The following is a 105,252-nucleotide window of genomic DNA, read 5'->3' on the forward strand; positions in this document are numbered from 1 at the left end:
GTAAGGGGATCCTCACCATCGCCGCCGTGGGCCTGCTCGCGACCGGCGGTTTGACCGCGTGCGGCGACGACGACTCCGGCTCCGACGCCGGCGGCTCCGCCAAGACCCCGAAGATCGGCGTGATCCTCCCGGACAGCAAGTCCTCGGCCCGCTGGGAGACCGCGGACCGTCGGTTCCTGGAGGAGGCGTTCAAGGCCGCCGGCGTCAAGTACGACATCCAGAACGCCCAGAACGACAAGACCGCCTTCCAGACCATCGCCGACCAGATGATCACCAGCGGCGTCACCGCTCTGATGATCGTCAACCTGGACTCCGGCACCGGCAAGGCCGTGCTCGACAAGGCCAAGTCGCAGGGCGTCGCCACCATCGACTACGACCGGCTGACCCTGGGCGGCTCCGCCCAGTACTACGTCAGCTTCGACAACGAGGTCGTCGGCAAGCTCCAGGGCGAGGGCCTGTCGAAGTGCCTCACCGAGAAGGGCGCCAAGAACCCCGTCGTGGCGTACCTGAACGGCTCCCCCACCGACAACAACGCCACCCTGTTCAAGAACGGGTACGACTCGGTGCTCAAGCCGAAGTTCGACTCCAAGGAATACGTCAAGGGCCCTGAGGACGCCGTGCCGGCGTGGGACAACGCCCAGGCCGCGACGATCTTCGAGCAGCAGCTCACCAAGGCCAACGGCAAGATCGACGGTGTGCTCGCCGCCAACGACGGCCTCGGCAACGCCGCCATCTCGATCCTGAAGAAGAACAAGCTCAACGGCAAGGTGCCGGTGACCGGTCAGGACGCCAGCACCGAGGGCCTGCAGAACATCCTCGCCGGTGACCAGTGCATGACCGTCTACAAGGCCGTCCGCGAAGAGGCGAAGGCCGCGTCCGACCTGGCCATCTCGCTCGCCAAGGGCGAGAAGAAGGACACCGGCCAGACGGTGAAGGACCCGGAGGGCAACCGCGACGTCCCGTCGGTGCTGCTCACCCCCAAGGCCATCTACAAGGACACCATCAAGGACGTCATCGCCGACGGCTACGTGACCAAGGAAGAGGTCTGCACCGCGGCGTACGCCAAGGCCTGCGCCGACGCCGGCATCAGCTGACCGACGCCGCAGTACCCGCCGGGACGACCACCGCCGCCCGGCACGGGAGCACCCCTCCCGTGCCGGGCGGCGCCCGCCGGACGGGCCCCGACCCTCCCTTAAGAAGGAGACCCCCGTGTCCGCGACCCCCCTGCTGGAGCTCCGCGGGATCGACAAGAGCTTCGGTCCCGTCCAGGTGCTCCGCGACGTCGCCCTGACCGTCCACCCGGGAGAAGTGACCGCGCTGGTCGGCGACAACGGCGCCGGCAAGTCGACCCTGGTGAAGTGCATCAGTGGCATCCACCCCACCGACGCCGGCGAATTCCTGTTCAACGGCGAACCGGTGCACATCGGCAGCCCCCGCGACGCCGCCGCCCTCGGCATCGAGGTCGTCTACCAGGACCTCGCGCTCTGCGACAACCTGGACATCGTGCAGAACATGTTCCTCGGCCGGGAGAAGCACAGCGGCATCGTCCTGGACGAGCCGACCATGGAACAGCTCGCCGCCGAGACCCTGGCGGGACTCTCCATCCGCACCGTCACCTCGCTTCGCCAGCACGTCTCCAGCCTCTCCGGTGGTCAGCGCCAGACCGTGGCCATCGCCAAGGCGGTGCTGTGGAACAGCAAACTGGTCATCCTGGACGAGCCGACCGCTGCGCTCGGCGTGGCGCAGACCGCCCAGGTGCTCGAACTCGTCCGCCGCCTCGCCGACAACGGCCTGGCCGTGGTGCTCATCTCGCACAACATGAACGACGTCTTCGCCGTCGCCGACCGGATCGCCGCGCTGTACCTCGGCCAGATGGTCGCCCAGGTGAAGACCACCGACATCACCCACGCCCAGATCGTTGAGCTGATCACCGCCGGGCGCTCGGGCGGACTCGGCCTCGCCACCGAGCCGGGCAGCAACGGCGACGGCCCGCAGCCGGCCGATTCGATCTCAGGAGGCGACCGATGACCACCACCGCCGTGCGCAAGGACGGCCCGGCGGCCGTCACACCGGCGCCGACCGTCGGGGGCCACGCCCGCAACTACCTGAGCCGGGTACGCGGTGGCGACGTCGGCGCGTTGCCGGCAGTCCTCGGCCTCATCGTGCTCTGCACCGTGTTCGCGGTCATGCGGCCCTCGTCGTTCCTGTCGGCGGGCAACTTCGCCAACCTCTTCACCCAGGGCGCGGCGGTCACGGTGATCGCGATGGGCCTGGTCTTCGTTCTGCTGCTCGGCGAGATCGACCTCTCCGCCGGCTTCGCCAGCGGCGTCTGCGCGGCGGTACTGGCCAATGTGGTCACGGTGCTCGGCTACCCCTGGTGGGTCGCCGTGCTCGCCGCGATCGCCACCGGCTTGGTCATCGGCACCACCATCGGTCTGCTCGTGGCGAAGATCGGCATTCCGTCCTTCGTGGTCACCCTCGCCGGTTTCCTCGCCTTCCAGGGCATCGTGCTGCTGCTGGTGAAGGATGGCACCAACATCTCCGTCCGCGACGACGTGCTCGTCGCCATCGCCAACCGCAACCTCGCCCCCACCCTCGGTTGGGCGCTGGCCGTCATCGCGGTCGTCGGCTACGCGGCGGTGCAACTGCTGCGGCACCGCAACCGGGTGGCCCGCGGCCTGATCAGCGACCCGATCGCCGTGGTGGCGCTGCGGATCGCCGGGCTCGCCGTCATCCTCGGAGCGGCGGTGTACGTCCTCAACCTGGAGCGCAGCCGCAACGTCCTGATCAGCTCGCTCAAGGGCGTGCCGATCGTGGTGCCGATCATCGCGGTGCTGCTGGTCGTGTGGACGTTCGTCCTGCAACGCACCAGCTACGGCCGGCACGTCTACGCCGTGGGCGGCAACCGGGAAGCGGCCCGCCGGGCCGGAATCGGCGTCGACCGCATCCGGATCTCGGCCTTCGTGATCTGCTCGTCGATGGCCGCCGTCGGAGGCATCGTGGCCGCCAGCCGGGCCAACTCGGTCGACCCGAACACGGGGGGCAGTAACGTACTCCTCTACGCAGTCGGCGCGGCCGTCATCGGTGGCACCAGCCTCTTCGGTGGCAAGGGTCGCGTCCTGGACGCCGTACTCGGCGGCGCGGTGGTCGCGGTCATCGAAAACGGAATGGGCCTGATGGGATACACCGCGGGAGTCAAGTACGTGGTCACCGGCGTCGTGCTGCTGCTCGCCGCCAGCGTCGACGCCCTCTCCCGCCGCCGCGCGGCAGCCACCGGCACCCGCTGACCGCGTGGGAGGTAGCACCAGCATGCGCCCGGCACCCAGCCAGGAAGAGGTTCGCCGGCAGAACCTCGGGGCCCTGCTGCGGTACGTGCACGTCCACGGGGCCACCACCCGTGCCGAACTCACCACGGCACTGGGATTGAACCGGAGCACCATCGGCGCGCTCACCGCCGACCTGGCCGGCGTCGGGCTGGTCAGTGAGGGAACGCCGAAGGAGACCGGCCGGGCCGGACGACCGTCCATTGTCGTCCGGCCCGAGTCGGCCCGGGTGTACGCGTACGCGTACTCCGTCGAGGTGGACCGGCTGCGGGCCGCCCGGGTCGGTCTGGGCGGCGCGGTGCTGGACCGCCGGGAGCTGGACCGCCCGCGCGGCCTGCTCGCCGCGGAGGCCGCGCCGATGCTGGCCGGCGCCGTCAAGGAGATGCAGCAGGCGGTCCCGGGCGGCGCGATCTGCGTCGGCACGGGCGTCGCGGTCTGCGGCATGGTCCGCCGGGAGGACGGCCTGGTGCGGCTCGGCCCCACCACCGGCTGGGTGGACGAGCCGATCGGCGCGGCGCTCGGGGCCGAGATGGGCCTGGACGTGCCGGTCACGGTCGGCAACGTGGCCGACGTGGCGGCGTTCGCCGAGCACACCAGGGGCGTCGCGGCCGGCTGCGACAACGTCATCTACCTGTACGGCGACGTCGGCGTCGGCGCCGGGATCATCGCCGGCGGGCGTCGGCTCACCGGACACGGCGGGTACGGCGGCGAGGTCGGGCACATGAAGGTGGTCCGCGATGGTTTGCCCTGCGAGTGCGGCGCCCGGGGTTGCTGGGAGACCGAGATCGGCGAGCACGGCCTGCTGCGCGCGGCGGGACGCTCCGACGCGCGGGGACGCGACGCCCTGCTGGCCGTCTTCGATGCCGCCGACCGGGGGGACGCCCGTGCCCAGACGGCGGTACGCCAGGCAGGCGACTGGCTCGGCTTCGGAGTCGCCAACCTGGTCAACGTCTTCAACCCCGAAATGGTCATCTTCGGTGGCACCATGCGCGACCTCTACCTCGCGGCGGCGGCCCAGATCCGCAGCCGGCTCAACTCGAACGCACTCGGCGCGTGCCTGGAGCACGTCCGGCTGCGTACGCCGACGCTGGGCGAGGACGCACCCCTGATCGGGGCCGCCGAGCTGGCTTTCGAACGACTGCTCGCCGACCCCCTCGACGTGGGCTGACCCGCGTACGCTGTCCGGCGTGGACGTCGAGCTACGCGCCTCCGACGACGACCGTCACCGGGTGGTCGCCGAGCTGCACCGGCACACCACCGTGGGCCGACTCACCCTGGACGAGTTCTCCGAGCGGGTCGGCGCGGTGTGGACTTCCCGCACCCTCGGCGACCTCGCCGCGCTGACCCGGGACCTGCCGGCCCTGCCCGATCCCGCAGCCGCGGCGAAGGGCGACGGCGGGATCGGGCACGGCCGCCGGGAGCTGCTGGTGCTCTTCGCCGTCGCCGCCCTCACCCTGCTGCTGCTCGGTGGCTTCCTCGCCGTCACCCGCTGATCCAAGTCGCAGGCCGCGACGGCACGCCCGACGGGATCCGCATTTCCACGGCACGAGCGAATGAACTGATCGGACGATCAGTCCGTACCAGTGGGCGGACGGGCGGCCGGCAGGATGCGGCTGCCCGGTTCAGACGCGTTTCGGTCCGGACCGAGGAGGCACCGCAGACATGGCACCGCTCAGAACCGCCCGTCGTCGGCCGGGAACCCGGATGCACCGCGCGGCGATGTTGCTCATCGCGATCGTCGCGGGGGTCGGTGTCCTGCCGGGCGTGGCCATCGCCGCCCCCGCTGGTGGGCAGCAGCTCAACGCCGCCGATATGACGCTGCTCAACGGTGTGCGCCTGGCCGGGCTGTGGGAGATGCCGGCCGGTCAGATGGCCGCCGAGAAGGGACAGTCGGCGAAGGTACGCGAGATCGGGGCCGGCATCGCCGGCGAGCACCAGAAGCTCGACCAGCTCGTCGTGGACGCCGCCAACAAGCTCGGCGCGTCCATCCCCACCGAGCCGACCGCCGAGCAGAAGGGCTGGCTGTCGGAGATGCAGAACGCCTCCGGCGCCCGGTTCGACCAGATCTTCGTGACCCGGCTCCGGGTGGCCCACGGCAAGATCTTCCCGGTGATCGGCGCGGTACGGGCCAGCACCCGCGACGCCACCGTCCGCAAGCTCTGCGAGGACGCCAACGCCTTCGTACAGCACCACATGCAGATGCTGGAGTCCACCGGACTGGTCCGCTGGCCCGAACTGCCGCCGGCCGCGCTGCCCGCGCCCGGTAAGGACGGCCTGCTCGCCGCCGCCGGAGCGAACGCGGGACCGCAGGTCGGGGTGAGCAGCACCGTCGTCTGGCTGGTCTTCCTCGCCGCGCTCGGCACCGGCGGGATCGCCACCTACCGGATGCTGCGTCGTAGCTGACCGAGGGTCGAGGTGGCCCGGAGTCAGCGGTCGACCTGGGTGAAGTCCCAGGAGTGCGGGGCACGGGCCACCAGCAGGGCGGGAGGATCCGGCAGCGGGCGAGGGTTGCTGCGCCACTTGGAGATGACCACGACCCGATGGTCGGTGGACGAGAAGACCTCGCTGGACACGTGTAGCGGGTCGTGCTCCAGCTCGGGCAGGGCGGTGTCGCACACCCAGGTGATCAGCTCGGCGACGCCGTACGCCTCGGCGCGCGCCTCCCACATCCGCACGATCATCTCCGGCGCCCCCGTCACACGCTGACCGTGGTCAACGGCAGCGCCGAGTCGGCCGGCAGATCCAGCCGGCTCGGCGCGACCCCGGCGGCGACCAGGTGCGATCCGAGCGCGGCCACCATCGCCCCGTTGTCGGTGCACAGCTTCGGCCGTGGCACCCGGACCCGGATGCCGTACTTCTCGGCCCGCTGCTCGGCCAACGCCCGCAGCCGGGAGTTCGCCGCCACTCCCCCGCCGATCACCAGGGTGTCGATGCCCTGCGCCCGGCAGGCGGCGATGGCCTTGTTGGTCAGCACGTCGCAGACCGCCTCCTGGAAGGACGCGGCCACGTCGGCGACCGGCACCGGCTCACCGGCGCGTTGCCGTGCCTCCACCCAGCGGGCCACGGCCGTCTTCAGACCGGAGAACGAGAAGTCGTACCGGTGGGCCGCCAGGTCCTTCGCGGCGGTCAGGCCACGCGGGAAGGCGATGGAGGCGGCGTCACCCGCCCGGGCCTCGCGGTCGATGGGCGGACCGCCCGGGAACGGCAACCCGAGCAGCCGGGCCACCTTGTCGAACGCCTCACCAGCCGCGTCGTCGATGGTGGCGCCGAGCGGGGTGACACCTCGGGCCAGGTCGTCGACCAGCAGCAGGGACGAGTGCCCGCCGGAGACCAGCAGCGCGATGGCCGGTTCGGGCAGCGGGCCGTGTTCCAGGGTGTCCACCGCCACGTGCGCGGCGAGGTGGTTGACGCCGTACACCGGCTTCTCGGCGGCGAGGGCGTACCCCTTGGCGGCGGCGACGCCGACGAGCAGCGCGCCGGCCAGACCCGGTCCGGAGGTGACCGCGATGGCGTCGATGTCGGCGAGGGTGACGCCGGCGTCGGTGAGCGCCCGCTGCATGGTCGGCACGATGGCTTCGAGGTGGGCCCGGCTGGCCACCTCCGGCACCACTCCCCCGAAACGGGCGTGCTCCTCGACGCTGGACGCGAGCGCGTCGGCCAGCAGGGTGTGCCCGCGTACGATGCCGACGCCGGTCTCGTCGCACGAGGTCTCGATGCCCAGGATCAGCGGTTCGTCAGCCATGGTCGTGTGGTCCGTCCCCGGTCGGCTCGGCGTCGCGCCGCATGACCAGCGCGTCGGTGTTGCTCGGTTGGTAGTAGCCGCGACGCACCCCGATCGGCTCGAACCCGTACGTCGCGTAGAGGCGCTGGGCGGGGGCGTTGTCCACGGCCACCTCCAGCAGGGTGCTGCGGGCGCCCCGACGGTTCGCCTCGGCGAGCAGTTCCTCCAGGAGGACGCGGCCGACGCCACGCCGCTGGACGTCCCGCCGGACGGCGATGACCTGCACCCACACCTCGTCCGGTGGGGCGCCGGCGAGCCCGGCGTAGCCGAGCACCGACCCGTCGGTGTCGGTCGCGACCCGGTAGTGGTGCCCGTTGGCCAGCTCGTTCCAGAACATGCTGGGCGACCACTGCCCGGCGCCGAACAGGTCCGCCTCGAGCGGCATCGCCTGCTCGACGTGCCACCAGCGGAACGGTTCCAGCCGTACCGACGTCACGGGAGGACCGGTTTGCGGCCGGTGGCCGCCACGGCGTCGGGACGGCGCAGGTAGAGCGGGGTGAGTCGCTCGCCGGGCGCGCCGGCCCGGATCCGCTCGGCGGCGAGCAGCGCCAGCACGGTGGCCTCCGGGTAGCGCGGCTCGACCCGGACCGGCAGGTCCAGGGCATCGGCGTACCGGTGTGCTCCGTCGCCGACCGCGACCGTCGCGCCCAGCTCACGGGCACGGGCGGCGGCCACCGCCGGCGAGGACACCTCGGGCCCGACGACCCGCTGGCCGGCCCCGTCGTAGACGGCCCAGTACAGCTCCTTGCGGCGGGCGTCGCTGGCGGCCAGCACCGGCTCGCCGGCAGCCGCCGGGTGGCCGATAGCGTCCAGGGAACAGACGCCGTACGTCGGAACGCCGAGTACCTGCCCCATCGTGGCGGCGGTGACCAGGCCGACCCGCAGCCCGGTGAACGGCCCGGGGCCGAGCCCGGCGACTATCGCGCCCAGGTCACGCGGGCGCGCGCCGGCGTCGGCGAGGACCGCGTCGACCTGGGGCGCGAGCAGTTCACCGTGCGCGCGGGCATCGACCGTGCACCGGTGCGCCCGGGACGTGACGCCGTCCGCCGAGATCTCCACCAACGCTGCGGTCACCGCGGGGGTCGAGCTGTCCACCACGAGTACGAGCACGGTTAGCCAGCCTAGCGGCCCCGCCACCGACCAGCTTCACGCCCCGCCCCCTGCCGGCTTTCAGCGCCGGCCGGCAAGATCCTGGTAGTCACCTGCTCCCCGCACCGCCACCGGCGTCCCGGCCCGTCGTCCTGCCCAGCCACACGGGCCGAGCCACACGGGCTTAGCCGCCCCTGGCTCGATCGACCAAGCGCGGCCGCTCAAGCCGACCGTTCTCCAGGCGAGGTGGCCGTTCTCGGCCGACCTCGTGCGGGATGCCGACTCGACTGGCACCACTTGCTGTGTTGAGCGGTATACCTGTGAGTCATTTTTATGACTCACAGGTATACCGCTCAACAGGAGATGACTTACCCGACGGCGACGCGCCAGCGCCGCGCCGCGCGGTCGCGGAGCGCCCGGGTCGCGTATCCAGGCCACGTAGTCGTGAATCCGCCTCAGTGGTTTCTCCCCGGCAAGCCGCCGTCCACCATGTCGGCATGCCGCACACGCGCCTCGTCACCCTGCTCGGCAAAGCTGTCCGCCAGCAGCGGCATCTGCGCGACCTGACCCAGTCCGAGCTGGCCAAGGCGGCGGGGGTCACCCAGGCGGCGGTTGCGCGGATCGAGAGCGGCAATCGCGCTGTGAGCATCACTCTGCTCGAGCGGTTGTTCGCCGCGATGGACGTGCAGTTGGTGGTCGGGGTCGAGCCGCTGGACGCTCATCTCGACGCTCGCATCGACGAACTGGCCGCCCGCCCGATCGGCGAACGCATCGACGAGCTGGGCCTCAACGAGACGCTGGACCGACTGACCGACTTTCCGCAGGTGCTCACCGGCAGCACGGCGGCGCTGTTGCAGGGCGCGCCGGTGCCGGTGGACGCCGTCGAGATCGCCCTCCGCTGGCAGGACTCGAAACGGTTCACCGGCTGGCTGGAGGCAAACTACGGCCAGCGGTGGAACGCTCGGTGGGGCGAGTTCGGCGGGGTGTGGTTGGAGCCGGAGGAGCCGGGCGAACACCGTTGGTCGACCCGGTACGGCGAGATCAGGGCGACCATGTGCGACGAGCTGCCCGAGACGATCGAGGTGCGCCACGGTGGCCGCGACTATCGGGTGGTGCCGCTGGTCGAGTTGGAGCTGACCGAGCCGCGGGCCGCCGACCTGCTGCGCCGCTACCGGGCCCGGCACCGCGCCGTCCAGAGCTAGATCCCCAGGACGACGCGGGCGACGCGGGTCGGGGTCAGCCGGCAGTGCGCTCCCAGTCGATGGTGGGACGGCCAGCGTCGGCGAGGGCCTTGTTGGCGGCGCTGAACGGGCGGCTGCCCAGGAAGCCGCGCGGGTTCATCGGGCTCGGGTGGCCGGCCTCCAGCACGACGTGCCGAGAGTTGGTGACCAGGCCGGCCTTCTTGCGGGCGTAGCCGCCCCAGAGCAGGAAGACCACCCGGTCCGGCAGGGCGTCCAGCGCCCGGATGGTGGCGTCGGTGAACTCCTCCCACCCGGCGTTCGCGTGCGAGCCGGGGGTGGCCTGACGGACGGTCAGCACCGCGTTGAGCAGCAGCACGCCCTGCGCCGCCCAACCGTCGAGGTTGCCGCTGCGCGGCTTGGGCACGCCCACGTCCTCGCCCAACTCCTTGAAGACGTTACGCAGCGAGGGCGGCACCGACACGCCCTCGCGGACGCTGAAGCTCAGCCCGTGCGCCTGCCCGGCCCGGTGGTAGGGGTCCTGCCCGAGGATCAGCACCCGGGTGGCCTCCGGCGGGCAGAGCCGGTACGCCGAGAAGAGGTCCTCCAGCGGCGGGAAGACGGTCTGCGTCGCGTACTCCCGGGCGACGAACTCGGCCAGCGCGGCCGTGCGGGCCGGGTCGAGGTGCGGGGTGAGGACGGCACGCCACTGCTCCGGCAGCAGCGCCAGCAGATCCAGGGCGGGGGCATCGTCGGGCATCAAAAACCTCTTCCAGCGCGGGTCGGTCCCCCGCACTCTAGGCATCACGTCCGACAGCGCCGCGCCCTAACCCAGCTCGGCCAACCGCCGAGCCCAGTCACCACCGACCGGATCCAGCTCGACGACCCGGGTGTCGTCGTCGCGGCGGTCGATACGGACCCGCAGGTGCGCGTCGACCAACTGCTCCACCAGGCCCTCGCCCCACTCCACGACGGTCACCGACGCGTCCACCGAGGCGTCCAGGTCCAGGTCGTCGATCTCGGCGCGCGGGTCGCTGGCGGCGCCCAGCCGGTACGCGTCGGCGTGTACGAGGGCCACCCGACCGCCCCGGGCCGGATCGGGCCGGTGGACCCGGGCGATCACGAACGTCGGCGAGGTCACGTCCCCGAGGACGTTGAGCCCAACACCGATGCCCTGGGTGAGCGCGGTCTTGCCGGCGCCCAGGGGGCCGGTCAACAGCACCAGGTCACCGGCCCGCAGCAGCCCGGCCAGCCGGCGGCCGAACTCCCGAGTGTCCTCGACGGTCGGCAGTTTGACGACGAAACTCACCGGTCCTCCATGCTCTCCAGTGATTCGAGGAACCGCTCCAGCGCGGCGTTGACCTCGTCGGCGTGCTCCAGCATCACCACGTGACCACTATCTTCGATCTTGATGAACTCGGCGTGCGGCAGCCGCCGGACGATCTCCTCGGAGTGGGTCACCGGCGTGATCATGTCCTTGTCGCCGACGACCACCAGCACCGGCGCGTTCGCCAACGCCGCCAGCGCCGGGAAGCGCGAGTGCGTGGCGAGAGTCCGCAGGTAGCGGGTCACTGTGTCGGCCGAGGTCCGGGAGTTCATGGTCTCCACGTAGGACACCAGCCGAGGGCTGGGCTTACGGGTGCCGAAGCCGTACTTGCGGGTCAGCAGCCAGGCCACGTTCGAGGTCGACTTACGGGCCCTGTCGATCACCGGGCCGCCGTACCGGGTGGCGTTGCTGACCATGTAGAGCACCGGACCACCGACCCGGCCCAGCAGCGCCGGGGCGACCAGCTTGGTCTCCGCGACGAGACCCCCCGACGTGGCCATCAGTACCGTGCCCACCACCCGGTCACCGAACAGCTCCGGGAACAGCTCGGCGAACGCCATGATGGTCATGCCGCCCATCGAGTGCCCGACCAGCACCAGTGGCCCTTCCGGGGCGACCCGGTCGATCACCCGGCGCAGGGTCCGGCCGAGCACGGCCAGGTCGTACTCGCCGGTCTCCAGCCGGCCGGAGCGACCGTGACCGGGCTGGTCGTACGCCACGATCCGGTAGTCGCCGCGCGCGGCGAGCATCTCGCGCTGGAAGTGGAAGGTGCCCATGTCCAGGCAGAACCCGTGCACCAGCACCACCGTCGGGTGGCCCGGCACCGGACGGGTCGGCTCGACCACCTCGACGTGGATGTCGGTGCCGTCCGGCAGCTCCAGCCGGAAAGCCTCGTCGTACCTCTGCTCGCCGAACGTCTCCTGCGCGTACCGGTCGGTCGGGTCGGTCTTCAGCCGGCGGACCAGGGTGCGTTCGGTCGCGACGCCGGCCGCCAGACCGGCCGCCGCCACCCCCACCGCGGCGCCGACCAGGCCGGCCACGCGGCCCGCTGCGGTCCGTGGACGCGGGATGCGGTACGCCATCAGGGGCGCTCGCCGTCGTAGACGCGCGGCACCCGGGTGCTGCCGAAGCGGGTGACGATCTCGTAGTTGATCGTGCCGACCGCCTCGGCCCAGTCGTCGGCCGTCGGCTCGCCGTCGGCGCCGCTGCCGAACAGGGTCGCCACGTCGCCGTCGGCCACCGGGTCGTCGCCGCAGTCGAGCACGAACTGGTCCATGCAGACGCGCCCGGAGATCGTCCGCCGCGCGCCGGCGAGCTGCACCGGCCCGGTGTTGGAGGCGTGCCGGGGCACACCGTCGGCGTACCCGAGCGGCACCACGGCCAGGTTCGCGTCCGACTCGGTGGTGTAGGTGTGACCGTAGGAGACGCCGGTGCCGGCGGGGACCCGCTTGGTGAGCATCACCCGGGCCCGGGCGGACATCGCCGGACGCAGCCCGTACGTCTCGCCGGCCACCGGGGACAGTCCGTAGATGGCCAGTCCGGGGCGGACCAGGTCGAAGTGCGTGTCGGGGCGGGTCAGGGTGGCCGCCGAGTTGGCCAGGTGCCGCCACCGGGGGCGCAGCCCGGCGCGCTCGACCATGGCCAGTCCCTCGTGGAAGACGGCGAGCTGCCGGTCGGTGGTCGGGTGGCCGGGCATGTCGGCGTACACGAAGTGGCTCCACACACCGACCACCTCGACCAGGCCGTCGGCCTGGGCCTTCGCGGCGGCGTCGAGCAGGGCCGGCCAGTCGGCGACGGTGGCGCCGCCCCGCGACAACCCGGTGTCGATCTTCAGGTGCAGGCGGGCGGGGCGCTCGGCACGACGGCTCGCCTCGATCATCTCGTCCAGTTGCGGCAGGCTCGCGGCACCGAGATCCACCCCGGCGCTCACGCCCTCGTGCAGCGGCAGTCCGGGCGCGAGCAGCCACGCCAACACGGGCGCGGTGATCCCGTTCCGGCGCAGCGTGAGCGCCTCGTCGAGGGTGCAGACGCCGAGCCAGTCCGCTCCCCCGTCCAGTGCCGCGCGGGCGGCCGGAAGCATGCCGTGGCCGTACCCGTCGGCTTTCACCACCGCCATCATCTCGGCGGTGGTGCCGGAGCGGAGCCGGCTCACGTTCTCGCGGATCGCGTCAAGATCGACGCGTACCTCGGCCTGCCACATACGCCCAGACTACTTTCCAGCCTGATCACCGTGGGCGGCGACGCTCGGCCCGCCGCGCCGGTCGGGTCGGACGGGACGATCAGCCCAGCCGGGCGATGACCGGGCGCAGCGCGGTCACCACGTCGGGCGCGGTCACCGGGCCGCCGCGGGCCGCCTCCCGACCGGCCAGTCCGTGCAGGTACGCGGCCCCGGCCGCCGCCCGGTCCGCCGGCACCCCGGCCGCCAGCAGCGAGCCGAGCAGTCCGGCCAGCACGTCGCCGGTGCCGCCGGTGGCCAGCGCCGGGGTGCCGGTCGGATTGACGTACGCCCGGCCGTCCGGCGTGCCGATCACCGTGCGGTCCCCCTTGAGCAGCACCACCGCGTTCATCCAGGCGGCCAGTCGCAGCGCGGACCCGACGCGGTCGGCGCCCGGCTCCTCCCCGCACAGCCGGGTGAACTCCCGGTCGTGCGGGGTGACCACGATCGGCGCGTCCCGGCCGCGCAGCCGGTCGGCGAGTGAACCGTCGACCAGCAGGGTCAACGCGTCCGCGTCGAGCACCACCGGCACCGGTGTCGCCAGGACGGCCCGCAGCTCGGCCGCCGCCTCGTCTCCGGTGCCCAACCCCGAGCCGCACACCCACGCCTGCACGCGGCCGGCATCGGCCACCCGGGGCGTGGCGATCACCGAGGGATGCTGGCGCAGCACCTCGTCGCGGGCCCCACCGGCGTACCGGACCAGGCCGGTCGGCCCGGCGAGCGCCCCGCCGACGGAGAGCACCGCCGCGCCCGGGTACGTCGCCGAGCCGGTCGCCACCCCCACCACACCCCGGGTGTACTTCTCCGACGCGGCGCCCAGCTCGGGCCACCACCGCTGAAGGTCGGACCAGTCGGTGACGTTCAGCGCGGGGGTGCCCCGCAGCCAGGGCTCCAACCCGATGTCGACCAGCTCGACCTGCCCCGCCAACGCGGCGGCCGGCCCGACCACCAGGGCGGGCTTGAGCGCACCGAAGGCGACGGTCACGTCGGCGCGGACGGCGGTGGGCCGGCCGGACGCGGACAGCGGCACGTGCCCGGTGTCCACCGCGACCCCGCTCGGCACGTCCACGGCCAAGACGGTGGCCCGCTGGCCGTCGCGCCCACGCAGGTCGCCCAGCCGCTGGACGACCTCGTCCGCGTTCGCCCGCAACCCACCCGTGCCGCCGATCCCGACGATGCCGTCGAGGACCAGGTCGACGGGGCCGGCGGGGCGGTCGACCAACCGACCACCGGCGGCCCGCAGCGCGGCCAACCCGGCGACGTGCGCCCGGCCGGGGGTGAGCAGCAGGGCGGAGACCTCGACGCCCCGGCGGGCCAGTCGCTCACCGGAGTAGAGCGCGTCGCCGCCGTTGTCGCCCGAGCCCACGAGCAGCAGCACCCGGCCGCCGTACACGCCGCCGCGCTCGGCGAGCAGCAGGGCGGCCCGGCGGGCCAGCCCGGCGGCGGCGCGCTGCATCAGCGTGCCCTCCGGCAGCGTGCCCATCAGCCCCGCCTCGGCGGCCCGTACGTCGCCCACCCGCCACACCGGTCTCATGTCACCGTGTCCCATCCGTTCCGCGGGTCGGCCGGCACGGCCCACCCGGCCGACGTCACCGTTCCGCGACCACCATCGCCGAGGCGATCCCGCCGTCGTGCGAGAGCGACAGGTGCCAGTGGTTGATCCCCCGCTCGGCGGCCACCGCCGCGACGGTTCCCGTGACGCTCAGCCACGGCCGGCCGTCGGTGTCTGGCACGATCTCGCAGTCGTGCCACCGCAGGCCGGCGGGAGCGCCGAGGGCCTTGGCGACGGCCTCCTTCGCGGCGAAGCGGGCGGCCAACGACTCCGGCGAGCGGGGACCGCCGGAACGGGTGACCCGCTCCGGCCCGGTGAAGAGCCGGTCGGCGAGCAGCGGCGTCCGCGCCAGGGACCGGGTGAACCGGTCCACCAGGACGACGTCGAGGCCGACAGCGACGATCACCAGACCACCCTACCGGCGGCGGGGGCGGCAGATTAGCCGTCGGGCCCGCGGTGGGCAACGCCTGTGGACAGACCCGGGTACGACCGCGGCCCGGCATCCACAGGGCACCTCGGCACGGCCCGGCTCTGCCTAGCGTTCACCGCGTCGATGCCGATCCAACACGGGGGTGGGGTCATGACCGAGGAGCCGTTCGCCGTCCGGCCGCAGGAGCTGCGCGCGGAGGCCGGCGCGCTCGACGACGAGGCGTACCGGTTGGCGTGGGGTCTGGCGCGGGTGCCGGGGCTGCTGGTGCCGGCCCCGGGCTGGCGGACGGCCACGGCGCTGGCGGGGCTGGAGGCGGCCGGGCACGCCTGGTTCTGCCGGCTGGGCACGGCCATGGCGGTGACCGCCGATGGCATCCGTGGGGCGGCCGGGGCGTACGAGACCGTGGACGACCGGGCCGCCGGCCGGTTCGTCACCGTGCCCCGGTGAGCGGGGTCGGCTACCGGCAGCTCTGGGCGGCCGATCCGGAGGGTTGGCGGGCGGCCGGATCGGCCTGGTCCGGGTTGACCGGCCCGGTCCACCGGCACGCCGACGAGCTGGCCGGGACGGCCGGACGGCTGCGCAGTGGCTGGTCCGGTGCGGCGGCCACGGCAGCCGACGCCCGGCTCGCCGGCCTTGCCGACGAGCTGACGTCGGTGGCGCCGGCGCTGATCGAGGCCGACCAGACGCTGGCCGAGTTGGCCCGGCAGCTCGCCGTGGCGAAGGCCGAGCTCGCCGAGGCGGTCGCCCGGGCCGACGCGGCCGGCCTGGTGGTGGACCGAGCCGGTGGTGTGCGGGCGGCTTCGGTGGACCCCACGCACCCCGTCGGAGCCGGCATGACGGCAGCCGGGTCACCGGCCGGAACGAGGGCCGGCACGGCGGCGGGGTCGGCAGCCGGCACGGCGGCGGGCGCGGCGCTCGGAGTCGCGGTGGCGGGGGTGGCGGCGGCCGTACGCGCGGCGATCGGGCGCGCCGACGCGGCGGATCGGGCCGCCGCCGAGCGGTTGGCGGAGCTGGCCCGTGCGGCCGGCACCGGCTGGGCGTCCCCGGCACCGCCCGGCCGGCCGGCCGCCGGGGCGTCGCCGCCGGTCGTACGCGCCTGGTGGTCCGGGTTGACGCCGGCCCAGCGGCGCTGGCTGGTGGGGCACGAACCGGCGCTGGTCGGCGCCCTGGACGGGGTACCGGTGGCGGCCCGCGACCAGGCCAACCGCCTGCTGCTCGGCGCGCGGCGTGACGAGTTGCTGGCCGAGCGGCGGCGATTGTCGGCCCGGGTGCCGCCGGGACCGCTGGCGTCGGTGCGACTGCGCGCGCTGGCCGCGCGGCTGGCCGGCCTGGACACGCTGACCGAGCGGCTGGCCGGCGGGGCGCCGCGGGCGTACCTGTTGGGGCTGGACCCGACCGGTGAGGGGCGGGTGGTGGTGGCGCTCGACGACCCGGACCACGCCGATCGGGTGCTGACGTACGTGCCGGGGATGACCGCCGGGCTGGACGACGCCCCCGGCGAGCTGGGTCGGGCCGCCCGGGTGCTGGAGCGCTGCGCGGCGCTCGCGCCGGGTGAGCGCAGCGCGGCCGTGCTGTGGCTGGACTACGACGCTCCGGACTTCCTGAACGAGGCGGCGTCCGCCGGCCAGGCCCGGGACGCCGGGCCGGCGCTGCACCGTTTCCAGGAGGGGTTGCGCGCCACCCACGAGGGGTCGCCGGCCCGGCAGACGGTGCTCGGGCACAGCTACGGGTCGCTGGTGGTGGGGGTGGCCGCCCGCGAGCACGGGCTGGCGGCCGACGCGCTGATGTTCGTCGGTTCGCCCGGGGTGGGCGTGGCGCGCGCCGACGAGCTGGGCGTCCCGGCCGGGCAGGTGTGGGCCAGCAGGGCACCCGACGACGTGATCCGCCTGGCCCGGCCGGTGGACGAGCTGGTCCGCCCGGCCCTGCTGGGCGCGGCTCCGCTCGCCGCGGTGCTGGGTTGGCCGGATCGCACCGGCCACGAGCTGTGGTTCGGTCACGACCCGGCGGACGCCGGGTTCGGCGGCCGGGTGTTCCACAGCGGCCGCGGTGGGCATGCCGGCTACTGGGAGCCGGACAACCCGGCGCTGGACGGGATGGCCCGCGTCGTACTGGGCCGGTAGCAGGACCGGCCACGGGAGGCTCAGCCACTACTGTCCGCGCGGTACGACGACGGAACCCCGGCCACCGCGGGTGCGGCGCGGCCGGGGCTCCGGGGCGTGGCTGTCGACTACTCGACGGTGACCGACTTGGCCAGGTTGCGGGGCTGGTCCACGTCGTGCCCCCGAGCCGCGGCGATCTCGGCGGCGAACACCTGGAGCGGCACGGTGGTGACGAGCGGGGCGAGCAGGGTGGGCGTACGCGGCACGTAGATCAGGTGGTCGGCGTACCGGACGACGGCCTCGTCGCCCTCCTCCGCGATCACGATGGTCCGCGCGCCACGCGCCCGGACCTCCTGGATGTTGGAGACGACCTTGTCGTGCAGCATGCCGCGCCCCACCGGGGAGGGCACCACGCAGATCACCGGGGTGCCCTTGTCGATCAGGGCGATGGGGCCGTGCTTCAGCTCGCCGGCCGCGAAGCCCTCGGCGTGCATGTACGCCAGCTCCTTGAGCTTGAGCGCGCCTTCGAGGGCCACCGGGTAGCCGACGTGCCGGCCGATGAACAGCACCGTCGGCTCGGACTTCAGCTCGCGGGCCAGCTCGCGGACCGGCTCGATGCGGTCCAGCAGCTCACGCAGCTTGCCGGGCATCTCCTGGAGCTGGGCCACGACCGCGCCGACCTCGTCGGCGAACTTGATGCCGCGTACCTGGGCCAGGTGCAGGCCGATCAGGTAACAGGCCACGACCTGGGTGAGGAACGCCTTGGTGGAGGCGACGGCGATCTCCGGCCCACCGTGGGTGTAGAGCACGGCGTCGGACTCGCGGGGGATGGTCGAGCCGTTGGTGTTGCAGATGGCCAGCACCCGGGCCTTCTGCTCCTTGGCGTGCCGCAGGGCCATCAGGGTGTCCATCGTCTCGCCGGACTGCGAGATCACCACGATCAGCGTGGACCGGTCGAGCACCGGGTCGCGGTAGCGGAACTCGCTGGCCAGCTCCACCTCGCACGGGATCCGGGTCCAGTGCTCGATGGCGTACTTGGCGACCAGGCCGGCGTGGTACGCGGTGCCGCAGGCCACGATGAAGATCTTGTCGACGTCGCGCAGATCCTGGTCGCTGAGGCGGACCTCGTCCAGGGCGATCTCGCCGCTCTCGGTGAGCCGGCCGAGCAGGGTGTCGGCGATCGCCTGCGGCTGCTCCTCGATCTCCTTGAGCATGAACCAGTCGTAACCGCCCTTCTCGGCGGCGGACGAGTCCCAGTCGATGTGGAAGTCCTTGCCGCTGGCGGGCTGACCGTCGAAATCGGTGATCTCGATGCTGTCGCCGGTGATCAGGACGATCTGGTCCTGACCCAGCTCCACCGCCTCGCGGGTGTGCTCGATGAACGCGGCCACGTCGCTGGCCAGGTAGTTCTCGCCGTCGCCCCGCCCGACGACCAGCGGCGAGTTGCGCCGGGCGCCGACGACGGCACCGGGCACGGAGGCGTCGACCGCGAGCAGGGTGAACGCGCCCTCCAGCCGCTGGCACACCACCCGCATGCCGGCGGCGAGCAGTTGCGGGCCGTCCGGCTGGCCGGCGGCGCGCAGGTCGGCCAGCGCGGCGGAGAGCAGGTGCGCGGCGCACTCGGTGTCGGTGTCGCTGGTGAACTGGACGCCGTCGGCCTCCAGCTCGGCGCGGAGCCGGGCGAAGTTCTCGATGATGCCGTTGTGGATCACCGCGACGCGCCCGTCGGGCGCGACGTGCGGGTGGGCGTTGCGGTCGGTCGGCCCGCCGTGGGTGGCCCACCGGGTGTGCCCGATGCCGGTGGTGCCGTCACCGATGCCGATCGGACTGGCCGCGCAGGAGGTCGGGTCGTCGGCGGCCCGCTCGGAGAGCACCTTTTCGAGGTTGGCGAGCTTGCCGGCCTTCTTCTCGGTCAGGAGTTGGTCGTCGCAGACGATGGCGACGCCCGCCGAGTCGTAGCCCCGATATTCCAGCCGCCGCAGCCCGTCGAGCACGATGCTCAGCGCCGGGCGCGCGCCGGCGTATCCCACGATTCCACACATGGCCCGCAGCCTAACCCAGTTTCGCTCATCATGGGTGCTCGAAAGCCGGCTAAACAAGCACCGGATTTGAGCGATCGGTGGTTGGTGGGCCGCAATGGGACGAGCGTCACGAGCCGGGCCGGCGTTTCACGAGACCGGACGGGGTTGCGGGACGGCCGGGGCGTACGACAGTCTTCCGGCGGGTTCGGCGCACGCTCCGCTGACTCCTCGACCCCTTACCCACTCCCGCCCGGAGCAGCCATGTCCGACGCGCCGCCCCCCGAGTCGTCCCCGACGCCACCTCCGGACCCCGCCGCCCCGCCGCCGGACCCGACGGCCGCGCCGCCGCCGGCGAACCCGCCGTCCGGTTGGGCCGCGCCGGACGCCTTCCCGACGCCGGATCCGTTGGCGCCGGGCCAGCCCTGGGCGCCCCCACCGGCCTGGACCCCGCCGCCCCCGTCCACGTCGTGGACGCCCGATCCCACCGGCGGTGTACCGGTTACGCCGGAACCCGCCGGAACGGGCGCCTGGCCGCCACCCCCACCACCAGGACAGCCGTCGGCCGGCTACCCGCCGGGTTACCCGGCGCCCGGCTACCCGGCGCCCGGCTACCCACCGCCCGGCTACCCACCGCCGTACCTCTATCCCGGCTATCCGCCGCCCGCCCGCCCGGCCGCCAGCGCCGGTCGGGTGATCGGGATCGTCGTCGCAATCGTCGCGGCGCTCGCCCTCCTCGGGTGCGGATGCTTCTGCGTGTCCGGGTCACTGCTCAGCCGGCTCGCCCCGGACACGGTCGCCGAGGACCCTTACGACAGCGACCCCTTCGGCGACGACACCTGGCCGCCGAGCATCGCGCCCGAGCCGCCCACCGTGCCCGACACCCCCACGGCGGGGCCCACCAAGAAGCCGATCACGCGTCCGACGTCGGGTCCGGCCCCCGTGACGGTGGTCTACGAGGTCACCGGAGTGGGCCGGGCGGACATCGCGTACTTCGACGCCGAGAGCGATCTCATCCACGCCGACGACGCGAAACTGCCCTGGCGCATGACCATCCGCACCAACGGCCAGAGTCGGGTCATGGTGGAGGCCAGGTGGTCCGACTACGAGGAAAGGCCGATCGGCTGCACCGTCACGGTCACCGGCGCCGGAAAACCCGTGACGAACACGACCCAGGGGACCTGGGCCACCAGTTGTGAGCCCGAGTGAGGCTGGAGTCGGGTCAGCGGGTGACCGTAGGCTGGCGCAGGTGACGACGAGCACCGATGTCGACCCGCTGGTGGCCCGGATGCGGCCGTTCGGTACGACGATCTTCGCCGAGATGTCCGCCCTCGCCGTACGGACCGGGGCGGTCAACCTCGGCCAGGGTTTCCCGGACACGGACGGCCCGCCGGAGATGCTGGCCGCCGCCGCCGAGGCGCTGCGCGGCGGGCAGAACCAGTACCCGCCCGGCCCGGGGATCCCCGCCCTGCGCGCGGCCGTCGCGGCACACCAGCGCCGGTTCTACGACCTGGCGTACGACCCGGACGGCGAGATCGTGATCACGGCGGGCGCGACCGAGGCGGTGGCGGCCAGCATCCTCGCTCTCTGCGAACCGGGCGACGAGGTGGTCTGCTTCGAGCCGTACTACGACTCGTACGCCGCCTCGATCGCCCTGGCGGGCGCGGTCCGGCGGCCGGTCACGCTGCGTCCCGGCGCGGACGGCCGGTACGCGTTCGATCCGGCGGCGCTGCGGGCGGCGTTCGGGCCGCGCACCCGGCTGGTGCTGCTCAACTCGCCGCACAACCCGACCGGCAAGGTGTTCACGCCGGCCGAGCTGGCGCTGGTGGCCGAGCTGTGCCAGGAGTTCGGCGCGTACGCGGTCACCGACGAGGTCTACGAGCACCTGGTGTTCACGGACGCGTCCAGCGCGCACGTGCCGCTGGCGACGCTGCCCGGGATGTGGGAGCGGACGCTGCGCATCTCGTCGGCCGGCAAGACGTTCTCCTGCACGGGCTGGAAGATCGGCTGGGTGAGCGGCCCGGCGGCGCTGGTCTCGGCGGTGCTGCGGGTGAAGCAGTTCCTCACCTATGTCAACGCCGCGCCGCTGCAACCGGCGGTCGCGGTGGCGCTGGCCCTGCCCGACGACTACTACACGGGTTTCCGCGACGGACTCCAGCAGCGGCGCGACCAGCTCATCGGCGGCCTCACGGACGCCGGGTTCGACGTGCTGACGCCGGAGGGCACGTACTTCGTGACCGCCGACGTCACCGCGCTCGGCGGCACCGACGGGATGGAGTTCTGCCGGTCGCTGCCGGAGCGCTGCGGCGTCGTGGCGGTGCCCACCCAGGTCTTCTACGACGACGTCGAGGCCGGCCGGCGGCTGGTCCGGTTCGCGTTCTGCAAGCGCCCGGAGGTGCTGGCCGAGGCGGTCACCCGGCTGCGCGCTCTGACCCCGAGCCACTGACCGGTCCGGGTTGCCGGGCGGAAGCCCAGCGGCCCGGTGTGCGGCCGGTTACGCGGCGGCCGGGCTGGCCGTACGCACCAGGGCGGCGATCCGCTCGGCGACCTCGCGGGCGACCGCCTCGGTGGCGGCCTCGACCATCACCCGGACCAGGGGCTCGGTGCCCGACGGGCGCAGCAGCACCCGACCGGTCTCCCCCAGCTCGGCCTCGGCCCGCTCGACCTCGGCGCGGACGGCCGGCGCGTTGGCCCCGACGGTCCGGTCGCCGACCGGCACGTTGATCAGCACCTGCGGCAGCTTGGTGACCACCGAGGCCAGCTCGGCCAGGGACTGGCCGGTGGCCGCCATCCGGGCCATCAGGTGCAGCCCGGTGAGGACCCCGTCGCCGGTGGTGGCGTGGGCCGGCATGACGATGTGGCCGCTCTGCTCGCCGCCGAGCGCGAGGCCGGACGCGCGCAGCTCCTCCAGCACGTACCGGTCGCCGACCTTGGTCTCGATCAGCCGGATGCCCTGCGCGGACATCGCCAGCCGCAGACCGAGGTTGCTCATCACGGTCGCCACCAGGGTGTCCTGGGTGAGGGTCCCGGCCTCCCGCATGGCCAGCGCCAGGATCGCCATGACCTGGTCGCCGTCGACCTCGTCGCCGTCGGCGCTGACCGCCACGATCCGGTCGGCGTCGCCGTCGTGGGCGATGCCCAGGTGGGCGCCGTGCTGCACCACGGCCTCACGCAGCGCCTCGATGTGGTTGGAGCCGCAGTCGTCGTTGATGTTCAGGCCGTCGGGCTCGGCGTGGATCGCGACGACCTCGGCACCGGCCTCCCGGTAGGCGACCGGCGCCACCTCACTCGCCGCGCCGTTGGCGCAGTCGACGACGACCTTGATCCCGTCCAGCCGGTGCGGCAGTGCGCCGACCAGGTGCTGCACGTAGTGGTCCGCGCCGTCGAGCAGGTCGTGCACCCGGCCGACGCCGGCACCGATCGGGCGGTCCCAGGCGGTGGTGGCGTTCGCCTCCACCGCGGCCTCGATCTTCATCTCGATCTCGTCGGGCAGCTTGTGACCACCGGCGGCGAAGAGCTTGATGCCGTTGTCCGGCATGGGGTTGTGTGACGCGGAGAGCACCACGCCGAGGTCGGCCTTGGCCTCGGCGGTGAGGAAGGCAACGGCCGGGGTGGGCAGCACACCGACGCGTACGACGTTCGCCCCGGCACTGGTCAGCCCGGCCACGACGGCGGCCTCCAACATCTCGCCACTGGCCCGGGTGTCCCGGCCCACCACGGCGAGTGGCGGGTGACTGCGGTCCGTCTCGGCGAGTGTGTGCGCGGCGGCCACGGCCAGCGCCAGCGCCAACTCGGGCGTGAGATCGGCGTTCGCGCGCCCGCGTACGCCGTCCGTGCCGAACAACCGACCCATACCCGCCAACCTCCGATGAGCAACTGCCGATGAGGAGAAAGCGGAACGGCCGGTCCACCTCCCCGGTCGGGGGAGGCGGACCGGCCGTCCGTCAGAAGTACAACGCGCTGGGAAAGATCAGCGCTTCGAGTACTGGGGAGCCTTACGGGCCTTCTTGAGGCCGTACTTCTTGCTCTCCTTGACCCGGGCGTCCCGGGTGAGGAAGCCGGCCTTCTTGAGGGCCGGGCGGTCGTCCGGCTCGTTGACGATCAGCGCGCGGGCGATGGCCAGCCGCAGCGCACCGGCCTGGCCGGTGGTGCCGCCGCCACGCAGGTTGGCGATGACGTCGAACGCCTCGGGCTTCTCGGCGGTGACCAGCGGGTCCTTGATGAGCTGCTGGTGCACCTTGCTCGGGAAGTAGGCCTCGAGGTCGCGGCCGTTGCAGGTGATCTTGCCGGTGCCCGGAACGATACGGACCCGGACGATGGCCTCCTTGCGCCGACCCACGGTCTGGATCGGGCGGTCACCACGCGGCGCGCGGGCGACGGGCGCCGGCGCCTCGGTGGCCTCGGGGGCAACCTCGGTCTCGGTGATGTCGGTCATGCTGCTTCCTTCGCCCGCGCTCACTGCGCGATCTGCTTGATCTCGAACGGCACCGGCTGCTGTGCCAGGTGCGGGTGCTCGGCACCGGCGTAGACCTTCAGCTTCTTGATCAGCTGACGGCCGAGCTTGTTGTGCGGGAGCATCCCCTTCACAGCCAGCTCGATGGCCCGCTCGGGGCGCTTGGTCAGCAGCTCGTCGTAGCCAACCTGCTTCAGACCACCCGGGTAACCCGAGTGGCGGTAAGCGACCTTGGTCTGGCGCTTGTTGCCGGTCAGCGCAACCTTGCCCGCGTTCACGATGACGACGAAGTCGCCCGTGTCGACGTGCGGCGCGAAAGTCGGCTTGTGCTTACCACGCAGCAACGTGGCGGCGTGGGTGGCCAGGCGGCCCAGCACGACATCAGAGGCGTCGATGACGTGCCACTGACGCTCGATCTCACCCGGCTTCGGGCTGTACGTACGCACAGGTCTACCTTGTCTCGTCGTCGGTCTGGGGTCGCGCGCCGAGGTGACCAGAGCTAGCAGGCCGGACCAGCGCGCACGAACGACCAAGCGTACCTGATAGGGCACGCCTCTGGATGTCGTACAACAGCAGGCAACGATACCCGGCGCCCCATCGGCAGGTCAAAACGGGGGTGGACCGCCGCGCTCGGGCGCGACGGCCGTGACCCGGCTCACACGCCGGCGAGCCGCTGGAACGACCCCGGACGACGGTAGACGACCCAGGTGACCGCGAAGCACAGCGCGTACCAGCCGATGAACGCCAGGTAGGCGGCGTCCGCGTTGCCGGAGCTGAGGAACGACTGGCGGAAGGCGATGTTGACGAACACCCCGCCGAACGCCCCGATCGCGCCGGCGATCCCGATCAACGCGCCGGTCATCCGTCGCGCCCACCGGGCGGCGGCCTCCGGGTCGCGCGTGCCGCTGGCTACCGCGTCCGCCGCCCGGGCCCGGAAGATCGCCGGGATCATCTTGTACGTCGAGCCGTTGCCGACCCCGGAGAAGACGAAGAGGGTCAGGAACCCGGCCAGGTAGAGCCCGAACGAGCGCTCGCGGGCCGCGTACAGGACCGTGCCGGCGCCGAGCGCCATCGCCACGAAGTTCCAGAACGTCACCCGCGCCCCGCCGAGCCGGTCGGCGAAGTGCCCGCCCAGCGGCCGGACCAGCGAGCCGATCAGCGGCCCGAGGAAGGTCAGCCAGGCGGCGTCGACGGGGGTGGGGAACCGGTCGGCGAACTGGAGCTGGAGCACCTGACCGAAGGCGAAACCGAATCCGATGAACGACCCGAAGGTGCCGATGTAGAGCAACGACATGACCCAGGTGTGCGGGTCCCGGGCCGCCTCGCGCAGCGCTCCCGGCTCGTTGCGCGCCCCGGGCACGGTGTCCAGCCAGCGGGCCGCCGCCAGCGCGGCCAATACGATGAGCGGCAGGTAGACCGCGGGCACCAACCGGGGGTACGCGGCGCCGGCGGTGGCCAGCACCGCCAGGCCGACGAGCTGCACGGCCGGTACGCCCAGGTTGCCGCCACCGGCGTTGAGCCCGAGGGCGCGTCCCTTGAGGTGCTGCGGGTAGAACAGGTTGATGTTCGCCATCGAGGAGGCGAAGTTGCCGCCGCCGACGCCGGTGAGGCAGGCGAGCACCATGAGGGTGGAGTAGGACACCCCCGGCTCCAGCAGGATCGTCATCGGCACCGTCGGGAGCAGCAGCAGAAGCGCGCTGATCATTGTCCAGCGCCGCCCGCCGAAGCGGGCCACCGCCAGGGTGTACGGCAGCCGCAGCACCGCGCCCAACGCGGCCGGCACGGCGGTGAGCAGGAACTTTCCGGCCGGGTCGATGCCGTACGCGGGGCCGAGGAAGAGCACGGTCACCGACCAGAGACTCCACACGGAGAAGCCGACGTGCTCGGCGAAGATCGACACCCAGAGGTTGCGGCGGGCGATCGGCGCGCCCGTCGTACGCCAGAAGTCGGGGTCCTCGGGCCGCCAGTCGTCCAACGGGCGTCGACGCCCGCGGACGGCAGGTGGGTCGGCGGTGACTGCGGTGCTGGTGAGCGTGCTCACGGCGGCTCCTCCTCGTCGATCTGACGAGGAAAAACGCTAGGAAGGCGGAGTTACCTGGCAGTGCCTGTCGTGGGTCGGCCCGGAAACGCCTGCCGCACCACGGGCCGGGGGCGTTGGTGAGGTCCGTCGATTCAGAGCTGTTGGAGGATGCGCAACGCGCGGCCGACCCGGAGCATCGTGTCGGTGTCGGCGACGTCCACGCACTCGGTGAACCACTTCTTCATGGGCGAGGAGATCCGGTCGGGCATCACCACGTACGTACCCATCGGCACGGCCAGGGGCGAGTCGCGCAGCAGCGACTCCTCGACCACCTCGACGACGATCACGATGGGCACGTCGGTGGAGTTGTAGACGTCCGAGCTGATCACCAGACCGAGGCGTTCCCGGGCGCCCTCAATGCGCCAGACCTCACCCCTGCGCAGCACGCGGCGGTTCACCGGAGAAGAGGTCGTTGACCATGCCCACCTCGCGGGCGTCGGCGAGGGCGGCGGACTCCAGGTCGAGGCCGGCTCGTCCCACGGCGGCGGCGTGCGCGGTGAAGACCTCGCGCAGCGCCTTCTCCCGGGCGGCCTGGTCCATCCACGCTGAGAGGGACAGCCCTTCGCGCTTGGCGAAGCGCCGGGCCTCCTCGATCGTCTCGTCCGTGAACGACAGCGTCACCTTGGCAGTCATGCCGGTGAGACTACCCATCGGTATGACCATCAGTCATCCACGCGGCGGCCGGCTCGCCCCCGGGCGTCGAAACGTGCATATCGTCGCAGGCCCGGCCGCCCGTCAGCGAGCCCGGCCGCCGAACACTGCGAAGCGCCACTCCTTGAAGTAACAGTCGACGTCGACCAGGCCGGCCTCGGCGAGCCAGCGGCACTGGTCGGCGACGGTAGCCGGCCGGTCGTAGCGCATCCGTTCCCGGGAGGCGGCGATCTCCTGCGGTGACGACCCCAGCTCGGTGATCCGCGCGGTCCACACCTCGTCGTACCGCCGGTCCAGCTCGGGAGTCGGGCCGGCGACCTGCTCGGCGTTGACGAACACCCCACCCGGGATCAGAGCGGCGGCGGCCCGCCGGTACAGCGTCCGCTTGCCGGCGTCGTCCAGGTGGTGGATCGCGAGCGCGCTGACCACGGCGTCATACCGGCCGGGGGGCAGCTCGTCGGACAGGTCCGCCTCGACGGTCCGGTGCGGCACCGACCGCGCCGACAGCTCGTCGGTGGCGCGGGCCAGCATCGCCGGCGCGGCGTCCACAAGGGTCAGCCGGATGCCGGGCACGGCCGCGGCCAGCAGGAGCGAGAGCAGCCCGGTGCCCGCGCCCAGGTCCAACACCTCAGGGGTACGCCCCGCCGCCAGCGCGGCGCGCAGCGGCGGCGTGGCCACCTCTACGGCCGTGCCGTAGAAGGCGTCGAAGCAGGGCACCAGCCGCCGACGCGCCTCGTCGTAGGTGCCGGCCACCGCGTCGAAAACGTCCACCACACCCATGATGCTCTCCCATCATGCGAGACAAATTTCCCACATTATAAGCGCCGTTGGGTCAATGCCGCCGACCCCGGACAGGCGAAAGCCCCCGGCGAGCCGGGGGCTTGTCGTGCTGTAGCTGGTTAACCGACGGGGCCGACCGCCTTCACCAGGTCAACGAAGCCTGCCCATGCGGCCGGTCCGAAAGTCAGCGTCCCGCCGTCGCGGTCTTTGGTGTCGCGGACGAGAACGATGCCGGGAAGGTTGTCAGCGACCTCGACACACGAGCCGCCGTTGTTTCCGCTCTTCGTGCTCTTACGCCACTGCGCGCCGGTCATGTCCATGATCCCGCTGCTTTCCTGATCAGGTCGAGGGACTGTTGACGGGAAAGGGCTTCACTCCTGATGCGCTCCCATCTGCGATTTAGCGTAGCAACGTCCGCAGCCGCGTTTACGATCTGCGCCCGCGCCTGGCTGTCAATGTGGGCGACCTGCTCGCCGTCCGGTAGCTCGGCCACGATGAAGCCCCCACCGAGGCCCCGATACATCCCAACGTCTTGTGGCACCACGAGCACCTGCACAGTGGGCAACGCCGCGCAGTCGACAAGGTGGGCGACCTGCTCGCGCATCAGTGATCGGTCGCCGTACGCCGACTGGTAAAGGACCAGTTCGTGCACAACTGCGATCAGCAGGGGCGGACGCTCACAACGGAGGATGGCCTGCCGGTCGGTGCGGGAAGCGACCACATCGGCAACTTCGCCCGTCGTCAGCCCTTCGCCGGTCAATGTCGCCCGTGCATACGCCTCAGTCTGCAAGAGACCGGGCACCCAGGTGTGCTCGAACCAACGGATCGCGACGGCCTCACGCTCCCAGTCCACCCACTCGCGCAGCCATAGCGGCTCGCGTCGCTTGAGGACATCCGGCCAGAGGTCCGCAACGTCCCTCCCGAGGATTGCAGCCAGCTTCGCGCGCCGACGGGGCTGCGGCACACGTCCCGGGCTTATCCAACGCGCTGCCGTCTTCGGATCTACACCCGTCTGAGCTGCGAGGCTTTCGGCTGTCTCGCCAGCTTCAGCCATGGCCACCTGAAGCAAATGATTCATCCTGCCTCCAAGATGAACGTCCCGAACGTCCCTGGGAATAGATCAACGTCGTGTACTGATCCCATCACCCTCGGCAATGTATCCGGCAGGCGGCGCGGACGGTAGGGACCCGAACCCGGCGGGCGCGTTCGTATCGGGGCCGCCCCTGGCCCGTCCAGATCTTGGACACTTTCCGTTCTCAGCTAAAGGAAAGTGTCCAAGATCTCGATGGGTGGGCAGCACGGGGCGGCCCCTTTCCACAGTGACGAACAGGGGGAGAGCACCGTGCCGGACGAGCCGCCGGATCGGAGGCCCACACCGAGGCCCACACCACGGAAGCCGCACGCGGGTGACGTGCTGCACCTGACGCGTGCCGCGAGTGTGCAGTTCCTGCGTCCCATCTTCGTCCGCGTGATTCGCGTGCTCGACTGGCCGACGTACGACGGGTGGCTGTGGATTGACGCTTACGAGCTGACCCCGAATGGCGACGCGGTCGCGCGCCGGTCCCTGTTCGTGATGCCCGTGGGCCTGATCTGGCCGGGCACGTCCGCCCGGGCGGCCCCTCGGTCGACCACCCGCACTCCCGTCAGGCGCGGTCCGGTGCGTGTTCGATGACCCGCCGTCCCCGCCCGCACCTCCCCATGCGCCCGGCGTGGCTCTGCCGCAACTGTGCCGCTGCCTGGCCGTGCCCGCCGGCACAGCTTCATCTCGCGACCGAGTTCTACGGCCATTCGATTGCCCTGGCGTTCTACCTGGCAGCGAACATGCAGGACGCGGTTGACGACCTGTACGCCCTGGGCCTCCGTCCTGACCTGCGGGCACTTCACGCCCGGTTTCTGGGCTGGCTGTCGCTGTCCCGCCGACCAAACCGCGCCGACCTGGACAGGTGACTGTCGGTCACCGCCGTCACCTACCCGTCAGGCCCGTTGCTCCGGTGCGGTGTGAGGCCCACTTGACAGGACCGAAACAGAAGGGACCCGGACTGGAAACTGCCCGGCGGCACGCTTTGCCGACATGACAGACGGTGCACGGCCGGCAACTCGATCGGGGCGTACGCCCCGGGAGGTGGCGACGCACTGCCCGTACTGCGCTCTCCAGTGCGGCATGACCCTGCGCGAGGACGAGGCAGGGGTGAGCGTGCTCCCCCGCCAGTTTCCGACCAACCGGGGTGGGCTGTGCCAGAAGGGCTGGACCTCCGCCGAACTGCTCGACCACCCGGACCGGCTGACCACCCCGCTCGTACGCGACCCGGCCAGCGGCGAGCTGCGCCCGGCGACCTGGGACGCGGCGCTGGACCGGATCGCCACCGGCGTACGCGCCATCCAGGACAGCTCCGGGCGGGACGCGGTCGCCGTCTTCGGCGGCGGCGGGCTGACCAACGAGAAGGCGTACGCGCTGGGGAAGTTCGCGCGGGTCGCGCTGCGTACCCGCAACATCGACTACAACGGGCGGTTCTGCATGTCCTCGGCGGCCGCCGCCGGGATGCGCGCCTTCGGCATCGACCGGGGACTGCCGTTCCCCCTGTCCGACCTGGGCCGGGCCGACACGCTGCTGCTGGTCGGCGCCAACCCGGCGGAGACCATGCCGCCGCTGGTGCGCTGGCTCACCGAGCAGCGCCAACGCGGCGGGAAGCTCATCGTCGTCGACCCGCGCGTCACCGCCACCGCCCGCCAGGCCGACCTGCACCTGCAACCGCTGCCCGGCACCGACCTCGCCGTGGCCAACGCGCTGCTGCACATCGCGCTCACCGAGGGCTGGGTCGACCAGGCGTACGTGGCCGAGCGCACCACCGGCTTCGACGCGGTCCGCCGTAGCGTCGCCGCCTGGTGGCCGGCCCGCGCGGAACAGCTCTCCGGGGTGCCGGTGGCCGATCTCGAGGCGACCGCCCGCGCGCTGGGCACCGGCGGCCGGGTGATCATCCTGACCGCGCGCGGGGCCGAGCAGCACGCCAAGGGCGTCGACACCGTCACCGCGTACGTCAACCTGGCCCTCGCCCTGGGCCTGCCCGGCCGCCCCGGCTCCGGGTACGGCTGCCTCACCGGCCAGGGCAACGGTCAGGGCGGGCGGGAGCACGGCCAGAAGGCCGACCAGCTCCCCGGCTATCGCAGGATCGACGATCCGGCGGCCCGGGAGCACGTCGCGGGCGTCTGGGGCGTACCGGCCGACGAGCTACCCGGTCCCGGTGTGCCGGCGTACCAGCTCCTCGACTCGCTCGGCACCGCCGACGGTCCCCGGGCGCTGCTGGTGTTCGGCTCGAACCCGGTGGTCTCGGCTCCCCGGGCCGCCCGGATCGAGGGCCGGCTGCGCGACCTCGACCTGCTGGTCGTCGCCGACCTGCTGCTCTCCGAGACGGCGGCGCTGGCCGACGTGGTGCTGCCCACCGCGCAGTGGGCCGAGGAGGACGGCACGATGACCAACCTGGAGGGTCGGGTGCTGCGTCGGCGTGCGCTGCGCCCACCGCCGCCGGACGTCCGCACCGACCTGGCCATACTCGCCGACCTGGCGGCACGGTTGGGCGACGCCGAGACGGCGGCGGCGCGGTTCCCGACCGACCCGGCCACCGTCTTCGGCGAGCTGCGCCGCGCCTCCGCGGGCGGCATCGCCGACTACGCCGGCATCACCTGGGAGCGCATCGACGCCGCCGACGGCGTCCACTGGCCGTGTCCCGACGCGGACGGGCCGGACACGCCACGACTCTTCGCCGACAGGTTCGCCACCCCGGACGGCCGGGCCCGGTTCCACCCCGTCGACCACCGGCCGGCCGCCGAGGAGGTGTGCGCCACGTATCCGCTGCACTTCACCACCGGCCGGGTGCTGGCCCAGTACCAGTCCGGCACGCAGACCCGCCGCGTAGCGGCGCTACGTCGCGCCGCGGCCGAGGCGTTCGTCGAGCTGCACCCCGACCTGGCCGCCCGGTTGGGCATCGACGACGGCGACCCGGTGCGGGTCACGTCCCGCCGGGGCGAGCTGCGCGCCCCGGCCCGGCTCAGCCCGGGTATCCGGCCGGACACGGTCTTCGCGCCGTTCCACTGGCCGGGCGCCGGGCGGGCCAACTCGGTGACAAACGACGCGGTGGACCCGATCTCCGGGATGCCCGAGTTCAAGATCTGCGCGGTCCGGGTGGAGAAGGCATGACCGCCCGAGTGGTGATCGTCGGCAACGGCATGGCCGGCGCCCGGCTCGCGACCGAGCTGCACGCCCGCGGGGACGAGCACAAGGTCACCGTCCTCGGGGCGGAACCGCACCGCGCGTACAACCGGATCATGCTGTCCACGCTGCTGGCGGGCCGCATCGACGAACCGGACGTGGAGCTGACCGAGGCCGCCGGGCACGGCATCGACCTGCGCTCGGGCGTGACGGTCGCCGCCGTGGACCGGTCGGCCCGCGAGGTCCGCACGGCCGACGGCGAACGGATCGCCTACGACCACCTGGTGCTGGCCACCGGCGCACGGGCGGTGGTGCCGCCCCTGCCCGGCCTCGACCCGGCCGACCTCCCCCGGCGGGTCGTCCCCTTCCGCACCCTGGACGACTGCCGCCGCATCCTGGCCGTGGCGCGCGACGCACGCTCCGCGATCGTGCTCGGCGGCGGGCTGCTCGGGTTGGAGGCCGCCCGGGGCCTGGCCACGCGCGGGCTGGCCACCACCGTGGTGCACCCGACCAACCACCTCATGGAACGGCAGCTCGATCCGGCGGCCGGCACGGTGCTGGCCGGTACGCTCGCCGGGCTCGGCGTCACGATCCAGCTCGGGGTGCCCGCCACCGGGGTGGCGGCGGACGACAGCGGCGTCCGACTCGACCTGGCCGACGGCCGGTCGCTGCACGCCGACCTGCTGGTGCTCTCCTGCGGGGTACGCCCGGACACCGCCCTCGCGCAGGCCGCCGGGCTGACCGTGCGGCGCGGCGTGGTGGTGGACGACCGGCTGCGCACCAACGACCGGTCCATCTCGGCGCTCGGCGACTGCGCCGAGCACGACGGGACGCTCACCGGACTGGTCGCGCCCGCGTGGGCCCAGGCGCGGGTGCTCGCCGACGTGCTGACCGGCACGGACCCGCTCGCCCGGTACCGGCCCCGCCCGGTGGTGACCCGGCTCAAGGCGGCCGGGATCGACCTGGCCGCGATGGGCGAGGCGGTCGGCGGCGCGCCGGGCGAGGAGCTGACGTTCACCGACCCGACCCGGGGCACGTACGCCCGGCTGCGCATCCGTGACGAGCGGTTGATCGGCGCGATCCTGCTCGGCGACAACCCGGCGATCGGCACGGTGATCCAACTCTTCGACCGGGGTCACCCGGTACCGGCCGACCGGCGGGCCCTGCTGCTCGGCCGGGCGCTCGGCGGGGCCGTCTCGACGCCGGGCGCGTCACCGGCGCTGATGCCGGACGCGGCCGTCGTCTGCCAGTGCAACACCGTGACCAAGGGCGCGCTGGTGCGCTGCTGGCGCTCCGGCGCGCGGACGGTCGACGCGGTGGTGGCGGGCACCCGGGCCGGCACGGGATGCGGCGGATGCCGCGACGCGGTCGGCGGCATCGTCGACTGGCTGTCCGAAGCGGAATCGGTGGAGGTGACGCGATGAGCGGCGCGGACCTGGTCGTCGTCGGCAACGGCATGGTGGGGCAACGCTTCGTCGACGCACTGCGCGCCCGTGACCCGCAGGGCCACTGGCGGGTGACGGTACTGGCCGAGGAGAGGCGTCCGGCGTACGACCGGGTGCGGCTCTCGGCGTACTTCGACGGGGTGGGCGAAGAGGAACTGAACGTGCACACCCCGGACGACGGGGTGCGGCTGCGCCTCGGTGAGCCGGCCACCGCCATCGACCGGGAACGGCGGGTGGTGAGCACCGCCGAGGGCGACTACCCCTACGACGCGCTGGTGCTGGCCACCGGGTCGTACCCGTTCGTGCCGCCGGTGCCCGGTGTCGACCTGCCCGGCGTCTTCGTCTACCGGACGCTCGACGACCTGGCGGCGATCCGGGCGTACGCCGCCGGTCGGCGGGTCGGCGCGGTGATCGGCGGCGGGCTGCTCGGGCTGGAGGCGGCGAACGCCCTGCGCCTGCTCGGCCTGAGCACCGACGTGGTCGAGTTCGCGCCCCGGCTGATGCCGGTGCAGGTGGACCAGGCCGGCGGCGCGATGCTACGCCGCTACGTCCAGGACCTGGGAGTACGTACCCATCTCGGGGTCGCCACCACGGCGATCCGCGCGGGGGCTGACGGCGCGGTGGCCGCGTTGGAGCTGTCCGACGGCCGGGTGGTCGACGCCGAGCTGGTCGTGGTGGCCGCCGGCATCCGGCCCCGCGACGAGCTGGCGCGGGCCGCCGGTCTGCCGATGGGTCCGCGCGGTGGGGTGCTGGTCGACGAGACCTGCCGCACGGCCGACGAGCGGGTCTGGGCCGTCGGCGAGTGCGCGGCGGTCGACGGCACCTGTCACGGCCTGGTGGCACCGGGGTACGCGACGGCCGAGGTGGTCGCCGACCGGCTGGTCGGCGGCGCGGCGACGTTCCCGGGCGCGGACACCGCCACGAAGCTGAAGCTGCTCGGGGTGGACGTGGCGTCGTTCGGCGACGCCCACGGCACCACCGAGGGCTGCCTGGACGTCACGTTCACCGACCCGGCCACCCGGGTCTACGCCAAGCTGGTCCTCTCCGACGACGCGCACACCCTGCTCGGTGGGGTGCTGGTGGGCGACGCCAGCGCGTACCCGACGCTGCGGGCCAGCGTGGGCGGCCCGCTGCCGGCCGCGCCGCTGGCCCTGCTCGCCCCCGACGGCGGTGGCGCGGACGCCGGGACGCTGCCCGCCACCGCGCAGGTCTGCTCCTGCAACGCGGTCACCCGGGGCGACGTGGACGCCGCGATCGCCGGTGGCTGTTCGGACGTACCGTCGTTGAAGGCGTGCACCAGGGCCGGCACGAGCTGCGGCTCCTGCGTGCCGATGCTCAAGCAGCTCCTGGACGCGGCCGGGGTGGCACAGTCCACGGCACTGTGCGAGCACTTCGACGTGAGCCGCCGCGAGCTGTTCGAGATCGTGCGCGTACGCGGCATCCGCACCTTCTCCCGGCTGGTCGCCGAGCACGGCCGGGGACGCGGCTGCGACATCTGCAAACCCGTGGTCGCCTCGATTCTCGCCTCGCTGGGCAACGGGCACGTGCTCGACGGCGAGCAGGCGTCCCTGCAGGACACCAACGACCACTTCCTGGCCAACCTGCAACGCGACGGCAGCTACTCGGTGGTGCCGCGCATCCCCGGTGGCGAGATCACCCCGGAGAAGCTGATCGTGATCGGCGAGGTGGCCCGGGACTTCCAGCTCTACACGAAGATCACCGGTGGGCAGCGCATCGACCTGTTCGGGGCGCGGGTGGAGCAGCTACCGCAGATCTGGCGGCGCCTCGTGGACGCCGGCTTCGAGTCCGGGCACGCGTACGGCAAGGCGCTGCGCACGGTGAAGTCCTGCGTCGGCGAGACCTGGTGCCGGTACGGCGTACAGGACTCGGTCGGGTTGGCCGTGGCGCTGGAGCTGCGCTATCGCGGGCTGCGCGCCCCGCACAAGCTCAAGTCGGCGGTCTCCGGCTGCGCCCGCGAGTGCGCCGAGGCCCGTAGCAAGGACTTCGGCATCATCGCCACCGAGACGGGCTGGAACCTCTACGTCGGCGGCAACGGCGGCTTCCGGCCCCGGCACGCCGACCTGTTCGCCACCGACCTGTCCACCGACGAGCTGGTCACGCTCATCGACCGCTTCCTCATCTACTACATCCGCACCGCCGACCGGCTGCAACGCACGGCCGGCTGGATCGAGGCCATGGACGGCGGCCTGGACCACCTGCGAGCCGTGATCGTGGACGACTCGCTCGGTATCTGCGCCGACCTCGACGCGGCCATGGCACGGCACGTGGCGTCGTACTCGGACGAGTGGCGCGACGTGCTGGACGATCCGGAGCGGTTGCGCCGCTACACCTCCTTCGTCAACGCCCCCGACGTGCCCGACCCGTCCATCACCTTTGCCGTGGAGCGCGGCCAGCCGGTGCCGGCACGCGGCGGCACCCCACCCGACGGCCACGGCCGTCGTCCCGTCACGCTCGGCCTTCCGGAGGTACGGCGATGAGCACCACCATGACCACCCTCGGTTGGACGGCGGTCTGCCCCCTCGACCGGCTGGAACCGGAGCGGGGTGTCGCCGCCCTGGTCGACGGCGTGCAGGTGGCGCTCTTCCACACCGTGGACGGGCTGTTCGCGATCGACAACCGCGACCCGGTCACCGGCGCGTACGTGTTGTCCCGGGGCATCGTGGGCAGCCGTGGCGGAGTGCCGACGGTCGCGTCGCCGCTGCACAAGCAGGTGTACGACCTGCGCACCGGCGAGTGCCTCGATCTGCCCGGGGTGGCGGTGGCCCGGCACGACACGCGCTGCCACGACGGGATCGTCGAAGTGCGGTTGCGACGGGAGGACTGATGCGGGAAGAACTGGCCGGCTTCACCATCGGGGTGACCGCCGACCGGCGGCGCGACGAGTTGGCCGCGCTGCTCGAACGCCGGGGCGCACGCGTGGTGCTCGCCCCGGCGCTGCGGATCGTGCCGCTGTCCGACGACAGTGAACTGCGCGAAGCGACCCGCGCCTGCCTCGACCAGCCACCCGACATCCTGATGGCCAACACCGGCATCGGGATGCGCGGGTGGCTGGAGGCGGCCGAGGGCTGGGGGCTGGCCGAGCCGCTGCGTTCGGTGCTCGCCAGCTCGTACGTCGTCGCCCGAGGTCCCAAGGCGCGCGGCGCGATCCGGGCGGCCGGCCTGCACGACCAGTGGTCACCGGCGTCGGAGAGCTGCGACGAGGTGGTCGACCACCTGCGTCGGCGGGGGGTGGCCGGGCAGGTGATCGCCATGCAGCTACACGGTGAGCGGCAGCCCGAGTGCACCCTCGCGCTGGAGGCGGCCGGCGCCACGGTGATCGAGGTGCCGGTCTACCGGTGGGCCCCACCGACCGACCCGGCGCCACTGCACCGGCTGATCGACCTGATCGCCGGCCGGCTGGTGGACGCGGTGACGTTCACCTCCGCGCCGGCGGTCGAGGCGCTGCTTCGGGCGGCCGGCGACCGTACCGACGCGGTGGTGTCCGCGTTCCGCACCGACGTGCTGGCTTGTTGCGTCGGCGCGGTGACCGCCGAGCCGTTGCTCCGGCTCGGGGTGCCGGTGAGCGCGCCCGGCCGTGCCCGGCTGGGCGCCCTGGTCCGCACCATCGTCGACGAGCTACCCCGGCGGACCGTGACGTTCAAGGCCGGCGGCCACCTGCTCACGTTGCGCGGGCACGCCGCGGTGATCGACGGCGACCTGCGGCCCCTCGCTCCCGCGCCGATGGCGGTGCTGCGGGCGCTGGCGCAGTCCCCGGGCCGGGTGCTGTCGCGTACCGCCCTGCTGCGGACCCTGCCCCGGGGAGCGGACGAGCACGCCGTGGAGATGGCGGTGGCCCGGCTGCGTGCCGGTCTGCGCGCGCCCCGGGTGGTGCAGACCGTGGTGAAGCGCGGCTACCGACTCCGGGTCGACTGAAACGCGCCACGGCCGGCTGTCGCCAGCCGGCCGTGGCCTGCCGGTTGTGCCGCCGGCCGGGACCGTACGGTTCAGCCGACCGGCGTGGGGTTCAGCCGACCGGCGTGGGGAAGCCCCGGCCGTGCTCGGCCTGGAGGCGGAGCATGGCGTGCTCGACCACCGTCACCAGCACCTGCTTGACCGAGTCCCGCTGCCGGGCGTCGGTCATGACCAGCGGCACCTGCGGCGAGATGGCCAGCGCCTCGCGGATCTCCTCCAGCTCGTACTGGGGAGCGCCGTCGAAGTTGTTCAGCGCCACCACGTACGGCAGGTTCCGGTTCTCGAAGTAGTCCAGCGGCGCGAACGCGTCCGTGATCCGGCGAGTGTCCACCAGGACGGCGGCACCCACCGCCCCTCGGATGATCTCGTCCCACATGAACCAGAAGCGGGTCTGACCCGGCGTACCGAACAGGTACAGGATCAGGTCCTGGGCCATGGTGATACGGCCGAAGTCCATGGCGACCGTGGTGGTCTCCTTGCCGGGCACCTTGGACGGGTCGTCGATGCCGACGCCGGCCGCGGTCATCACCGCCTCGGTCGTCAACGGCGTGATCTCGGAGATCGAGCCGACCAGGGTCGTCTTGCCGACGCCGAAACCGCCCGCGACGACGATCTTCGCGGAGACGATTCCCCGGCTCGGCTGCCGCCCCCCAGCGGGGTCATAGCCTGCGAAGTCCACTTAGCACCCTTCCAAGCAGTTCCATCCGCTCCTCGAACCCCTCGGCGGGAGCAGCAGTGTGTAACGTCAGCAGGCTCTCGGCCACCATGTCGGCGACCAGCACCCGGGCGACGCCCAGCGGCATCCGGGTGTACGCGGCGATCTCCGCCAGCGACTGTGCACGGCCCTCGCAGACCGTGGCGATTCGGTGCTTGTCGTGCCCCGCGAAACGGGACTCGGCAACCTGGGTGGGAGAGGAGGTGAGGACCGCCTCGAGGGCGATGTCCTGCCGGGGCTCGGTACGACCACGGGTGACCGCGTACGGACGTACCAACGCGCCACGCGGGTCAACGCGTCGCTGGTCCATCCCCGATCACCTCCTCGTCTCCCGCGGAGCCGGTACAGACCGCCTCCCCTCCCTGCTCCGGCGCGCGGTCCGCACGCCGGAGTGCGGCGCTACGAACGCACCGCGTCGCGGGGCAGCGGCACCAGCGCCGCGCCCACCCGTTCCACCAGCAGCGCCATCTCGTAGCCCACCTGGCCCACGTCGCAGCTCCGCGCGGCCAGCACGGCCATCGACGAGCCGTCGCTGATCGACATGAGGAACAGGTAACCGCTGTCCATCTCGATGACGGTCTGCAACACACCGCCCGCGCTGAACATCCGGGCCGCGCCCTCGGTCAGGCTCACCACGCCGGAGGTGATCGCGGCGAGCTGGTCGGCCCGGTCCCCCGGCAGGTCCCGGGAGGAGGCGAGCAGCAGCCCGTCGGCGGACACCGCCACCACGTGGGCGATACCGGCCACGCTGTCGGCGAAGTTGGTGAGCAGCCAACCCATGTCCTGCATGGCAGCTGGCCTGTTCATCGGCTCTCCTTGGTCGAGGTGCTGTTCAGGTCCGTACCAGCCGACCTACCGCGCTGCACGCCACGGTGGTAGGCCGACAACAGGCCACGGACTTCGTCGGGGGTCCGCCGGCTGCGGTCCCGGCCACCCTTCGGTTCGATACCGCCCGGCACGAGCTGCGCCTGCGGCACCCGCTTCGGCAGACCCGAGCGGGTGGTGCCGGCGGGGGCCGGCTCGGCGGCCCGGCTGGCCAGCGTCCACCCCTCGTCGGCCGCCGTCCGCCAGGCGTCCGGGTCCGGAGCCGGCGGCGCGGCGGCCGGCGCGGGAGCCGCGACGGGGGCCGCCGGGGCGGCCGGCGGCGGGGCGTAGGACGGTGGTGGCGTCGGCGTCGAGGCGGTACGACCGCCGGTCTTCGCGGTGCCGAATCCGTCCATGCTTCCCACGCTCTGCGCTCCGGTGCCCTCGGAACTGCCCGGGGTCCGGGTGGGCAGCGGCGGTCGGGCCGGCGCTTTCGCGGCGCTCGACGGGCCACCGTTGGTCACCCGCGAGCCGGTGTCGGCCGGCGGGGGCGGCGTGTCGAACTGCGGCCGGGTGAAGATCGCGGTGGCGTCGTCGCCGTGCGACCGGAACCAGACCGCCTCCATCTCCCGGAAGATCGGCGCTTCGGCGGGGAACTCCGGCCGGGTGCTGACCGGGGCCGCCGGCGTCGGCGGCGCGACCGGCGCGGCGGGCTGCACGGGCGGGAGCGGCGTCGCGGGCGGCGCAGGCGGGGCGACCGCGCCCGGGCCGGCGACCGGACCGACCGGCAGCACCGGCGCGCTCCGGGCGTCCGTGGTGTCGGCCGCCGCGCCCCGCCGGGGCAGCGCGTCGATGGTCGGGTACGCCACGGTGGGGCTGCCCGCCGAGGTGCCGTTGCCGTTGCCGTACGGGGGTCGCGCGGGCGGTGCCGGAGCTGCCGGCGCGGCGGCGGGCGGCACCGTCGGACGCGCACCGGTGTAGCCGCCGGCCTGCACGGCCGGAGTGGTGTCCCGCGTGTCGAGTGGGGACTGCCACTGCGCGGGCGCCGGGGCGTTGCTCCGCCACTGGTCCGGCAGCGTGGCCGCCGAGGTGGTGGCGCCGGCGTACGACTCGGCGTGACCGACCGGGGTGAGTGGGTTCTGCTCGACGGCCATCGGCTGACGCGGACGGGTGAGCGCCTGGTCGCGTCCCCGGCTGCTGGGCAGGATCACGGTGGCGGCGGGCAGCGTCACCTGGGCGACCGTGCCGCCCTCGACGTTGCGGCGCAGCTCCACCCGGATGCCGTAGCGGGACGCGAGCCGGCTCACCACGGCCAGACCCATCAGCCGGAACGCGGCGACGTCCACGCTCGGCGGGGCGGCCAGCCGACGGTTGAGCGAGTCGAGCTGCTCGTCGGTGAGGCCGAGCCCGCGATCCTCGATCTGGATCAGCACGTAGTCGCGGATGCGGCGACCGTCGGCGACCACCGTCGTGTTCGGCGGCGAGAACCGGGTGGCGTTGTCGAGCAGTTCGGCGACGAGGCGTACGACGTCGTTGACCGCGTGCGCGGCCACCGAGATGTCGGTGTCGACGGTGCCGAACTCGATGCGGTTGTACAGCTCGACCTCGGACTGGGCGGCGCGCAGCACGTCGACGACGAGCGCGTCGTCGCGGCGCGGTACGGCCGAGTCGGCGCCGGCCAGGACCAGCAGGTTCTCGTCGTTACGGCGCATTCGGGTGGCCAGGTGGTCCAACTCGAAGAGCTGGGCCAGCCGCTTCGGGTCCTCCTCGCCGCGCTCGATCGCGTCCAGCTCGCCGATCATCCGGTCGACCAGGGTCTGACTACGGCGGGCCAGGTTGAGGAACATCGCCGAGACGCTGGTGCGCAGCGCGGCCTGTTCGGCCGCGACCCGGACCGCCTCCCGGTGGACGACGTTGAAGGCCGACGCCACCTGGCCGACCTCGTCGCGGCTGTTGAGCTGGATCGGGTCCCGGACCTGCCGGACGATCTCGTCCACGCCGCCGTCGCCGACGCTGCCCATGTTCTGCAGTCGCTGCACGGCGTCCGGCAGGTCGTGGTTGGCCACCGAGAGCGCGCCCTCGCGCAGGCGGCGCAGCGAGTGGTTCAGCGACCGGGCCAGCACGACGGCCAGCGACACGGCGATGATCAGGGTGAGCAGCACCAGGATCGACTCGACCACGGCCTGCCGGATGACGTCCGAGCGCGCCTCGTCGGCCTGGTCGAGCAGCCGGTCCTGCAGTTGGATCTCGGCCCAACGCATCAGGTCGTTGACCGCGCCGATGGCGGCGGTGGCATCCTGCGCGCTCACCAGCGGGCGCTGCCCGACGGAGCGGGTGATGTCGCTGGCGACCCGGTCGGAGAGGCCGACGGCGTCACCGGAGACGGTGCTGTCGACCAGGGCCCGCTGCACGGGGTCGGCGGCGAGCGAGAAGGAGACCAGCGCCTCCTGCTGGCTGGTCAGCGTGGCCACGAAGGAGGAGAACTGCTCCGGGTCGAGCTGGCCGGCGGTCAGCGCGGTGAAGGCGACCGCCTCCTCCTCGGCGACGGACGCCTTGGCGCGGGCGAAGGCGGCGACGGCGCGGCGACTGTCCGCCAGGCTCTCGTCGCCGGGTAGCTGGGCCAGGCCGTCGCCGTAGCTGATCAGGTCGGTGAGGATGACGCCGTAGCGCAGGACCGCCTCGGCGACCGCCATCTGCCGGCGGTCCAGCACCTCCTGGCGGGTGCCGTCCAGGGTGGCCAGGTGGTCGTCGATCGCCGCCAGCCGGTCGCGCACCGCCGCCGGCACCTCGCCGATCCGGTCACGCTCGGCGCGGTACTCGTCCACCCGCTGCTGCGTCTGGCGTACCCGCAGGTTGTACGCGTCGGCCGGCTGCTGCGGAGTGGCCAGGTAGGCCGCCGCCGCCATCCGCTCGGCCTGCAGATCCTGGGTCAGCGCGCTCACGTCGATGGCGAGCGCGGTGAGCGAGCGGGCCCGGGTGGCGTCGTAGGCGCCCTCGCCGATCGAGATGAGTCGGACGGTGGCGAGCGCGATCACCGCGGCCACCGGAACGACCAGGATCAGCGCCAGTTTGGACCGGATCCGGGCGTCCCGCAGCCTCGGCATGCGCCGGCGCGTACGCCCGGTATCGCCGCCGATCGCGGGCAGGGTCGTCGGTCCGGTGCTCACGACATCGCCTCCGTCGTTTCTTCCCCGCCTGACCCGCCGAGCCGTGCCGGGAGCGGAGGGGACCACGCGCGGCACGGCCGCGATTTCATCAGAGAAGATCGTGTTTGGGAAGCCGCAGTGAGGTAGGAAACGGTCGGACGGCGCGGAACCCTTGATCCGGTCAACTGATACCTTCATTTCCGCAAGCCCCTGATCAGGGCATGTAACTCCAGAGTGGTCACGCGTGTATGCAAAGTGAGGTTTTGCAAACATTGCGTTACCCCAGCATGTGGGATGACCGTCCCGAAAATGCAACCGGGGTCCGCGCTTGACCACAGCGCCGGCCATTGGCAAGGTTTTGCAGGCTTCGCGCACACACCGTACGGCAGACGAGATCCCGTCCTCCACTGAGGACGGATTAGCGGCGGTGACCGGGCAGCGCCCGCGCCCGCACCTGGAGGACTGAGTTGAGCCCCATCCGCTCCGCGACCATCGCGGTGCTCGCATCGGCCCTCGTGGCCACCACGCTCACCGGCTGCCAGTTCGGCGAAGCGGAGCAGGACACGAGTCCGATCGTGATCGCCGCCGACCTCGAGCTCTCCGGTGCCGCCGCACCAATGGGCCGGGCATACCAGCGCGCGCTGGAACTCAAGAGAGACCAGTTGAACTCCTCCGGAGCACTGAACGGCCGGAAGATCGACCTTAGGATCAAGGACAACCGTTCCGACGCTGCCGAGTCACTGCGCAACATCGCGGACTTCAGCAGCGATTCCCGGGCCAGCGCGATCGTCATGGGCGGTTGTAGCGAATGCGCGGTCGGCGCGGTCGGCGTCATCAACGAGAAGCGGATTCCCACCATTGCGCTGGCCGCTTCCGGGGCGATCTCGAGCCCGGTCGCCGACCGGCGCTACGTGTTCAAGCTGGGCCCGAACGCGGCCGACAGCGCCTCCGCGCTCACCACCGAACTGCGTCGCAAGAACGTCCGCAAGGTCGCCCTGCTCGCCAGCAACGACGACTACGGCCGCGAGGGTGTCCTCGCGCTCCGCCGCGAACTGGGCAAGACCACCATCAAGGTGGCCGGCGAGGAATCGGTGAAGAACACCGACACCGAGGTCGGCCAGCAGATCGGCAAGCTCGTCAAGCTCAAGCCCGACGCGCTGGTCGTCTGGACCCCGCCGGAGCAGGCCGCGCTCGCCGCGACCAGCGCCCAGCAGGCCGCGTTCCGCGGGTCGCTCTTCTTCGACGCGGGAGCGGCCGGCGACCTCTTCCTCGGCGCGGCGGCCCGGGCCACCGAGAAGGCCACGATGGTCTTCACCCAGACCATGGTCATCGACGACGTGATCGCCACCACCCCGGCGAAGGCGGCCCGGCGGCAGTGGTTCCAGGACTACACGGCCCGCTTCGGCGGGTACAACGGCTCCTCCTCCTTCGCCGCCGACGCGATCCAGCTGATCGCCGACGCCGAACTGCGGGCCGGCGGCCCGGCGGGGAAGGTCGACCGGGACGGCATCCGTGACGTGTTGGAGACGTCCCAGATCGACGGCCTCTCCGGCCCGATCCGCATGACGCCGGACAACCACTCGGGGCTCATGCCGCAGGCGCTCACCACGCTCGTCGCGCGCAACGGCCGCTGGCGGTTGGCGGGGTAACCGCTTCGGGTCGGGGGGTGGTGGCCTACCGTGCCCGGCTCCGGGCGGTCAGGCTTGATCCCTGCGCCGGGCACGGTAGGCCACCACCCCTCCGTGTCACCGTCCGCGAAAGAGCCGGCCTCCCTAGGGAGGCCGGCTCTCGCCGCTAGGAGGAGTACGAACATTCGTGACCCGGACTTGCCACAGGCCCCCGGACCGAGGGCCTTTGCGTGGTGCTGGTCAGGAGACGGGGCCGACAGCCTTCGCGAGGTCGACGAAGTGCCGCCACTGCGAGGGCTCGAAGGCGAGCGTCCCGCCGTCGCGGTCCTTCGTGTCACGGACGAGGACGACGCCGGGAAGGTTGTCCGCGACCTCGACGCAGTCGCCGCCGTTGCCGCTGCTGCGGGTGCTCTTGCGCCACTGTGCGCCGGTCATGTCCATGTCTCTGCCATCTCCGTAAGTAGGTCGACGGACCGCTACGACCGCACTGGGCGTGCCGCGCCGACGGTCAACCGTGGCCGTGCGCGACGGCACGACTCATGCTCAAAGCGGAGTACGAGCACAAGATGCCGAGCCTGTCGATCTACCTGGCCGGACTGCTGTACGAGGCGATGCGCGACCTCTACCACCTGAACCCACACGACGGCCCGAGCCCCCGCGCCCTGTACGACCGCTTCGTGGGATGGGGACCGTTCCGCAGACCGATCGTCGACGCACCGCGTTGAAACGCCTCCCAGCACGGCGGCGGCAGTCACTTCACCCGCCATCGCTGGCAATCTTGGACAGTTTCCGTTAGCAGCTAACGGAAACTGTCCAAGATTCACCCTGTGAACTACCTCCCACGGCCCGGACGACGTCGCCGGCACGGTCGCTGACCGAGCCTTTGGGACAAATCCTCCAGCGCGGCACGGGTGGTCTGTCGACCACCTGCCCTGGCCGCCATTGCCTCGCCGGGTCAGCGGCTGCTGGTGGTCTCTCGCACCCAGGGCAGCGCGATCCGCTCGACGAGCACGAGCGCGGAGTAGAGCAGGATGCTGACCAGTGCCACCAGCATGATGGCCGCCCAGGCGGTGGCGGTGTCGCCGACGCCCGCGTACTGAGTGATCACATAGCCCAGGCCCTTCTCCCCGGCCTGGAACTCGCCGATCACCGCGCCGATGGCCGCCAGCGGCATGGCCACCTTGAGCCCCACGAAGATCTGCGGCAGCGCCGCCGGGAACCGCACCTTGCGGAACGCCTGCCAACGGGAGGCGTTCCACGACCGGACCAGCTCGGCCAGGTCGGCCGGCGTGGTGGTCAACCCCGTCGCGGTGGACAGCACGATGGGGAAGAAGCAGAGCAGGAACACCATGGTCAGGATCGGCCTCTGCCCCCAGCCCAGCGCCACCACCAGCAGCGGGCCCAGGGTGATCTTCGGCACGGCGTTCACCGCGACCAGCAGCGGCGTGAACATCCGCTCGACCGTGTGGGAGCTGGCCAGGGAGAGTCCGATCAGGACACCGGCGGCGGCCGACAGGACGAACCCGATCAGGATCTCCAGCAGGGTGGCCCAGGTGTGCTCCAGCATCTGGGCGGGCTTGTCGACGAACGCGCTGAGCACCTCCCCCGGCGGCGGCAGGGCGGCCGGGTGGACCAGCTCCAGCCGGGCCACCAGCCACCACACGGCCAGGGCGACCACGAGACCGGCCGCGGGCAGCAGCGTCGCCCCGGTGCCCGCGCGCAGGCCGGCGCCCCGACCCGCCCGACGCGCCTGGCCGCCGGCGCCCGGGGGTGCGGGCGCCGTCACCGCCGGCTCGGCTGAGCGGACGTCGGTCATCTTGTCCTCCTCGTTGTTCGCCGGCCCCGCGAGGACCGACAAGATTCGCCGGCCCGCGAGGACCGACAAGATTCGCCGGCCCGCGAGGACCGACAAGATTCGCCGGTCCGCGAGGGCCGGCAAGATTCGCCGGTCCGCGAGGGCCGACAAGCGACGGGGGTACGCCCCACCGGAGACCGGTGGAACGTACCCCCTGGTGACGACCGGACGATCAGGCCTTCGGCGCGAGGCTGAAGTCGATGATCTGCTCGGGGGTGATGTTCTGCTTGAGCGCGCCGGCGCCCTGCAGGATCGCGATGCTCTTCGCCACCCGGCCGCTGTCCAGCGTGCCGATCGCGGTGCCGGAGTTGCCGGAGCGCACGTACGCGGCCATCAGGTCCAGCTCGGCGGCGGCGGCCACCGGGTTGGCGGCGTCGACGTTCTTCTTCAGGATCTCGCCGGCCTCCTTGGAGTTGGCCAGGCTGTACTCGAGGCCCTTGAGCAGCGCCGCGGTGAACCGCTTCACCATCTCGGGCTTCTCCTTGGCGATCTTGCTGGAGGTGATCAGCACGTTGCCGTAGAGGTCCTGCATCACGTTGCTGTACGGCAGCATGACGGCCTTCTTCTTGGACACCGCCTCGATCGTCGGCTGACCCACGACGAACTGGCCGATGCCGTCCACCGAGCCGGAGGCCAGCGTGCCGATCAGCGCCTGCGCCTCACCGTTGACCCAGGTCACCTTGCTGGCGTCCACACCGGCGAGCCGGGCGTACGTCGGGAACAGGTTGCGCACCACGGAGCCGGGGGTGTCGGCGAGCTTCTTGCCCTCCAGGTCCTTGGGCGAGTTGATGTTCTTGCCCTCGACGGTGGCGATGCCCGCCATCGTGCGCTGCTGGATCGCCGCCACGGCGGTGAAGTCCTTCGCCTGACCGTTGCCGAGCTGGAGCAGACCACCGGTGAGGTCGATCGGCCCGAAGTCCGCCTGACCGCCGACGACCGTCTGGATCACGCCGCCGGTGCCCTGACCGGCCTTGATCTCGACGTCGAAGCCGGCCTCCTTGAAGAAGCCCTTGTCCTTCGCCACCCAGGCGTAGGAGTCACGGCCGAAGTTGCCGAAGGAGGTGAGGTAGGTCACCTTCTCCAGTGCTCCGTCTTTGCCGCCCTTGGCGTCGTCGGACGAGTCCGACCCGCTGCTGCAGGCGGAGACGAGGGCGAGGGCAGTGGCCAGCGCGGCCGTAGCGACCGTACGGGTCAGCCTTCTCATCAGTAGCACCATGTCCTTTCCGACCGGGGCCGCAGGCCACCGGAGGGGGTTGTCGCGGCGGTACCGGCGGGAGGGGCAAGCCGGGCACCGCCATCGTGAGGGGACTCTTCGCGGGCACAGCGTACGAGAAACCCACAGTTGCGACGCCAGGCGTACCGGGTTGCGGATCGGAAACAACATGACGACGACCCCGGACGGTGCGACATGTCAACAGGGCGGCTAGCCTTTGTCGGATTCCTGACCGTCCACTCAGCGGAGGTCCGCCGCAGATGATCCGACTGTCCGGGGTGTCGCGTACCTTCGAGGGCCGGTCCGGCCAGGTCGAAGCCCTGCGCGGCATCGACCTCGACGTCGCCGAGGGCGAGTTCGTCGCCGTCCTCGGGCGCTCGGGCTGCGGCAAGTCCACCCTGCTGCGGCTGATCGCCGGGCTGCTCCCGCTGACCTCCGGCGAGATCACCGTGGCCGGTACGCCGATCACGCGACCCCGCCGCGACATCGCCATGCTGTTCCAGAAGCCGGCGCTGCTGCCCTGGCGCAGCGTGCTGGACAACGTCCTGCTGCCGGTGGAGATCTTCGGCTGGAGTCGCGCCAAGCACCGCGAGCGGGCCCGCCAACTGCTCGACGTGGCCGGCCTGGCCGGGTTCGAGAAGCGGCTGCCGCACGAACTCTCCGGTGGCATGCAGCAACGGGTGTCGCTGTGCCGGTCGCTGATCGGCGAACCCCGGGTGATGCTCATGGACGAGCCGTTCTCCGCGCTCGACGCGCTCACCCGCGAGGAGCTCTCCGGCGAACTCCAGCGCGTGCACATGGAGAACAAGCCCAGCATCGTCTTCGTCACCCACTCGATCGACGAGGCGGTGCTGCTCGCCGACCGGGTGATCGTGCTGAGCCCTCGCCCCGGCCGGATCCGCAAGGTGGTCGAGGTGGCCATTCCCCGTCCACGCACCCTGGGCCGCAACGCCCACCTCGCCGACGTCGCCCGGGTCAGCGCCGACCTGCACGAACTGTTGATGGAACGCGACCAGCCGGCCACGGCCGGCGCGGAGGGACGATGACCATGCGGGTGTCGGTGTTCACCGAGCCGCACCGGGGTGCCGACTACGACACCCAGCTCCGGTTCGCCCGACTGGCCGAAGCCGGTGGCTTCGAGGGATTCCTGCGGGCCGACCACTACCAGTCGATGGGCGACGACCCCGGCCTGCCCGGCCCGACGGACGCCTGGCTGACCCTCGCCGCGCTGGCCCGGGAGACCGAACGGATCCGGCTCGGCACCCTGGTGACGTCGGCCACCTTCCGCCTGCCCGGCCCCCTCGCGGTGCTGGTCGCGCAGGTCGACCAGATGAGCGGCGGCCGGGTCGACCTCGGCATCGGCGCCGGCTGGTACCAGCGCGAGCACACGTCGTACGGCATCCCCTTCCCGGCCGTCGGGGAGCGCTTCGACCGGCTGGCCGAGCAGCTCGAGGTGATCACCGGGCTGTGGTCCACCCCGGTGGGCGAGACGTACAGCTTCACCGGTGACCACTACCGGCTGGTGGACGCGCCCGCGTTGCCCAAGCCGGCGCAGGTGCCCGGTCCGCCGATCATCGTGGGCGGCCGCGGCCCCAAGCGGACCCCCGAGCTGGCCGCCCGCTACGCCGACGAGTTCAACATGCCGTTCAAGTCCGTGGCCGAGACCGCCGGGGCGTACGACCGCGTACGGGAGGCGTGCGGCCGTACCGGTCGGGCCGAGACCGGGCGGGCGCCGCTGGTGCTCTCCGCCGGCATCGTGGTGGCCATCGGGCGTACCGACGCGGAGGCCGCCCGACGGGCCGCGCCCCTGCACGAGAAGAGCGCGCTGCCGCCGGAGGACCCGGTGGTCGGCTCGCCGGCACAGCTGGTGCAGCGGATCGGCGAGTTCGCCGAGATCGGCGCGGGCCGGGTGCACCTGCGCCTCACCGACCTCGACGACCTCGACCACCTCGAGCTGATCGCCGCCGAGGTGCTTCCCCAACTGGACGGTGGACGATGACCGACGTGATCGACGGCACCGAACTCGGGCCGGTGGGCCAGGAGGTCGTGTACGAGAACGACCGGGTCCGGGTCTGGCACATCCGGCTCGAACCGGGTGAGCGCCAGCCCCTGCACCGGCACGACCACCCGTACCTGGTGGTGGCGATCCAGGGCGCGAAGAACGTCGTGCAGACGATCGACGGGACCCGGATCGACGCCGACGAGCCCACCGGCGGTGTCGTGTACCGCGACCCCGGCGCGGTACACATGCTCACCAATGTCGGGGACACGACATACCTGGCCCGACTGGTCGAACTCAAGTAGACCCGCCGGGCGTGCCCCGGCGCGCCGCGCGGCGCGCCGGTGGCGATCGGGTGTACCAGGTGCGTAACGTGCCCGACATGGCCTATCGGACCTGGGGCAGACTGCTGCTCACGGCGCTCGGGGTGAGTGTGTTGGCCGGAGCCGGCCAACTCGGCGTCGCGTACGGCTTCGGCATCGTCCGGCTCACCGGCGCCTTCACCGGCTCGACCGTCAACCAGTGGCCGGCCCAGCTCGTCTGGGTGGGCTGGTTCGCCGCGAACGCCGCCGTGGCCGGCGCCGTCCTGACCGGACGACTGGCCCGCCGGGACACCCCGCCGGCCAGCACCGGCCGGCACCTGGCCATCGGTGGCGCCGCCGCGCTCGGCGCGACCGCCGTCGCCCCGCTCTGCATGCAGCCCGCCCGCGCCGCCGAGTTGATCTCGGTGGACCCGGTCTGGGCGGTCGGCATCTGCGCCATCCTCGGCGCGGTGATCGGAGCGGGCGCGGCCATCGCCGTACTGCTCCGGCCGGAGTTGGGCTGGAACATGGCGGCCGTTGCCGGGACGATCTGGCTCCTGGCGCTGGTCTCCGTTCTGCCGTCGCTCGGCACGGCCGGCCCGCTGCCCACGGTGCGACTCGGCGTACTCGAACCGGACTGGCTCAACGACGCGGCCGCGCAGCGCCTGGCGCTGCTCGTGCTGCCCCTGGTGGCGCTGCTCGCGGGCGCGGCGACCGCCGGACTGGCCCGGTGGCGCGGCCAGATCCCGCTGATCAGCGCGGCGACCGGGGTGGCCGGTCCGGTGCTGGTGGCGTTCGCCTACCTGACCGCCGGCCCCGGCGACGCCGTCGACCGCTACCAGACGACCCCCTACTACGGCGCGCTGATCGCCGTCCTCGCCGGCGCCCTCGGGGCCGCGGCGGCCGCCCTGCTGCGCTGGCCCGTCGGCGTCCGCGCCGCCGAGTCCGAGGCGATCGCGCCCACCGACATCCTGCGTCCGCTGCCCACCGGCCCGACGCTGCCAGGTGCTGAGCCGGCGACGTCGACGGACCAGGCCGAGGACCACCCCGGGCCCGCCGGCGGACAGCTGGTCGAGACGGCTGCGGGTCCGCGTGCCGGTGACGACACCACCGGTGTACGCACCGTCCCCGCCCACTGGGACTGGCCGTCGGCCACGGCGAGCGGCCAGCACGGCCCGGTCCCCGCCGACGCGACGCGCCCGGGCGAGACCCCTCGACCCACCGGCCCCCGCCAGCGGTCGGCCGCCCCCGGTTCGGCAGCGGACGCCGCAGTCCCGGATCCCTCCGCCACCGGCGGGCGGTACGACCGCACACCGGCCCGCGCCTCCTGGCTGACCGACCCGACCGGCGAGTTCACCGCCGGGCGGCAGCCGTCGAGCCGCGACGAGGACGCGGCCGGCGGTGCCGCCGACCCGGCCCGTATCGCTGCGGCGTCCACCACGTCCGCGAGGGCAGCCGTCAGCCCCACGCCCGACGCGGGCGGGGACAGCCCGACGGACAGCGCGACGACCGGCCGAGACAAGCAGGCCACCGACCGCACGACGATCAGCGCCACGGAAGCCCCATCCGACAGGGAAGCCCCACCCGACAGGGAAGCCCCGCTCGACACGGACGGCTCCGGTGACACGGGCACTCCACTCGCGGGCACCACCGTCACTCCGGTCGCCCGCAGGGCGGGCACGCGGGCCAGGGGTGGCGCGGGCACGCCGAGCGCGGGCGACACCGGCGAGCCGGTCGCGGCCAACGCGGGCACCCCGAGCACGGGTCCGCAGGTCGTGGCCGGGCCGAGCACGGGTCCGCAGGTCGTGGACGCGGACGGGCCGAGCACGAATCCGCAGGTCACGGACGTGGCCGCCATGCCGAGCACGGAGAGCGTCGACAGCGCGGGTGACCGCGCTGTCGACGCGTCCACGCCCAAGCAGCGTCGCTCGCGCAAGCCGAAGTCCGTCCCGGCCGCCACCTCGACGACCACGACCGACGACGGCACGGCAGCAGCCACCGGGACGAACACCAGCGCGACGGCCACCGCCGATACGAGCACCGCCGGTACGAGCACCGAGGGGACGACCGGCGGACGCGCCAAGCGGACGGCCCGCGCCGGCAAGGGCACCGACGTGACGAGCGTCGACCAGCCGCTCGGCCACGACGCGTCGCGCCCTTCCGGCGAGAGTGAGAGCGCCACGCCCGACGAAGCGCCACGGACCGCCGCCGCGGAACCCTGGGCCATCGACGAGGGCGCGGGCCTGCCCGCCGAGACCGCCGGAGACTCCATCCCGGTCACGGAGTCCAGGGCGGGCCGCCGCACCGAACCCGAGGGTGGCACCGGCGCTTCGCTGTTCGGCGAGCCGACGGCGGGCGACGCGGGGGCCGACCGCTGGACGCCGGCAGCACCGGCCTGGTCGGCCACCCCGTCGTGGACCACGGCGTCGACCGACCCGGAATCGTCGGCTGCGGATGCGCCCGCGAGCGCCGAGGAGTCGACCGACTGGACGCCCCGCTTCCGGCACCGGGCGCCCCTGCCCGACCTGAGCCGGGTGCCCACCTGGGACGCCTTCGACACCACCCGCCGCGCCAGATCATCGGATCAGAGCACCGGTACGCCGGACCAGAACACCAGCGCACCGCCCGCCGGCACCGCCGGACCAGCCGTCAGCACGCCGGACCAGGCCACCGGTACGACCGACCGAGCCGACCAGGCCAGGGCGATGGCCGCCCTGGCGAGGTCGATCGTGCCGCCGTCGATCACTCCGGTCGTACCGGAGCAGGGGGACGCGTCCACCACCGCCGGCAGCGCCGAGCCGGCGAACGACCCCGCTCGGACGTCCACGGACGACGGGCGGTCCGCCCGGCGGGGGCGGCTCGGCGGCCTGTTCCGGCGTAACCGGGTGCGGGCCGACGAGGAGAGCCGGCCCGCGCCCGATGCGGCGGAGCCGCTGCCCTCGCAGGACGAGGAGTTCGTCGACTGGGTCGCCGGCCTCAGCAAGCCGGTCACCGACAACGAGCCCGAGCAGGAGAGCGGCCGTCGCTCGCTGCGCTCCACCGGCCGCCACCACCGCGACTGACCCGATCGACCCCGGGTTACGTGAAGCCGGGCCTTCCTGCCGGCCAGGACGCCCCGACTTCCCGGAACCCGGGGTTGACCATGCCAAACGTCAGGCCAGCGGCAGGTAGACCTTCCCGCCGCCGGAGACGAACTCCTCCGACTTGTCCTTCATGCCGCGGGCGGCGTACTCCTTAAGCTCCTGGGTGATCTTCATGGAGCAGAACTTCGGGCCGCACATCGAGCAGAAGTGGGCGGTCTTCGCGGGCTCGGCCGGCAGCGTCGCGTCGTGGTACGAGCGCGCGGTCTCCGGGTCCAGCGAGAGGTTGAACTGGTCCTCCCAGCGGAACTCGAACCGCGCCTTCGACAGCGCGTCGTCCCACGCCTGCGCGCCGGGGTGCCCCTTGGCCAGGTCGGCGGCGTGGGCGGCGATCTTGTACGCGATCACGCCGGCCTTCACGTCGTCCCGGTCCGGCAGGCCGAGGTGCTCCTTCGGGGTGACGTAGCAGAGCATGGCGGTCCCGAACATGCCGATCATCGCCGCGCCGATCGCCGAGGTGATGTGGTCGTACGCGGGCGCGATGTCGGTGGTCAGCGGCCCGAGCGTGTAGAACGGGGCTTCGTGGCACCACTCCTGCTGGAGGTCCACGTTCTCCTTGATCTTGTGCATGGGCACGTGACCCGGGCCCTCGATCATCACCTGCACGTCGTGCTCCCAGGCGATCTTCGTCAGCTCACCGAGGGTGCGCAGCTCGGCGAACTGCGCCTCGTCGTTGGCGTCCGCGATCGAACCGGGGCGCAGCCCGTCGCCGAGCGAGAACGTCACGTCGTAGCGGGCGAGGATCGCGCACAGCTCCGCGAAGTTGGTGTACAGGAAGTTCTCCTCGTGGTGCGCCAGGCACCAGGCCGCCATGATCGAGCCGCCCCGGGAGACGATCCCGGTCACCCGGTCCACGGCCAGCGGCACGTACGGCAGCAGCACCCCGGCGTGCACCGTCATGTAGTCCACGCCCTGCTCGGCCTGCTCGATGACGGTCTCGGCGAACACCTCCCAGCTCAACTTCACCGGGTCGCCGCCGACCTTCTCCAGCGCCTGGTAGATCGGCACCGTCCCGATCGGCACCGGGGAGTTGCGCACGATCGCCTCCCGGGTCTCGTGGATCCGCTTGCCCGTGGACAGGTCCATCACGGTGTCCGCGCCCCACCGGGTCGCCCAGGTCAGCTTCTCCACCTCCTCGGCCACCGACGAGCTGACCGCCGACGTGCCGATGTTGGCGTTCACCTTGACCAGGAACGCCTTGCCGATGATCGCCGGCTCGCACTCCGGGTGGTTCACGTTCAGCGGCAGCACCGCCCGACCGGCGGCGATCTCGGTCCGGACCAGCTCCGGGTCGACGTTCTCCCGGATCGCCACGAACTCCATCTCCGGCGTCACCACCCCGGCCCGCGCGTACGCGAGCTGCGTGGGCCGGCGACCGTCCGCGCCGGCCAGCGGCGTGCCCGCGCCCCGCACCGGGGCCACGTCACCGCGCTCGGCGATCCATCGACCACGCAGCGCCGGCAACCCCACCGCCGGGTCCGACCCCGGGCCGGACGTGTCGTAGAGCCGTACCGGCGGATGGTCACCGGTCAACGCCACCTCCGCGAACGGCACCCGCACATCCGGCCGCGATCCCTCGACGTACACCTTGCCTCGTGCCTGCATGACAACCTCCCTGGTGATCAGGCGGACCAGCCGAAGTGATCCAGCGGCCCGCGCCCCGTGCCCAGCTCCCAGCCCCGCCCGCCGGTCAGCGCGCGGAACACGTACTCCTTGGCGACCTGCACCGCCGCCGGCACCGGATCGCCCAGCGCCAGCCGCACGGCGATGGCCGCCGAGAACGAGCAGCCGGTGCCGTGGGTGTGCCGGGTGTCCACCCGGGGACCGCGCAGCAGGGTGGTGACACCGCCGCCGCACAGCACGTCGACCGCCTCGTCCCCAGCGACGTCGCCGCCGGTGACCACCACGTACTCCGGGCCGCCGGCCGCGAGGGCCTCGGCGGCCACGACCATCCCCGCCACGTCGTCCACTCCGCGTCCGGTGAGGGCCGCGGCCTCCGCGCAGTTCGGCGTCGCCACCCGCGCGTACGGAAGCAGCCGCTCCACCGCACCCACCACGCCCAGCCGGTGGCCGCTCGTCGCGACCAGCACCGGATCGACGACGAGCTGGGGCAACCGGCCGTCCCGGGCGGCCTGAGCCACCACGTCGGCGACGGCCGGAGTGCCGAGCATCCCCGTCTTGACCGCGCCCACGGTGAAGTCGGCGAGCACGCTGTCCAACTGCTCCGCGACCGTGCGCGGTGGCAACGGCAGGACGGCGTCGACACCCCGGGTGTTCTGCGCGGTGACCGCCGTGAGGACACTCGTGCCGTACGCGCCGAGCGCCGCGAAGACCTTGAGGTCCGCCTGGATGCCTGCGCCGGCGCCGGAGTCTGAGCCCGCGATTGTCAGGGTGGTTTTCGGGGTCATCTCTCCTCTTTGGTTGCGCTTTGGGGCTGCGGCCGACCGTGCCCACTCCGGGCGGTCAGGCTTGATCCCTGCGTGGGCACGGTCGGCCGCAGCCCTGACCGGGGGACCTCCGTGCGCCCGTGCCGGCCTTTCAGGACCTTCTGGGTGACCGCCTCTTCAAAGGCGCTGGTCAGCAGTTGTGCTGTCGCAGACGGATCCTCGGCTCGCATGAGGGCGCCTAGGACTGCCACTCCACTGGCTCCTGCCTCGACGCAGGCGGTTACCTGCTCTGGGGTTTCCACTCCCCCGAGGGCCAGTACGGGGACCGGGCTGGCCTGGACCAGCTTCCGCAGTCCCGCGGCTTCGAGGGGTGGGCCGTAGCCGGGTTTGGTGCTGGTGGGCCAGATTGGGGAGAGGGTGGCGTAGTGCTCGGTGGTGAGGCGGTTCAGTTCGGTCTCGTTGTGGCAGGAGCGGCCGACCAGGCGGGCCGGTGGCGGCGGGTACGGGCCGGCGGCCGGCAGGTGGACGGCGTCGCCACCCAGCGGGTCGGGGCCGGCCACGATGAGGGTCCCGCCGGCGTCGGCGAGGATCGCGCGCAGCTCGACGGCGAGGGCGGCGCGCTCGGCGCGGGGCAGGTCCTTCTCCCGCAGCACGACCCAGCGCACTCCCCCGGCCACCGCCTCCGCCACGACCCGTTCGAGACCGCTCCTGGCGACCAGCCGATCGGTGAGCAGGACGACCCCCGACGGCGGCGACCCCGTCACAGGTTCGGTCTTCCCTCGTCGGGGGTGGACGCGAGGGCGTGGAAGCGTCGGGCGATCCGGCCCGCGCCCGCCGCGAGGCGGCCGGCCTCGACGGCGTACCGCATCGCCGTGGCCATCGCCACCGGATCGGCGGCCCGCGTGACCGCGCTGGCCAGCAGGACGGCGTCGCAGCCCAGCTCCATGGCGAGCGCCGCGTCGGAGGCGGTGCCGATGCCGGCGTCGAGGATCACCGGCACGTCCACGCTCTGCCGGATCAGCCGGATGTGGTGCGGGTTGCCGATGCCGAGTCCCGAGCCGATCGGCGCTCCGGCGGGCATCACCGCGGCGCAGCCCACGTCGGCGAGGCGGCGGGCGAGCACCGGGTCGTCACTGGTGTACGGCAGCACCGTGAAACCGTCGGCGACCAGCTCCTCGGCGGCGCGGAGCAGCTCCACCCCGTCGGGCAGCAGCGTCCGCTCGTCGCCGATGACCTCCAATTTCACCCAGTCGGTGTCGAACGCGTCGCGCGCCAGCCGGGCCACCTTCACCGCCTCGGTCGCGGTGTGGCAGCCGGCGGTGTTCGGCAGCAGCCGTACGCCGCACCGGTCCAGCAGGTCCAGCAGCCCGCCGCCGGTGCCCGGCGCGGTGTCCACCCGGCGCAGCGCCAGCGTGACCAGTTCCGTGCCGGACGCCCGGATCGCCTGCTCCAGCACGTGCAGGTTGGCGGCTCCGCCGGTGCCGAGGATCAACCGCGAGGCGAACGTCTCCCCACCCAGTTCGAAGGGCACGCCGCTCACCCGCCCTGCGCGGCGGTGAGCACCTCGACGCGGTCGCCGTCGCGCAGCTCCGTGGCCGGCCAGCCGGCCCGGGGCACCACCTCGCCGTTGACCGCGACCGCGACGCCACGCTGGTGCGGCGCGACGTCGTGGACCAGGTCGGCCACCGACGCGCCGCCGGGAACGCTGCGCCCGGCTCCGTTCACCGTCAGCTCCATCACTCCTCCTCGAAACTGCTTCCCGGGCCGGCGAACCGGTCGGCGCCGAAGCCGGTGAGCAGCGGGTCGGGCGTTCCGGTGAGCACCAGGTCGGTGATCGCCTCGGCGGTGACCGGGGTCAGGACGATGCCGTGCCGGTGATGCCCGGTGGCGGCCAGCACGTCCGGCCGGCCGGGCAGCGGCCCGAGGATCGGCGCGTTGTCCGGGGTACCGGGGCGCAGCCCGGCAACGGCCTCCACCAGGTCGTACTCGGTCAGTTCGGGCAGCAGGTCGACACCGGCGCGCAGCAGCCGCTGCACCGCGCCGGCGGTGACGGTGGTGTCCGACCGCTCCTCGACCGTCGCGCCGAGCACCACCTCGCCGTCGGCGCGGGGCACCAGGTACACGTGCTCGCCGTCGGCGTACCCCCGGATCACGTGCCGGAAGCCCGGCGCGACGCCGCCGGGCGCGCGCAGCCGGAGGATCTGGCCCTTCACCGGCCGCACCGGCAGGCCGGTGAGGGCGGCCGCGCCGCAACCGGCCGCGACCACGGTTACCCCGGCCTCCACATCGGACAACCGCCGGACCGGCCGCGGCACGAACGCCGCGCCGGCCCGCCGCGCGGCCGTGCGCAGCGCCGGCACCAGCCGCCGGGGATCGACCTGGTGGTCGGTGGGCGCGAGCGCGCCGCCGCGCACCCGGGGCGCGAGCGCCGGCTCGCGGTCGCGCAGCTCACTGGGGCGCAGCGGCGTCACCGGCAGATCCAGACCCTGTTGGTACGCCCACAGCCGGCGGGCCTCGGCCAGGTCGTCGCCGGTCAGCCCGACCATCAGGGTGCCCTCGGTCCGGTAGCCGATCGCGGCGTCGCTGGCCTCGGTCAACTCGGCGGCGAACGCGGGCCAACGCGCGGCGGAGGCCACCAGCAGCTCGGTCAGTCGCCGTTCCCCGAAGTACGCCTCGGCGACCGGGGAGAGCATCCCGGCGGCGACGGCCGACGCCCCCGACCCGGGAGTCGGGTCGTGCACCTCGACGCGTAGTCCACGGGTGGCACAGCGCCACGCGATCGCCAGCCCGATCGGGCCCGCGCCCACCACCGCCACGTCGGCGCGGGTCACGCCAGCGCCCGCAGCAGGTCGGCGGTCGCCCGCCCGGGATCGGCGGCCGAGGAGACCGCCCCGACCACGGCCACCCCGTACGCCCCGGCGGCGCGCAGCGCCGGCACCCGGTCGGCGGTCACTCCCCCGATCGCGATGACCGGCACGTCGACAGCGTCGACGACGTCGCGTACCCCGACGGACCCGATGGGTTCGGGCAGGCCGGCCTTGGTGCTGGTGGCGTGGCACGGGCCGACGCCGAGGTAGGTGGCCCCGGCGACGACCGCCTCGACCGCGCCGCGCGGCGCGCGGGCGGTGACGCCCAGCACGCCGGTGGGGCCGAGCACGTGCCGGGCCGCGGCGACCGGCAGGTCGTCGGCGCCGACGTGTCCACCGGCGGCGCCGACCGCCAGCGCCACGTGCAGTCGGTCGTTGACCAGGCACGTCGCCCCGTACGGCGCGCACAGCGCGAGCACCCGGGCGGCCAGGTCGTACGCCTCGCGGTCGGTGGCGGAGTCCTGGACCCGGACCTGCACGACGAGGTCGGCGTGGGCCGCCGCGAGGGCGGCCCGGACCACGGTGAGGGGATCGCGCCCGGGTCGGGTGTCGGTGATCAGATGCAGTCGTCCAAGGGACGGCACGGCAACGCTCCTCCCTGCGCCGGCATTACCCGGATCAGGTTCGACGGTCGGGGGCTGTCAGCCCCCCTCTCAGCCCGGTACACCGGGCTCCCGTGGGTTACTTGGGTGTCACCGTACGACAGATCGGCCTCCTCTGCCAAGGGTGGGTCGTCGGCCCCGAGGCGACGCATCGATCGGGGTGCTTTCTCCTGTCCTGTTCGGAATGTCGCCCGCCGTTGCAGAACCGTTACCCGCCGGCATCTTGCCGGACATCGATGCAGCAGAACTAATTTGTTCAGCGATTCGACAAAATGCCGGCGTGGACGCCCTGGCACGGCGTCCCCACCGGCTCCATCTGGGACGGTCTTCGGCGAGCCGGCCCCGCGATCCCTGTCCACCGCGACATTGGAGGCGGCGTGTCCCGTTCTCGTCGTGCCCGTTTACCACTCACCGCTACCCTGTTGTCCCTCGCGCTGACGTCGACGGCCCTCATCGGGTCCCCGGCGCAGGCGGCTCCGTCCGGAGCGCAGATCCCCGCGCGAGACGTGCCTGTCGCGGCTCCGCTCTCCCAGGCGGCGCCGAAGGCGCCGAAGGCCGCAGCGGCCGACCCCTACTCCGTCCTGATCTTCTCGAAGACCGCCGGCTTCCGGCACGACGCCATCCCCACCGGCATCGCCGCCATCCAGCAGCTCGGCGCCACCAACGGCTTCACGGTGGACACCACCGAGGACGGCGCCGCGTTCAGCGACGCCAACCTCGCCAAGTACAAGGCCGTGATCTGGCTCTCCACCACCGGCGACGTCCTCAACGCCGACCAGCAGGCGGCCTTCGAGCGGTACGTGAAGGCCGGCGGCGGTTACGTCGGCGTCCACGCCGCCTCCGACACCGAGTACAGCTGGGCCTGGTACGGCGACCTGGTCGGCGCGTACTTCGCCAACCACCCGCAGAACCAGCAGGCCACCGTCAAGGTGGAGGACCCGGCCCACCCGTCCACCGCCGGACTGCCGGAACGCTGGTCCCGGTTCGACGAGTGGTACAACTTCCAGACCAACCCCCGGTCGGACGTGCACGTCCTGGCCAGCCTGGACGAGAAGAGCTACACCCCGGGCGCCGGCGCGATGGGCGCCGACCACCCGACGGCGTGGTGCCAGGACTTCGACGGTGGCCGCTCCTGGTACACCGGCGGCGGGCACACCCGTGAGTCGTACGCCGAGCCCGAGTTCCTCAAGCACCTGCTCGGCGGCATCCAGACGGCGGCCGGCGTGGTCGACGCCGACTGCGGCGCGTCGAAGACCTCCAACTTCGAGAAGGTCACGCTGGACAGCAACACCAGCAACCCGATGGAGCTGGACATCGCCCCCGACGGGCGGGTCTTCTACATCGAGCGCGACGGTCGCGTGCAGATCATCAAGCCGGACACCGGCAACACCGTCACCGCCGTCGACCTGGACGTCTTCACCGGCAACGAGGACGGCCTGATCGGCATCCGGCTCGACCCGGACTTCGCCACCAACAAGTGGGTGTACCTGTACTACGCCCCGAACGACAACGTCACGCGGAACCTGCTGTCCCGGTTCACCGTGACCGGCGACACCATCGACCTGGCGAGCGAGAAGCAGGTGCTGCGGGTCGACACCCAGCGCAACACCTGCTGCCACGCGGGCGGCAGCATGACCTTCGACAGCGCCGGCAACCTGTACCTGGCCACCGGTGACAACACCAACCCGTTCGAGTCGAACGCGTACGCGCCGCTCGACGAGCGTCCGGGTCGCCAGGACTACGACTCGCAGCGCACGTCGGCCAACACGAACGACCTGCGCGGCAAGGTGCTCCGGATCCACCCGGAGGACAACGGCACGTACACCGTCCCGTCCGGCAACCTCTTCCCGGCGGGCACCGAGAAGACCCGTCCCGAGATCTACGCGATGGGCTTCCGCAACCCGTTCCGGATCGGCACCGACCCGAAGACCGACACGCTGTACGTCGGTGACTACGGGCCGGACGCCAACTCGAACAACCCGGACCGAGGCCCGCGGGGTCTGGTCGAGTGGAACGTCGTGACCCCCGGCAACTACGGCTGGCCGTACTGCACGGGCACGAACGAGGCGTACAACGACTACACGTTCCCGTCCGGTCCGAGCGGTCCGAAGTTCGACTGCGCCGCGCCGGTCAACAACTCGCCCAACAACACGGGCCTGACCAACCTCCCGCCGGTCGTCCCGGCCACCGTCGACTACGGCTACGCCGGTGACGCGCGGTACCCGGAGATCGGTGGCGGTGGCGCGCCGATGGGCGGCCCCGCCTACCGGTACGACGCCAACCTCAACTCGACCCGCAAGTGGCCGGCCTACTTCGACGGCAAGGCGCTGCTGGGCGAGTGGAACCAGAACAAGATGTACACGATGCAGATGACCGCCGACGGCAAGTCGTTGGTGGACATCAACCAGTTGCTCCCCGGCATGTCGATGATCCGGCCGATGGACTTCGAGTTCGGTCCGGACGGCGCGCTGTACCTGATCGAGTGGGGCAGCGGCTTCGGCGGCAACAACGACAACTCCGGGGTCTACCGGATCGACTACACCGCCGGTGACCGTGCGCCGATCGCGGCGGCGGCCGCCAACCCGACCTCGGGTCCGGCCCCGTTGACGGTGCAGTTCTCCAGCGCCGGCTCTCGGGACCCGGACGGTGGCACGCTCACCTACGCCTGGGCGTTCGGTGACGGGCAGACCTCCACCGAGGCCAACCCGACGCACACGTACGCCACGGCGGGCAACTACACGGCGCAGCTCACCGTGACCAACCCGAAGGGCCGCACGGCGGTGGCCAACGTACCGGTCACCGTGGGTAACACGGCGCCGACGGTGACCATCGAGTTCCCGCCGGACGGTGGCTTCTTCAACTGGGGTGACCAGGTCCGCTACACGGTCAAGGTGACCGACCCCGAGGACGGGCAGATCGACTGCACCAAGGTGAACCTCCAGGTGCTGCTCGGTCACGACGAGCACGCCCACCCGCTGGAGCAGCACACCGGCTGCACCGGCACGGTCCAGACGTCGCTCGCCTCCGGGCACGGCGCCGAGGCGAACGTGTTCGCGGTCTTCGAGGCCACCTACACCGACAAGGGTGGCGCGGGCGGTTCCGGCGCGCTCACCGGCCGGCAGATCGAGATCCTGCAGCCCAAGCAGAAGCAGGCCGAGTACTTCACCGCCACCGGGCGTACCCCGGTGAGCACGGGCGGCGGCGACGCCGGCGTGCAGCGCGAGGCCGCGACCGACACCGCCGGTGGCGGTCAGAGCATCGCGTTCATCGAGGACGGCGACTGGTGGTCGGTCGTTCCGGCGAACCTCACCAACATCACCGAGATCCGGTTCCGGGCCGCCTCGGCCGCCGCTGGCGGTCGGATCGAGGTCCACGCCGGTGCGGTCGACGGACCGGTCGTGGCCACGGCCACCGTTCCGGCGACCGGCGGGTGGCAGACGTACACGGACGTGAGCGCGCCGGTGACCGGTGCCGCGAGCGGCGGGCTGTACTTCGTGGCCCGCGACCCGAACGGCGGAACGGGTTCGCTGTTCAACGTCAACTGGATGGACTTCGTCGGTCGCGGCGTCACCGAGAACGGGCCGCCGGTGGTCACCGCCACCGCGACCCCGACCACGGGCACCGTGCCGCTCACCGTCGCCTTCGACGGCACGGCCACCGACGCCGAGGGTGACACCCCGCTGACGTACGCCTGGGACTTCGGTGACGGCGGTACGGCGTCCACCCTGGACGCCAGCCACACGTACACCAGTGTCGGTGCCTTCACGGCCACCCTCACGGTGACCGACAGCAAGGGTGCCAAGTCGTACGCCACGGTGCCGGTGCGGGTGAACGCTCCGGACACGTCCTGCCTCGGGGCGCGTTCGGACGACTTCAACGGCAACACGCTGGACAAGAGCCGGTGGACCACCGTGGTCCGGGAGAACCAGCTCTACTCGCTCAGCGGCGGCGCGCTGAAGCTGCCCACCTCGGTGGGTGACCTATACGGCGCCCGCAACGACGCCACCAACCTGGTACTCCAGGCGGCGCCGACCGGCGCCTGGGAGATGACCACCAAGGTCACCCTCCCGGTGACGGCCAACTACCAGCAGGCCGGCCTGCTGGTGTACGGCGACGACGACAACTACGCCAAGGTGGACCTGCTCTACAACGGCAGCCGTCGGGTGGAGTTCATCCGGGAGACCGCCGGGACGCCGCGCAACGACGCCGCCGACGCCGCCAACGCGCCGGCGGGTGACACCGTGTACCTGCGGGTCACCAGCGACGGTACGAACCTGACCGCCGCCTTCTCGGGCGACGGCCAGACGTTCACCCCGGTCGGCCGTTCGGCCGCGCTCGCCGGCATCACCAACCCGCGGATCGGGGTCTTCGCGCTCAACGGAGGCACCGAGGCGCCCGTGGTGGACGCCGCGTTCGACTCGTTCGTGGTCACGCCGGACGCCCCGGCCGGCCCGGTCGAGCCGTCGGACGAGTTCACCGGCACCACGCTGGACAAGTGCCGGTGGGACGCCATCGTTCGGGAGGACCCGAACGGCTACCGGGTGACCGACGGCGCGCTGCGGATCGACGTGCCGAACGGTGACATCTACGGCACCGACAACACCGGGCCGAAGAACTTCATCCTCCAGACCGCGCCCTCGGGCGACTGGACCCTGGAGACCAAGGTCGACGGCAGTCTGCTGAACGAGCAGTACCAGCAGGCCGGTCTGCTCGTGCAGGCCGACGACGACAACTACCTGAAGTTCGACTTCATCGCGGACAACCAGGCCGGCCAGGCGGTCACGCGGCGGATCGAGTTCCGCAGCGAGATCGGCGGGACGGTGCAGAGCCCGCAGCCGGAGGCGACGAGCCTCACCTCGGCGGTGTGGTACCTGCGCCTGGCCCGGGTGGGCGACACCTTCACCGCGTCGTACTCGGCCGACGGGACGACCTGGACCACGCTGGAGGCACTTACCAACAGCGCGGTGGGCGCCACCCCGAAGGTGGGTCTGTTCACCCTCGGCGCCAACCAGACGGCGTCGAAGACGGCCGCGTTCGACTACTTCCGGTTGAGCACGAAGGTGGCCGACGACAAGGCGCCGGTCACCACCGCGGCGGTGTCCGGCACGCCCACCGACGGGTGGTACACCGGCCCGGTGACGGTCACCCTGACCGCCGCCGACGAGGCCGGTGGCAGCGGGCTCGCCAGCACGGAGTACCAGCTGGACGGGGCCACCGCGTGGACGGCGTACACCGCGCCGGTGGCGATCAGCGGTGACGGCGAGCACGAGCTGCGCTTCCGCTCGACCGACAAGGCCGGCAACGTGGAGTCGACGAAGACCGTCACGGTCAAGATCGACGCCACCGCGCCGGTGACCACGGCGACGTTCGCCCCGGCGAACGACGCGGGCTGGCACAACGGGACGATCCCGGTGGTGCTGGCCTCGACCGACGCCGGTTCCGGGATCAAGACGGTCGAGTGGTCGCTGGACGGTGGCGCGTGGACGCCGTACACGACGCCGGTCGAGGTGAACGGTGACGGGCAGCACGAGCTGCTGTACCGCTCCACCGACAAGGCGGGCAACGTCGAGACGCTCAAGTCGGCGATCCTGAAGATCGACGGCACCAAGCCGACGCTGCTGGTCTCCGGCATCGCCGACGGCCAGCTCTACGGCGACAGCCAGGACGTCCGCGTGTCCTGGCAGGCCGTGGACCCGACCTCGGGCATCGCGTCCGTGGTCGGCCAGCTCGACGGCAACACGTACGCCAGCGGCACCCTGCAGGCCATGTACGAGCTGTCGCTCGGCCTGCACGAGCTGACCGTCACCGCGACCGACAAGGCCGGCAACAAGACGACCTCGAACGTCCGGTTCTTCGTCACCACCTCGTTCCGGGACATGCAGTTCCTGCTGGACCGGTTCAAGGCGACGGGGCGGTTGTCGGCCAAGGCGCACAAGCAGTTGACCGCCAAGCTCGACGCGGCCCGCCAGGCCGAGGCGGCCGGCAACGACAACAAGGCGATCAAGCAGCTGACCCAGTTCCGGGACCTCGCCACCGACGCCACCCTGGTGGCCGAGGCCGAGATCCGGGACACCCTCACCCGGGACGCCGACGCCATGATCGTGCGGCTCGGCGGTACGGCCAGCAAGGCCGGCGTCAAGGCCAATGACGGCGAGCCGGTCAAGGGCACGGGACGGCTCGGTGGCGACGCCACCCGGCTGGCACCCGGTCGCCAGCTCTGATCCGATCGAGGCCCCTCTCCGACGCTCCGGCGTCGGGGAGGGGCCTCCCTCATTAGGGAGGAGACGTCCGTGACGCGTATCCGCACGGCGGTCGCCGCCGTCCTCGTCGGACTGGCCCTGACAGTGTTCGCCGCTGCCCCGGCGGCCGCTCAGGCCGCTCAGGCCGACAAGCTCAAACTCGTGGTGGCCGGCGACGGCGCCGAAGGGGTCACCATCCAGGCCACCTACCCCGATGGGCGTCGGCTGGACCGGGTGGTGCGACTGGTCCTCACCGCCACCGGCCCGGACGGGCAGAAAATCGGGCCGGTGCAGTTGGAGCCGCAGCCCGAGGGGCAGGGCTTCTACAGCAGCGGCCCGGTGCTCACCGCCGGCACCTGGAAGGTCAAGGTGAACTCCCCCGCCCCGCTGCCGGGTGAGGCCACCGCAACGGTGCAGGCCCGTGCCGCGCAGTCTCCGCCCCCGCCGCAGCCGGTCGCGGTGACCAAAACGGCTGACGGCGCGGGCGGCGCGGGCTGGTGGCCGTACGCGGCGGCCGGCCTGTTCGTCGTCGCCGTGGCGATGGGGGTGGCCATGCTGTTCGGCCGCCGCCGCACCACCACCTGACCGACAGGCGTTTCACCAACCGGGCCGGGCCGCTGTGAGCGGCCCGGCCCGTCGCCGTCTGACCGGCTCGTGATCGACTCGGCTTCCCCGAAGTCGGGGTGTCCCGCACAACAGGTCACCCCTACTTCAAGGAACGCGAGTGGATCAAGCGCGGCGCGCGCCGTCGAGCAACGGAACCGGCACGTGTCCGGCTCAGAGAATGTCGCGCAGGGCGGTCAGGTCCTCGTCGGTGGGCTCCCAGGTGCCGGCGGCGGCGTTGGCGTGCACCTGCTCGGCGCTGGTGGCGCCGGCGATCACCGACGTCACCGCGGGCTGGGCGGCCAGGCCGCCGATCGCCACCTGGAGCATGCTCAGACCCCGCTCGTTCGCGTACGCCTCGATGGCCTCGATGGTGTCCCAGTCGGCCGCCGCGAGCCGGTCGGCGTACCGGCCGCCGCCGGAGAGCCGGCTGCCGGCCGGAGGCTGCTCGCTGCGCTTGTACTTGCCGGTGAGCAGGCCGTTGGCGAGCGGGAAGAACGGCAGCATGCCGAGGCCGAACCGCTCACACGCCGGGATCACCTCGGCCTGGACCGAGCGCTCCAGCAGGCTGTAGTGGTTCTGCGCGCTGATGAAGCGGGCCCGGCCGTTTGACGACGCGACCCAGTCCGCGTCGGCGATCTGCCAGCCGGCGAAGTTGGAGTTGCCCAGGTAGCGCACCTTGCCGTCACGGACGAGGTCGTCCAGCGCGGCGAGGGTCTCGTCGATCGGCGTACCCGGGTCGGGCTCGTGCATCTGGTACAGGTCGATGTGGTCGGTGCCGAGCCGGCGCAGCGACGCCTCGACCGCGCGGGCGATGTACCGGCGTGCGCCACGGGCCCCGAAGTCCGGCCCGTTGAGGCCGTGCATGTCCATACCGAACTTGGTGGCCACCACCACGTCGTCGCGGCGACCCTTGAGCGCCTGCCCGAGCAGCTCCTCCGAGCCACCCTGCGGCTCGCCGTAGATGTCGGCGGTGTCGAACAGGTTGATCCCGGCGTCCAGGGCGGCGTCCACCACCGCTCGCGTGCCGTCGAGGTCCAGCTTGCGGCCGAAGTTGTTGCAGCCGATTCCGACGACGGACACCACGAGCCCGGAGTCGCCCAGCCGGCGATAGGTCATCTCAGTCACGAGATCCACCCTATGCCGAACGAAGGAAGGGCCCCTTACTAACGCATAGCGTTAGTAAGGGGCCCTTCCTTCGACATCAGCCGACGTCCCAGACCGGCTCCGGGGTCTCCACCACCTCGTTGTCGCCCCGGAACAGCACGAACCGGTCGAAGGAGCGGGTGAACCACCGGTCGTGCGTGACGGCCACCACCGTCCCCTCGAACGCGTTCAGACCCGCCTCGAGGGCTTCCGCGCTGGCCAGGTCGAGGTTGTCGGTGGGTTCGTCGAGCAGCAGCAGGGTCGCTCCGGACAGCTCCAGCAGGAGCACCAGGAACCGCGCCTGCTGCCCTCCGGAGAGGGTGCCGAAGCGCTGGTCACCCTGCCCGGCCAGCTCGTACCGGCTGAGCACCCCCATCGCCGCGTGCCGGTCCATCCCCTGGCGGTGCTCGTCGCCCCGCCACAGGATCTCGACAAGCGTCTTTCCCATCAGCTCCGGTCGGTCGTGCGTCTGGGAGAAGTGCCCGGGGCGGACCCGCGCGCCGAGCCGGGCCACGCCGTCGTGCACCACGGGCGCGAGCGCGCCCGCGCCGTCGACCGGCCCGTTCGCCGGGTCGGGATCGGTGCCGCCGCGCGCCAGCAGCCGCAGGAAGTGCGACTTGCCAGTGCCGTTGGCGCCGAGGACCGCCAGCCGGTCGCCGTACCAGATCTCCAGGTCGAAGGGGAAGGTCAGGCCGTCCAGCTCGAGCTGGTCGCAGACGACCGCGCGCTTGCCGGTCCGCCCGCCGGTCAGCCGCATCCGGATGTCCTGGTCCTTCGGGGGTACGGGCGGCGGCCCGGCCTCCTCGAACTTGCGCAACCGGGTCTGCGCGGCCTGGTACCGCGACGCCAACCCGTCGTTGTACGCGGCCTTCTGCTTGTACATCAGCATCAGCTCGCGCAGCTTCTGGTGTTCCTCGTCCCAGCGTCGACGCAGCTCGTCGAGGCGGGCGTGCCGGGCCACCCGGGCCTCATGCCAACTGGCGAAACCACCCGGGTGCACCCAGGCGCTGCCGCCCTCGACGGCGACCACCCGGTCCGCGCTCTGCGCCAGCAGCTCACGGTCGTGCGAGACGTAGAGCACCGACTTCGTCGACTCCCGCAGTCGCGCCTCCAGCCAGCGCTTGCCGGGCACGTCGAGGAAGTTGTCCGGCTCGTCGAGCAGCAGCACCTCGTCCGGGCCGCGCAGCAGCAACTCCAGGGCGAACCGCTTCTGCTGCCCGCCCGAGAGCGTACGTACCGGTCGATCGCGTACTGCGTCCCACGGCTGGTCGAGCACGATGGTGGCGACGGTGTCGAAGAGCACCTCGGCGTCGTACCCGCCGATCTCGCCCCAGGCGCCGAGCGCGTCCGCGTACGCCAACTGTGCCTTGCCCGCGGCGTTGCTGAACTTGCCGTGGGTCTCGGCCGCCCGCATCGCCGCCTCGGTCTCGCCGAGCCGGCGGCCGGCGTCGCGCAGCGCCGGCGGGGCCAGCGACAGGGCCAGGTCGGCGAGCGTCGTCTCGTCGCCGATCATGCCGATGAACTGCCGCATCACGCCCAGCCCGCCGGCCCGCGCGATGCTGCCCGCGCGTACCGGAAGGTCACCGGCGACCATCCTCAGCAGTGTCGTCTTGCCGGCGCCGTTCGGCCCGACCAGGGCGACCTTGGCGCCCTCACCGACCCGGAACGACACGTCGGCGAAGAGTTCCCGACCGTCGGGCAGGGTGTGCCCGACCGCTGCCACGTCCACGTATCCCACGCCGGGATCCTGCCCCACCCGGGACCGGTAGGGACATCCAATTACCGGGTGACCCGCAGCACCCGGAAGCCCTTCTGGCTGGCGTGCCGCTCGACCTGCCAGCCCTGTTCGACGAGCCAGCGGTGCAGCGAGTCGCCACCCAGGTGCCGGGCGACGACCAACCAGCCGACGCCGTCCGGGGCGAGCCGTGGCAGCCAGCGCCGCAGCAGCTCGTGCAGCTCGTCCTTGCCGACGCGGATGGGCGGGTTGGACCAGAGCTGGGCGAAGGTCACCTCCGCCGGCACGTCGTCCGGCGCGCTCACCCGGACCCGGTCACCGGCGCCGATCCTCGCCGCGTTGGCGGCGGTGAGGTCGCGGGCGCGGGAGTTCACGTCGACGGCCCAGACGGTGCTCGTCGGCGCGAGGTCGGCCAGGACGCACGCGATGGGTCCGAACCCGCAGCCGAGGTCGAGCAGGTCACCTGTGGTGTCGGCGGCGGGCAGGTCGGCCTTGCGCAGGAGTACCGCGGTGCCGGGGTCGAGGCGACTGGCGGAGAAGACACCGCCGGCCGAGGCGAGTCGGTAGTCGCGGTCGGCGACGGAGAATTCGACCTCGCGCGCCGGTGCGTCGCTGGCGGGCTGCGCGGTGAAGTAGTGGTCGCCGGTCACGTCGGCAATTCTCGCATCGGCTCGGGCGGCTCACGACACTGCCCACACCCACATTTCCCCGATATTACCCCCTAAAGGGACAATGACTCCTACTCTGGGCGACATGGTGTATCGGTACCAGTCCGAAGAGGACGCATTCGAGGACCCCGACGGGTCCGACCTGGACGTGCTTGGCGCCGGTCCCCCTCCACCGGCTGGCCCGTCGCCGTCGCGTTTCCCCGCGCCGTCGCTGCCCCGGCCCAACCAGTTGGTGCTGCCGTCGAACCAGCCACCGCCGGCCCCCCGCGTCACCGCGCCGGTGGCGGCTCCCCGCAGCCAGGTCTACACCTCGGCCCAGCCGGTGGAGCCGTCCGCACGGCGCGGCGGTGGGCGGCTCTGGCAGGTGGTGATCGGCGGCGCGGCCGTCCTCGTCCTGCTCGCGCTCTGCGGCCTGGGCGCCGCCGCGCTGCTGCTGGATCGCGACGCGACACCACAGTCCACCCCGACGTACCAGCCGAACGCCGCGCCGTCCGCCAGCGTCCAGCAGCAGCAGGATCTCGACTCGCGGGACACCGACCAGGTGCCGCTCACCGCGAAGGAACTCTTCCCCGACAAGGAGCTGAAGCTCGCCGCAGGCCAGCCCGCCTACCAGGTGCTCAAGACCCAGTCCAGCGGCAGTTGCGCCGTCGCCGCCACGGACGAGGTCGCGGACCTGCTGGTGCGGCTCGGCTGCAACCAGGTCGTCCGGGCCACCCTGCGGAGCCCCGGCGGCGAGCACCTGGTCACCACCGGCCTGTTCAACCTGACCGACAGGGCCAACGCCGAGCGGGCCCGGGACCGGATCCGGCAGATCCTCGACGAACGGCAGGGTCGGTTCCAGGGGCTCACCGCCGGCGACGACACCGATGCGCTGACCAGCGCCCCGGCCCGGGTGGGCTGGCAGGTCCGCGGCCACTACCTGGCGTACGCGCTGGTGGTCCGTGCCGACGGAACGGCGGTCAAGTCCGGCGACACCAAGATCCGGGAAGTCCTGTTCGACATGCTCGAGGCGCACCTCAGCAAGGGCGTCCTCCAACGGCGGGCCGACATCGGCACTGCCGGGCAGCCAACCGGGGCGTCCACCGGGGGCAGCGGCAGCCAGAGCCCCAACGAGGACGGCGACTGACCCGCGACCGCGTCCGACGGGTGTGCCGCCGAACAGGTGGCACACCCGTCGTCGTCCGTACCGGGTCCGCCCGTCAGCCCTCGACCGGCACGCGCAGCCGGCGCGTCAGGTCGGCACGGCGCGCGTAATCCGCCGGATCGTCCGGGTAGCCGACCGCGACCAGGGTCAGCCCGTGCGCCGGCGCCACCGTCACCTCGCTGGACCGCTCCTGCCGGTTCAGCAGGCTACCCGGCCACCGCACCGGCCGGCGGCCGTCGCCGGCCGCGAGCATCGCCCCCACGAGGCTGCGCACCATCGCCTGACAGAACGCGTCCGCCTGCACGGTGGCGACCAGGATGCCGTCCGGGTCCCGCCGCCAGTCCAACCGGGTCACCTCGCGCAGCGTCGTCGCGTTCTCCTTGCGTCGGCAGTACGCGGCGAAGTCGTGCTCGCCCACCAGCCCCTGGGCCGCGGCGTTCAGGGCGGCCAGGTCCAGCGGTCGCGGCCAGGCCAACACCTCGTGCCGGCGCAGCGGCTCCGCCCCGTACGGCGCGTCGGTCACCCGGTACTCGTAACGCCGGTAGGTGGCCGAGAAGCGGGCGTCGAAGTCGGTGGGCACCTCCGTCATCGCCCGTACCCGCACGTCGGTGGGGAGCAGCCGGGCCAGCCGGCGCAGCAGCCGCCCCTCGTGCTCCCGCCACACCTCGACGGGTAGGTCCAGGTGACAGACCTGCCCGGAGGCGTGCACCCCGGCGTCGGTCCGACCCGCGACGGTCAGGCCGGTCGCCGTACCCGCGCCCAGGACCAGGACCAGGGTCTCGACGAGCACCCCGGCGACGGTCCGCCGCGTCGGCTGGGGCGCCCACCCGGAGAAACCCGCGCCGTCGTACGAGACGTCCAGCCGCAGCCGGATCCGCTCGTCCACCTCGTACCTCCTGTTACGGGTCGGGCCCGACACCCCGAAAGGGGTGCCGGGCCCGCACTGATGCCCGAGGTCAGGCCTTGTTCTCCTCGGTGGCGAGGTCGCTGTCCTCGCGCGCCTCGGCGGTGTCGCCAGAGGCCGACACCGGCGCCTCGGAGTCCTGGTCGGCGTCGGCCGACTTCGGAGCGTCCTCCGCCGGGGCGAGCGCCTCGACCTTGTCCTGCTGCGCGGCCTTGCGGGCGGCGGTCTTCTTGTTCACCTTCGGCTCGGCGACCTGAAGCTCCTCCACCAGCTCGATGATCGCCATCGGCGCGTTGTCACCCTTGCGCGGACCGGTCTTCACGATCCGGGTGTAACCGCCGGGGCGGTTGGAGTACCGGGGCGCGATCTGGTCGAACAGGGCGTAGACGACGTCCTTGTCCTTGACGACACCCAGCACCCGACGCCGCGAGGCGAGGTCACCGCGCTTGGCCTTGGTGATGAGCTGCTCGGCCAGCGGGCGCAGCCGCCGGGCCTTCGTCTCGGTGGTCTGGATCTTGCCGTGCTGGAACAGCGCGGTCGCCAGGTTGGCGAGCATCAGCCGCTCGTGCGAGGGGCTGCCGCCGAGGCGGGGGCCCTTGGTGGGCGTGGGCATTTTTGGTGCTCCTCAGTTGTGGCGGCAGCGCGGACTAGAGCTGCTCGGTCTCGCGGTAGTCGTCGGTGTCGTAGTCGGCCTCGCCGAAGGTGTCCACGACGTGCGCCGGGTCGAAGTTCGGAGCCGAGTCCTTCAGCCCGAGACCCATCCCGGCGAGCTTCATCTTGACCTCGTCGATCGACTTCTGACCGAAGTTGCGGATGTCGAGGAGGTCGGCCTCGGTACGCCCGATGAGCTCACCAACGGAGTTGATGCCCTCGCGCTTGAGGCAGTTGTAGGAGCGGACGGTCAGGTCCAGCTCCTCGATCGGCAGAGCGAGGTCCGCCGCCAGCTGGGCGTCCTGCGGGGACGGCCCGATGTCGATGCCCTCAGCCGTCTCGTCCAGCTCACGAGCCAGACCGAACAGCTCCACCAGCGTCGAGCCGGCGGAGGCCAGCGCGGTGCGCGGGCCCATCGACGGCTTGGTCTCGACGTCGATGATGAGCCGGTCGAAGTCGGTGCGCTGCTCGACGCGGGTCGCCTCGACGCGGTAGGTCACCTTCAGCACCGGCGAGTAGATCGAGTCGACCGGGATCCGGCCGATCTCGGCGCCGGACTGCTTGTTCTGGGCGGCCGTCACGTAGCCCCGGCCCCGCTCGACGGTCAGCTCCATGTCGAGCCGGCCCTTGCCGTTCAGGGTCGCGAGCTTGAGGTCCGGGTTGTGCACCGAGACGCCGGCCGGGGGCTGGATGTCGCCCGCCGTCACGTCGCCCGGGCCCTGCTTGCGCAGGTACATGCTGACCGGCTCGTCGTGCTCGGAGCTGACGCACAGCTCCTTGATGTTCATGACGAGCTCGACCACGTCCTCCTTGACACCGGGGATCGTGGTGAACTCGTGCAGCACGCCGTCGATCTTGATCGAGGTGACCGCCGCACCCGGGATCGACGACAGCAGCGTGCGCCGCAGCGAGTTGCCCAGGGTGTAGCCGAAGCCCGGCTCGAGCGGCTCGATGGCGAACCGCGACCGGGTCTCGTTGATCGACTCCTCGGAGAGGGAGGGTCGCTGGCTGATGAGCATCTTTTCTCTTCTCTTCCGGGGCGCCCGCTATTTGACGCCCACGACACAAACTGTTCCGGTGGCCCGCCCCGAAGGGCGGACCACCGAACGAGCTCGGACTACTTGGAGTAGAGCTCGACGATCAGCTGCTCCTGGACCTGCGTGTCGATGACCTGCCGGGCCGGGAGGGAGTGCACGAGCACCTTCATCTGGCTCGGAATGGCCTCGAGCCACGCCGGAACCGTCTTCGAACCGGCCTGAGCCTGCGCCACCACGAAGGGGGTGAGCTCCTTGCTCTTGCCCCGGACCTCGATGATGTCGTGCTCCTTGACGCGGTACGACGGGATGTCGACCTTCTTGCCGTTCACCGTGAAGTGACCGTGCTTGACCAGCTGGCGGGCCATGTCCCGCGAGTGGGCGTAGCCGGCCCGATAAACGACGTTGTCCAGCCGCGACTCGAGGATCTGCAGGAGGACCTCACCGGTCTTGGCCTGCTTGCCGACGGCTTCCTCGTAGTAGCCACGGAACTGCTTCTCCAGCACGCCGTACACGCGGCGGGCCTTCTGCTTCTCGCGGAGCTGGAGCAGGTACTCCGTCTCCTTGGTGCGGCCGCGGCCGTGCTGCCCGGGCGGGAACGGCCGGGACTCGAACGGGCACTTCGGACCATCGCACTTGCTGCCCTTGAGGAACAGCTTCATCTTCTCCCGCCGGCAACGGCGGCAGTCAGCACCGGTGTAACGAGCCATCTCTCTCTACCTCTCAGACCCGACGACGCTTAGGCGGACGGCACCCGTTGTGCGGCTGCGGGGTGACGTCGGCGATCTGGCCGACCTCGAGGCCCACGGCCTGCAGCGAACGGATAGCGGTCTCCCGGCCGGAGCCGGGGCCCTTGACGAACACGTCGACCTTGCGCATGCCGTGCTCCATGGCGCGACGAGCGGCGGCCTCGGCGGCCAGCTGCGCGGCGAACGGAGTCGACTTGCGGGAGCCCTTGAAGCCCACCTGGCCCGCGGAGGCCCAGGAGATGACCGCACCGGTCGGGTCCGTGATGGACACGATGGTGTTGTTGAAGGTGCTCTTGATGTGCGCCTGCCCGTGGGCGACGTTCTTGCGTTCCTTGCGCCGGACCTTCTTGACAGCGGCTCCGGCACGAGCCTTCGGTGGCATAAGTCTGTGCGCTCCTATTACTTCTTGCCGGGCTTCTTCTTGCCGGCGACGGTCCGCTTCGGGCCCTTGCGGGTCCGCGCGTTGGTCTTGGTCCGCTGGCCACGCACGGGCAGGCCCCGGCGGTGCCGGATGCCGGCGTAGCAGCCGATCTCAACCTTGCGGCGGATGTCAGCGGCGACCTCGCGGCGCAGGTCGCCTTCAACCTTGTAGTTGCCCTCGATGTGGTCGCGGAGCTGCACGAGCTCCTCGTCCGTGAGGTCCCGAGCGCGCTTGTCCGGCGAGATGCCGGTGGCGGCGAGCGTCTCCAGGGCGCGGGTTCGACCGACCCCGAAGATGTAGGTGAGCGCGATCTCCATCCGCTTCTCGCGGGGGAGATCCACGCCGACTAGACGTGCCATGTGCGGGCGTACTCCTCGTGATGTGTGGCGGAGGTGTGGACCCGTCTCACCCCGCTACCGGCCGTCCCGTCTTTCCGACGCCATCAGCGCCGGCGACCGGGATCGGTCGCTGCCCAAGCGGGCCCCGGCCTCCGACCGGGGGTCAGCCACGAAAGGAGTACGCCTCGCGTACCGCTCGCGGCTGGGACGAGCATGTGTGATGTGTGTGTCGCTGAGGAACTGCCCGGACCAACACCACCCGGCCGTGTTCGGCCGGACGGGCTGAGTCAGCCCTGGCGCTGCTTGTGGCGCGGGTCGGTGCAGATGACCATGACCCGGCCGTGCCGGCGGATAACCCGGCACTTGTTGCAGATCCTCTTGACGCTCGGCTTGACCTTCACGGTTGCCTTACTTCCCATCTGGCCCGGCAACGCGCCATGCGCGAGACCGGACGTCGAAGACGGACACGGGACTTCCCGGCCGCCGTCAGGACTACTTGTAGCGGTAGACGATGCGCCCGCGGGTCAGGTCGTACGGCGAGAGTTCGACGACGACCCGGTCCTCCGGCAGGATGCGGATGTAGTGCTGCCGCATCTTGCCGCTGATGTGAGCCAACACCTTGTGGCCGTTCGCGAGCTCCACGCGGAACATGGCGTTCGGCAGGGGCTCGATGACCCGACCCTCGATCTCAATGGCTCCGTCTTTTTTCGGCATGTCCTCCGCTGTCCTGACGTCGATTGCTCCGGGCGACCCACAACGTCTTACACGGAAATCTGACCAGAATCAGAAGACCGCGCCAGCCGCGGCTCCGGGACCCACCGAAGCGCAGGGTGGGCATGCCGGAGTGGACGCTGTGCGCCGATCAGAAAGTGTACGCCGGCCTGCCGCCCACCGCCAAACCACCCACCCACCCCGACCCGCAACCTCCGATTGATCATGAAGTTATCGCCACGACACGTCGGTTCCGAGGGCAACAACTTCATGATCGACGGGGACCTGGGCGGGTGGGTGGGTCAGGTAGGTGGGGGTGGGTTAGTCAGGTGGGGGGTGGGGTTTTGTCTGGTTCGGTGGAGCGGAGCTGGCGTTTGCGCTCTCGCTTGGCGCGCTTGCGCTGGCGACGACGCTCCCGCTCGATCGCCTGCCGCCGGGGCTCTCCCGCGGCCAGCCCACCCACCGTCCGAAGCACCAGCACCACACCCCACGGCCCGGCCACCCAGGCCGGCCAGAAGTAGAGCAGCTCCTGACTCAGCAGCGAGGTCACGCCCCAGATGGTCACCACGATGGCGAGCACCTTCAGGTACGGGAACCACACGTCGCCCAGCCAACGACTGGTGTCGCCGGGCGCGAACGGGGCGAGTCGGCCGGTGGACGGTTGGGCCACCGTGCTGGGCGCCCGCAGGGCCGGCTGCGCCGGAGGCGACATCGGCGGCAGGTCCGACAGCAACGGGTCCAGTTCGGCGTACGTCCGCGCAGCGTAGGCCCGCTGCAACCGCTCGTCGTACTCGTGCAGGTCCAACCGACCCTCGTTGAGGGCGGCCCGCAGCCGTTCGGCCACCGCTTCCCGGTCCGCGTCCGCCGCTCGCATCCCGTCGCGCCCGTCCATGCCGGCAAGCATGCCACCGCCCCGCCAATCCGTCCCGCCCGGACGCCCTGCCCTTGATCGACTCGACATCAGGGCAAATCGGGTGTCCATGGCCGTGGGGCGGGGCGACCTTCCGGAACCCGATTCGATCAACCGCCACGACGCGGCCCACCCGACCCACTCGGCCGGCCCCGCCTGACCGGCCGGCTCGGCGGGACCGTCAGGAGGCGGTGGAGGCGGCGGGCTGGCGGGCCGTCACGAGGTCGCCGAGTCGAGCCCGGCCCCCGTCGAAGGCGGTGAGCACCCAGACGCCGTCGGGCAGGAGCGCCATCGAGTGCTCGACGTGCGCCGCGATCGACCCGTCCCGGGTGACGACCGTCCAACCGTCGGCCAGCTCGACCGTACGGGGCGAGGCCATCGTGATCATCGGCTCGATCGCCAGCGCCATGCCCGGGACCAGACGCGGACCCTTGCCCGGCCGGCCGTGGTTGAGCACGTGCGGGTCCTGGTGCATCTCGGTGCCGATGCCGTGCCCGCCGTAGCCGTCGACGATGCCGTATCGGCCGCCCTTGCGGACCGCGGTCTCCACGGCGTGCGAGATGTCGGTGAGCCGGCCCTTGCCGCTGGCCGCTCCACGGGCCGCGGCGGCGATGCCGGCCCACATGGCGTCCTCGGCCACCTCAGCCATCTTCAGCAGCGCCGGATCGACCTCGCCGACCCCGACGGTGATCGCCGAGTCGCCGTGCCACCCGTTCAACACGGCACCGCAGTCGATCGAGATGAGATCGCCCTCGGCGAGCACCTGGTTCGGCGATGGGATGGCGTGCACGATCTGCTCGTTCACCGAGGAGCAGATGGACGCCGGGAAGCCGTGGTAACCCTTGAACGACGGGACGGCGCCCGCCTCGCGGATCGTCGACTCGGCGATCGCGTCCAGATCGGCGGTGCTCACACCGGGCGCCACAGCCTCGCGCATCCGGCGGAGCGCCTCGGCGACCACGAGTCCGGCCGCGCGCATCTTCTCGATCTGGTCAGGGGTCTTCAGCTGGATGTCCAGCTGGGGACGACGCATGGAGCGGTTACCTTTCGTTGCCGAAACAGCGGGGCACGTCTCGCGTACCCCGCTGTTCGCACTCTATCCGCCGCGGTGCGGCCGGGCCTCAGCCGCCGTACGACCGCAGCGCGTCGATGGCCCGGGTCGTGACGTCCTCCACCGGGCCGGTGGCGTCGATCCCGACGAGCTTGCCCTGGGCGCCGTAGTAGTCGACCAGGGGGGCCGTCTTCTCGCTGTACTCCCGCAGGCGGGTGGCGATGGTCTCCGGCTTGTCGTCGTCGCGCTGGAACAGCTCGGCGCCGCACCGGTCACAGATACCCGGACGGGTGGTGGCGTCGAACTCGACGTGCCAGATCTTGCCGCAGCCCCGGCAGGTACGCCGGCCGGAGAGCCGCCGGATCACCTCGTCGTCGTCGACCACCAGCTCCAGGACCAGGTCCAGGGCGGTGCCCAGGTCGGCGAGGAGCTTGTCCAGAGCGGCCGCCTGCGGAGTGGTCCGCGGGAAGCCGTCGAGGAGGAAGCCCTCGCTGGCGTCGGGCTCGGCGAGCCGATCCCGGACCATGTTGATGGTGACCTCGTCCGGAACCAGCTCGCCCGCGTCCATGTAGCGCTTCGCCTCGACGCCCAGTGGCGTGCCCTGGGTGACGTTCGACCGGAAGATGTCCCCGGTCGAGATCTTGGGCACCGACAGGTGCGCGGCGATGAACTCGGCCTGCGTGCCTTTGCCCGCGCCCGGCGGGCCAACCAGAACGAGTCTCATCTACCGCAGGAACCCTTCGTAGTTCCGCTGCATGAGTTGGCTCTCGATCTGCTTCACGGTCTCCAGACCGACGCCGACCATGATGAGCACAGCGGTGCCACCGAACGGGAAGTTCTGGTACTGCTGGTTGTCCAGCCAGATGAAGAAGAAGTTCGGCAGGATCGAGATGACGCCCAGGTAGAGCGCGCCCGGCAGGGTGATCCGGCTGAGGATGAAGTCCAGGTAGTCGGCGGTCGGCTTGCCCGGACGGATGCCCGGCACGAACCCGCCGTACTTCTTCATGTTGTCCGCGACCTCGGTCGGGTTGAACGTGATCGACACGTAGAAGTACGTGAAGAAAATGATCAACAGGAAGTAGACCGTGATGTAGATCGGGCTGTCCGGGGCGACCAGGTTGTTCTGGATCCAGGCCTGGACCTTGCCCGGGTCGTTCTGGTCGAAGAACTGGAGAGCCAGCTGCGGCAGGTAGAGCAGCGACGAGCCGAAGATGACCGGGATCACACCCGCCTGGTTGACCTTGAGCGGGATGTAGGTCGAGGTGCCGCCGTACATGCGCCGGCCGATCATCCGCTTGGCGTACTGCACCGGAATCCGGCGCTGCGCCTGCTCGATGAAGGTAACCGCGGTGATGACCACCAGGACCAGCGCGATGACCAGGGCGAACATGTCCCAGCCCTTGCTGGTCTTGATCTGCCAGCCCTCGCTGGGCAGGCGGGCCGCGATCGAGGTGAAGATCAGGACGGACATGCCGTTACCCACGCCGCGGTCCGTGATCAGCTCGCCGAGCCACATGACCATGCCGGTGCCGGCGGTCATGGTGATCACCAGGATGGACAGCGTCAGCCAGTCCGGGATGCCGGTGCCCTCGGGGATGATCGGGAACTGGTCGCAGCGGTTCTGGAACAGCTGCCCGGAGCGGGCCAGGGCGACGAACGCCGATGCCTGCAGGACACCCAGACCCAGGGTCAGGTAGCGGGTGTACTGCGTGATCTTCGCCTGGCCGGCCTGGCCCTCCTTGCGGAGCTGCTCGAGGCGCGGGATCACGACGGTCAGCAGCTGCAGGATGATCGACGCCGTGATGTAGGGCATGATGCCCAGCGCGAAGACCGAGAGCTGGAGCAGCGCTCCGCCGGAGAAGAGGTTGAGCAGATTCAGCGGGCCCGTCGTGTCGCCCGAGATGGAGTCGAGGCACTTCTGCACGTTGCCGTACGAGACGCCGGGGCTGGGCAGCGTGGCACCCAGCCGGTAGACCGCGATGATGCCTACTGTGAACAGCAGCTTCTTGCGCAGGTCAGGCGTACGGAACGCACTGAGAAAGGCGGACAGCAACTTCTTCCTCCTGCGCGAGGCGGGCCGCCGGTGATCCCTGGCGGGTCGGGGTGAATCCCGGGCGAGTGCCCGGAATCCATGGCTGGGATGGGACTCTAACAGCCCTGTCCCACTCCGGGCAGGTGTGCCCGGCTACATAAACCGATTCCGATATTACCGGGCGCTTAGGCCCCAGGCAGACCTAGGCGCCCGCCAGTTGCTCGCAACTGGACGGGCGCCGAGGTCGTACGCCTTACAGCTCGGTGACAGAGCCACCGGCGGCGGCGATCTTCTCCTTGGCCGACGCGCTGAACGCGTGCGCCGACACCTGGAGCGCCACCCCGCCGAGATCCCCGGTGCCGAGGACCTTGACCGGCTGGCCCTTGCGGACCGCGCCGGCCTCGACCAGCTCGATCGGGCCGACCTGGCCGCCGTTCGGGAACAGCTCGGCGAGCCGGTCCAGGTTGACCACCTGGAAGACCACCTTGAACCTGTTCTTGAAGCCCTTCATCTTCGGCAGGCGCATGTGGATGGGCATCTGCCCACCCTCGAACGCCGCCGAGATGTTCTTGCGGGCCTTGGAGCCCTTGGTACCGCGACCGGCGGTCTTGCCCTTGGAACCCTCACCGCGACCCACACGGGTCTTCGCGGTCTTGGAACCGGGCGCCGGGCGCAGGTGGTGCACCTTGATCGTCATTACTCGACCTCCTCGACCTTCACGAGGTGGTTGACCGTGAAGATCATGCCGCGGATCTCGGGCCGGTCCTCCTTGACCACCACGTCGTTGATCCGCTTGAGACCGAGCGAACGCAGCGAGTCACGCTGGTTCTGCTTGGTCCCGATACCGGACCGGAGCTGGGTGACCTTCAGGCGTGCCATCAGCGCGCCACCCCCGCCCGCGACGCCAGCATGGCGGCCGGCGCGACGTCCTCCACCGGCAGACCACGACGCGCCGCGACCTGCTCGGGGGACTCGAGCCCCTTCAGGGCCGCCACGGTGGCGTGCACGATGTTGATCGGGTTCGACGAACCGAGGCTCTTGGAGAGCACGTCGTGGATACCGGCGCACTCCAGCACGGCACGCACCGGACCACCGGCGATGACACCCGTACCGGCCGAGGCCGGCTTGAGCAGCACGACGCCAGCGGCGTCCTCACCCGTCACCGGGTGCGGGATCGACTGACCGATCCGCGGGACCTTGAAGAAGTGCTTCTTGGCCTCCTCGACACCCTTGGCGATCGCCGCGGGCACCTCCTTGGCCTTTCCGTAGCCCACGCCGACCGTGCCGTCGCCGTCGCCCACGATCACCAGGGCGGTGAAGCTGAAGCGACGACCACCCTTCACGACCTTGGCGACGCGGTTGATCGCGACGACCCGCTCAAGGTGCGGGGTCTTCTCGACGGGCGCGTTTCCGCGGCCGCCCTCACGGCGGTTGTCGCGGCGACCACCCTCGTTGCCACCGGACCCGCCGCCACGGCGCTGTTGACCTGGCATCAGCAGCCTTCCTTATCTCTCGTGACGGGGTTGTTAGAACTCGAGCCCGGCTTCGCGGGCGGCGTCGGCAAGCGCGGCGACCCGCCCCGCGTACCGGTTGCCACCGCGGTCGAAGACGACCTTGGAGACGCCGGCGGCCTTGGCCCGCTCGGCGAGCAGGGCGCCCACCTTGCCGGCGAGGGCGCTCTTGTCGCCCTCCGTACCGCGCAGCGAGGCGTCCAGGGTCGACGCCGACGCCAGGGTGTGGCCCTTGGTGTCGTCGACGATCTGGGCGACCATGTGCCGCAGCGAACGGGTGACGACCAGGCGCGGACGCTCGGCCGTACCGCTGACGTTCTTGCGGACGCGGAAGTGCCGACGCGCACGCCCAACGGCGCGCTTGGCGGCGACGCCGCGGCGGCGCTTGAGCAGCGTGGCGCTCACTTCTTACCTGCCTTTCCGGCCTTGCGGCGGATGACCTCGCCCTGGTACTTCACGCCCTTGCCCTTGTAGGGCTCCGGCGGACGGATCTTCCGGATGTTGGCGGCGACCTCACCGACCTGCTGCTTGTCGATGCCGGCCACGTGGAACAGGGTCGGCCGCTCCACCGTGAAGGTGATGCCCGCCGGGGCGGGGACGACCACCGGGTGCGAGAACCCGAGCGCGAACTCGAGGTCCGAACCCTTGGCGGTGACCCGGTAACCGGTGCCCGCGATCTCCAGGCTCTTACGGTAACCCTCGGTCACGCCGACGATCATGTTGGCGACCAGGGTACGGCTCAGGCCGTGCAGTTCCTTGGCCTTGCGCTCGTCGTTCGGGCGGCTGACGTTCAGCTGCCCGTCCTCCGCGCGCTCGATCGTGATCGGCTCCGCGATGGTGTGCTGGAGCTCGCCCTTCGGGCCCTTGACCTTGACGGTCTGCCCGTCGATCGTGATGTCGACGCCGGATGGCACCGGGATCGACTTACGTCCAATTCGCGACATTTCTACCAGTCTCCCGTTACCAGACGAAGGCGAGGACTTCCCCGCCAACACTCCGCTTGCGGGCCTGCCGGTCGGTCAGCAGTCCCTGGGACGTCGAAATGATCGCCACGCCCAGCCCACCGAGCACCCGCGGGAGCCCGTCCGACTTGGCGTACACCCGGAGACCGGGCTTGGACACGCGCTTGATGCCGGCCAGGCTCCGCTCGCGGTTCTGGCCGTACTTGAGCTCGACGACCAGTCGCTTGCCGACGGCACCCTCCTCGGGCTCCTCGACCGACCAGGTGGCGATGTAACCCTCGGCCTTCAGGACCTCGGCGATGTTCGCCTTGATCTTGGAGTAGGGCATCTTCACCTGATCGTGGTACGCCTGGTTGGCGTTACGCAGACGCGTGAGCATGTCTGCGATCGGGTCGGTCATCGTCATGGATTTCGTCAGCCTTTCTCGCCGGGGTTCCCGGGGCATCAGCCCCGGGCCTACGGCGAAGAGCAATACCTAATCGGTGCAGGAGTTCCCGGCCGGAGCCGGGACGCGGTCGCCCTTACCAGGAAGCCTTGGACACACCCGGCAGCTCACCGCGGTGGGCCATCTCCCGGATGCAGACCCGGCAGAGCCCGAACTTGCGGTAGACCGCCTTCGGACGCCCGCACCGCTGGCAGCGGGTGTACGCGCGAACCGAGAACTTCGGCTTCGCGGCCGCCTTGAGGATCAGCGCCTTCTTGGCCATCTCAGTTCTCCTTGAACGGGAAGCCCAGGAGCTTGAGCAGCGCCCGGCCCTCGTCGTCGGTCGTGGCGGTGGTGACCACCGTGATGTCCATGCCCCGCTGGCGATCGATCCGGTCCTGGTCGATCTCGTGGAACACCGACTGCTCGGTCAGACCGAACGTGTAGTTGCCGTGCCCGTCCAGCTTGCGCCCGTCCAGACCGCGGAAGTCGCGGATACGCGGCAGCGCGATGGAGAGCAGCCGGTCCAGGAACTCCCACATGCGGTCGCCGCGGAGGGTCACCTTCGCGCCGATCGGCATGCCCTCGCGGAGCTTGAACTGCGCGATGGACTTGGTCGCCCGCCGCACCTGCGGCTTCTGGCCGGTGATCGTGGCGAGGTCGCGGACCGCGCCGTCGATCAGCTTGGCGTCGCGAGCGGCCTCGCCGACACCCATGTTGACGACGATCTTGACCAGCCGCGGCACCTGCATGGGGTTGCCGTAGCTGTTCTGCTCACGCAGCTGGGCCACGATCTCGTTGCGGTACCGCTCCTTGAGGCGCGGCATGGTCTTTTCGGTAGCCGTGGTCATCACAGGTCCTTACCGGTGCTACGCGCGATGCGGACCTTCTGGCCGTTGTCGTCGATCCGGTAACCGACGCGGGTCGGCTTGCCGTCGGAGTCCAGGACCTGCACGTTCGAGACGTGGATCGGGGCCTCCTGGGTGACGATGCCGCCGGTCTTGGCGCCACGCTGGGTGGTGCTGATGCGGGTGTGCTTCTTGACCCGGTTCACGCCCTCGACCAGGACCTTGTCCTGCCGCGGGTAGGCCGCGATGACCTTGCCCTTGGCACCCTTGTCCTTGCCGGCGATGACGACGACCGTGTCGCCCTTCTTGACCTTCACGGTCACAACACCTCCGGCGCGAGGGAAATGATCTTCATGAACCGCTTGTCCCGCAGCTCCCGGCCCACCGGGCCGAAGATACGGGTTCCACGCGGGTCCCCACCGTCCTTGATGATGACGGCGGCGTTCTCGTCGAAGCGGATGTACGAGCCGTCCGGCCGCCGCTTCTCCTTGGCCGTGCGAACGACGACCGCCTTGACGACGTCGCCCTTCTTCACACCGGCACCCGGGATCGCGTCCTTGACCGTGGCCACGATGACGTCGCCGATGCTCGCGTAGCGCCGACCGGAGCCACCGAGAACCCGGATGCACAGGATCTCCCGAGCACCCGTGTTGTCGGCGACGCGCAGTCGCGACTCCTGCTGAATCACGTCTATCTCCTATGTCTGCCGGTTCTCCGGCCGCCGTGGCGGCCGGAGCCTGGCGGAACCAACGCCCGACGCAACGCCGGGCGAGCTCGAGCCTTCGCTACTTGGCCTTTTCCAGGATCTCCACGATCCGCCAACGCTTGGTGGCGCTCAGCGGCCGGGTCTCCATGATCAGGACCCGGTCACCGGTGCCAGCGGCGTTCTGCTCGTCGTGCACCTTCAGCTTGCTCGTACGACGCATGATCTTGCCGTACAGCGCGTGCCGAACCCGGTCCTCGACCTCGACCACGACGGTCTTGTCCATCTTGTCGCTGACCACCAGGCCCTCGCGGACCTTGCGGCGCGCGCGGGTGGCGTCGGCGGTGGTGTTCTCGGTCATGATGCAGTCACCTCAGTCGGCGCGGCCGAGAGCCCCAGCTCGCGCTCGCGCATGATCGTGTAGATCCGGGCGATCTCCCGACGGATGACCTGCAGCCGCCGGTTGTTGTCCAGCTGCCCGGTTGCGGCCTGCACGCGGAGGTTGAACAGCTCCGCCTTGGCCTCCCGCAGCTTCGTGACCAGCTCCTCCTCGGAGAGCTCACGCAGCTCGGTCGCCTTAACGCCCGCTGCCATCAGGATTCACCCACTTCGCGCGTAACAATGCGGCACTTCATCGGGAGCTTGTGGATCGCGCGACGCATGGCCTCACGCGCGATCTGCTCGTTGGGGAACGACATCTCGAAGAGAACCCGTCCCGGCTTGACGTTGGCGACCCACCACTCCGGCGAACCCTTACCGGAACCCATCCGGGTCTCGGCAGGCTTCTTGGTGAGGGCCTGGTCCGGGAAGATCGTGATCCAGACCTTGCCGCCACGCTTGATGTGACGGGTCATCGCGATACGCGCCGACTCGATCTGGCGGTTGGTCACGTACGCCGGCTCGAGAGCCTGGATCCCGAACTCGCCGAACACCACCCGGTTACCACCCTTGGACGCGCCGTGGCGGTCCGGGTGGTGCGGCTTGCGGAAGCCCTTCGGGGGCTTGCGCGGCATCAGCATCTGTCAGCCCTCCTGCTGCGTTTCAGCCGGAGCAGCAGTGGCGGCGACAGCAGCGCTGTCGACCGGCTCGCCGCTCGGCGTCTCGGCCTGCTGCGCGATGGTGGTCGCAGCAGCCCGACCGGCCTCGGTGCCACCAGCCGTGGTGCCGGACGAACCCGACCGGCCACGGCGCGGACGCTCGGGACGGTCGCCGCGCTCACCACGGCGCGGGCGGGACGGACCGGCCTCGGCCGGAGCCTCCCGGCCCGGGACGGCGTCGCCCTTGTAGATCCAGACCTTCACGCCGATCCGGCCGAACGTGGTACGGGCCTCGAAGAAGCCGTACTCGATATTGGCCCGCAGCGTGTGCAGCGGAACCCGGCCCTCACGGTAGAACTCGGTCCGGCTCATCTCGGCGCCGCCCAGGCGGCCCGAAACCTGAACCCGGATGCCCTTGCAGACCGGGTTCTTCATGGCCGACTGCATGGCCTTGCGCATCGCCCGACGGAAGCTGACCCGGCTGGACAGCTGCTCGGCCACGCCCTGCGCGACGAGCTGAGCGTCCGACTCGGGGTTCTTCACCTCGATGATGTTCAGCTGGACCTGCTTGCCGGTGAGCTTCTCCAGCTCGCCGCGGATCCGGTCGGCCTCCGCACCCTTACGGCCGATGACGATGCCCGGCCGGGCGGTGTGGATGTCGACGCGGACGCGGTCGCGGGTGCGCTCGATGTCGACCTTGGAGATCCCGGCACGCTCGAGGCCCTTGGACATCATGCGGCGGATCTTGACGTCCTCGCCGATGTAGTCCTTGTAGAGCTTGTCCGCGAACCAACGGGACTTCCAGTCGGTCGAGATGCCGAGCCGGAACCCAGTGGGGTGAACCTTCTGACCCATTACTCGGCGTCCTCCGTCTTGCTCTGCGCTTCGGCCGGTGCGGCCTGCGTGGCCGGGGCGGCCTTCTTCGCCGCGGCCTTCCTCGGCGCTGCCGGCGCGACCGCCTCGACCGCCACGGTGATGTGACAGGTGCGCTTGCGGATCCGGTACGCCCGACCCTGCGCCCGCGGCTGGAACCGCTTCATCGTCGGGCCCTCGTCCACGAACGCCTCGCTGACGAGCAGCGCGTCGGGGTCCAGCCGCTCGTTGTTCTCCGCGTTGGCGATCGCGCTAGCGAGCACCTTGTACACCTGCTCGCTCGCAGCCTGCGGCGCGAACTGCAGCACCGTGAGCGCCTCCTTCGCGGGCAGGCCGCGGACGAGGTTGACCACCCGGCGCGCCTTCATCGGCGAGATGCGCACGTGCCGCGCAACCGCCCGCGCGCCCGGAAGCACCGGAGCGTCGCCCTTTCCTGGCATCGCTGTAACCCCTTGTTCCCTCTATCCGTATGCCTGGCGGCGTCAGCGCCGACGGCTCTTCCGGTCGTCCTTCTCGTGACCCTTGAAGGTGCGGGTCAGCGCGAACTCGCCGAGCTTGTGCCCGACCATCGCCTCGGTCACGAACACCGGGACGTGCTTGCGTCCGTCGTGCACGGCGATCGTGTGCCCGAGCATCTCGGGGATGATCGTCGAGCGCCGCGACCAGGTCTTGATCACGTTCTTGGAGCCCTTGTCGTTCTGAACTTCCACCTTCTTGAGCAGGTGGTCGTCGACGAACGGGCCCTTCTTCAGGCTGCGAGGCATGTCTTATCTCCCTCAGCCGCGCTTACGCGTGGCGTAGCGGCGGCGGACAATCAGCTTGTCGCTCGCCTGGCCCTTACGGCGGGTGCGGCCCTCGGGCTTACCCTGCGGGTTGACCGGGTGGCGACCACCGGAGGTCTTACCCTCACCACCACCGTGCGGGTGGTCGACCGGGTTCATGGCGACACCACGGACGGTCGGGCGCTTGCCCTTCCACCGCATACGGCCGGCCTTACCCCAGTTGATGTTCGACTGGTCGGCGTTGCCGATCTCGCCGATGCTGGCGCGGCAGCGCACGTCCACCCGCCGGATCTCGCCGGACGGCATACGCAGGGTCGCGTACACGCCCTCGCGGCCGAGCAGCTGGATGCCGACGCCGGCGGAACGGGCGAGCTTGGCCCCGCCGCCCGGACGCAGCTCCACGTTGTGGATCGTGGTACCCACCGGGATGTTGCGCAGCGGCAGGTTGTTGCCCGGCTTGATGTCGGCGCCCGGGCCGGACTCGACGCGGTCGCCCTGCTTCATGTCCTTCGGCGCGATGATGTACCGCTTCTCGCCGTCGGCGTAGTGCAGCAACGCGATGCGCGCGGTGCGGTTCGGGTCGTACTCGATGTGGGCGACCTTCGCCGGCACGCCGTCCTTGTCGACCCGCTTGAAGTCGATCAGACGGTACTGGCGCTTGTGACCGCCACCGTGGTGCCGCGTGGTGATCCGGCCGTGGGCGTTACGCCCGCCCTTCTTCGGCAGCGGAGCCAGCAGCGACTTCTCCGGCGTGGACCGGGTGATCTCGGCGAAGTCGGCGACGCTGGAGCCACGACGGCCCGGCGTCGTCGGCTTGTACTTACGGATAGCCATTGTCTACACCCCTCAGCTGACCGGGCCGCCGAAGGCCTCGATACGGTCACCGTCAGCCAGCTTCACGATCGCCCGCTTGGTCGCCTTGCGCTGACCGAAGCCGGTCTTGGTGCGCTTGCGCTTGCCCTGGCGGTTGAGCGTGTTGACCGTCAGGACGCGGACGTCGAAGATCTGCTGGATAGCGATCTTGATCTCGGTCTTGTTCGCGTCCGGGTGCACCAGGAAGGTGTACCAGTTCCGGTTCAGCTCGCTGTAGCTCTTCTCCGAGACGACCGGCGCCACGATGATGTCGCGCGGGTCGGCGATCGTGCTCACTTGCCACCCTCCTCGGTGGTCTCGGCGGGCACGCCCAGGAACTCGTCCAGGGCGTCCTTGGTGAAGACCACGTCGTCGGCCACCAGCACGTCGTACGTGTTCAGCTGGCCGGACTCGATCAGGTGCACCCGCGGCTCGTTGCGCAGCGACACCCAGTTCAGCTCGTCGGTGCTGCTCAGCACGACCAGGACCCGACGGGCCTCGGTGAGCTTGGCGAGCGTGGCCAGAGCGGCCTTGGTCGACGGCTTCTCGCTCGAGACGAACGCCTCGACGACGTGCACCTGCCCGGCGCGGGCCCGGTCGGAGAGGGCACCGCGGAGCGCGGCGGCCTTCATCTTCTTCGGGGTCCGCTGGCTGTAGTCGCGCGGCACGGGACCGTGCACCACGCCACCGCCGGCGAACTGCGGCGCGCGGATCGAGCCCTGCCGGGCGCGACCGGTGCCCTTCTGCTTGTACGGCTTCTTGCCGCCACCGGCGACCTCGCCGCGGGTCTTGGCCTTGTGCGTGCCCTGTCGGGCCGCCGCGAGCTGGGCCACCACGACCTGGTGCATCAGCGCGACGTTGGCCTGCACGTCGAAGATGTCCGCCGGCAGCTCAACCGAGCCGCTGGTGGTGCCTTCGACGGTGCGCACGTCAACGGTGGTCACTTGGCCGCACCGCCCTTCTTCACCTTGCTCTTGGCCGCGGTACGGACCAGAACGAGCGCGCCCTTGGGACCAGGAATGGCACCCCGGACGAGCAGCAGGTTGTTCTCGGTGTCGACCGCCTGGACGGTGAGGTTCTGCACGGTGTAGCGCACGCCACCCATGCGGCCGGCCATCCGGGTGCCCTTGAAGACACGACCCGGGGTGGCGCAGGCGCCGATGGAGCCGGGCGAGCGGTGCTTGCGCTCGACACCGTGGCTGGCGCGCAGACCGTGGAAGCCGTGCCGCTTCATCGGGCCGGCGTAGCCCTTGCCCTTGGTCTTGCCGGTGACGTCGATCGTGACGCCCGCCGGGAACTCCTCGACCGTGACCTCCTGGCCGAGCGAGTACTCCGACGCGTCCGTGGTGCGCAGCTCGACGATGTGCCGGCGCGGCGCCACGTCCGCCTTCGCGTAGTGCCCGCTGACCGGCTTCTTCACCTTGCGCGGGTCGATCGTGCCGTACGCCAGCTGGACCGCGGAGTAACCGTCCTTCTCGGCGCTACGAACCTGGCTGATGACGCACGGGCCGGCCTCGACCACGGTCACGGGAACAACCTTGTTGTTGTCCCAGACCTGGGTCATGCCGAGCTTGGCGCCCAGGATCCCCTTGACTTGCCTGTCCATTTGTCCGGTCCCTACAGCTTGATCTCGATGTCGACGCCAGCCGGCAGGTCGAGGCGCATGAGCGAGTCGACCGTCTTCGGGGTCGGGTCGATGATGTCGATCAGCCGCTTGTGCGTGCGCATCTCGAAGTGCTCGCGCGAGTCCTTGTACTTGTGCGGCGAGCGGATAACGCAGAAACGGTTGATCTCCGTGGGCAGCGGCACCGGGCCCGCGACCTGCGCCCCGGTACGCGTCACCGTCTCGACGATCTTCCGAGCCGAGGAGTCGACGACCTCGTGGTCATAGGCCTTGAGCCGGATGCGGATCTTCTGTCCCGCCATGGTGGCTTCTGTTCCTTCTCTCGATGCCGCTGTGTTGCGGGCGCCTGTACCGGCTGGCACAGGCCCACTTCGCCGACCCCCGCGGTCGGGCGTGTCGCGCCCTCGGGCCAGGCTCCGCCCCGAGGTTCCGGAGTGGTGCTGACCGCGCGGTGGGTCAAGGCGTCGATCGCACTACCGCGACCTGAACGCCGTGCGAGGGTGGTTGGCGACTGGGCCGCCAACCACCCTACGCTCGACTGTCTCGCCACCCGGAGGTTCAGCGAAAGCCGAACACAGGCGACGAACTGTCGTTACGCAACCTGACTAGTATGCCGCACGACCGGCGGCGGGTCTAATCGGGGTTACCCAGGTCACTTCTGGATCTTGGTGACGAACCCGGCGCCGACGGTGCGGCCACCCTCGCGGATCGCGAACTTGAGGTTCTCCTCCATGGCGATGGGCTGGATCAGCTTCACCGACATGGTGGTGTTGTCACCCGGCATGACCATCTCGGTGCCCTCGGGGAGGGTGACGACACCGGTGACGTCCGTGGTCCGGAAGTAGAACTGCGGGCGGTAGTTCTGGAAGAACGGGGTGTGCCGGCCGCCCTCCTCCTTGGAGAGGATGTAGACCGTCGCCTCGAACTCCGTGTGCGGGGTCGTGGTGCCCGGCTTGACGACCACCATGCCGCGCTCGACGTCCTCGCGCTTGATGCCACGCAGCAGCAGACCGACGTTCTCGCCCGCGCGGGCCTCGTCGAGCAGCTTGCGGAACATCTCGATACCGGTGCAGACCGTCTTCTGCGACTTCTCGCGGATACCGACGATCTCCACCTCCTCGTTCGGCTTGAGGATGCCGCGCTCGGCGCGACCGGTGACGACGGTGCCACGACCGGTGATCGTGAAGACGTCCTCGATGGGCATGAGGAACGGCTTCTCGGTCTCGCGCTCCGGCTGCGGGATCGCGGTGTCGACCGCGGTCATCAGGTCCAGGAGCTTGCCGGTCCACTCGGGGTCACCCTCGAGGGCCTTCAGCGCCGAAACCCGGACGACCGGCAGGTCGTCACCCGGGTACTCCTGCGAGGAGAGCAGCTCGCGGACCTCGAGCTCGACGAGCTCCAGGAGCTCCTCGTCGTCGACCATGTCGCTCTTGTTGAGCGCCACGACGATGTACGGCACGCCAACCTGACGCGCGAGCAGCACGTGCTCACGGGTCTGCGGCATCGGGCCGTCGGTCGCCGCGACCACCAGGATCGCGCCGTCCATCTGCGCGGCACCGGTGATCATGTTCTTGATGTAGTCCGCGTGGCCGGGGCAGTCCACGTGCGCGTAGTGCCGCGACTCGGTCTGGTACTCGACGTGCGCGATCGAGATCGTGATGCCGCGGGCCTTCTCCTCCGGCGCCTTGTCGATCTCGTCGAACGGCGTGTACGGGTTCAGGTCCGGGTACTGGTCGTGCAGGACCTTGGTGATGGCCGCCGTCAGCGTCGTCTTACCGTGGTCGATGTGACCAATGGTGCCGATGTTGACGTGCGGCTTAGTCCGCTCGAACTTAGCCTTCGCCACTGGTGTCCTCCTGTGGACTTCTTGGTTCGTACGCCCGGCGCGCCGGTCGGCGCTTAGGACTCTGTCGACAGCCTTTCCGGCCTGACGGCCGGAGAGCCTTTGTGGGTTCTGCGGCGATGAAGCCTACAGGCCCGGTCTCACGCGATCCGATCGTGGTGGCCGCGGGCGGGTTGAGTCACCCGCGACCGACCACGAATCACCTGCTCGGGGCAGTTACTCGCCCGTCGCCTTCGCGATGATCTCCTTCGCGACGCTCTGCGGAACCTCCGCGTAGGAGTCGAACTGCATGCTGTAGCTAGCCCGGCCCTGGGTCTTCGACCGCAGGTCGCCGACGTAGCCGAACATCTCCGACAACGGCACCAGAGCCCTCACGATGCGGGCGCCGCTGCGCTCCTCCATCGCCTGGATGATGCCGCGGCGGGAGTTGAGGTCACCGATGACGTCACCCATGTTCTCCTCAGGAGTGGTGACCTCAACGGCCATCATCGGCTCGAGCAACGCGGGATCGGCCTTGCGGGCCGCGTCCTTCATCACCATCGAGCCGGCGATCTTGAATGCCATTTCCGACGAGTCGACCTCGTGGTACTGACCGTCCAGCAGCGTCAGCTTCACACCGACGAGCGGGAAGCCCGCGAGGATGCCGTACTGCATGGCGTCCTGCGCACCGGCGTCGACCGACGGGATGAACTCCCGCGGGATGCGACCGCCGCTGACGGCGTTGGCGAACTCGTAGGTCGGCGAGTCGTTGTCCAGCGGCAGCGGCTCGACGCTCACGATCACGCGGGCGTACTGGCCGGAACCACCGGTCTGCTTCTTGTGGGTGTACTCGACCTTCTCCACCTTGCGGCGGATGGTCTCGCGGTACGCCACCTGCGGCTTGCCGACGTTGGCCTCGACGTTGAACTCGCGGCGCATCCGGTCGACCAGGATGTCCAGGTGCAGCTCGCCCATGCCGGAGATGACCGTCTGACCGGTCTCCTCGTCCAGCTGGACGCGGAAGGTCGGGTCCTCCTCGGCCAGGCGCTGGATGGCCGTGCCCAGCTTCTCCTGGTCGGACTTGGTCTTCGGCTCGATCGCCACCGAGATGACCGGCTCCGGGAAGGTCATCGACTCCAGGATGACCGGGTTCGCCGGGTCGGAGAGCGTGTCGCCGGTGGTGGTCTGCTTGAGACCCTGCACGGCGATGATGTCGCCGGCCTGCGCCGACGGACGCTCTTCACGCTTGTTGGCGTGCATCTGGTAGATCTTGCCGATCCGCTCCTTGCGGTCCTTGGTGGAGTTGACCACCTGGGAGCCGGAGTCGAGCGTGCCGGAGTAGACGCGCACGTAGGTGAGCTTGCCCAGGTGCTTGTCCGTCTGGATCTTGAAGGCCAGACCGGAGAAGGGCTCCGAGTTGGACGGCTTGCGCAGCAGCGGGGTCTCACCGTCGGTGGCCGTACCCTCGATCGCCGGAACGTCCAGCGGCGACGGCAGGAAGTCGACCACGGCGTCGAGCATGGGCTGGACGCCCTTGTTCTTGAACGCCGAGCCGCACAGCACCGGGTTGGCCTTGCCGGCGATGGTGGCACGCCGGATGGCGGCCTTGATCTCCTCGACGGAGACCTCCTCGCCTTCCAGGTACTTCTCCATCACCGAGTCGTCGACGTCGGCGAGGGTCTCCATCAGCTTCTCGCGCCACTCGGCCGCGGAGTCGGCCAGCTCGGCCGGGATCTCCTCGATCGCGTAGTCCTCACCCTTCTGGGTCTCCCCGCGCCAGGTGAGGGCGCGCATGCCGACCAGGTCGACGACACCGATGTGGTCGCCCTCGAGCCCGATCGGGATCTGGAGCACCAGCGGGGTGGCGTTGAGCCGGTCGATCATCATCTGCACGCAGCGGAAGAAGTCGGCACCGGTCCGGTCGAGCTTGTTGACGAAGCACATCCGCGGGACGTTGTACTTGTCGGCCTGCCGCCAGACGTTCTCCGTCTGCGGCTCGACGCCGGCGACACCGTCGTAGACCGCGACCGCACCATCCAGGACACGCAGCGACCGCTCGACCTCGACCGTGAAGTCGACGTGGCCAGGCGTGTCGATGATCTGGATCGTGTGGCCCTTCCACTCACACTTGGTGGCAGCGGAGGTGATGGTGATACCACGCTCCTGCTCCTGCTCCATCCAGTCCATGACGGCGGCGCCCTCGTGGACCTCACCGATCTTGTACGTGATGCCGGTGTAGAACAGGATTCGCTCGGTGGTCGTGGTCTTACCGGCATCGATGTGCGCCATGATGCCGATGTTGCGTACGTTGGCGAGCGCGTCTGCGGCGGCCACTTCAATCCCTACTTATCGTCGTCTCGACTCAACTGGTGGCGGTTCCGGCGCCCGGTGGGCGCCGGAACCTCAGGTGTTACCAGCGGTAGTGCGCGAAGGCCTTGTTGGACTCGGCCATCTTGTGCGTGTCCTCGCGCCGCTTGACGGCGGCACCGAGGCCGTTGCTCGCGTCCAGCAGCTCGTTCATCAGCCGCTCGACCATGGTCTTCTCGCGCCGGGCGCGGGAGTAGGTCACCAGCCAGCGCAGGCCCAGCGTGGTCGCCCGGGTGGGGCGGACCTCGACCGGCACCTGGTAGGTGGCGCCACCGACACGACGGCTGCGCACCTCGAGGGTCGGCTTGACGTTGTCCATCGCCCGCTTGAGGGTGACGACCGGGTCGGTGCCGGACTTCTCGCGGCAGCCCTCGAGGGCCGCGTACACGATCGACTCGGCGAGCTGACGCTTGCCGCGCAGCAGGATCTTGTTCACCAGCTGGGTGACCAGCGGCGAGTTGTACACCGGGTCAGCGACCAGCGGCCGCCGCGGAGCGGGTCCCTTACGCGGCATGTCAGCTCTTCTCCTTCTTCGCGCCGTAACGGCTGCGCGCCTGCTTGCGGTTGCGGACACCCTGGGTGTCCAGCGAGCCGCGAACGATCTTGTAACGCACGCCGGGGAGGTCCTTCACACGACCGCCACGCACGAGCACGATCGAGTGCTCCTGCAGGTTGTGGCCGACACCCGGGATGTACGCGGTTACCTCGATCTGGCTGCTGAGCTTGACACGAGCGACCTTGCGCAGCGCCGAGTTCGGCTTCTTCGGGGTGGTGGTGTACACGCGGGTGCACACGCCGCGCCGCTGGGGAGACCCCTTGAGCGCAGGGGTCTTGGTCTTGGTCGTCTTGGCCTGACGGCCCTTTCGGACCAGCTGCTGAATGGTGGGCACCGGGTTTCTCCGCTCCCTTCGGCCGCTGTCCGCGGCCGCGCCGTCTGCTCGTTAGCCAGCCTGATGACCGGCTCTCCTACATTCCGACCAGGGTCACCTTGCGGTGGCCCCGGCACCCGCGGTCGGGCGTGTCGCCCAGCTCACGGTCCCGGTGCGGACGCTGTCGCGGGCGTACCGGGTTTCTGTCACCGGCACGCGGATCGCCCCGCTCCGGGTCTTTGGCTTGTCGTGCCGCCGTCCGGACTCCGGAACCAGCGCACGCACGAGTTGCCCGGGCACGCCCGGGCACAAGGGGAAAGAGTACCTACCACAGCCGCCCAGGTCAAAACGGAATGGGTCGGCGAACGTCTCACCCCTCGCCGGCCGGATCGCGTCCCGCCTCGGCACCCGCGATGGGCACCTACGAACACAAGTGTACCGGCTTCCCCGCCGAAGCACCCGTCGGCCCCGGGCAGGCCCCCAGGCACCACCTGATCCACGGAGCCGTCCCGACACCCCTGTCACGTCAGACTGATCAGCAACCCCAGCCCCAGACCCAACAGGCTCAGCAGGGCACCCGCCGCGCCGCAGCTGACGCCGGCCACCGCGAGCCCCCGACCGGTGAACCGCACCGCCGACGGCCCGGCCACCCGGCGGATCTGTCGCTGACCCAGCAGGCCGGTGACGACCGCCGCCAATCCCGCCAGCACACCCAGCACCGTGAAGGCGCCCGAGACCCACACTCCCCCACGGGCACCGAAGGCCACACCGACACAGATCACCAGCAGCGAGACCAGGATCGACGCGATGCCGGCCACCAGCGATCCGGTCGCCAGCCCGGCGGTCACCGGCGGCACGTCCAGGTGCACCACCCCGAACGGGGTACCGGGCACCGCTTCCACCCGCTTCGGCGGCCTCCGTTGATCATCGGTAGGCGGCGGCACCGGCCGGGCTGCGGCCGTACCCCAGGCGGGGAAGTGCCCCGGCGCCGGCTGCCCCCAGGCGCCCGGCCCGGACGGGGGCTGCCCCCAGCCGGGCGGCCCGGACGGGGGCTGCCCCCAGCCGGGCGGTCCGGACGATGGGCGGCCCCAACCGGCCGGCGCGCCCGGCCCGGACGGCGGCTGCCCCCACCCGTGCGCGGCGGCGGGCCCCGTCGGCGGTTGGGCCCAGCCGTACGGCACCGGCGTACCGGAGGCAGGGTGGGGCTGCTGGTAACCGGGCGGGAAGACCCCGCCCCACTCGGCCGTCGGCGGACCCCAGGCGGGCGAGGGCGGCGTACCCGCAGCAGGGGCACCGGTCGTTGGGGCCGGCTGTCCGCTTACCTCCGGTTGCGCCCACTCACTCCGCGCCGAGGGCGTCGGCCCGAAATCCGAAGCCGGTGCGGACGACGCGCTCGACGCCGGCACGGTGGAATCGATGTCCGAGGAGGCAGGTGACCCGACGCCCGGGGAAGACACCGCGGTCGGATTCGGGCCGGAGGTGGCATCGACAGCTGGTCCAGGGAGAGCCGCGTCCGGAGCCGGCGCGGAGGAGGTCAGGCCGGGAGCCGGCGACCCGGGAGTCGCGCCCGGAGCCGGCACGTCAGGATGCCCGGCTGGTTCGTCCGCCGGGGGCCGCGCCGGTTCCGTCACGAAATCCTCCTGTCGACAGGGCCGCCAGCGCGCGCGGCGGACACCGGCCAGGCTACCGCCGGGGGCGACGCCGTCCGCGCCGGGCGCGGTCGCCGCATGCTTCAGTCCATGTTCGAGGGGTAGTCGTGGCCGAACGGCGTGCCCGCCAGCCGGACCACGCCGATCACCACGACGACGACCACGCTGACCGCGACCAGCGCCAGGCCGGTCCAGGCCATCCGCTCCCCCCGCCGCAGCCAGACACTTCCGGTCAGGAAACCCCCCGAGGCGTACGCCTCCCGGCGGGCCTGCCGGGCCAACTGGAGCGCCACCGTCGCGGGCACCACCCCGCCGATGAACAGCCCGGTCAGCATGCCGAGCAACCCCAGCGCGAAGACCGCCCGCGCCTTGGTGGCACGGGCCGGATCCGGGTCGAGCGGGTGGCGTAGGCCCGAAGAGGCGACGGACACCTGCCCGGATGCGGTCGTCATGCCTCCATCATGCCCAACCCGGTCCGCTGGCAGGGCGGTCCGGGAACGACGAGGCCCCCGGCGGATGCCGGGGGCCTCGTCGTTGTCTGGTGCTTAGCGGTACGACCCGAAGTCGAAGTCGTCCAGCGGCACAGCCTGCCCACTGGCCGGCCCGAAACCGTAGTCGGTCTCCGGGTAACCGGTCATCGAGTAGACCTTGGCCTTGGCCTCCTCGGTCGGCTCGACCCGGACGTTGCGGTACTTGCTGATGCCCGTACCGGCCGGGATGAGCTTACCGATGATCACGTTCTCCTTGAGGCCGACCAGCGAGTCGCTGCGCGAGTTGATCGCAGCGTCGGTCAGCACCCGGGTGGTCTCCTGGAAGGAGGCCGCGGAGAGCCAGGAGTCGGTGGCCAGCGAGGCCTTGGTGATACCCATCAGCACCGGACGGCCGGCGGCGGGCTCGCCACCCTCCGACACGAGTCGGCGGTTCTCCGACTCGAACAGCGCCCGGTCGACGAGCACGCCCGGCAGGAACTCGGTCGAGCCGGAGTCGATGACCGTCACCCGCTTGAGCATCTGGCGGATGATGATCTCGATGTGCTTGTCGTGGATGAGCACACCCTGCGAGCGGTAGACCTCCTGGACCTCACTGGTCAGGTGGACCTGGACCGCCCGCGGACCCATGATCCGCAGGAGCTCGTGCGGGTCGATGGTGCCCTCGGTCAGCTTCTCGCCGACCGCGACGTGGCCGCCGTCGTGGGTCCGGAGCTTGACGCGCTTCGAGATCTTGTCGTAGACGATCTCGTCGCTGCCGTCGTCCGGCACCACGATGATCTTCCGCGAGCGCTCGCCGTCCTCGATGCGGATCCGGCCGGGGGTGTCGGCGATGGGCGCCTTACCCTTCGGGACCCGGGCCTCGAAGATTTCCTGCACACGCGGCAGACCCTGGGTGATGTCCTCACCCGCGACACCACCGGTGTGGAAGGTACGCATCGTCAGCTGCGTACCCGGCTCACCGATGGACTGGGCGGCGATGATGCCGACGGCCTCACCGATGTCGACCGACTTGCCGGTCGGCAGCGAACGGCCGTAGCAGGCCGCGCAGACGCCCAGCTTCGACTCGCAGGTGAGCACGCTGCGCACCCGGACCGTCTCCACGCCAGCGGCGACGATCTTGTCGACCCCGATGGAGTTGATGTCCTGGCCGCGCTCGGCCACCACGGTGCCGTCCGGCCCCTTGATGTCGTCGGCCAGGGTCCGGGCGTGCACGCTGGTCTCGGCGTGGGTGTGGACGACGAGCTTGCCGTCGAGCTTCTCGCCGATCTGCATCGGGATCGCCCGGTCGGTGCCGCAGTCCTCCTCGCGGATGATGACGTCCTGGGAGACGTCCACCAGACGACGGGTCAGGTAACCCGAGTCGGCGGTCCGCAGCGCGGTGTCGGCGAGGCCCTTACGGGCACCGTGCGTGGAGATGAAGTACTCCAGCACGGACAGACCCTCCCGGTAGCTGGCCTTGATCGGCCGCGGGATGATCTCACCCTTCGGGTTGGCCACCAGACCACGGATCGCCGCGATCTGCCGGAGCTGGAGCAGGTTACCGCGAGCACCCGAGTTAATCATCTTCCACAGCGGGTTCTCCTGCGGCAGCGCGGTGTCCATCTCCTTGGCGACCTCGTTGGTCGCCTTGGTCCAGATCTCGATGAGTTCGCCGCGACGCTCCTCGGCGGTCATCAGACCACGCTGGTACTGCTTGTCGATCCGGTCGGCTTCCTTCTCGTACTTCGCCAGGATCTCCGCCTTGCGCGGCGGGGCGATGACGTCCTCCATGCCGATCGTCACGCCGGACCAGGTGGCCCAGTGGAAGCCGGCCTCCTTGAGCCCGTCCAGGGTGGCCGCGAGAGCCACCTTGGGGAAGCGCTCGGCGAGGTCGTTGACGATCGCGGAGAGCTGACCCTTGCGGATCTCGTAGTTCACGAAGCGGTAGCCCTGCGGCAGCGTCTCGTTGAACAGCACCCGACCGAGGGTGGTCTCCACGGTCAGCGGCTCACCCTCGACCCAGCCCTCCGGAGCGGTCCACGCCTCGGCGCCGGCGCCGTTGTCGACACCGATCACGTTCCGCAGGCGGATCTTCACCGGAGCCTGCAGGTGCAGCTCGCCGTTGTCGAACGCCATCCGCGCCTCGGCGTCCGAGCTGAACGCCCGGCCCTCGCCCTTCTCACCGGCGGTGAGGTGGGTGAGGTGGTACAGGCCGATGACCATGTCCTGGGTGGGCATGGTGACCGGCTTGCCGTCGGCCGGCTTGAGGATGTTGTTCGACGACAGCATCAGGATCCGCGCCTCGGCCTGGGCCTCGGCGGACAGCGGCACGTGCACCGCCATCTGGTCACCGTCGAAGTCCGCGTTGAACGCGGTGCAGACCAGCGGGTGGATCTGGATGGCCTTGCCCTCGACCAGCTGCGGCTCGAACGCCTGGATGCCCAGACGGTGCAGGGTCGGCGCCCGGTTGAGCAGCACCGGGTGCTCGCCGATGACCTCTTCCAGCACGTCCCACACGACCGGGCGCTGACGCTCGACCATCCGCTTGGCGGACTTGATGTTCTGCGCGTGGTTGAGGTCGACCAGCCGCTTCATGACGAACGGCTTGAACAGCTCCAGGGCCATCTGCTTGGGCAGGCCGCACTGGTGCAGCTTGAGCTTCGGGCCGACCACGATGACCGAACGGCCGGAGTAGTCGACGCGCTTGCCCAGCAGGTTCTGGCGGAACCGGCCCTGCTTGCCCTTGAGCATGTCGGACAGCGACTTGAGCGGGCGGTTACCCGGACCGGTGACCGGCCGGCCACGACGACCGTTGTCGAACAGCGCGTCGACGGCCTCCTGGAGCATCCGCTTCTCGTTGTTGACGATGATCTCGGGCGCGCCGAGGTCGATCAGCCGCTTGAGGCGGTTGTTCCGGTTGATCACGCGGCGGTACAGGTCGTTGAGGTCCGAGGTCGCGAACCGACCACCGTCGAGCTGCACCATCGGGCGCAGGTCCGGCGGGATGACCGGGACACAGTCCAGCACCATGCCGAGCGGCGAGTTGCGGGTGTTCAGGAACGCCGCGACGACCTTGAGCCGCTTGAGCGCCCGGATCTTCCGCTGGCCCTTGCCGGACCGGATGGTCTCGCGCAGGCTCTCGGCCTCGGCGTCGAGGTCCATGTTCTGGACCAGCGCCTTGATGGCCTCCGCGCCCATCGAGCCGGTGAAGTACTCACCGAACCGGTCGCGCAGCTCGCGGTAGAGCAGCTCGTCGGTGACCAACTGCTTCGGCTCCAGCTTGCGGAAGGTGTCCAGCACCTCGTCCAGGCGGTCGATCTCGCGCTGGGCCCGGTCGCGGATCTGGCGCATCTCGCGCTCTCCGCCCTCCTTGACCTTGCGCCGGACGTCCGCCTTGGCACCCTCCGCCTCCAGCTCGGCCAGGTCGGCCTCAAGCTTGGCGGCCCGCTTCTCGATCTCCGAGTCGCGACTGTTCTCGGACTGCCGCTTCTCGGCCAGGATCTCGTTCTCGATCGTCGAGAGGTCACGGTGACGCGACTCGGCGTCCACGCTCGTCACGACGTACGAGGCGAAGTAGATGATCTTTTCGAGGTCCTTCGGGGCGAGGTCCAGCAGGTAGCCCAGCCGGCTCGGAACGCCCTTGAAGTACCAGATGTGGGTCACCGGAGCGGCGAGCTCGATGTGCCCCATCCGCTCACGACGAACCTTGGAGCGGGTCACCTCGACGCCGCAGCGCTCGCAGATGATGCCCTTGAACCGGACGCGCTTGTACTTACCGCAGTAGCACTCCCAGTCCCGCTGCGGACCGAAGATCTTCTCGCAGAAGAGCCCGTCCTTCTCCGGCTTCAGGGTGCGGTAGTTGATGGTCTCAGGCTTCTTGACCTCGCCGTGCGACCACTGACGGATGTCGTCAGCGGTGGCGAGACCAATGCGCAGCTCGTCGAAGAAGTTGACGTCGAGCACTATGTCCCCTATGTCGTCGTCTTTAAAGCTAGCTAAATCGGGGGGTTCGGGGCGGGGTGACCGGCGGAAGGATCAAGCCTGACCGCCTGGAGCCGGTCACCCCGCCCCGAACCACCACCTCACACCTCTTCGACCGAGCTCGGCTCGCGCCGGGACAGGTCGATGCCCAGCTCCTCCGCGGCCCGGAACACCTCGTCGTCGGTCTCGCGCATCTCCAGGGCCACACCGTCGCTGGACAGCACCTCAACGTTGAGGCACAGCGACTGCAGCTCCTTGAGCAGCACCTTGAACGACTCCGGGATGCCCGGCTCCGGGATGTTCTCGCCCTTGACGATGGCCTCGTAGACCTTCACCCGGCCGAGCACGTCGTCGGACTTGATCGTGAGCAGCTCCTGCAGGGCGTACGCGGCGCCGTACGCCTGCATCGCCCAGCACTCCATCTCACCGAAGCGCTGACCACCGAACTGCGCCTTACCACCCAGCGGCTGCTGCGTGATCATCGAGTACGGACCGGTCGACCGAGCGTGGATCTTGTCGTCGACCAGGTGGTTGAGCTTCAGGATGTAGACGTAGCCGACCGCGATCGGGTCCGGCAGAGGCTCACCGGAACGACCGTCGAAGAGCTGCGCCTTACCGGTGCGCCCGATCAGCTGCTTGCCGTCCCGGTTGGGCAGGGTCGACTCGAGCAGACCGGAGATCTCCTCCTCGCGGGCACCGTCGAAGACCGGGGTGGCCACGTTGGTGTCGCCCTCGGACTCGTGCGCGTCGATCGAGCGGAGCTGGCGCTTCCACTCGGCGTCGTCACCCTCGACCTTCCAACCGGTCTTGGCGACCCACCCGAGGTGGGTCTCCAGCACCTGGCCGATGTTCATCCGGCTCGGCACACCGAGCGGGTTGAGCACGATGTCGACCGGGGTGCCGTCCTCGAGGAACGGCATGTCCTCGACCGGGAGGATCTTCGAGATGACGCCCTTGTTGCCGTGCCGGCCGGCGAGCTTGTCGCCGTCCTGGATCTTGCGCTTCTGGGCGACGTAGACCCGGACCAGCTCGTTGACGCCCGGCGGCAACTCGTCGCCGTCCTCGCGGGAGAACGTGCGCACACCGATGACCGTGCCGGTCTCGCCGTGCGGCACCTTCAGCGAGGTGTCCCGAACCTCACGCGCCTTCTCACCGAAGATCGCGCGGAGCAGCCGCTCCTCCGGGGTCAGCTCGGTCTCACCCTTGGGCGTGACCTTGCCGACCAGGATGTCGCCGGGGACGACCTCGGCGCCGATCCGGATGATGCCGCGCTCGTCGAGGTCGGCGAGCATTTCCTCGCTGACGTTCGGGATGTCGCGGGTGATCTCCTCCGGGCCGAGCTTGGTGTCCCGGGCGTCGACCTCGTGCTCCTCGATGTGGATCGAGGTGAGCACGTCCTGCTGCACGAGGCGCTGCGACAGGATGATCGCGTCCTCGTAGTTGTGGCCCTCCCAGCACATGAACGCCACCAGCAGGTTGCGTCCGAGTGCCATCTCGCCCTCGTCGGTGCAGGGACCGTCGGCGATGACCTGACCGGCCTCGACGCGGTCGCCCTCGAAGACGACCGGCTTCTGGTTGACGCAGGAGCCGGCGTTGGAGCGGCGGAACTTGTGCAGCAGGTACGTCCGGCGGTGGCCGTCATCCTGGTGGATGGTGACGTAGTCGGCGCAGAGATCCTCGATCACACCGCCGACCTCGGCGACCACCACGTCGCCAGCGTCGACCGCGGCCCGGTACTCCATGCCCGTACCCACGAGCGGCGCCTCGGCCTTGACCAGCGGCACCGCCTGGCGCTGCATGTTCGCGCCCATCAGTGCCCGGTTGGCGTCGTCGTGCTCGAGGAACGGGATCATGGCGGTCGCGACCGAGGTCATCTGCCGGGGCGAGACGTCCATGTAGTCGACGGCACCGGGGACGACGTCCTCGGTCTCGCCGCCCTTACGACGGACGAGAACCCGGTCCTCGGCGAACGTGCCGTCAGCCTTCAGGCGCGCGTTGGCCTGGGCCTTGACGAACCGGTCCTCCTCGTCCGCGGTCAGGTAGTCGATCTGGTCGGTGACCCGACCCTCGACGACCTTCCGGTACGGCGTCTCGATGAAGCCGAACGGGTTGACCCGGGCGAAGGTGGACAGGGCGCCGATCAGGCCGATGTTCGGGCCTTCCGGCGTCTCGATCGGGCACATCCGGCCGTAGTGGGACGGGTGCACGTCGCGGACCTCGAAGCCGGCCCGCTCCCGGGACAGACCACCCGGGCCGAGCGCGCTCAGCCGACGCCGGTGGGTCAGGCCCGCCAGCGGGTTGGTCTGGTCCATGAACTGGGACAGCTGCGACGTACCGAAGAACTCCTTGATCGCCGCCACCACCGGACGGATGTTGATCAGGGTCTGCGGCGTGATCGCCTCGACGTCCTGCGTGGTCATCCGCTCGCGGACGACCCGCTCCATGCGGGAGAGGCCGACCCGAACCTGGTTCTGGATCAGCTCACCCACGGTGCGCAGGCGCCGGTTGCCGAAGTGGTCGATGTCGTCGGCCTCGTAGCCCTCCTCACCGGCGTGCAGCCGGCAGAGGTACTCCACGGTGGCGACGATGTCGTCCTCGGTCAGCGTGCCGGTGGTGATCGGCACGTCCACTTCGAGCTTCTTGTTGAACTTGTAGCGCCCGACCTTGGCGACGTCGTACCTCTTCGGGTTGAAGAAGAGGTTGTCGAGCAGGGTCTGGGCGTTCTCGCGCGTCGGCGGCTCGCCAGGGCGCAGCTTGCGGTAGATATCTAGCAGGGCCTCGTCGGCGCCGGCGATGTGGTCCTTCTCGAGCGTGGTCATCATCAGCTCGGACCAGCCGAACTTCTCACGGATCCGCTCGGCCGACCATCCGATGGCCTTGAGCAGGACCGTGACGGCCTGCCGGCGCTTACGGTCGATACGTACGCCGACCGTGTCGCGCTTGTCGATGTCGAACTCCAGCCAGGCACCCCGACTCGGGATGACCTTGACGCTGGAGAGGTCGCGGTCGGAGGTCTTGTCCGGCTGCTTGTCGAAGTACACGCCCGGAGACCGGACGAGCTGACTGACCACGACGCGCTCGGTGCCGTTGATGACGAAGGTGCCCTTGGGCGTCATCATCGGGAAGTCACCCATGAACACCGTCTGGCTCTTGATCTCGCCAGTGGTGTTGTTGGTGAACTCCGCGGTCACGAAGAGCGGAGCGCAGTAGGTCAGGTCCTTCTCCTTGCACTCCTCGATCGAGGCCTTGACCTCGTCGAAGCGCGGCGCCGAGAAGGAGAGCGACATGGTGCCGGAGAAGTCCTCAATGGGACTGATCTCTTCAAGGATCTCCGCGAGACCCGAGCGTGCGTGCGGGTCGTCCGCCGACCGGCCCTGCCAAGCCTCGTTGCCGACGAGCCAGTCGAAGGACTCGTTCTGGATGGCAAGGAGGTTGGGGACCTCGAGGTGTTCGGTGATCCTGCCGAATGAAACTCGGCGGGGAGCGAATGCGCTCGACGTACGACTGGTCTTCGCAGGGCGGGAAGCTGCCAAGATGCGTCCTTCCGAGGACCGGTGCTGCAGAACGGCTGGTACGCGTGCACTCCAATGACCCCACCAGAATTATCCGTAAACGGACATTTCCGAGCAGGGGTCAATTCGGAAGGCAGCGCAAACTAGCAGTGTAGCCGAGAGGCTAACCGCTGTCCAGCCCACCCCGCAGGTCGTTTGCGGAACGCTCCTCGGCCCCCGTTCACCGGGGTCTGCCGGGCCGCTCAGAACGCAACTCCCCACTGGGCCGCTCGGGTGACCGCGACCGATGGTGCCGTCGCTGCCATTACCCACATCGTGGCCGTCGCAAGCGCGGTGTCTTGCTGGTGTCAGCGTGCCTGGCTGGCCGGGGCCGCGTCAAGGGCCGGTATCCGGGTCGTCGGTTCTTTCCCACCTGAGGAGGATCCGGTCGTTCGTGCGGATGATTCGGCGCCGACCATCGGCGCCCAGCTCAGAACGGTTGTCACCCGGTCCACGAGACACGGCGGGCGGTGATCCGTGTCGGATCACCGCCCGCCGCCACGCGACCGTGTCCCAGCTCACCGAGCCGGGTACGCGCAGGTGGAGCTCAGGTCACTTGAGGGTGACCTTGGCGCCCTCACCCTCGAGCTTGGCCTTCGCCTTCTCGGCGGTCTCCTTGTTGACCTTCTCCAGGATGGCCTTCGGCGCGGACTCGACCGCGTCCTTGGCCTCCTTGAGGCCCAGGCCGGTCAGCTCACGCACGACCTTGATGACCTGGATCTTCTTGCCACCGTCAGCCTCGAGGACGACGTCGAACTCGTCCTTCTCCGGCTCGGCCTCGGCGGCGGCCGGGGCGCCACCGGCGGCGGCAACCGCGACCGGAGCGGCGGCGGTGACCTCGAAGGTGTCCTCGAACTGCTTCACGAACTCGGAGAGCTCGATCAGCGTCATCTCCTTGAACGCGTCGAGCAGCTCGTCGGTGCTGAGCTTCGCCATGTCTGGCGTCCTTTCTAAAGGTTGTCTAAGAACGTGGGTGCGCCGCGCGGCCTCAGGCCGCCTCGGCGCCCTCCTGCTCGCGCTTCTTGTCCGCCAGGGCGGCCGCCGCGCGGGCGGCCTTGGAGAGCGGAGCCTGGAACAGGGCCGCGGCCTTGCTCAGGTTGCCCTTCATCGCGCCGGCCAGCTTGGCCAGCAGCACCTCACGGGACTCCAGGTCGGCGAGCTTCGTGACCTCGGCCGCGGAAATGGCCTTGCCCTCGAAGACACCGCCCTTGATGACGAGCTTCGGGTTGGCCTTCGCGAAGTCGCGAAGCCCCTTCGCCGCCTCGACGACGTCGCCCGAAACGAAAGTCAGCGCGGTAGGACCGGTGAACAGCTCGTCGAGGCCGGTGATGCCCGCGTCCGTCGCGGCACGCTTCGCCAGCGTGTTCTTCGCGACCGTGTAGCTGGTCTCGGCACCGAGCGATCGCCGCAGCTGGGTGAGCTGGGAAACCGTCAGACCGCGGTACTCGGTCAGCACGGTAGCGCCCGCGCTGCGGAAGCTCTCGGTCAGCTCAGCGACGGCCGTGGCCTTGTCGGCTCGGATCGGCTTGTCCGCCATGTCCCTCCTCTCTCGTTGCTCGAGGCTGGTCCCCGACACGGCCGAAGCCGGAGCGGGGGCGAAGGCAGCACGACAACGAAAAACCCCGGCGCAGGGCGCACGGGGCGAGGGCCGGCGGGAAGTCACGGTCGGCGGACCATGCTCACTGCCGAGTTACGCTTGCCGCCCTACGCGGGTCGCCCGTCGTCGCGGGACCTTCGACCGTGCCGAAGCACGGTGACCAGCGGTCTCTGGGTGGTTCCTCATCCATGACAACACGGATGACGTTTGAAGAGTACGCGCCCGCGGGACCAGCGCCAAATCGCCCCTGGTGAGCCGGGTCACGCCGCCGGACCACTCAGCCCTGGGCCCGCCGCCGCCACAGGTAGCCGGCCGTCACCGCCACACTCCACGCCAGGGCCCAGGCCGTGAGCCCGAGCAGGGTCAGCGCGGCGGCGTCACCCGCGGTCGTCCGGGCGGTAGCCATGATCGGTGGTACCAGCCAGGGCGCGACCGAACCACGCAGGCCGAGCGCCACCGCGCCGACACCGCCGAGGGCCAGCACCGCGACGCCGTACGCTGCGCCGCCCACCGACGCCCGGCTGGCCAGCGCGCCGAGGGCAACCGCGGCGGGTACGGCCAGCAGATGCGCCCACAGCCCCAGCGCGATGCCGACCGGCACCGACCGGTCCCCCGGCTCGACCGGGCCGGTGACCCCACCCACCAGCCACGGAAAGAGCAGCGCGACGGCCACCGCGACCAGCGCCGCCGCGCCGGCCGCCAGAAGACCGGCCAGACGTTCCCGGGCCACCCCGACGGTCACCTGGGCCAGCCGACGCTGCACGTCCGGCTCGATGTCCAGCAGGATCTTGGTCTGCCAGGCGAGCACCGGAAAGAGCACCACGGCCGAGACGCCGTACGCCTCCGCCGGCTGGGACCGGCCGCCGCCGTAGAGCGTGCCGAGCACGACGAGGCCGGCGAGCAGGGGCGCCAAAGCCCGTCCGGTACGTAGGAAACCCGCCAGTCGCATCCGCACCAGCGCGTTCATCGACCCTCCCCCGTGCTGGGCTCGACCATCGCGTCGGCCGCTGCGAGCCGCGCCGTCGTGGCCGACGGGGTGGGCGGATGCGCCTGGGGTGGGGTGGTGGAGGCGTCGGCGCGTACTCGAAGGATCTGATGGCCCTCGGCGCGCAGGCGGGCGACGGTGCCGGCGACCCGCGCGGCCGGCACCGCGACCTCGACCACCGCGATGGCCTCCTCGTCGGCGGGCGCGGTCTCCTCGGTCAGCGCGCCGGCGGCCACCGACCAGCGGCGCGCGGCCGGCAACCGGACCGTCTCCCCCCGGTGGTCACTGACCAGGACCGTGCCCCCGTCGGCAAGCACCTCGTCGATCAGCTCGGGAACCAGCTCGCGGGTCGCGGCGTCCAGGCCCTCCCACGGCTCGTCGAGCACCAGCAGGCCCGGCGTCCGCAGCATGGCTTGGGCGAGACCGACCTTCTGCGCGGTGCCCTTGGACAGCTCCGGGAGGCGCACCGAGCGGAACGCGTCCAGTCCGAGCCGCTGGGTCCAGGTCGTCACCGCCTCGTCGGCGGCCGAGCGTCCCAGCCCGGCCGCGCGGGCCATGCCGGTCAGATAGCGGGACACGGTGAAGGGCTGGTCGGCCGGGAAGCGCTCCGGCACCCAGCCCACCCGGTCCGGCCGGTCGACGACCCGACCCCGGCCCGGCCGCAACACCCCGGCGGCCACCTGGAGCAGGGTGGATTTGCCGACCCCGTTGCGGCCCAGGACGACCGCCACCTCACCCGGGCCGATCTGCGCGT

The 105,252-nt window shown here is 71.0% G+C and carries 108 protein-coding genes, 1 pseudogene and 1 riboswitch (1 of these 110 cut by a window edge); of the genes and pseudogenes, 27 read left to right on the forward strand and 82 right to left on the reverse strand.

Translation table 11 applies throughout. The annotated features are described in order from the left end of the window. From ABZ272_RS15990 to ABZ272_RS16015, 6 genes are all read left to right on the forward strand, one after another. Positions 1-1,094: the 3' portion of a substrate-binding domain-containing protein gene (locus ABZ272_RS15990; protein WP_355050697.1), read on the forward strand. Its footprint begins 4 nt before the window's first position; the window shows 1,094 of its 1,098 coding nt (coding positions 5-1,098); its start codon lies off the left edge, out of view; its stop codon occupies positions 1,092-1,094. A gap of 115 nt (positions 1,095-1,209) precedes the next feature. Further along, positions 1,210-2,028: an ATP-binding cassette domain-containing protein gene (locus ABZ272_RS15995; protein WP_355050698.1), complete on the forward strand. Its 819-nt coding sequence runs from the start codon at positions 1,210-1,212 to the stop codon at positions 2,026-2,028. Beyond that, positions 2,025-3,287 (forward strand): ABC transporter permease, encoded by a 1,263-nt coding sequence (locus tag ABZ272_RS16000; RefSeq protein ID WP_355050699.1) that lies wholly within the window; start codon positions 2,025-2,027, stop codon positions 3,285-3,287. The genes ABZ272_RS15995 and ABZ272_RS16000 overlap by 4 nt, the downstream gene beginning before the upstream one ends. 22 nt (positions 3,288-3,309) lie before the next feature. Beyond that, positions 3,310-4,491: an ROK family protein gene (locus ABZ272_RS16005; RefSeq protein ID WP_355050700.1), complete on the forward strand. Its 1,182-nt coding sequence runs from the start codon at positions 3,310-3,312 to the stop codon at positions 4,489-4,491. Positions 4,492-4,510: 19 nt separating this feature from the next. Next, positions 4,511-4,816, forward strand: a complete 306-nt coding sequence (locus ABZ272_RS16010; RefSeq protein WP_355050701.1) for a DUF1707 domain-containing protein — start codon at positions 4,511-4,513, stop codon at positions 4,814-4,816. 169 nt (positions 4,817-4,985) lie between these two features. Beyond that, on the forward strand, positions 4,986-5,726 hold the full coding sequence (locus ABZ272_RS16015) for a DUF4142 domain-containing protein (RefSeq protein ID WP_355050702.1): 741 nt from the start codon (positions 4,986-4,988) through the stop codon (positions 5,724-5,726). Between the two features lie 23 nt (positions 5,727-5,749). On the opposite strand, the gene ABZ272_RS16020 is transcribed toward ABZ272_RS16015, so the two are convergent. From ABZ272_RS16020 to tsaB, 4 genes are read right to left on the reverse strand one after another with little or no spacing between them, the layout of a single operon-like run. Beyond that, a complete protein-coding gene (locus tag ABZ272_RS16020) occupies positions 5,750-6,004 on the reverse strand; it encodes a hypothetical protein (protein WP_355050786.1) in 255 nt (84 codons plus the stop codon). 14 nt (positions 6,005-6,018) lie between these two features. After that, positions 6,019-7,065 (reverse strand): tRNA (adenosine(37)-N6)-threonylcarbamoyltransferase complex transferase subunit TsaD, encoded by a 1,047-nt coding sequence (gene tsaD / locus ABZ272_RS16025; RefSeq protein ID WP_355050703.1) that lies wholly within the window; start codon positions 7,063-7,065, stop codon positions 6,019-6,021. After that, the gene (gene rimI, locus ABZ272_RS16030; RefSeq protein ID WP_355050704.1) at positions 7,058-7,540 is read right to left on the reverse strand and encodes a ribosomal protein S18-alanine N-acetyltransferase; all 483 of its coding nucleotides are present in this window, start codon (positions 7,538-7,540) and stop codon (positions 7,058-7,060) included. The genes tsaD and rimI overlap by 8 nt, the downstream gene beginning before the upstream one ends. After that, positions 7,537-8,214 (reverse strand): tRNA (adenosine(37)-N6)-threonylcarbamoyltransferase complex dimerization subunit type 1 TsaB, encoded by a 678-nt coding sequence (tsaB, locus tag ABZ272_RS16035; RefSeq protein ID WP_355050705.1) that lies wholly within the window; start codon positions 8,212-8,214, stop codon positions 7,537-7,539. The genes rimI and tsaB overlap by 4 nt, the downstream gene beginning before the upstream one ends. Before the next feature lie 476 nt (positions 8,215-8,690). On the opposite strand from tsaB, the gene ABZ272_RS16040 reads away from it, so the two are divergent. After that, positions 8,691-9,395, forward strand: coding sequence for a helix-turn-helix transcriptional regulator (locus tag ABZ272_RS16040; RefSeq protein WP_355050706.1), 705 nt, complete (start codon positions 8,691-8,693; stop codon positions 9,393-9,395). A 34-nt stretch (positions 9,396-9,429) separates the two neighbouring features. Here the strand turns inward: ABZ272_RS16040 and ung are convergent, their stop codons facing one another. The 6 genes from ung to ABZ272_RS16070 all read right to left on the reverse strand — a co-directional run bounded on the left by ung (position 9,430) and on the right by ABZ272_RS16070 (position 14,871). Further along, a complete protein-coding gene (gene ung, locus ABZ272_RS16045) occupies positions 9,430-10,131 on the reverse strand; it encodes a uracil-DNA glycosylase (protein WP_355050707.1) in 702 nt (233 codons plus the stop codon). Between the two features lie 66 nt (positions 10,132-10,197). After that, positions 10,198-10,680 carry a tRNA (adenosine(37)-N6)-threonylcarbamoyltransferase complex ATPase subunit type 1 TsaE gene (gene tsaE, locus ABZ272_RS16050; RefSeq protein WP_355050708.1) on the reverse strand — a complete coding sequence of 161 codons (483 nt, stop codon included), beginning with the start codon at positions 10,678-10,680 and terminating at the stop codon, positions 10,198-10,200. Beyond that, entirely contained in the window at positions 10,677-11,780 is a 1,104-nt protein-coding gene (locus ABZ272_RS16055; RefSeq protein WP_355050709.1) for an alpha/beta hydrolase, read from the reverse strand. The genes tsaE and ABZ272_RS16055 overlap by 4 nt, the downstream gene beginning before the upstream one ends. After that, entirely contained in the window at positions 11,780-12,898 is a 1,119-nt protein-coding gene (alr, locus tag ABZ272_RS16060) for an alanine racemase (protein WP_355050710.1), read from the reverse strand. Before alr ends, ABZ272_RS16055 begins: the two co-directional genes overlap by 1 nt. A 79-nt stretch (positions 12,899-12,977) precedes the next feature. Beyond that, complete coding sequence (locus tag ABZ272_RS16065; protein WP_355050711.1) at positions 12,978-14,447, reverse strand: NAD(P)H-hydrate dehydratase; 1,470 nt, start codon at positions 14,445-14,447, stop codon at positions 12,978-12,980. 55 nt (positions 14,448-14,502) lie between these two features. Then, positions 14,503-14,871, reverse strand: coding sequence for a holo-ACP synthase (locus tag ABZ272_RS16070; RefSeq protein WP_355050712.1), 369 nt, complete (start codon positions 14,869-14,871; stop codon positions 14,503-14,505). A 174-nt stretch (positions 14,872-15,045) separates the two neighbouring features. Between ABZ272_RS16070 and ABZ272_RS16075 the strand changes: the two genes are divergently transcribed. Both ABZ272_RS16075 and ABZ272_RS16080 read left to right on the forward strand, forming a co-directional pair. After that, complete coding sequence (locus tag ABZ272_RS16075; protein ID WP_355050713.1) at positions 15,046-15,342, forward strand: hypothetical protein; 297 nt, start codon at positions 15,046-15,048, stop codon at positions 15,340-15,342. Continuing rightward, the gene (locus tag ABZ272_RS16080) at positions 15,339-17,015 is read left to right on the forward strand and encodes an alpha/beta hydrolase (RefSeq protein ID WP_355050714.1); all 1,677 of its coding nucleotides are present in this window, start codon (positions 15,339-15,341) and stop codon (positions 17,013-17,015) included. The genes ABZ272_RS16075 and ABZ272_RS16080 overlap by 4 nt, the downstream gene beginning before the upstream one ends. Before the next feature lie 107 nt (positions 17,016-17,122). Here ABZ272_RS16080 and glmS read toward each other — a convergent pair whose 3' ends face one another. Continuing rightward, a complete protein-coding gene (gene glmS / locus ABZ272_RS16085; RefSeq protein ID WP_355050715.1) occupies positions 17,123-19,036 on the reverse strand; it encodes a glutamine--fructose-6-phosphate transaminase (isomerizing) in 1,914 nt (637 codons plus the stop codon). A 240-nt stretch (positions 19,037-19,276) separates the two neighbouring features. Between glmS and ABZ272_RS16090 the strand changes: the two genes are divergently transcribed. After that, on the forward strand, positions 19,277-20,221 hold the full coding sequence (locus tag ABZ272_RS16090; protein WP_355050716.1) for an MmpS family transport accessory protein: 945 nt from the start codon (positions 19,277-19,279) through the stop codon (positions 20,219-20,221). A 40-nt stretch (positions 20,222-20,261) separates the two neighbouring features. Beyond that, positions 20,262-21,458 (forward strand): pyridoxal phosphate-dependent aminotransferase, encoded by a 1,197-nt coding sequence (locus tag ABZ272_RS16095; protein WP_355050717.1) that lies wholly within the window; start codon positions 20,262-20,264, stop codon positions 21,456-21,458. Between the two features lie 48 nt (positions 21,459-21,506). On the opposite strand, the gene glmM is transcribed toward ABZ272_RS16095, so the two are convergent. The 9 genes from glmM to ABZ272_RS16140 form a co-directional block, all read right to left on the reverse strand. Further along, positions 21,507-22,865, reverse strand: coding sequence for a phosphoglucosamine mutase (gene glmM, locus ABZ272_RS16100; RefSeq protein WP_355050718.1), 1,359 nt, complete (start codon positions 22,863-22,865; stop codon positions 21,507-21,509). Positions 22,866-22,982: 117 nt separating this feature from the next. Beyond that, the gene (rpsI, locus tag ABZ272_RS16105) at positions 22,983-23,447 is read right to left on the reverse strand and encodes a 30S ribosomal protein S9 (RefSeq protein WP_355050719.1); all 465 of its coding nucleotides are present in this window, start codon (positions 23,445-23,447) and stop codon (positions 22,983-22,985) included. A gap of 20 nt (positions 23,448-23,467) precedes the next feature. Further along, on the reverse strand, positions 23,468-23,911 hold the full coding sequence (gene rplM, locus ABZ272_RS16110) for a 50S ribosomal protein L13 (protein WP_007465158.1): 444 nt from the start codon (positions 23,909-23,911) through the stop codon (positions 23,468-23,470). Positions 23,912-24,120: 209 nt separating this feature from the next. Further along, entirely contained in the window at positions 24,121-25,440 is a 1,320-nt protein-coding gene (locus ABZ272_RS16115) for a nitrate/nitrite transporter (protein WP_355050787.1), read from the reverse strand. A 197-nt stretch (positions 25,441-25,637) separates the two neighbouring features. Continuing rightward, complete coding sequence (locus ABZ272_RS16120; RefSeq protein WP_355050720.1) at positions 25,638-25,943, reverse strand: type II toxin-antitoxin system PemK/MazF family toxin; 306 nt, start codon at positions 25,941-25,943, stop codon at positions 25,638-25,640. Next, positions 25,915-26,208, reverse strand: a complete 294-nt coding sequence (locus ABZ272_RS16125; protein ID WP_355050721.1) for a DUF6364 family protein — start codon at positions 26,206-26,208, stop codon at positions 25,915-25,917. The genes ABZ272_RS16120 and ABZ272_RS16125 overlap by 29 nt, the downstream gene beginning before the upstream one ends. A 72-nt stretch (positions 26,209-26,280) precedes the next feature. Continuing rightward, complete coding sequence (locus ABZ272_RS16130; protein WP_355050722.1) at positions 26,281-26,976, reverse strand: class I SAM-dependent methyltransferase; 696 nt, start codon at positions 26,974-26,976, stop codon at positions 26,281-26,283. Positions 26,977-27,095: 119 nt separating this feature from the next. Then, the gene (locus ABZ272_RS16135; protein WP_355050788.1) at positions 27,096-27,290 is read right to left on the reverse strand and encodes a DUF397 domain-containing protein; all 195 of its coding nucleotides are present in this window, start codon (positions 27,288-27,290) and stop codon (positions 27,096-27,098) included. Then, positions 27,287-28,054 (reverse strand): DUF5753 domain-containing protein, encoded by a 768-nt coding sequence (locus ABZ272_RS16140; protein WP_355050723.1) that lies wholly within the window; start codon positions 28,052-28,054, stop codon positions 27,287-27,289. The genes ABZ272_RS16135 and ABZ272_RS16140 overlap by 4 nt, the downstream gene beginning before the upstream one ends. Positions 28,055-28,387: 333 nt before the next feature. Here ABZ272_RS16140 and ABZ272_RS16145 point away from each other — a divergent pair, with 333 nt between their 5' ends. From ABZ272_RS16145 to ABZ272_RS16175, 7 genes are all read left to right on the forward strand, one after another. Continuing rightward, on the forward strand, positions 28,388-28,648 hold the full coding sequence (locus tag ABZ272_RS16145; RefSeq protein ID WP_355050724.1) for a hypothetical protein: 261 nt from the start codon (positions 28,388-28,390) through the stop codon (positions 28,646-28,648). Continuing rightward, positions 28,645-28,923, forward strand: coding sequence for a hypothetical protein (locus tag ABZ272_RS16150; RefSeq protein ID WP_355050725.1), 279 nt, complete (start codon positions 28,645-28,647; stop codon positions 28,921-28,923). The genes ABZ272_RS16145 and ABZ272_RS16150 overlap by 4 nt, the downstream gene beginning before the upstream one ends. Positions 28,924-29,047: 124 nt before the next feature. Continuing rightward, complete coding sequence (locus tag ABZ272_RS16155) at positions 29,048-31,168, forward strand: molybdopterin oxidoreductase family protein (RefSeq protein WP_355050726.1); 2,121 nt, start codon at positions 29,048-29,050, stop codon at positions 31,166-31,168. After that, the gene (locus tag ABZ272_RS16160; protein ID WP_355050727.1) at positions 31,165-32,604 is read left to right on the forward strand and encodes an FAD-dependent oxidoreductase; all 1,440 of its coding nucleotides are present in this window, start codon (positions 31,165-31,167) and stop codon (positions 32,602-32,604) included. Before ABZ272_RS16155 ends, ABZ272_RS16160 begins: the two co-directional genes overlap by 4 nt. Next, positions 32,601-35,123: a nitrite reductase large subunit NirB gene (gene nirB / locus ABZ272_RS16165; RefSeq protein WP_355050728.1), complete on the forward strand. Its 2,523-nt coding sequence runs from the start codon at positions 32,601-32,603 to the stop codon at positions 35,121-35,123. Before ABZ272_RS16160 ends, nirB begins: the two co-directional genes overlap by 4 nt. Beyond that, on the forward strand, positions 35,120-35,470 hold the full coding sequence (nirD, locus tag ABZ272_RS16170; RefSeq protein ID WP_355050729.1) for a nitrite reductase small subunit NirD: 351 nt from the start codon (positions 35,120-35,122) through the stop codon (positions 35,468-35,470). The genes nirB and nirD overlap by 4 nt, the downstream gene beginning before the upstream one ends. Next, complete coding sequence (locus tag ABZ272_RS16175; protein WP_355050730.1) at positions 35,470-36,558, forward strand: uroporphyrinogen-III synthase; 1,089 nt, start codon at positions 35,470-35,472, stop codon at positions 36,556-36,558. The genes nirD and ABZ272_RS16175 overlap by 1 nt, the downstream gene beginning before the upstream one ends. A 91-nt stretch (positions 36,559-36,649) precedes the next feature. Here ABZ272_RS16175 and ABZ272_RS16180 read toward each other — a convergent pair whose 3' ends face one another. From ABZ272_RS16180 to ABZ272_RS16195, 4 genes are all read right to left on the reverse strand, one after another. Beyond that, positions 36,650-37,276 (reverse strand): ATP/GTP-binding protein, encoded by a 627-nt coding sequence (locus ABZ272_RS16180; protein WP_355050731.1) that lies wholly within the window; start codon positions 37,274-37,276, stop codon positions 36,650-36,652. After that, the gene (locus ABZ272_RS16185; RefSeq protein ID WP_282305307.1) at positions 37,257-37,622 is read right to left on the reverse strand and encodes a DUF742 domain-containing protein; all 366 of its coding nucleotides are present in this window, start codon (positions 37,620-37,622) and stop codon (positions 37,257-37,259) included. Before ABZ272_RS16185 ends, ABZ272_RS16180 begins: the two co-directional genes overlap by 20 nt. An 89-nt stretch (positions 37,623-37,711) precedes the next feature. Continuing rightward, entirely contained in the window at positions 37,712-38,119 is a 408-nt protein-coding gene (locus ABZ272_RS16190; RefSeq protein WP_007465177.1) for a roadblock/LC7 domain-containing protein, read from the reverse strand. Next, positions 38,116-41,283, reverse strand: a complete 3,168-nt coding sequence (locus ABZ272_RS16195; protein WP_355050732.1) for a sensor histidine kinase — start codon at positions 41,281-41,283, stop codon at positions 38,116-38,118. Before ABZ272_RS16195 ends, ABZ272_RS16190 begins: the two co-directional genes overlap by 4 nt. Positions 41,284-41,729: 446 nt before the next feature. Here ABZ272_RS16195 and ABZ272_RS16200 point away from each other — a divergent pair, with 446 nt between their 5' ends. Beyond that, positions 41,730-42,911 (forward strand): ABC transporter substrate-binding protein, encoded by a 1,182-nt coding sequence (locus ABZ272_RS16200; protein ID WP_355050733.1) that lies wholly within the window; start codon positions 41,730-41,732, stop codon positions 42,909-42,911. Between the two features lie 219 nt (positions 42,912-43,130). On the opposite strand, the gene ABZ272_RS16205 is transcribed toward ABZ272_RS16200, so the two are convergent. Next, positions 43,131-43,325, reverse strand: a complete 195-nt coding sequence (locus tag ABZ272_RS16205; RefSeq protein ID WP_355050789.1) for a DUF397 domain-containing protein — start codon at positions 43,323-43,325, stop codon at positions 43,131-43,133. Between the two features lie 38 nt (positions 43,326-43,363). Here ABZ272_RS16205 and ABZ272_RS16210 point away from each other — a divergent pair. Next, a pseudogene (locus tag ABZ272_RS16210) lies at positions 43,364-43,615 on the forward strand (hypothetical protein); the annotation flags it as partial. Between the two features lie 230 nt (positions 43,616-43,845). On the opposite strand, the gene ABZ272_RS16215 reads toward ABZ272_RS16210, so the two are convergent. After that, positions 43,846-44,706, reverse strand: a complete 861-nt coding sequence (locus tag ABZ272_RS16215; protein ID WP_355050734.1) for an ABC transporter permease — start codon at positions 44,704-44,706, stop codon at positions 43,846-43,848. A 211-nt stretch (positions 44,707-44,917) separates the two neighbouring features. Next, positions 44,918-45,949, reverse strand: coding sequence for an ABC transporter substrate-binding protein (locus ABZ272_RS16220; protein WP_355050735.1), 1,032 nt, complete (start codon positions 45,947-45,949; stop codon positions 44,918-44,920). Between the two features lie 269 nt (positions 45,950-46,218). On the opposite strand from ABZ272_RS16220, the gene ABZ272_RS16225 reads away from it, so the two are divergent. The 4 genes from ABZ272_RS16225 (at position 46,219) to ABZ272_RS16240 (ending at position 51,321) form a co-directional block, all read left to right on the forward strand. After that, on the forward strand, positions 46,219-47,004 hold the full coding sequence (locus ABZ272_RS16225; protein ID WP_355050736.1) for an ABC transporter ATP-binding protein: 786 nt from the start codon (positions 46,219-46,221) through the stop codon (positions 47,002-47,004). 2 nt (positions 47,005-47,006) lie between these two features. Beyond that, entirely contained in the window at positions 47,007-47,957 is a 951-nt protein-coding gene (locus ABZ272_RS16230; protein ID WP_355050790.1) for an LLM class F420-dependent oxidoreductase, read from the forward strand. After that, positions 47,954-48,262: a cupin gene (locus tag ABZ272_RS16235; protein WP_355050737.1), complete on the forward strand. Its 309-nt coding sequence runs from the start codon at positions 47,954-47,956 to the stop codon at positions 48,260-48,262. The genes ABZ272_RS16230 and ABZ272_RS16235 overlap by 4 nt, the downstream gene beginning before the upstream one ends. 77 nt (positions 48,263-48,339) lie before the next feature. Then, on the forward strand, positions 48,340-51,321 hold the full coding sequence (locus ABZ272_RS16240; RefSeq protein WP_355050738.1) for a hypothetical protein: 2,982 nt from the start codon (positions 48,340-48,342) through the stop codon (positions 51,319-51,321). Between the two features lie 90 nt (positions 51,322-51,411). On the opposite strand, the gene thiC is transcribed toward ABZ272_RS16240, so the two are convergent. The 7 genes from thiC to thiE all read right to left on the reverse strand — a co-directional run bounded on the left by thiC (position 51,412) and on the right by thiE (position 57,237). After that, on the reverse strand, positions 51,412-53,004 hold the full coding sequence (gene thiC / locus ABZ272_RS16245) for a phosphomethylpyrimidine synthase ThiC (RefSeq protein ID WP_355050739.1): 1,593 nt from the start codon (positions 53,002-53,004) through the stop codon (positions 51,412-51,414). A gap of 17 nt (positions 53,005-53,021) precedes the next feature. Further along, entirely contained in the window at positions 53,022-53,807 is a 786-nt protein-coding gene (thiD, locus tag ABZ272_RS16250) for a bifunctional hydroxymethylpyrimidine kinase/phosphomethylpyrimidine kinase (protein ID WP_355050740.1), read from the reverse strand. Then, positions 53,804-54,550, reverse strand: coding sequence for a thiamine phosphate synthase (locus ABZ272_RS16255; protein WP_355050741.1), 747 nt, complete (start codon positions 54,548-54,550; stop codon positions 53,804-53,806). Before ABZ272_RS16255 ends, thiD begins: the two co-directional genes overlap by 4 nt. After that, positions 54,547-55,326, reverse strand: a complete 780-nt coding sequence (locus ABZ272_RS16260; protein WP_355050742.1) for a thiazole synthase — start codon at positions 55,324-55,326, stop codon at positions 54,547-54,549. The genes ABZ272_RS16255 and ABZ272_RS16260 overlap by 4 nt, the downstream gene beginning before the upstream one ends. Continuing rightward, on the reverse strand, positions 55,323-55,523 hold the full coding sequence (gene thiS, locus ABZ272_RS16265; RefSeq protein ID WP_355050743.1) for a sulfur carrier protein ThiS: 201 nt from the start codon (positions 55,521-55,523) through the stop codon (positions 55,323-55,325). Before thiS ends, ABZ272_RS16260 begins: the two co-directional genes overlap by 4 nt. Continuing rightward, positions 55,523-56,617 (reverse strand): glycine oxidase ThiO, encoded by a 1,095-nt coding sequence (gene thiO, locus ABZ272_RS16270; RefSeq protein WP_355050744.1) that lies wholly within the window; start codon positions 56,615-56,617, stop codon positions 55,523-55,525. Before thiO ends, thiS begins: the two co-directional genes overlap by 1 nt. Then, on the reverse strand, positions 56,614-57,237 hold the full coding sequence (gene thiE / locus ABZ272_RS16275; RefSeq protein ID WP_355050745.1) for a thiamine phosphate synthase: 624 nt from the start codon (positions 57,235-57,237) through the stop codon (positions 56,614-56,616). The genes thiO and thiE overlap by 4 nt, the downstream gene beginning before the upstream one ends. Beyond that, positions 57,232-57,341, reverse strand: a riboswitch (TPP riboswitch). (Overlaps the previous gene by 6 nt.) 420 nt (positions 57,342-57,761) lie before the next feature. Here thiE and ABZ272_RS16280 point away from each other — a divergent pair. Together ABZ272_RS16280 and ABZ272_RS16285 are read left to right on the forward strand one after the other, a co-directional pair. Then, the gene (locus tag ABZ272_RS16280) at positions 57,762-63,476 is read left to right on the forward strand and encodes a ThuA domain-containing protein (RefSeq protein WP_355050746.1); all 5,715 of its coding nucleotides are present in this window, start codon (positions 57,762-57,764) and stop codon (positions 63,474-63,476) included. A 69-nt stretch (positions 63,477-63,545) separates the two neighbouring features. Beyond that, positions 63,546-64,079, forward strand: coding sequence for a hypothetical protein (locus tag ABZ272_RS16285; RefSeq protein WP_355050747.1), 534 nt, complete (start codon positions 63,546-63,548; stop codon positions 64,077-64,079). A 192-nt stretch (positions 64,080-64,271) separates the two neighbouring features. On the opposite strand, the gene ABZ272_RS16290 is transcribed toward ABZ272_RS16285, so the two are convergent. The 3 genes from ABZ272_RS16290 to ABZ272_RS16300 form a co-directional block, all read right to left on the reverse strand. Beyond that, on the reverse strand, positions 64,272-65,216 hold the full coding sequence (locus tag ABZ272_RS16290; RefSeq protein WP_355050791.1) for an aldo/keto reductase: 945 nt from the start codon (positions 65,214-65,216) through the stop codon (positions 64,272-64,274). An 85-nt stretch (positions 65,217-65,301) separates the two neighbouring features. Then, complete coding sequence (locus tag ABZ272_RS16295; RefSeq protein ID WP_355050748.1) at positions 65,302-66,981, reverse strand: ATP-binding cassette domain-containing protein; 1,680 nt, start codon at positions 66,979-66,981, stop codon at positions 65,302-65,304. Between the two features lie 41 nt (positions 66,982-67,022). Next, positions 67,023-67,628 (reverse strand): methyltransferase, encoded by a 606-nt coding sequence (locus ABZ272_RS16300; protein ID WP_355050749.1) that lies wholly within the window; start codon positions 67,626-67,628, stop codon positions 67,023-67,025. A gap of 103 nt (positions 67,629-67,731) precedes the next feature. Between ABZ272_RS16300 and ABZ272_RS16305 the strand changes: the two genes are divergently transcribed. Further along, positions 67,732-68,772 carry a hypothetical protein gene (locus ABZ272_RS16305; RefSeq protein ID WP_355050750.1) on the forward strand — a complete coding sequence of 347 codons (1,041 nt, stop codon included), beginning with the start codon at positions 67,732-67,734 and terminating at the stop codon, positions 68,770-68,772. Between the two features lie 73 nt (positions 68,773-68,845). Here the strand turns inward: ABZ272_RS16305 and truA are convergent, their stop codons facing one another. From truA to ABZ272_RS16530, 45 genes are all read right to left on the reverse strand, one after another. Further along, the gene (gene truA / locus ABZ272_RS16310; RefSeq protein WP_355050751.1) at positions 68,846-69,676 is read right to left on the reverse strand and encodes a tRNA pseudouridine(38-40) synthase TruA; all 831 of its coding nucleotides are present in this window, start codon (positions 69,674-69,676) and stop codon (positions 68,846-68,848) included. Between the two features lie 70 nt (positions 69,677-69,746). Further along, positions 69,747-70,307 carry a 50S ribosomal protein L17 gene (rplQ, locus tag ABZ272_RS16315; RefSeq protein ID WP_355050752.1) on the reverse strand — a complete coding sequence of 187 codons (561 nt, stop codon included), beginning with the start codon at positions 70,305-70,307 and terminating at the stop codon, positions 69,747-69,749. A gap of 34 nt (positions 70,308-70,341) precedes the next feature. Continuing rightward, positions 70,342-71,364: a DNA-directed RNA polymerase subunit alpha gene (locus ABZ272_RS16320; RefSeq protein WP_007465227.1), complete on the reverse strand. Its 1,023-nt coding sequence runs from the start codon at positions 71,362-71,364 to the stop codon at positions 70,342-70,344. A gap of 98 nt (positions 71,365-71,462) precedes the next feature. Next, positions 71,463-72,089, reverse strand: coding sequence for a 30S ribosomal protein S4 (rpsD, locus tag ABZ272_RS16325; RefSeq protein WP_007465229.1), 627 nt, complete (start codon positions 72,087-72,089; stop codon positions 71,463-71,465). Between the two features lie 13 nt (positions 72,090-72,102). After that, complete coding sequence (gene rpsK / locus ABZ272_RS16330; protein ID WP_030329919.1) at positions 72,103-72,510, reverse strand: 30S ribosomal protein S11; 408 nt, start codon at positions 72,508-72,510, stop codon at positions 72,103-72,105. Positions 72,511-72,527: 17 nt separating this feature from the next. Further along, positions 72,528-72,908 carry a 30S ribosomal protein S13 gene (rpsM, locus tag ABZ272_RS16335; protein WP_007465236.1) on the reverse strand — a complete coding sequence of 127 codons (381 nt, stop codon included), beginning with the start codon at positions 72,906-72,908 and terminating at the stop codon, positions 72,528-72,530. Between the two features lie 266 nt (positions 72,909-73,174). After that, positions 73,175-73,288, reverse strand: coding sequence for a 50S ribosomal protein L36 (gene rpmJ / locus ABZ272_RS16340; RefSeq protein WP_012184307.1), 114 nt, complete (start codon positions 73,286-73,288; stop codon positions 73,175-73,177). 91 nt (positions 73,289-73,379) lie between these two features. After that, positions 73,380-73,601 (reverse strand): translation initiation factor IF-1, encoded by a 222-nt coding sequence (gene infA, locus ABZ272_RS16345; RefSeq protein ID WP_007073013.1) that lies wholly within the window; start codon positions 73,599-73,601, stop codon positions 73,380-73,382. A gap of 322 nt (positions 73,602-73,923) precedes the next feature. Further along, positions 73,924-74,490 carry a DUF1707 domain-containing protein gene (locus ABZ272_RS16350; protein ID WP_355050753.1) on the reverse strand — a complete coding sequence of 189 codons (567 nt, stop codon included), beginning with the start codon at positions 74,488-74,490 and terminating at the stop codon, positions 73,924-73,926. Between the two features lie 199 nt (positions 74,491-74,689). Continuing rightward, the gene (gene map, locus ABZ272_RS16355) at positions 74,690-75,541 is read right to left on the reverse strand and encodes a type I methionyl aminopeptidase (protein WP_355050754.1); all 852 of its coding nucleotides are present in this window, start codon (positions 75,539-75,541) and stop codon (positions 74,690-74,692) included. An 88-nt stretch (positions 75,542-75,629) separates the two neighbouring features. Then, the gene (locus ABZ272_RS16360) at positions 75,630-76,283 is read right to left on the reverse strand and encodes an adenylate kinase (RefSeq protein WP_088950228.1); all 654 of its coding nucleotides are present in this window, start codon (positions 76,281-76,283) and stop codon (positions 75,630-75,632) included. Next, entirely contained in the window at positions 76,284-77,612 is a 1,329-nt protein-coding gene (gene secY / locus ABZ272_RS16365) for a preprotein translocase subunit SecY (protein ID WP_355050755.1), read from the reverse strand. Between the two features lie 232 nt (positions 77,613-77,844). Continuing rightward, positions 77,845-78,288, reverse strand: coding sequence for a 50S ribosomal protein L15 (rplO, locus tag ABZ272_RS16370; protein ID WP_355050756.1), 444 nt, complete (start codon positions 78,286-78,288; stop codon positions 77,845-77,847). Further along, entirely contained in the window at positions 78,288-78,470 is a 183-nt protein-coding gene (gene rpmD, locus ABZ272_RS16375; RefSeq protein WP_030329904.1) for a 50S ribosomal protein L30, read from the reverse strand. Before rpmD ends, rplO begins: the two co-directional genes overlap by 1 nt. Continuing rightward, the gene (gene rpsE / locus ABZ272_RS16380; RefSeq protein WP_007465263.1) at positions 78,470-79,084 is read right to left on the reverse strand and encodes a 30S ribosomal protein S5; all 615 of its coding nucleotides are present in this window, start codon (positions 79,082-79,084) and stop codon (positions 78,470-78,472) included. The genes rpmD and rpsE overlap by 1 nt, the downstream gene beginning before the upstream one ends. Positions 79,085-79,117: 33 nt before the next feature. After that, positions 79,118-79,507 carry a 50S ribosomal protein L18 gene (rplR, locus tag ABZ272_RS16385; protein WP_110563093.1) on the reverse strand — a complete coding sequence of 130 codons (390 nt, stop codon included), beginning with the start codon at positions 79,505-79,507 and terminating at the stop codon, positions 79,118-79,120. Further along, positions 79,504-80,046, reverse strand: a complete 543-nt coding sequence (gene rplF, locus ABZ272_RS16390) for a 50S ribosomal protein L6 (RefSeq protein ID WP_355050757.1) — start codon at positions 80,044-80,046, stop codon at positions 79,504-79,506. The genes rplR and rplF overlap by 4 nt, the downstream gene beginning before the upstream one ends. Positions 80,047-80,062: 16 nt before the next feature. After that, a complete protein-coding gene (gene rpsH, locus ABZ272_RS16395) occupies positions 80,063-80,470 on the reverse strand; it encodes a 30S ribosomal protein S8 (RefSeq protein ID WP_007465270.1) in 408 nt (135 codons plus the stop codon). 115 nt (positions 80,471-80,585) lie between these two features. Beyond that, entirely contained in the window at positions 80,586-80,771 is a 186-nt protein-coding gene (locus tag ABZ272_RS16400; RefSeq protein WP_007073023.1) for a type Z 30S ribosomal protein S14, read from the reverse strand. A 1-nt stretch (position 80,772) separates the two neighbouring features. Next, the gene (rplE, locus tag ABZ272_RS16405) at positions 80,773-81,339 is read right to left on the reverse strand and encodes a 50S ribosomal protein L5 (protein WP_355050758.1); all 567 of its coding nucleotides are present in this window, start codon (positions 81,337-81,339) and stop codon (positions 80,773-80,775) included. Next, positions 81,339-81,659 (reverse strand): 50S ribosomal protein L24, encoded by a 321-nt coding sequence (gene rplX, locus ABZ272_RS16410; protein WP_007465276.1) that lies wholly within the window; start codon positions 81,657-81,659, stop codon positions 81,339-81,341. The genes rplE and rplX overlap by 1 nt, the downstream gene beginning before the upstream one ends. Continuing rightward, positions 81,656-82,024: a 50S ribosomal protein L14 gene (gene rplN, locus ABZ272_RS16415; RefSeq protein WP_007073026.1), complete on the reverse strand. Its 369-nt coding sequence runs from the start codon at positions 82,022-82,024 to the stop codon at positions 81,656-81,658. Before rplN ends, rplX begins: the two co-directional genes overlap by 4 nt. Before the next feature lie 97 nt (positions 82,025-82,121). Next, positions 82,122-82,400 carry a 30S ribosomal protein S17 gene (gene rpsQ / locus ABZ272_RS16420; RefSeq protein WP_355050759.1) on the reverse strand — a complete coding sequence of 93 codons (279 nt, stop codon included), beginning with the start codon at positions 82,398-82,400 and terminating at the stop codon, positions 82,122-82,124. Beyond that, positions 82,397-82,633 carry a 50S ribosomal protein L29 gene (gene rpmC / locus ABZ272_RS16425; protein WP_007465283.1) on the reverse strand — a complete coding sequence of 79 codons (237 nt, stop codon included), beginning with the start codon at positions 82,631-82,633 and terminating at the stop codon, positions 82,397-82,399. The genes rpsQ and rpmC overlap by 4 nt, the downstream gene beginning before the upstream one ends. After that, positions 82,633-83,058: a 50S ribosomal protein L16 gene (gene rplP / locus ABZ272_RS16430; RefSeq protein ID WP_073834927.1), complete on the reverse strand. Its 426-nt coding sequence runs from the start codon at positions 83,056-83,058 to the stop codon at positions 82,633-82,635. The genes rpmC and rplP overlap by 1 nt, the downstream gene beginning before the upstream one ends. Before the next feature lie 3 nt (positions 83,059-83,061). Beyond that, positions 83,062-83,931, reverse strand: coding sequence for a 30S ribosomal protein S3 (gene rpsC, locus ABZ272_RS16435; RefSeq protein WP_091402401.1), 870 nt, complete (start codon positions 83,929-83,931; stop codon positions 83,062-83,064). Next, positions 83,931-84,389, reverse strand: coding sequence for a 50S ribosomal protein L22 (gene rplV / locus ABZ272_RS16440; RefSeq protein ID WP_089018943.1), 459 nt, complete (start codon positions 84,387-84,389; stop codon positions 83,931-83,933). Before rplV ends, rpsC begins: the two co-directional genes overlap by 1 nt. A 42-nt stretch (positions 84,390-84,431) precedes the next feature. Then, the gene (gene rpsS, locus ABZ272_RS16445) at positions 84,432-84,713 is read right to left on the reverse strand and encodes a 30S ribosomal protein S19 (protein ID WP_007465299.1); all 282 of its coding nucleotides are present in this window, start codon (positions 84,711-84,713) and stop codon (positions 84,432-84,434) included. 12 nt (positions 84,714-84,725) lie between these two features. Then, positions 84,726-85,565 (reverse strand): 50S ribosomal protein L2, encoded by an 840-nt coding sequence (gene rplB, locus ABZ272_RS16450; RefSeq protein ID WP_355050760.1) that lies wholly within the window; start codon positions 85,563-85,565, stop codon positions 84,726-84,728. Positions 85,566-85,577: 12 nt separating this feature from the next. Further along, complete coding sequence (gene rplW / locus ABZ272_RS16455; RefSeq protein WP_088998352.1) at positions 85,578-85,880, reverse strand: 50S ribosomal protein L23; 303 nt, start codon at positions 85,878-85,880, stop codon at positions 85,578-85,580. Beyond that, positions 85,877-86,527: a 50S ribosomal protein L4 gene (rplD, locus tag ABZ272_RS16460; protein WP_355050761.1), complete on the reverse strand. Its 651-nt coding sequence runs from the start codon at positions 86,525-86,527 to the stop codon at positions 85,877-85,879. Before rplD ends, rplW begins: the two co-directional genes overlap by 4 nt. Beyond that, positions 86,524-87,189, reverse strand: coding sequence for a 50S ribosomal protein L3 (gene rplC, locus ABZ272_RS16465; protein ID WP_355050762.1), 666 nt, complete (start codon positions 87,187-87,189; stop codon positions 86,524-86,526). The genes rplD and rplC overlap by 4 nt, the downstream gene beginning before the upstream one ends. Positions 87,190-87,200: 11 nt before the next feature. Further along, complete coding sequence (rpsJ, locus tag ABZ272_RS16470) at positions 87,201-87,509, reverse strand: 30S ribosomal protein S10 (RefSeq protein ID WP_007073037.1); 309 nt, start codon at positions 87,507-87,509, stop codon at positions 87,201-87,203. A gap of 350 nt (positions 87,510-87,859) precedes the next feature. Further along, positions 87,860-89,053 carry an elongation factor Tu gene (gene tuf, locus ABZ272_RS16475; RefSeq protein WP_355050763.1) on the reverse strand — a complete coding sequence of 398 codons (1,194 nt, stop codon included), beginning with the start codon at positions 89,051-89,053 and terminating at the stop codon, positions 87,860-87,862. A 213-nt stretch (positions 89,054-89,266) separates the two neighbouring features. Next, the gene (gene fusA, locus ABZ272_RS16480; RefSeq protein WP_355050764.1) at positions 89,267-91,363 is read right to left on the reverse strand and encodes an elongation factor G; all 2,097 of its coding nucleotides are present in this window, start codon (positions 91,361-91,363) and stop codon (positions 89,267-89,269) included. A 76-nt stretch (positions 91,364-91,439) separates the two neighbouring features. Continuing rightward, positions 91,440-91,910 (reverse strand): 30S ribosomal protein S7, encoded by a 471-nt coding sequence (gene rpsG / locus ABZ272_RS16485; RefSeq protein WP_007465317.1) that lies wholly within the window; start codon positions 91,908-91,910, stop codon positions 91,440-91,442. A gap of 1 nt (position 91,911) precedes the next feature. Continuing rightward, the gene (gene rpsL, locus ABZ272_RS16490; RefSeq protein WP_007465318.1) at positions 91,912-92,286 is read right to left on the reverse strand and encodes a 30S ribosomal protein S12; all 375 of its coding nucleotides are present in this window, start codon (positions 92,284-92,286) and stop codon (positions 91,912-91,914) included. A 500-nt stretch (positions 92,287-92,786) separates the two neighbouring features. Beyond that, a complete protein-coding gene (locus ABZ272_RS16495) occupies positions 92,787-93,167 on the reverse strand; it encodes a hypothetical protein (protein ID WP_355050765.1) in 381 nt (126 codons plus the stop codon). 830 nt (positions 93,168-93,997) lie between these two features. Further along, positions 93,998-94,366 (reverse strand): hypothetical protein, encoded by a 369-nt coding sequence (locus tag ABZ272_RS16500; RefSeq protein WP_355050766.1) that lies wholly within the window; start codon positions 94,364-94,366, stop codon positions 93,998-94,000. A gap of 93 nt (positions 94,367-94,459) precedes the next feature. Then, on the reverse strand, positions 94,460-98,347 hold the full coding sequence (locus ABZ272_RS16505) for a DNA-directed RNA polymerase subunit beta' (protein WP_355050767.1): 3,888 nt from the start codon (positions 98,345-98,347) through the stop codon (positions 94,460-94,462). A 119-nt stretch (positions 98,348-98,466) separates the two neighbouring features. Then, entirely contained in the window at positions 98,467-101,898 is a 3,432-nt protein-coding gene (locus ABZ272_RS16510) for a DNA-directed RNA polymerase subunit beta (protein ID WP_355050768.1), read from the reverse strand. Between the two features lie 570 nt (positions 101,899-102,468). Next, positions 102,469-102,852 carry a 50S ribosomal protein L7/L12 gene (gene rplL, locus ABZ272_RS16515; RefSeq protein WP_007465324.1) on the reverse strand — a complete coding sequence of 128 codons (384 nt, stop codon included), beginning with the start codon at positions 102,850-102,852 and terminating at the stop codon, positions 102,469-102,471. Between the two features lie 52 nt (positions 102,853-102,904). After that, positions 102,905-103,453: a 50S ribosomal protein L10 gene (gene rplJ / locus ABZ272_RS16520; protein WP_355050769.1), complete on the reverse strand. Its 549-nt coding sequence runs from the start codon at positions 103,451-103,453 to the stop codon at positions 102,905-102,907. Positions 103,454-103,790: 337 nt separating this feature from the next. Beyond that, the gene (locus ABZ272_RS16525; RefSeq protein ID WP_355050770.1) at positions 103,791-104,480 is read right to left on the reverse strand and encodes a hypothetical protein; all 690 of its coding nucleotides are present in this window, start codon (positions 104,478-104,480) and stop codon (positions 103,791-103,793) included. Next, a partial coding sequence (locus tag ABZ272_RS16530) for an ATP-binding cassette domain-containing protein (RefSeq protein WP_355050771.1) occupies positions 104,477-105,252 on the reverse strand: 776 nt, incomplete at its 5' end. The genes ABZ272_RS16530 and ABZ272_RS16525, both read right to left, overlap by 4 nt.

Origin of the sequence: Micromonospora sp. NPDC005979, from assembly GCF_040614415.1 — a bacterium.
Classification (GTDB): domain Bacteria; phylum Actinomycetota; class Actinomycetes; order Mycobacteriales; family Micromonosporaceae; genus Micromonospora.

Bases quoted from the DNA above. Each gene is read 5' to 3' on its own strand.
- ABZ272_RS16000 (WP_355050699.1), top strand. From the start codon at position 2,025: ATGACCACCACCGCCGTGCGCAAGGACGGCCCGGCGGCCGTCACACCG.
- ABZ272_RS16005 (WP_355050700.1), top strand. From the start codon at position 3,310: ATGCGCCCGGCACCCAGCCAGGAAGAGGTTCGCCGGCAGAACCTCGGG.
- ABZ272_RS16015 (WP_355050702.1), top strand. From the start codon at position 4,986: ATGGCACCGCTCAGAACCGCCCGTCGTCGGCCGGGAACCCGGATGCAC.
- ABZ272_RS16020 (WP_355050786.1), bottom strand. From the start codon at position 6,004: ATGATCGTGCGGATGTGGGAGGCGCGCGCCGAGGCGTACGGCGTCGCC.
- tsaD (WP_355050703.1), bottom strand. From the start codon at position 7,065: ATGGCTGACGAACCGCTGATCCTGGGCATCGAGACCTCGTGCGACGAG.
- ABZ272_RS16040 (WP_355050706.1), top strand. From the start codon at position 8,691: ATGCCGCACACGCGCCTCGTCACCCTGCTCGGCAAAGCTGTCCGCCAG.
- ung (WP_355050707.1), bottom strand. From the start codon at position 10,131: ATGCCCGACGATGCCCCCGCCCTGGATCTGCTGGCGCTGCTGCCGGAG.
- ABZ272_RS16055 (WP_355050709.1), bottom strand. From the start codon at position 11,780: ATGGCGTACCGCATCCCGCGTCCACGGACCGCAGCGGGCCGCGTGGCC.
- alr (WP_355050710.1), bottom strand. From the start codon at position 12,898: ATGTGGCAGGCCGAGGTACGCGTCGATCTTGACGCGATCCGCGAGAAC.
- ABZ272_RS16065 (WP_355050711.1), bottom strand. From the start codon at position 14,447: ATGAGACCGGTGTGGCGGGTGGGCGACGTACGGGCCGCCGAGGCGGGG.
- ABZ272_RS16075 (WP_355050713.1), top strand. From the start codon at position 15,046: ATGACCGAGGAGCCGTTCGCCGTCCGGCCGCAGGAGCTGCGCGCGGAG.
- glmS (WP_355050715.1), bottom strand. From the start codon at position 19,036: ATGTGTGGAATCGTGGGATACGCCGGCGCGCGCCCGGCGCTGAGCATC.
- ABZ272_RS16090 (WP_355050716.1), top strand. From the start codon at position 19,277: ATGTCCGACGCGCCGCCCCCCGAGTCGTCCCCGACGCCACCTCCGGAC.
- glmM (WP_355050718.1), bottom strand. From the start codon at position 22,865: ATGGGTCGGTTGTTCGGCACGGACGGCGTACGCGGGCGCGCGAACGCC.
- rpsI (WP_355050719.1), bottom strand. From the start codon at position 23,447: ATGACCGACATCACCGAGACCGAGGTTGCCCCCGAGGCCACCGAGGCG.
- ABZ272_RS16125 (WP_355050721.1), bottom strand. From the start codon at position 26,208: ATGGTCATACCGATGGGTAGTCTCACCGGCATGACTGCCAAGGTGACG.
- ABZ272_RS16130 (WP_355050722.1), bottom strand. From the start codon at position 26,976: ATGGGTGTGGTGGACGTTTTCGACGCGGTGGCCGGCACCTACGACGAG.
- ABZ272_RS16135 (WP_355050788.1), bottom strand. From the start codon at position 27,290: ATGACCGGCGCGCAGTGGCGTAAGAGCACGAAGAGCGGAAACAACGGC.
- ABZ272_RS16140 (WP_355050723.1), bottom strand. From the start codon at position 28,054: ATGAATCATTTGCTTCAGGTGGCCATGGCTGAAGCTGGCGAGACAGCC.
- ABZ272_RS16150 (WP_355050725.1), top strand. From the start codon at position 28,645: ATGACCCGCCGTCCCCGCCCGCACCTCCCCATGCGCCCGGCGTGGCTC.
- ABZ272_RS16155 (WP_355050726.1), top strand. From the start codon at position 29,048: ATGACAGACGGTGCACGGCCGGCAACTCGATCGGGGCGTACGCCCCGG.
- ABZ272_RS16160 (WP_355050727.1), top strand. From the start codon at position 31,165: ATGACCGCCCGAGTGGTGATCGTCGGCAACGGCATGGCCGGCGCCCGG.
- nirB (WP_355050728.1), top strand. From the start codon at position 32,601: ATGAGCGGCGCGGACCTGGTCGTCGTCGGCAACGGCATGGTGGGGCAA.
- nirD (WP_355050729.1), top strand. From the start codon at position 35,120: ATGAGCACCACCATGACCACCCTCGGTTGGACGGCGGTCTGCCCCCTC.
- ABZ272_RS16175 (WP_355050730.1), top strand. From the start codon at position 35,470: ATGCGGGAAGAACTGGCCGGCTTCACCATCGGGGTGACCGCCGACCGG.
- ABZ272_RS16185 (WP_282305307.1), bottom strand. From the start codon at position 37,622: ATGGACCAGCGACGCGTTGACCCGCGTGGCGCGTTGGTACGTCCGTAC.
- ABZ272_RS16190 (WP_007465177.1), bottom strand. From the start codon at position 38,119: ATGAACAGGCCAGCTGCCATGCAGGACATGGGTTGGCTGCTCACCAAC.
- ABZ272_RS16205 (WP_355050789.1), bottom strand. From the start codon at position 43,325: ATGACCGGCGCACAGTGGCGCAAGAGCACCCGCAGCAGCGGCAACGGC.
- ABZ272_RS16215 (WP_355050734.1), bottom strand. From the start codon at position 44,706: ATGACCGACGTCCGCTCAGCCGAGCCGGCGGTGACGGCGCCCGCACCC.
- ABZ272_RS16220 (WP_355050735.1), bottom strand. From the start codon at position 45,949: ATGAGAAGGCTGACCCGTACGGTCGCTACGGCCGCGCTGGCCACTGCC.
- ABZ272_RS16225 (WP_355050736.1), top strand. From the start codon at position 46,219: ATGATCCGACTGTCCGGGGTGTCGCGTACCTTCGAGGGCCGGTCCGGC.
- ABZ272_RS16230 (WP_355050790.1), top strand. From the start codon at position 47,007: ATGCGGGTGTCGGTGTTCACCGAGCCGCACCGGGGTGCCGACTACGAC.
- ABZ272_RS16235 (WP_355050737.1), top strand. From the start codon at position 47,954: ATGACCGACGTGATCGACGGCACCGAACTCGGGCCGGTGGGCCAGGAG.
- ABZ272_RS16240 (WP_355050738.1), top strand. From the start codon at position 48,340: ATGGCCTATCGGACCTGGGGCAGACTGCTGCTCACGGCGCTCGGGGTG.
- thiC (WP_355050739.1), bottom strand. From the start codon at position 53,004: ATGCAGGCACGAGGCAAGGTGTACGTCGAGGGATCGCGGCCGGATGTG.
- thiD (WP_355050740.1), bottom strand. From the start codon at position 53,807: ATGACCCCGAAAACCACCCTGACAATCGCGGGCTCAGACTCCGGCGCC.
- thiS (WP_355050743.1), bottom strand. From the start codon at position 55,523: ATGGAGCTGACGGTGAACGGAGCCGGGCGCAGCGTTCCCGGCGGCGCG.
- ABZ272_RS16290 (WP_355050791.1), bottom strand. From the start codon at position 65,216: ATGACCTATCGCCGGCTGGGCGACTCCGGGCTCGTGGTGTCCGTCGTC.
- ABZ272_RS16305 (WP_355050750.1), top strand. From the start codon at position 67,732: ATGGTGTATCGGTACCAGTCCGAAGAGGACGCATTCGAGGACCCCGAC.
- rplQ (WP_355050752.1), bottom strand. From the start codon at position 70,307: ATGCCCACGCCCACCAAGGGCCCCCGCCTCGGCGGCAGCCCCTCGCAC.
- ABZ272_RS16320 (WP_007465227.1), bottom strand. From the start codon at position 71,364: ATGCTCATCAGCCAGCGACCCTCCCTCTCCGAGGAGTCGATCAACGAG.
- rpsD (WP_007465229.1), bottom strand. From the start codon at position 72,089: ATGGCTCGTTACACCGGTGCTGACTGCCGCCGTTGCCGGCGGGAGAAG.
- rpsK (WP_030329919.1), bottom strand. From the start codon at position 72,510: ATGCCACCGAAGGCTCGTGCCGGAGCCGCTGTCAAGAAGGTCCGGCGC.
- rpsM (WP_007465236.1), bottom strand. From the start codon at position 72,908: ATGGCACGTCTAGTCGGCGTGGATCTCCCCCGCGAGAAGCGGATGGAG.
- infA (WP_007073013.1), bottom strand. From the start codon at position 73,601: ATGCCGAAAAAAGACGGAGCCATTGAGATCGAGGGTCGGGTCATCGAG.
- ABZ272_RS16350 (WP_355050753.1), bottom strand. From the start codon at position 74,490: ATGGACGGGCGCGACGGGATGCGAGCGGCGGACGCGGACCGGGAAGCG.
- map (WP_355050754.1), bottom strand. From the start codon at position 75,541: ATGCGTCGTCCCCAGCTGGACATCCAGCTGAAGACCCCTGACCAGATC.
- ABZ272_RS16360 (WP_088950228.1), bottom strand. From the start codon at position 76,283: ATGAGACTCGTTCTGGTTGGCCCGCCGGGCGCGGGCAAAGGCACGCAG.
- rplO (WP_355050756.1), bottom strand. From the start codon at position 78,288: ATGACGATCAAGGTGCACCACCTGCGCCCGGCGCCCGGTTCCAAGACC.
- rpmD (WP_030329904.1), bottom strand. From the start codon at position 78,470: ATGGCACGCCTGAAGGTCACCCAGCTCCGGTCCGGTATCGGGACCAAG.
- rpsE (WP_007465263.1), bottom strand. From the start codon at position 79,084: ATGCCAGGTCAACAGCGCCGTGGCGGCGGGTCCGGTGGCAACGAGGGT.
- rplF (WP_355050757.1), bottom strand. From the start codon at position 80,046: ATGTCGCGAATTGGACGTAAGTCGATCCCGGTGCCATCCGGCGTCGAC.
- rpsH (WP_007465270.1), bottom strand. From the start codon at position 80,470: ATGACGATGACCGACCCGATCGCAGACATGCTCACGCGTCTGCGTAAC.
- ABZ272_RS16400 (WP_007073023.1), bottom strand. From the start codon at position 80,771: ATGGCCAAGAAGGCGCTGATCCTCAAGGCGGCCGCGAAGCCGAAGTTC.
- rplE (WP_355050758.1), bottom strand. From the start codon at position 81,339: ATGACCACGGCTACCGAAAAGACCATGCCGCGCCTCAAGGAGCGGTAC.
- rpsQ (WP_355050759.1), bottom strand. From the start codon at position 82,400: ATGACCGAGAACACCACCGCCGACGCCACCCGCGCGCGCCGCAAGGTC.
- rpmC (WP_007465283.1), bottom strand. From the start codon at position 82,633: ATGGCAGCGGGCGTTAAGGCGACCGAGCTGCGTGAGCTCTCCGAGGAG.
- rplP (WP_073834927.1), bottom strand. From the start codon at position 83,058: ATGCTGATGCCGCGCAAGCCCCCGAAGGGCTTCCGCAAGCCGCACCAC.
- rpsC (WP_091402401.1), bottom strand. From the start codon at position 83,931: ATGGGTCAGAAGGTTCACCCCACTGGGTTCCGGCTCGGCATCTCGACC.
- rplV (WP_089018943.1), bottom strand. From the start codon at position 84,389: ATGCCAGGAAAGGGCGACGCTCCGGTGCTTCCGGGCGCGCGGGCGGTT.
- rpsS (WP_007465299.1), bottom strand. From the start codon at position 84,713: ATGCCTCGCAGCCTGAAGAAGGGCCCGTTCGTCGACGACCACCTGCTC.
- rplB (WP_355050760.1), bottom strand. From the start codon at position 85,565: ATGGCTATCCGTAAGTACAAGCCGACGACGCCGGGCCGTCGTGGCTCC.
- rplC (WP_355050762.1), bottom strand. From the start codon at position 87,189: ATGGACAGGCAAGTCAAGGGGATCCTGGGCGCCAAGCTCGGCATGACC.
- rpsJ (WP_007073037.1), bottom strand. From the start codon at position 87,509: ATGGCGGGACAGAAGATCCGCATCCGGCTCAAGGCCTATGACCACGAG.
- rpsG (WP_007465317.1), bottom strand. From the start codon at position 91,910: ATGCCGCGTAAGGGACCCGCTCCGCGGCGGCCGCTGGTCGCTGACCCG.
- ABZ272_RS16500 (WP_355050766.1), bottom strand. From the start codon at position 94,366: ATGACGACCGCATCCGGGCAGGTGTCCGTCGCCTCTTCGGGCCTACGC.
- rplL (WP_007465324.1), bottom strand. From the start codon at position 102,852: ATGGCGAAGCTCAGCACCGACGAGCTGCTCGACGCGTTCAAGGAGATG.
- rplJ (WP_355050769.1), bottom strand. From the start codon at position 103,453: ATGGCGGACAAGCCGATCCGAGCCGACAAGGCCACGGCCGTCGCTGAG.
- ABZ272_RS16525 (WP_355050770.1), bottom strand. From the start codon at position 104,480: ATGAACGCGCTGGTGCGGATGCGACTGGCGGGTTTCCTACGTACCGGA.